Here is a 115,343-nt window from a genome sequence, read left to right as displayed (position 1 = left end):
GCATGTAGTCGCAGCCATTTCAAATGCACTTGATAATGACCGCTTACACCACGCTTATTTGTTTACGGGTACGCGAGGTGTGGGCAAAACCACTATCGCACGGATCTTTTCCAAGAGTCTGAATTGCGAATTGGGCATGGGGTCAAAACCCTGTGGTAAATGCTCTACCTGTGTTGAAATAGAGCAGGGCAACTTCGTTGATCTGTTAGAAATCGATGCAGCCTCACGCACAAAGGTCGAGGATACTCGGGAATTATTAGACAACGTACAATATCGACCCTCACGTGGTCGATACAAAGTGTACTTAATTGATGAAGTACACATGTTGTCTAAGCATAGTTTTAACGCTCTGCTTAAAACCCTTGAAGAGCCACCGCCACACGTCAAATTCTTGTTGGCGACAACCGATCCGCAAAAGCTACCGATCACGATTTTATCTCGCTGCTTGCAGTTCAACCTTAAAGCCTTATCACGAGCGCAAATTGCTCAGCAACTACAGCATGTTTTTGCCCAAGAGCAACTTCAAAATGCGCCAGAAGCGCTGGCGCAAATAGCAAGAGCTGCACAGGGAAGTATGCGTGACGCTTTGAGTTTATCCGATCAAGCTATTGCCCAAGGCAATGGCAACGTCAGTTTAAGCATAGTCACCGACATGCTCGGCTTAATGGACAAAACGCAAGTTCTCAAGTTACTCAATGCTGTGCTGAATAAGCAAAATGAGTCGGTGTTTGAATTGGTCGACTTTATGTCTGAACAAGCCGTCGACTATAGCCAGGTGCTGAATGAATTGATGAGTTTGCTACATCAAGTCGCTTTGACCCAATTTGTACCTGATGCATGCAAACTTGAGACTATTTCCGCTCGGGCGATATATCAATTAGCTAAAAATGCACTGCCTGAGCACATACAATTGCTTTACCAAATTGCATTGCAAGGTAAGCGCGATATGCCATTTGCAGCGGATGCCAGAACAGGCTTGGAAATGACACTGCTGCGCATGTTGGCCTTTAGCCCAGTGCAAGTAAATACTAGTGTTGAAGAGCTAGTGGCTATGACCCCAAGCCCATTATCGAGTAGTGGGCCGAGTAGTGGACCGAGTAGTGCACCGCTGCCAATGCGAGACAAACACGACCTTGTTACACCCACTGACGACACGCCAGTTGAGTCTAAGGAAACGGTTGTCGCTGCGACGGCACAAGCTGAGGAAGCGCCCCAAGCACCAATTGCCACTGAGATTGATAACACGCAAAGAGCGGCAGCGCCAAAAGATGCGCCATCTACTGCCAGTGACTCTACGTCTAACAATGATTTTACTAACGACAGTGATTTTACAGCCCGTCAGAACACTCAACCCCTTGAGGTAGTGGGCTCGAAAAGTGAGTATGCAGACAAAGCGGCCACACAAAATCAAGTGGAAGGAGCTGCTGCTGTTGAAAAGACACTAGTAGATGAAGCTTCAGCTCAGCCGTTTGATGATGACGAATATCACAGTGCACAAATGCAGGACATGGAAGCGCAACAAGCAGGCATTTTGCAAGAAGCTGAGTATTTTATACAGCCGCAGACTCAGCAACCGCATGATACGAATACAGCTGTCGACCATCAGCAAGAAGTCCATCAACAAGATGCCTCTAAGCCGCAAAGTCAATCTACCGAGAGTTTACTTGCGCTGCGCCGTAAACTCACTCAGGCAGCGCAAGATGAACAGGAGAATGCCCCTTCAGTAAAAAAGTCTGAAGGTGGTTATGACGCCAGTCAGTTTTTGCCTGGTGGTAGCGGGCCGGGTGTTGAACCAATAGCTGGGGCAATTCCTAGAAATCAGCCCGTCACTGAGCCTGCTTCTGCTGAAAGCCCGAGTTCACCCGAATCTCTACCTGAGCCGTCTTCACCTGAGCAAGCTACGCCTTACGCGTACTCTGCTCAAGCAGATGCACCTTATCCGAACGATGCTGATGTACCTAATGAGAATCATGCCGAGTCAGGGGAAGCACCGCCTTGGGCGACAGATGATGCTAATAATCAAACCTCTCATAATGATATCAATGACATTAACGAAGTAACCGTTAACGAAGTCACTGGTGGTGATGTATCTGCTAATGAACTAAGCCATGAGGCGCTAGCCCTTGATGAAGTGACGGTGCCCGTTGACGCACAAGAAGACATAGCAGAAAACCAACAAGAGATTGAAAATACCGTTTTCGACCCCACTGCTCATTTAGCGCAAGATTTAGAATGTGAGGTGGACTATGAGGTACCTGCATTTCTTGAGTCGGGTGAGAAGGTCACAATAGCGCCCCAATTGGATAAATGGAGCGCGTTGATAACACAGATGCAAGTGGCTGCGCTGACGAAGCAATTGGCGCTGCATTCTGAGTTCACTCAAGATGGTGACAAAGTCGTGCTCAATTTGGTGCAAACCAAGGAGCACCTGAATACCGATTCAGCTAAAGAACAATTGCAACGTGCACTGAGTGATGTGTTGCAACAACAGATTACCCTAGAGGTACATGTAGGTGACGCGATTAACACGCCGTTTGCCTTACAACAAAGTATTAATCGGGTGCGATTTGAATATGCCAAGCAAGTGGTCGAAACTAATGAGTCCATTTGTATGTTTAAAGACATGTTCAACGCCCAAGTGCTAAATGATTCAATCAAAGCACGCTAAGTTTTATTTCAAAGTTTAAGAGAGAAAAATATGTTTAAAGGTGGAATGGGTAATGTAATGAAGCAAGCGCAACAAATGCAAGAGCGCATGCAGAAGAAACAAGAAGAGCTAGCCAAAATGGAAGTTACCGGCGAGTCTGGCGCAGGTTTGGTGAAGGTCACTATGACCTGTAACCACAACGTACGCCGCGTTGACATTGACGATAGCTTGATGGAAGACGATAAAGAAATGATTGAAGACTTGGTTGCGGCAGCCATTAACGATGCAGTACGTCGTGTGCAAGAAACCACCAAAGAACAAATGGCAGATGTCACTGGCGGCATGGCGATGCCTCCGGGCTTCAAAATGCCGTTCTAAGAAAGCCGACTCTCAGTATTTCACTCAAGGCAGTATAGATGAAGCTTAGTCCTCTTATTTTAGAGCTCATTAACGCGTTTAAAGTGTTACCCGGTGTGGGCCCGAAAAGTGCCCAGCGCATGGCGTTTCATTTGTTAGAGCGAAATAGAAGTGGTGCCTTGCAGTTGAGCCAAGTGTTGCATAACGCCATGGAACACGTGGGGCATTGCAAGCAGTGCCGTACGTTTACCGAAAGCGAATTGTGTGAAATTTGTGCTCACCCTAGACGCAGCGAAGCGGGCACTTTGTGCGTTGTTGAGTCCCCCCAAGATGTGGTGGCGATTGAACAAACCGCTGAATTTAAAGGTTTGTACTTTGTATTGATGGGACATTTATCGCCTATCGATGGTATTGGGCCGAGTGAAATCGGGTTAGACGAACTAGCGAATTTGTTAGACAGCAAAGATTTGACGGAAGTGATCCTAGCCACCAACCCGACGGTTGAAGGTGAGGCAACGGCCCATTACATTGGCCAGATGTGCTCTGCGAGAGACATTCAAGCGACTCGGTTAGCTCACGGTATGCCGGTGGGTGGCGAGTTAGAATATGTTGATGGCAATACGTTGACGCATGCTTTTGTGGGTCGTCGAAGCCTGTCTTAGGCGAAAATTTCTACGTTTTATGACGGTCTAGTTCATAGGCCGTCAAATATCTCACTGATAGTTACAATTTTTTCATCTTTTGTATTGAAATGCTTTCAAGCGACCTTATCTCCTTACTCACAAACAGAAACCAACTAACTTAGGAGATACTTGTCCATGGCTGACGTTGCCCATCAAGAAACTCATGGCTTTCAAACCGAAGTAAAACAATTGCTTCAGTTGATGATCCATTCACTTTATTCAAATAAAGAAATATTTCTTCGTGAACTTGTTTCTAACGCTGCCGATGCAGCAGACAAATTACGATTCAAGGCGCTGTCGAACGATAGCCTGTACGAAGGTGACGGCGATTTATGCGTTAAGTTAAGCATTGATAAAGACGCTGGCTCTATCACCATCAGTGACAACGGCATCGGTATGGACCGAGCGAGTGTCATTGAGCATTTAGGCACGATTGCCAAATCAGGCACCTCTGAATTTTTCAGTAATTTATCGGGTGACCAAGCGAAAGACTCACAATTAATTGGCCAGTTCGGTGTTGGTTTTTACTCTGCGTTTATCGTGGCTGAAAAAGTGGTCGTGCGTTCTCGTGCTGCAGGCGACGATGCTAGCAAAGGCGTTGAGTGGACATCAGAAGGTGAAGGCGAGTTTACGGTTGCGGATATTGAAAAAGCAGACCGTGGTACTGAAATTACCTTGTTCTTACGTGAAGACGAAAAAGAATTCGCAGATGACTGGCGTTTACGCTCAATCGTGAGCAAATATTCTGATCACATCAGCATTCCGGTGATGATGTACAAAGAAGAAGTACCAGAAAGCGATGGCCCAGATGGCGAGAAAGTGCCCGCGCAACCTGCTAAGTGGGAAGCCGTAAACAAGGCAACAGCCCTATGGACTCGCGATAAGTCTGAAGTGTCTGACGAAGAATACAAAGAGTTTTACAAGCATATTTCTCACGATTTTGCGGATCCACTAGTATGGTCACACAACAAGGTTGAAGGTAAAACTGAATACAATAGCTTGCTGTATATCCCAGCTAAAGCACCGTTCGATATGTGGAACCGTGACCAAAAGCACGGCTTAAAGCTATACGTTCAGCGCGTGTTTATCATGGATGACGCTGAGCAATTCATGCCGACGTATTTGCGTTTCGTGAAAGGTTTGCTTGATTCAAACGACCTACCTTTGAACGTATCTCGTGAAATTTTGCAAGATAACAAAATCACTCAAGCCATTCGTCAGGGCTGTACTAAGCGCGTATTGCAAATGCTTGAGCGTGTAGCTAAAAATGACAGCGAGAAGTACCAAGGCTTCTGGGCTGAATTTGGTAATGTGCTAAAAGAAGGCCCCGCTGAAGATCACGCCAATAAAGAGAAAGTAGCAGGCTTGTTACGTTTCGCTTCGACTGAAAATGACAGCGATGCGCAAAACGTTTCTTTGGCTGATTATGTTAGTCGTATGAAAGACGGCCAAGATAAAATCTACTACATTACCGCCGATAGCTACAAAGCAGCTAAATCTAGTCCGCATTTGGAAATTTTCCGCAAAAAAGGCATCGAAGTTTTATTGATGTCAGACCGTGTGGATGAATGGCTTATGTCCCATTTGACTGAATTCGATGAAAAGTCATTCCAATCAATTACCCATGGTGAATTAGATTTAGGTGATTTAGACGACGAAGACAGCAAAAAGGCCCAAGAGGAAGCTGAGAAGCAAGTTGAAGGCCTAACTGAACGCGTTAAAACTGTGCTAGGCGATAAAGTCGCTGAGGTGAAATTTACGCACCGTCTAACAGATTCACCTGCGTGTATCGTGGCGGATGGCAGTGGTATGTCTACTCAGATGATCAAGTTGATGCAAGCTGCAGGTCAACCAGTACCTGAAGCTAAGTATCACTTCGAGCTTAACCCAGAGCATAGCCTGGTGAAAATGCTAGCTGACGAGCAAGATGAAGAACGTTTCGGTCAGTGGACTGAAGTATTGTTTGATCAAGCTGCGTTGTCAGAACAAGGCAGTCTAAAAGACCCAGCAGCCTTTGTGCACAATTTAAACACCCTACTAATGAATTTGGCAAAATAACGCTAAATTACTCAACATAACGTTAAAAAATGGGCTCTTTAGCCCATTTTTTGTGTATATTATGCATTATTAGATGTTTACACATTTGACCTAAGACATACGTCTTATACGGCTTGTAACCAAAAGGCCGAATGTGTAAAGTTCGGCACAGAATTTTTTAACTTTAACTAAAGGCGAGGGCAAAGAATATGCGTATTATTCTTCTTGGTGCTCCTGGTGCTGGTAAAGGCACTCAAGCTCAATATTTAATGGGTAAATATGGCATCCCGCAGATCTCTACGGGTGATATGCTACGAGCAGCAATAAAAGCTGGCACTGAGTTAGGTAACGCCGCAAAGCGCGTTATGGACGAAGGAAAACTGGTTTCTGATGAGCTCATCATTGGTTTGGTAAAAGAGCGCATTGCACAAGATGATTGCAAAGGCGGTTTCTTACTCGATGGGTTCCCGCGTACTATCCCTCAAGCTGATGCGATGAAAGAAGCGGGCATTAATGTCGATCACGTTATCGAATTTGATGTACCTGATGAAGTGATTGTCGAGCGTATGGCGGGTCGTCGCGTGCATCCTGCTTCGGGTCGTGTTTATCATCTACAATACAATCCGCCTCAAAACGACGGAAAAGATGATGAAACGGGTGAAGATTTAGTTATCCGTGCTGATGACCAAGAAGATACCGTTCGTCACCGCTTAGGTGTTTACCATGAACAGACTAAGCCACTGGTTGATTATTATCAGAGTGAAGCAAGCGCCAACAACTGCCAGTATCATAAAATTGATGGTACTAAAGCGGTTGATGTCGTCAGCGACCAGTTGTCATCTTTACTTGGCTAATGATGGCTATTTAATTGAATGATGAAAAACCCACTGAAAAGTGGGTTTTTTTATGCCTATAATCATTTTTATTTGTTTCGAAGAACCTAAACTAAAAACGAAAACACACTAAAACAGGAACTTATTTATTATGCTACACACGCCAATTACCGCATTTTACGCTGGACTACTGGGGATCACTTTCGTGTATCTTTCAATATTAGTTGTTAGAGGTCGCCGAGCGGGGAAAATCAGCCTGGGAGATGGAGGAGACAGCCATTTCTTAGGCGTGATACGTGCCCATGGAAACTTTGCAGAGTATGTTCCGTTAACACTCGTATTGATGTTGGTCGCAGAAATTAACGCGTCTTATCCTATTGTGCTGCACATTGCTGGCCTCGCTTTGCTCGTAGGCCGTATTTTACACGCTTATGGCCTTAAACATCATTCAGGGGCTAGTTGGCAACGTGTTTCAGGCATGATATTAACCTTTGTAGCTTTGATTGGACTATCAGTGCAGAACATCGCTTATCTCTATTAGCACTTTCTTATAGGTACTCGTATGAGGACATTATTCAATCAATACAAGGCATAAAAAAACGGCGCTCACTTAGCGCCGTTTTGATTCACAGGGAACACACATCAAATTTTATAAGTTAACTCGCGGGTTTGCTTTCACCCTCAATCAACTTCTCAGTATGACTACCAATTTGAATCGTGCGTGGTTTTTTCGCTTCGGGTACCACACGCTCTAGATTAACGTGGAGTAGGCCATTTTCCATTTTGGCGTCGAGCACATTTACGTGATCGCCCAACTGGAATTTGCGTTCAAAGTTACGCTCTGAAATACCCTTGTGAAGGAATTTTCGCTCTTCGTCTGTTGCTGCGGCTTTATTGCCGGTGACTTTCAAGGTGTTTTCTTGCACCTCAATCGAGACTTCATTTTCTGCGAAACCCGCAACCGCCATGGTGATGCGATATTTATCTTCGGCTATCAACTCAATGTTGTAGGGAGGGTAGCTAGATTGTTTTTCATTACGAGATGCAGTGTCAATCATTGATGCCAAGTGGTCAAAACCAATGAAAGAACGGTATAGTGGAGATAGATCGATATTACGCATTTTGCATATCCTCTTTATAAAGCAATATGAGATTAAAGTGTCCCGACTAGCGGCGACGTTAGTTTATTAACGCGGTTCTCGCGTAACCCTTAGGGCTTTGCAGTTTCCTGCCAAATTCTTATCCTTTGAATTTGTATTGACCCTTTCGGCGTCGACAAATACTATGTAGGGATAGGCACAACATTTTTCAATTAAAAAATGTAAATTAAATTTCAATTCAAACTTAACCTTTTGATTTTATTGGTTTTATTTTATTGTTGAATATAACAAAAAAGCCCGCTAATAAGCGGGCCATGATTTGTTAAAGCACAATTTAGGGTTATTGCTTAACACCCTCTAGGTTCAACATCAGCTCAACATGAGTCGAGCTAGGCCCTAAATTTGTCATAATGCCATAATCTGCCATAGCGATACGTGTGGTGCCTGAGAAGCCTACACGGTAGCCGCCCCAAGGATCTTTTCCTTCTCCGATTTTCTCGGCCATGATGATCACAGGTTTAGTGATCCCATGCAGAGATAAGTCCCCGAATATCTTTAAGCGCTCTCCGCCTAAGCTTTCTACCTTGGTGCTCACAAACTTAGCGATTGGATATTTTTTGACGTACAGAAAATCTTCACCGCGCAAGTGTTTGTCACGCTCAGCATGATTTGAGTCAAGACTATCCGTATTGATATTCACAGAGATGGTAGAGGCTTCAGGTTTGGCCGGGTCGTAACTGAACTTACCATCAAAGGTATTGAAACGACCGGTTAGCCAAGAATACCCAAGATGCTGAATTTTAAAGTTAATTGAGGCATGAGCGCCTGCTGTGTCCACCACATAATCTGCGGCAAATGCGTTGCCAGTCAATAGGGCAAGTAAACTGAATGCTAAAAGTGACTTTCTCATTTTTATTCCTTATGTTTTTTAAAGGTAAGCATTCTTACCAGTGTATTGTCGTTATTAATAAAGTGGTGTTTCAACGCTGCTAGTCCATGCAAGCTTGCTAAGGCGATGAGCGTATAAGCGACATATTCATGAACCATGCCCGATAAGTCTTCTTGATTGGAAAATAATTTACCTAAAGAGGCTACCGAAAACCAGTTGAATACGTCAATCCCTCGGTTGTCGGCAGTGGAAATTAAATAGCCGCTCACAAATAAGGTTACTAACAGTATATAGAGCAGGGCGTGAGTGACTCTTGCGGCTAATATTTCCCATGGTTTGCCTAGTGGGTCCGGCTTAGTCTGGGTTACTTTCCATACCATTCGCACAACGGTAAGGCACGTAAGCAGTATGCCGACACTTTTGTGATAATGGGGGGCATCCGTGTACCAAGGGCTGTAATAGCTTAATTCGACCATCCACCAGCCCGCTGCAAACATTCCAATAACCACAACGGCGCTGAGCCAATGAAAAGCGATACTTAACCAACCATAATGCTGAGACGAATTTTTAAGCATTTCAAATCCCTAATAAAGAATAGAGATACTATACCCTTCGTATTATTGAATTAGTATGACAATCTTGTAACGCTAAGTATCGATAAATTAGAACGGTTATATCAGACTTGACACCCATTACACTCGAGGGGAAAGAGCGTGGCGCGATGCAGTCGCTATGGTGGCAGATATTAAAAGTGCACAGAAGACTGCGACGTGAGCAATAAACCAAGTGCTGAAAAGTTGAGAAGAGAGAAAAAAGAGAAAAAAGAGAAAAAAGATAAAAGGGAACTACTTAACGGTCGGTAGTATTGATAAACCGACCGTTCAGTTTATAGTAAAACGACTACTTCGCGTGGCGAGCTTTTAGTACTTCGATGACGTCGCTTAATGACAAATCACTTGCTTGCAGCAGTACCAGTAGATGGTATAGCAAATCAGCCGATTCATTTTTAAGCTCGTCCAAATCTTTTACCGTGGCCGCTAATGCAGTTTCAACCCCTTCTTCACCCACTTTCTGGGCAATTCGTTTTATCCCTTTGCTGTAAAGGTGGGCGGTATAACTAGAATCAGGAGATGCGCCCTTGCGTGATGCAATAACCTGCTCCAACTCTGCGATAAAACTGACGTCTGGTGCAGCGGCATCAGCCCAGCAGGTTTCGTTACCTAAGTGACACGTTGGGCCATTGGGGTGAGCGAGAGCCAGTATTGAATCTTGATCGCAATCAGCGCTGAGCTGAACGAGATTTAGTGTGTGGCCAGATGTTTCCCCTTTGGTCCAAAGGCGCAGCTTTGAGCGGCTGAAAAAGGTAACGTGGCCCGTTTCAAGGGTGTGATGAATGGCATCACTGTTCATATACCCCTGCATTAAAACTTTGCCTGTAGACGCATCTTGCACGATGCAAGGAAGAAGGTTGTCCATTTTCTGCCAAGCCAATTGCTCAACGTTTTGCTTATTGATGATCATGTTTATCTCGTATTCGTATCAATTTAATGTTGTATAACTCGCTCGCGGGCTTTGCTACCGCTTAATCGCGAATAGCCACCTTCTGTTCGCGCAAATAGGCCTTTAACTCGGGTATTGGAATGATGCCTTTATGAAAGACTGACGCCGCTAATGCGCCGTCTACATCAGCCTGCTCAAACACATCTTTAAAGTGGACTTTTTCACCGGCACCACCTGAAGCGATCAACGGAACCGCGCAGTTTTCACGAATAGCGGTCAGTTGCGTAATATCATAACCTTGGCGCACACCGTCTTGATTCATGCAATTAAGTACAATTTCACCTGCACCGTGTTGCTGCACTTCTTTGACCCAATCAGCGGTTTGCCAACGAGTAATTTGCGTGCGACTTTCGTCCCCTGTGTACTGGTGTACTTGGTATTTTCCTGTTTCTTCATTGAAGTAGCTATCAATACCGACCACCACGCACTGTTGCCCAAACGTATCGTGTAGCTCACGAATAAGGCTAGGGTTAGCAAGAGCAGGGGAGTTAATCGATATTTTATCTGCACCCATTTCAAGAATGCGTCCAGCGTCTTCAACAGACTTGATACCACCGGCAACGCAAAAAGGAATATCGATGACTTGCGCGATGCGAGTTACCCAGCTTTTGTCCACCACGCGTTGATCACTAGAAGCGGTAATATCGTAAAACACCAATTCATCAGCGCCTTGTTGGGCGTATAGCTCCGCCAGAGGAACGATTTCGCCAATGGTTTCATGATTACGAAACTTAACGCCTTTTACCACAAGACCATCACGAACATCTAAACAGGGAATAATGCGCCTAGCGAGCATAGAAAACCTTTTTTAATCAAAATATTTATACGAACAACAGATGCCTACTTTATGCAAGCAGGCGTCCTAATAGGGATTACTTAACGCGCTTCAGCCAACCATGAACATCTGGGGCTTTACCCCATTGAATATCATTTAATGCTTGGCGTAATTTCGCAGTTGTTGGGCCTGCTTCACCGCTACCGACTGTGTATTCTTTATCGTTATGAATAAAGGTGCCCACCGGCGTGAGTACAGCAGCTGTGCCCGAAAGTGCAGCTTCAACGCCAGGCTTAGCCGAACGCTCAAGAAGCTCACTGACGGTGATGTCGCGCTCACTGATGGTCATGCCTAAGTCAGCCGCAAGGGTCAAAATAGTGCTGCGAGTCACACCATGTAAAAAAGTCGAGTCCAGACCTTTAGTGATGATCTCATTGCCATCAATCAGCAAGAAATTGGCCGCGCCAGTTTCCTGTACGTCGCCATTGGGGCAGAACAAGATTTGATCGGCGTTGTGCTCAACACGCGCTTTAGAAATCGGGCCTAGGGCGCTGGCATAGTTGCCACCGCTTTTAATCATGCCCATGTGCGGCGCACAGCGCATACCGGTTTCATCCAGCAGCAGGCGCAACGCTTTAGCGCCGCCAGTGAAATAATCACCTACTGGTGACAGTAATACGTATAACATCGAGGTCAGTGATGGCACTGCCGCTTTACCGATAGCAGGCTCGGTACCGAAATGTGTTGGGCGAATATACATCGAGCCTGGCGGCAACGGCACATCGTCAGCATATTTGGCCACAATATCCATGATCATTTGCGCGACTTGCGCTTCATCAACTTCAGGTAGCGACAAAAAGCGAGCACTTTGAGCAAAACGCTTTATGTTCTGATCCATACGAAAGACATGCACACTGCCATCTTCGTGTTTAAATGCTTTCAAACCTTCAAAACACGTACTTGAGTAGTGCAAAACATGGGCTGCAGGGTGCAGGCTAATGCTGTCTGAAGAAACTATTTGCGCTTTATTCCACTGATCATTTTCAAATGTAGTCAATGCCATTTCAGGCATAAAAACGGTACCAAATGCTGCCATTACTTTTTCCTAAATACAGGGGATCAGGGGTGACTCTGGTGTGTCCTTGCCATGATCGTTTACGGTTGAAGTTATTCAATTATTTAGTAAGCACGGCCCCAGTGCAATCACTTCGTCCCATACAATTGTTAAGGACTTTGTCTAGCTTGATTGTACCGGCGCTCTCACCGCGTAAAAAGGGGATAAATTAACTTTGCCAACACTCTATCGCTTGCTCGACGGTGAATTTTCCTTCAAGCAAGGCACGGCCAAGAATAACCCCGCTAACATGGGTTGGTTTAAGGACGGCGATATCATCCAAATTGCCAATGCCGCCCGATGCTTGCCATTCAATGGTCGGAAATTTCGCAGCCATTTCGCTATACAATTGATGATTTGCACCTTGTAATGTGCCATCACGACTGATGTCAGTACATAGCACGTGCTTGGCCCCCACAGACAAAAAGTCTTCTAACAGCGCTTCTAATGACACGCCGGAGTTTTCTTGCCAGCCATGGGTAGCAATAAATTTATTACCTTGCTCGTCAATGTTGATATCAAGGGCGAGTACGATAGCTTCACTGCCATACTTAGTGACCCAACCTTTAACCAGCTCAGGCTCTTTCACCGCAAGTGAACCAATGACGACACGTTTAACGCCTAGCGCTAACAGTTGCGCGACGTCTTGTTCGCTACGAATACCGCCGCCTGCTTGAAATTGCATGCGGCCAGTGGCCACCATGTCGCCAATCAGTTTTAGTTGGCGTTTGTTGGTGTCTTTCGCGCCAGTTAAATCCACTATGTGTAACCACTTAGCGCCTTGATCGGCATAGTTATTGACTACGTCAATGGGGTCCAGTTCGTATTGGGTTTTTTGCTCATAGTCGCCTTGATACAAACGAACCACAGAGCCTTCAATCAAATCTATTGCGGGTATAATCATAATTTGGTTTATAACTCGATAAAGTTTTTAAGAAGGGCGGCGCCCGCATCACTAGAACGTTCAGGGTGAAATTGCACCCCGAAAAAATTGTCTTTGTGCAGCGCAGCTGAAAACCCCATGCCGTAGTCGGTTTGCGCGAGGGTATATTCACTCACAGCAACGGCAAAGCTATGTACAAAGTAGAAGTAACTGCCAGCATCGATGCCTTTGAATAAGGTGTTTTGCTCAACAGGGTTCACGGTGTTCCAGCCCATATGCGGTAAACGTAAATCACCCACCTGCATGCGTTTTACCTCACCGGGGATCATACCTAAACATGGGGTGCTATCCACTAGGCTTTCTTCAGAGCGTTCAACCATGAGTTGCATGCCTAGGCAAATGCCTAATACCGGTTGCGTTAGGCCCTGAATACAGGATTTTAGCTGTTTAACCTCAATGCTGGCCATAGCGGCGTTGGCACTGCCTACGCCGGGCAAAAACACTTTATCGGCTTTTTGAATGACCTGAACATCATCAGACACATCCACTTTTACCCCTAAGCGTTCAACGGCAAATTTTACCGATGAAATATTTGCGCAACCGGTGTTCACAATAACAATGTTCTGTTTGCTGTTAACTAAAGGTGCTGACGTACTCACTATAACGTTCCTTTACTGCTGGGTAGTGCTTCACCGTTTTTTTGAATCGCTTGGCGTAGTGCACGGCCAAACACTTTAAATAAGCTCTCGACTTGGTGATGAGCATTGCCTTCAGAGGTCGACAAATGCAGCGACAAGCCCATGGCTTGTGCAATTGAATAGAAGAAATGCGGCACCATTTCGGTCGCCATTTCGCCCACTGTGTCTCGGCTAAACTCGGCTTCAAATTTGAGGTGAGGGCGGTTTGATATGTCTAAAATACACTCGGCGCGACACTCATCCATCGGCAATGCAAAGCCAAAGCGACCGATACCACGCTTATCACCTAAGGCTTTTTTCAATGCTTCACCAAGGGCTAGGGCGGTGTCTTCAACACTGTGGTGATCATCAATGTGCAAATCGCCGTCCACCCGTAGGTTAAGCTCAAAGCCACCGTGAGTAGCGATTTGATCAAGCATATGATCGAAAAAGCCAATGCCAGTTTCTATTGTCGATTTGGCCTGTGAGTCTAAATCGACTTTAACATGAATGTCTGTTTCTGAGGTTTTACGCACCACTTCAGCAATGCGGCTTGATGCCAATAATTGCTTGGCAATCGCAGGCCAGTCTTTTGCGTCACGATCGTAGCGAATACCAACAATACCCATGTTCTGGGCTAATTGGATGTCGGTCTCACGATCCCCAATGACAAACGAGCGCGTGAAATCAATTTTGCCTTGTTGAAGATAGTCTTTAACCAAACCTAAATTTGGTTTGCGGCAAGTACAATTATCTTCAGGAAAATGCGGGCATATCAATACGTCATCAAAGACAATCCCTTGGCTGGCGAAAATATCCATCATTTTATTGTGCGGCAAGTCGAAATCCGCTTGAGGGAAGCTATCAGTACCCAAGCCATCTTGGTTTGACACCATGACCAAGCGAAATCCTGCATTTTGTAGTTGGGTTAACACCGGCATCACCATTGGTTCAAAAACCAGTTTTGCTAAGGTGTCTAACTGCTTATCGATAGGTGGCTCTTCAACCAAGGTACCGTCACGGTCGATGAATAAAATGGCTTGCTGACTTAGGCTCACGTTAGGCCTCCTGCGTAGAAGTTTGAAAGGTGAAAAAACGACTGATCTCGCTCAGCAATTGTTTATTCTGTTCTGGGCTGCCCACGGTGATGCGCAAGCAATTATCCAGGTTAACTTGTTTCGATTGGTCACGTATTAGGATACCGCTGACAACCAAGTGATTCATCAATGCAGACTTTTGGGGTGTGCGAAAAAGAATAAAGTTGGCTTTGTCGTCACCGACCAGCTCAACGTCTGCAAATTTAGCCAGCGCGCTTTTAAGCAGGGCTTTTTCTTGATTGATCACGGCAACTTGTTGGTCGAGTGTCACCAACCCTTCGCTACTAAGCGCTTGAGCGGCAATTTGCGCCACAGGCTCTGGAATCGGGTAGGGCGCAATGACCTTCATTAATGCTTGTATAATAGGCGCTTGGGCCAAAGTGAAACCGCAACGCAAACCGGCTAAAGCGAAGGCTTTGGACAGGGTGCGTAAAATAGCGATATTTGGGTAATTGCTTAGCTCTGCTGCCCAGCTGTTGTTTTTATCAAACTCGATATAGGCTTCATCAATGACCACGATGGCGCTGTCGGCAAAGTGTTCAATCACCTCTAGTAGCTGGTTCTTGTCAACACTGGTGCCGGTGGGGTTATTTGGCGAGCAAATAAATACCAGATTCACTTTGCCTTTAAAGGCCTTGATGGCATCAACGTTTAATGAAAAGTCATCATTTAACCCTGCGCGTTCAATACCCACATCACAGGTTTCTGCACTGATGGCATACATGCCGTAGGTCGGCGGGCAAATAAGCACGCTGTCTTTGCCTGGTGTACAAAAAGCGCGAATGAGTAATTCAATGCCTTCGTCCGCACCTCGGCTAACCAGTAACTGCTCGGGCTGAACACCGGCGTAGGCGGCGTAGGCATCAATAACCGCTGGGGGCTGGCAATCAGGGTAGCGATTAAAACGCTCGGCATCGATAGTAAAATCATTGGCGAACGGCGATTCGTTCGCGTTTAGCCAGACTTGCTGTTTATTACCTGCACCTGAGAACAAGCGCCGCGCTGACTCATATGGCTTTAATCCTTTAATGTTGTCGTTTAACAGCAAGTCGATAAGATTATTCACGGGCTCAGCCATTATCTTGCTCCTGTTGATTTGCCAGGGTCTCTAAACGTAAGGCAACGGCTTGCTTGTGGGCATCTAGGCCTTCAGCTTGGGCTAAATCCATGATGGCACTGCCAATGTTTTGCAGGCCACTGGCGCTTAGCTCTTGTACCGTGTAACGGCGAATAAAGTCAGCTAAGCCTAAGCTTGAATAATTACGTGCATAGCCATAGGTGGGTAGCACGTGATTGGTGCCACTGGCGTAATCACCAGCTGATTCCGGCGACCATTGGCCAACGAAAATTGAGCCTGCATTTTTTAGCTTAGGCAAACAGGCGCGCGGGTTTTCAACTTGCACAATCAAATGCTCAGGTGCGTATTGGTTGCTAACATCAATGGCGCTGTCCAATGTATCAGTGAAAATATAGCGGCTGTGAGCCATGGCTTTGCGGGCAATGTCTTGGCGGCTAAGGGTGGCAAGTTGACGTTCAACTTCTCGCTGTGTGGCGCTGAGCACGTCTTTTGAGTCACTGACCAAAATCGCCTGCGAGTCAGCCCCGTGTTCCGCTTGAGACAGTAAATCAGATGCGACGAACACAGGATTCGCCTTGCCATCGGCAATCACCAACACTTCTGATGGGCCTGCTGGCATATCAATCGCTGGGCCTGCAGGAATACGACTGACTTGCTGCTTGGCTTCGGTCACAAAACTGTTGCCTGGGCCAAAGATTTTGTCCACTTTGGTAATGGACTTAGTGCCTAAGGCAAGGGCGGCAATCGCTTGCGCTCCGCCCACTAAATACACTTCATTGATATCACATAAGCTGGCGGCGTAACGTATTTCAGCCGGCACCTCACCTTGCTTATTAGGCGGCGTACACAAGACCTTGCGTGGGCAGCCAGCGACTTGTGCGGTCGCACCTAACATCAGCACAGTAGAGATAAGCGGCGCACTGCCGCCAGGAATATACAAACCAACAGAATCTAGCGGGGCATGTTTTAATTCGCACACCACACCCGGCGCCGTTTCCACTTTTACATCACTTGGCTTTTGAGCACTGTGAAAGGCGTGAATATTGGCATATGCCGTATCAATGGCGGTTTTAACGTCATGGCTAATGTCATGCTTGGCGCGAGTCAGTTCACCCGTTGGCAAACTTAGCTCGCCCAGTTCAACGCCATCAAAGCGGCGGGTTAATTCACGTAGTGCGTTATCGCCGTTGTCGGCAACCTGCTGAATAATGTCAGCCACTGCACTGCTGAGCGCCTTGTTGTCCGCCATTGCTGGGCGGCTTAACAATGCCTGTTGTTGGCCTTTGTTTAGGCCCGACCATGTTTGCATTTTCGTTCGTCTCACTGACCAATAAAAGGTATTCGTACTGCTCGCATACTGCTTGCTAACTTGCGCAATTACACAATGGGTAACTGAACCACTAGCCCATCATTTTTTCGATTGGCATCACCAATATAGAGCTACAGCCTAGGGCTTTAAGCTTTTCCATGGTTTCCCAGAAAAGGGTTTCCGAGCTAACCACATGTACAGCCACGGTGTCTTCACTGCCTGCTAATGGCAACACTGTGGGGCTACCAGAGCCTGGCAACAAGCTTTTCACTTGCTCTAGGTAGGTTTTAGGTGCGTGCAACATGATGTATTTGCTTTCTTTGGCCTGCATAACGCCATCGATACGTGGCAAGAAGCGGCTCACAAGTTGTGCTTTGGCTTCTGGTAATTCACCACCACGTTGTATAAGTACCGCTTTTGATTGGAAGATTTCTTCCTCTTCTTGCAATCCGTTTGCTTCAAGGGTTGCGCCGGTTGATACCAAGTCACAGATTGCATCGGCTACGCCTGCTCGCGGAGCCACTTCAACTGAGCCAGTCAACATAACTGCAGACGCATTCACGTTATTTTCTTTAAAGAAACGCTCAAGTAGGAAAGGGTAAGTGGTCGCGACTTTTTTCCCTTCAAGAGATTGAACACCTTGGTAGTTAAACTCGTTTGGTACCGCAATAGATAAGCGGCATCCACCGTAATCTAGGCGGCGCAGAGTTTTGAATTCGAATTTTTTACCTGATGCCTGACGCTCAAGCATTTTTTCTTCTAGCTCGTTTTCACCGATAAAGCCCAAATCAACTACGCCGTCCATGACTAGACCAGGGATGTCGTCATCACGCACACGTAGCAAATCGATAGGTAAGTTGGTCGCGTGAGCAATTAGCAAGCGGTCACGAATTTGCAGTTTAACGCCAATGGCTTTTAATAGCGCAATGCTGTCGTCGCTTAAGCGACCTGATTTTTGAATTGCGATACGTAATCTGTTGCTGTCACTCATAAGTTGCTTGTCCTATTATCATTTGCGTTAATTCATCTTATCGATGCTCATGAATTATATATTTTTCAATGCCTTAAATGAAAAACCCCCGGAAGTTTCCTTCCGAGGGCTAGTTAATCGTTACGCCGCAGGAAGGAATCAATAGACCTTCCAGCACCAACCTGAAAGGTTATGCTATATGATGGTGATGTTTTGCTGGCGTAATTGAGATAAACATTGTAATTCTTGGGCCGTGTTTCGACTGAGGGCGCAAACATTAGCTAATTGGCTTGCTTAATGCAATAGTAAATTTCTAACTTTTTACATCAATGTATTGTAAGAGCATTGAAAGACTGTTGCAAAGGGGATTGCAACAGGTTTTGTCACGTAAAACAGGTATAAGTTACTGCTAAAAAGCATAATTTAAATAACTGGGTCTAGCATCTGTGTGGTTATTTATTAACCTAGTCGATGTACATACAAATCCGGCGGGAACCAAGCGCCACCGCTAGGCTCTAAATGTTATGCTTGGTGCGATTGATAATTGACGCAATTAATGAGCTGCTCGGTTAGTAACCAGTAAAGACAGGTACAGTGATAACAATCGCTGCTTTTATTAGCTTTTGATAGCTACGCTAAAACGGAGAGAACCATGTTGAACGACTTGCTGTTTTCTATTCTGCCTCGTGAGGGGAAGTCACCCATTGCCCGTGACGAACTCAAGGTCAAAAAGATTGATAAAAAGGGTGCTATCAAACAGATAGATGAAGAGGATGACGCTTACCGACCTGACAAAGACGACCCCAGGGAAAAGAAACGCCAGCGACGCAATGCTACGCGTAACGACCAAGATCAGCGTGATGAACAACATCAGCGTGACGCACAGCACCAACACGTCACCAAAAGCGAGGTGAAATCGCCTGAGCAGGCGCCTAAGGGGCAAGCTGCAAAAAACACAGAGTCTGATGATCCTAAATTTATTGATATAGAGGTATAACAAATGGCCACGGCAACATGTTGGCAGTGCGGCGTGCATCTGAGCAATATCATTACCCCTGTGTCTCGTCGCGAAGAGTGCAGCCAGTGTCATAGTGATATTCATGCTTGTACAATGTGTCAGCATTATGATGTCCACAATCGTACAGGCTGTAATGAAGAGCGTGCCGAGTTTATCGTGGATAAAGAGCGGGCCAACTTCTGTGAATATTATGCGTTGTCTAGCCGCGCTTTTGACGATACAAAACTCATCAAACAACGCCAGGCAAAAGCACAACTTGCAGCGCTGTTTGGTGATGAAGAGTGTGACAGTGAGCACCGCGACTATCAAGAACAAAAGCGTGATGATGCGGTCAATGTTGCGCAAAACCCCACGCAAGCGCCCTTACAATCCCCTCAGAGCGAAACACCCGCCCAAGCAGCAGAGCGCAAATTGCGAGAACTGCTGAATCAGTAGAAACGCTAGTCTTGTAGGCATAATTTCGCCTTTTTAAAGGGATTATCCAATTCATTTTCTTCGCATTTTGACCTTTCGTTTACATTTTGTTTACCGTTCAATGTTTCAAATATTCACGTAAATTCAATGTCTTAGTTGCTTGTCGCCGCTTGCGTGAGTTAATTAGTACACAACTATTTGACAAATCATAAGCAGTGCCTTAACTTATGTCTTATATAAGACATAATATTAGATTTAATTAGCGTCTATTTATTACCCGTAGCTTTTCACCTTAGGAATGAATGTATGTCACTCAGTCAGAGCAAAATGCCCAAAGTCGGATTCGGTCTTTGGAAAATCCCCCAAGATATCTGTGCCGATGCCGTTTATGAGGCCATTAAAGCAGGTTATCGCCATTTAGACAGCGCCTGTGATTACGGCAATGAAGTACAGGTAGGCGAGGGGATTAAGCGCGCCATTGATGAAGGCATCTGTACCCGTGAAGACTTATGGATCACGTCAAAATTATGGAATACGTATCATGCAAAAGAGCATGTGCAACAAGCAATCGAACGTTCTTTGTCAGACTTGCAATTAGACTATTTAGACTTGTATCTGATTCATTTCCCCATAGCTCAGCCGTTTGTCGCCTTTGATGATCGCTACCCACCTGAGTGGATCACAGACCCTAGTGCCGCTAATCCTAAGATGGAATTGGCGCCAGTACCTTTATTTGAAACATGGCACGCCATGGAGTCATTGGTTGAGAAGGGCTTAACCAAGGAAATCGGTGTATGTAACTACAACACAGGTTTGCTCAATGATTTGATGGCTTACGCTAAAATCAAGCCCGCTATGTTGCAAGTTGAGTCGCACCCATATTTGACGCAAGAACGTCTGATGAAATTGGCGAAGCAATACGACATCCAAGTGACTGCGTTCTCACCTCTTGGTGCTTTGTCATACCTTGAGCTTGATATGGCAGGGGCTGCTGAGTCTGTTCTAGAGCAAAGTGTGGTCAAAGCAGCAGCACAACGTTTAGGCAAAACCGCAGCGCAAGTAGTGCTTCGTTGGGGCGTGCAGCGCGGCAATGCAATCATTCCAAAAACCTCTAAACCTGAGCGTTTAGCGGAAAACTTAGCCATTTTTGACTTCGAACTGTCGCAGCAAGAAATGGACGATATTAACGCACTTAACAGTAATCGTCGTTTTAACGATCCCGGCCATTTCTGTGAAGAAGCATTCAATACTTTTTATCCAATCTACGATTAGGGTGTAATCATGTCAGTACCAGCGATTAATTATGTTGACGTACCGCATCAACTAAAAAGCGGTGACTCGGTTTTTCCACGTGTTGTGTTAAACGACGGATCAGTCAAGTCTCTAGATGATTGTGCAACGTGGATTGAGCAAAACAAAGCAGCACTTGAGGCTGAGCTAAAAGAGTCAGGGGCTATTTTGTTCAGAGGTTTTCCTCTTGATTCAGCGGAAACGTTTGACGAGTTTTCTAACGCCTTTGGGTACCCAAATTTCACCTACAAAGAGTCGTTGTCTAACGCTGTGCGCATTAACTTCACTGAGCGGGTATTCACCGCTAATGAAGCGCCTAAGCATGTAGAGATTTTCTTGCATCACGAAATGGCTCAAACGCCTATTTCACCGAGCAAAGTATTTTTCTTTTGTAAAACGGCTGCAGATGAAGGCGGAGCCACGCCAATTTGCCGCTCTGACCTGTTATTTGCGGCGCTAAAAGCGCAGCAACCTGTATTAGCCGCAGACTTCATCAATAAAGGCTTAAAGTACACCACGCACATGCCAAGTGAAAATGACGTTAATTCAGGCCAAGGTCGAAGCTGGAAGAGCACCCTAAGTGTTGAAAGCCAAGCGGAAGCGGAAGCCAAGCTTAAAGAGCTAGGTTATAGCTGGACGTGGACTGAAGATGGCGGTTTGCGTGCTACCACGCCAGTACTGCCTGCTGTGGTAAAACTGGATAACGGTAAAGAGGTCTTTTACAACCAGCTTATTGCTGCATTTATGGGCTGGAAAGGCGTACGGGAAAACCCTTCAAGTGCCATTACTTTTGGCGATGGCAGTGCGATCCCAGTAGAAGGACTGCAATTAGCCACAGATTTAGCCAAAGATTACACCTTTGACCTGCCTTGGCAAGACGGTGACGTTGCGTTAGTTGATAACTACATGAGTATGCACGGACGCCGTTCGTACTCAGGTGAGCGCAAGCGTGAAGTGCTTGTTGCCTTGGCGATGAATTAATATCGCTAACGCATCGCCTCGTTAATACATCTTCACAGCCCGCCTTAATTTCAGGTAGCAACACATATGGAAAAAACACATATGGAAAGAATCAAAACATTGCTACCTGGCATTATGGTGGCGACAACTGTGGGCATGGCCGCGCTATTTTTAAGCGACCATTACGGCGCGCCCGCCATGTTATTTGCCTTATTGTTAGGCATCGCCATGTCTTTTTTGCATCAAGGCACCCAATGTAAAACCGGTATCGAATTTACCGCCAGTACTATTTTGCGTATTGGTGTTGCGCTACTTGGTCTGCGTATCGCCTTTGGTGACTTAATTGCATTAGGCTGGAAAACCGGCTTGTTATTGGTCGTGGCTATTATGAGCACAATTTTGCTTGGCATCGTATTAGCAAAAGCATTCGGCTTGCAAAAACGCTTTGGCGTGCTCACTGGCGGCGCAGTAGGGATTTGCGGTGCATCAGCGGCTATGGCTATTTCTGCAGTCTTACCTGACAGCAAAGACAAAGATCGCGACACGCTATTAACGATTATTGGTGTGACTGCACTATCGACTATGGCCATGGTGGTCTATCCGATTATCGCTGGTATGTTAGGGCTTGATGAAACCGCCACCAGTATTTTTCTAGGCGGCACTATTCATGATGTCGCTCAAGTCGTGGGCGCAGGTTACTCAGTGTCAGAACAAACTGGCGTGTTAGCAACACTGACGAAACTGGTACGTGTGGCATTATTGATGCCGGTCGTTGTGTGTATTTTGCTGGTCTTGAGGATGAATTTAGACAAAACTACTCATGCTAAAGCACCTGGTATTCCATTGTTTTTAATCGGTTTTGTTATTTTAATGAGCATCAACAGCATGGTAGCCTTGCCTGAGGCATTGACCAAAATATCTACTGATATCTCACGTTTTGCATTAGTCATCGCCATCGCAGCAATTGGTATGAAGTCCAACTTAAGCCAATTACTGACGGTAGGTTTCAAACCAATTTTATTGCTAATGCTAGAAACGGCATGGATTGCTGGCTTGATATTGGTATGCCTTCCTTATCTTTAAATTTTCTTAATGAGGTGATGTCATGAAACCAACACAGACCAAGCCTGAGTCTGCTTTTTCCTCTGTCGAACATTCGTCGGCAATTTCCAATGTTTCCCATACTAACTCTGATTCAAATACAGTTTCTGCAGGTGCTTCGTCTTTTGAGGTGCACGCAACAACGCCTATTAACAATGCGCATAGCGGTCTGTCCAGACGAAAGTTTCTACTGGGACTCGGCGTCGTTACCGGCGCACAAACCTTACTTGCGCCTTTACTTCCCTCGGGCATGATATCCAGCGCGTTCGCCCAAACCAATAGCCCATCCACAATCATAGGTAAAAGTGCGGGGCTGGTGGTGCTCAATGACAGGCCAATTAATGCTGAAACCCCTGCCCATATGCTGGATGATAAAATCACCAGCGCCGAAAATATGTTCGTGCGTAACAATGGTATTCCGCCCAATGAAATTGATGTAAACAATTGGGTACTCACCATAGAGGGTGAATCTGCCAAACAACGCAAACAATATAGCCTCGAGGATCTAAAACAGAAATTTACGCATCATAGTTATCAAATAACATTAGAATGTGGCGGTAACGGGCGCGCGGAGTTCAACCCAGGTGCCAAGGGGAACCAGTGGACAACAGGGGCGGTAGCTTGCCCTAAATGGACAGGCGTACGCTTAGCGGATGTGCTCAAAGACGTTGGCATCAAAGACGATGCGGTATATATCGGTTATTACGGCAAAGACACGCACATCAGTGGTGACCCGAGCAAAGAAGCAATATCTCGCGGCGTGCCTATCGATAAAGCCCTTGAACAAGAAAACCTAATTGCTTGGGCGATGAACGATGCTGATATTCCAATTATGAACGGTCATCCACTGCGTTTAGTCATAGGAGGCTGGCCAGCATCCACCTCTGGTAAATGGCTTGAGCGTATTGTGATCCGTGACCAAGTGCATGACGGCGCGAAAATGGCGGCACCTGCTTATCGTGTCCCCTGTGAGCCGGTTGCGCCTGGCAGCAAAGTGGCCGCAGAAGACATGTGTATTATTCATGCCATGCCTGTTAAATCACTTATTACCTTTCCTAAATCAGGAGAAAGCCATAAGCAATCCCAAACCTTTGCGGTGCGCGGGCACGCATGGGCTGGGGATAAAGTGGTCAGCGAGGTGCATATCTCTGTTGACTTTGGCCAAACATGGCAACAAGCCAAGATTGAAAAACCGGTGAATCGCAATGCATGGCAACACTGGCAAAGTGAACTGAACTTTCCTGCTAAAGGCTATTTTGAGGTCTGGGCTAGGGCCACTGATAGTGATGGAATAAGCCAACCCATGATATTGCCGGGCTGGAACCCGAAAGGATATTTAAACAATGCCTGCCATCGTATTGCTGTGCAAGTGGTATAACCGTGAGCACTTTAAACAGTAGACTAAATGGGCTTAAAAGGCTGGTGCTGTTAGGCGTATGCGCGCTGGCAAGTGGATTAACTAGTGCAGCTGATGTAACACCTTCAGCCAGCAAGAACGGCGAAATAGACCCTAGTTCAGGTTTTATCATCAAGCCCGGCTTTGAAATGGTGCGGGCCCATTGTACCGCTTGTCATTCGGCCAAATTGGTGACGCAAAATCACATGAGCCGTGAACGCTGGTTGAGTACTATTCGCTGGATGCAGAAAACCCAAAACCTTTGGCCTTTGCCCCAAGAGGAAAAAATACTCGATTATTTGAGTGCTAACTATGGCGAGCGATCCATGGGGCGACGAGCGCCATTGCCACAGCACTTAATTCCGAAAAAGGTGAAATAGCCTAGTGTAAGTACAAACGAGTTAGCCTAGCCATTGCTAGGCTTTTTTATGCCTGACCTACGTTAGCTCGATAAAAATCTATTCCTCTGGCGTTACCGAGCAAGGTAATTCATAAACCAACTCTTTTACACTGTTCGGGATGCTGCGATAGCCATTATCGATCTTTAACCTTGCAGCCATGGTCTGTTCGAACAACATAAAATGTCGCAGTAAGCAGGTGTCGAGATCGTCTGTTTCGTCAGACCAAGTTTCCTTTAGAAACGGCGTTAGGGATGCTGCGGCATGGGAATACATTACAATCTGCCACTTTAAATCCCACATGCGAATATGTGCCTCAGGGAAAGCGGTATTGTGAGCGCTTACCAGCCCTTCCACAAAACTTTCAATATCGTCGCTACTGCCAATGAAGTAGTCGAGCAGGGCATCTTCTTGGCGCACGGCATCCGCCATTAACTGAACAGGACGTTTAAATACCAACATATATGCCAGCATACGCTTAGCAAATTCGAACAGCTGCACGTTAGCCGGGACTGTTTTAGACATATTTTGGTAGACCACAGCCATATACCGAACAATAAATTCATGCAGTTCGTCACTGATTGCGTGCCAGATCTCTTCTTTGCTGCCGAAATGATGGCGTATCAGACTATGAGACACCCCGGCTTTATCACTGATGTTTCGCAAAGAAACACGCTCAAATCCGAGCTCACAGAACAATTCAGCCGCGGCTTCTAATATGTCTGATTTGGTTTGCTCTGCATCTTCGGCGCTTCTACGCCCTTGCTTTTTTACGTTCATTTTTACTCTTTCACCCTTTTGCTGGCGGTGTTGTAACAGATATTTACGCTGTTTAAAATTTTTAATGTACCGGTAGGTCAATAAATATTGATTTTAGCAATAAATTAAATATACTGCACGACTGTATAGTATTTTGCTATACGACTGGGCAATAAAGATGAGATAAGTGAAATGCTAAGTAGAAATGTCAGTCGCGTATTAGGCTCGCTAGGAGTTATCTTGCTGGTCAGTGTCGGCGTAACTGGGTGCAACAATGTTAACTCTCAAGAAGTGAGCCGTGTTATTAAGCCAGTAAAGTTGACTATGGTGCCAGACCTTAGCCGTCAGCATGTTGACAGCTTTATCGGTAAACTGGATGCCACAGAGCGTGCGGTGTTGTCATTCAACGTAGCCGGTGAAATTGCATCGGTCATGCCACGCATGGGCAAGCAGGTCAAAAAAGGCGAGTTACTGGCAGCGTTAGACCCAACGGATTACCAACTCGCTTTGGACACTCGCCAAGCAGAGTTTGATTTGGCTGAAACACAGTATTTAAGAGCCAAAGCATTGATCAAAGACACCCTTATTAGTAAAGACGTATTCGATCAAACAGAAACCAATTACAAGGTGGCTAAGGCTCAGCTCGCCCAAGCTAAGACAGACTTAACCTACACTAAAATTATTGCGCCATTTGATGGCACAGTATCAATAACTAACGCCGAATCTCATCAGGTGGTGGCGGCTAATCAACCAGTGATGAAAGTACTAAACAACACCGTGATGGATGTGGTCTTTACCGTTCCCGTCAGTTTTGTTTCAAACTATGGCGTGCAGGCGATTAGCCAATCGAGCGTATGGGTGACGATGGACTCAGCCCGAGAACAGCAAATACCCGCTCAATTTAAAGAAATTTCCACCCAGCCAAATACTGATACCAATTCTTACACTGCGCGCGTGACGGTGCGCCGCCCTGCTGATGTGACCTTGTTGTCAGGCATGAGTGGCCAAGTACATGTGGCTAACCCAGAAAATAAACGTCAATTCACTTTGCCCAGAACTGCGTGGATCAGCAAAGAAGATGGCAAAGGTCACGTTTGGAAATTCGAGCCAAATGAAAAACGTGTGATGAAAACAGCCGTGCTATTAGATGACAATGGTTTTATTCATAGCGGGTTGCAACAAGGTGATCTTGTGGTTGAAACCGGCATTCACGGTCTTGAAGAGGGTCAGCTTGTTAAGCCGTGGGTAGAAGAGGACGGAATTTGATGAATTGTAAAAAATGTAGTTTGGTTTTTATGGGCGCGATCATGCTGCAAGCGTGTTCGCCGAATATAGAGCACCGCAGCAAACCGCCTCTTATTTTAGATACCATTACTGTACCCGCACCTATTGAAACCCAATTTCGTGCATTCAATGGTCAGGTTATTGCCCCTGAGCTCACACCGCTATCGTTTCGTCTAGAAGGCGAAATTCTAGATGTATTGGTACAAGAAGGGGATGAGGTCAAAAAAGGTCAAGTATTGGCGATTTTGGATGACAGTAAACGCAAAGAAACGTTGAATGATGCTCAAGCAAAACTTGATTTAGTTGCACGTCAATTAGCACGGGGTAAGGAGCTAAGAGAGAGGGAAATGCTATCTTCCTCGGAACTCGACGAGCTCAAGGCAAACTACAAACTTGCACTAGCGAATGCCAAACTGGCCGAAGTACAACTTGGCTACACCCGCATCAAAGCCCCAGTTGATGGCATTATCTCGCAAGTATCAAAACAAGATTTTGAGCGTACAGCCGCGGGCGAAACGGTCGTCAGTATCTATCAGAGCAAAGATGTATACGTTGAAATTTCGGTGTCTGACACCGTATTGACGCGCTTGAAACCATTATTGAGCGTACCAAATTATCGGCCTGTCGCGCATTTCAATGGCTACGAAGGGAATTACCCACTCGATTACCTTGAGCACACCAGTGAGCTAAACCCTGAATCTCAGACCTATCAATTTTGGCTACGTATGCCTCAAGTTACCCCTAAAATTTTACCCGGTACTAACGTGCGCGTCAGTGTTGACATGATCAAAGCGCAGATGTCGATGCTACATGGCTATGCCTTACCAGTGACCGCGCTTGACGCAGCTAGCGAGCGTGGGCAATTCAAAGTATGGAAAATTCAAGACGGGGCAGTAACAGCATTCCCGGTTGAAGTTAGTCAGGTTAAATCCAACGGTGTAATTGTTACCAGCGGTGTGCGTGAGGGTGATGTGATTGCCAACTCGAATTTAAGAAAATTAAGACAGGGTATGACGATCCCAGGAGCCGTAAAGTGAATATCGCCGAATACTCGATTAAACACAAAGTCATTAGCTGGCTGTTTCTGACAATTTTAACCTTAGGCGGCTTGTCAGCCTTCTACGGCTTAGGCCGTTTGGAAGACCCTGCATTCACGCTAAAAGACGCCTTGATTATTGCGACTTACCCTGGTGCGACACCGCAAGAAGTCGAAGAGGAGCTGACCTATCCACTAGAGCGTGAAATTCGCCAATTACCCTATATCGATACTATTACCTCGATTTCTTCTGCTGGTATGTCTCAACTCAAAGTCAGTATGAAGTCCATATATGGCCCCGAAAGTCTGCCGCAAATTTGGGATGAAATGCGTCGTAAGATAAACGATGTTCAGCCAACGCTTCCCGCAGGCGTGAGCTCTTTGCAGATCCTTGATGATTTTGGTGACGTGTTCGGCATTATGATCATGATCACCGGCGACGGATACGACGCAGTTGAACTTAAGCGCTACGCGGATCAACTGCGACGGGAATTAGAGTTGGTGCAAGGCGTTGGTAAGGTGGCAATCTCTGGCGATCAAACCGAGCAACTTTTTGTCGAATTGTCTTTAGAGCGTTTAGCGTCACTGAACTTAGACATGAGCACGGTCACTGGTTTACTTAATCAGCAAAATAGCGTGCAGCAATCTGGCCAAATCATGGTCAATGGTCAGTCGCTTATCATCCGCCCTAGTGGCACATTAAGTTCAGTAGAAGAGCTTGAAAACCTCATTATTCATGGCCGAGACACAGGTAACCTTATTCGTTTGAAAGATGTGGCGAAAGTGTCACGGGGCATTGCCGAGCGCCCAAATAATGTGGTGACGTTCAATGGTAGCCAAGCAATAAGCTTAGGAATTTCATTTTCCCCAGGGGTAAATGTGGTTGAAATCGGTAAACATATTGAGCAAGAGTTTGAAGCATTGCAAAGTATTAAACCGGCCGGAGTGGAGCTAGATTATTTCTATAATCAAGCGATAGAGGTTGATAAATCCGTCAGTGATTTTGTGATAAGTCTGGCACAGGCGGTAGGTATTGTGATTGTCGTCCTCTTGTTTGCCATGGGCCTGCGCAGCGGGATCATAATCGGTACCGTGTTGCTGTTAACGGTTTTTGGTACGTTCATGCTTATGAACTACAACGAGATTGAGCTACATCGTATCTCTCTTGGTGCATTGATTATTGCCCTGGGCATGCTGGTGGATAACGCCATCGTCGTTGTTGAAGGTATATTGGTAGGGCTCAAAAAAGGTCGTACCCGATTGCAAGCTTCAAAGGATATCGTCACGCAAACACAGTGGCCTTTGCTTGGGGCTACCGTTATCGCTATAGCTGCATTTGCGCCCATTGGGTTGTCAAAAGATGCCACCGGTGAGTTTATGGGATCGCTGTTTTGGGTATTGTGTTATTCGCTATTTTTAAGCTGGATAACCGCGCTGACCCTAACGCCATTTTTAGCCAATCTACTGCTTAAAGAAAAGCCACAAAGTACCGATGGCAGTCAGAATGACGACGAAGAAGACGATGCTTACAAAGGGGCATTGTTTGTTGTTTTTGGCTCGATGCTGAGATTTGCCCTGCGTTTTCGTTGGGCCACGGTCGCATCTATGGTCGTTTTATTAGTGGTGGCTGTGATTGGTTTTGGCAACGTGAAGCAATCGTTCTTTCCTGCTTCTAGCACGCCTATGTTTCATGTTGATGTGTGGATGCCACAAGGGACTGATATTCAGCAAACGATTAAACAGAGCGCTGAGGTAGAAGCGTATTTGGGGTCTTTGGAGCATGTTGATTTTGTTGCCTCCACTGTAGGCCAAGGTATGCAGCGCTTTATGTTGACCTATCAGCCTGAGCAAAGTTACGCGGCGTTTGCGCAAATGACCGTGCGCGTTGACACCCGGGAAAACATGTTTTTACTACTAGATGGTTTGGAAGCTGACTTGAATAAAAACTTTGCGCATCCCACCTTTCGCCTAAGGGTTATGGAATTTGGTCCCACTCCAGGGTCGAAGATTGAAGCAAGGATCACAGGCTCAGATCCAGACATATTACGTTCGCTTGCCGTACAAATAGAGGATGAGTTTAATGCCGATCCTGGTGCGCGAAATATTCGTCATGACTGGCGCGAACGTACCAAAGAGCTGGTGCCTCAGTTTAATGAATCAAAAGCACGGCGGTTGGGCATTTCTAAGCAAGACTTATCAAGTACTTTGCAAATGGCATTTGGTGGTAACACCATAGGTATTATTCGTGATGGTACGCATATGTTGCCTGTGATCACACGCTTACCGGAAGAAGAGAGGGTGGATTTTGAATCTTTAGAGAATCTAAATATTTGGAGCCCTACCTTGCAAACATACATACCCATCGAGCAAATTATTGATGGTGTAAAAATGGAGTGGATCGATCCGCTTATTTTACGCCGAGATAGGAAGCGTACCTTAACCGTTATGGCTGATCACGACGTGTTAGGGGATGAAACCGCAGCGTCTTTGTTTGCCCGTCTACGCCCTAAGGTTGAGGAAATAACATTACCTGAAGGCTATGAGTTATCGTGGGGAGGAGAGTACGAGTCCACCAATGATGCTCAAGCGGCGATGTTTTCGTCTTTACCTTTGGGGGCATTGGTGATGTTTATCATTACTGTCTTTTTGTTTAATTCAGTGCGTAAACCGCTGGTCATTTGGTTTACCGTGCCTTTGGCTATCATAGGCGTGTCTATGGGGTTACTGGCCACAGGTTTACCCTTTAGCTTTACTGCCTTGCTTGGCTTACTTAGCCTGAGCGGGATGATTTTGAAAAATGGCATTGTATTGATGGACCAGATAAACATAGAACTTGCCACAGGCAAGGATGCGTATAAGGCGGTGGTGGACAGTGCACTTAGTCGTGTACGACCCGTCAGTATGGCCGCCATGACGACCATTTTAGGCATGGTGCCACTGATGTTTGATCCTTTCTTTGGCTCTATGGCAATTACTATTATGGCGGGTCTGGGCTTTGCGACGGTATTAACCCTTATTGTGGTGCCAGTGTTATTTTCTATATTTTATAAAGTGAAACCCGGTACCGCGTAAATTCATGAGGAAATTTTTTTCACGGCGTTAATAACATCACTTAGCAGCCTGACTAGGCACATTAGGCCCTGCATTTGTAGGGCTTTTTTTTTCTGCGTACAGCGCACCCTAGTTGGCATGTAAGTGATTTAAAATATCGCAGTTCTTTATCTGGCTGTGTTGACAGCTGTCGGCTAATGCTTGCAGGTTTTTTTCCAGTTGTTGCAATTCATATTGGGCAACGCGGATTTGCTCTAATTGCTGGGCAATTAATGCGTCTACCTCTGCACAGGGGGCATTGCCATCACTTTGCACAGCCACCAATCTTTTTATGTCAGCCAGAGGCATGCGCAACTCTTTGCAGCGACGAATAAAATTCAGTGAAGACACATCAGTTTGCTGATAGTAGCGGTAGCCGTTTTCCCCACGTTTTGCCTCGGGTAGCAGCCCAATGTCTTCATAATAGCGGATTGTTTTGGCGCTGACGTTCGTGACTTGCGCTAATTGTTTAATTTGCATGGTTGACCTTCCTGTTACTGGAACCCTTATTCTACGCTTACTAATACGCAATTCAATGGGAGTCATATGAGTGAATGTTGTGGTGTGAACGCCCAAGACAAAGAACAACGAACGTTGCTATGGACTGTACTAGGTCTCAATGGTGCTATGTTCTTCGTAGAATTTATTGCCGGTTGGGTAGGGCAATCAAGTGGCTTAATGGCAGACTCGTTAGACATGTTAGCGGATGCCATGGTGTACATGGTTGGGCTTTACGCTGTAGGTAAGGCCATTGAGTACAAAGCAAAAGCGGCACTGTTCAACGGCAGCCTGCAGCTGGTGTTAGCTGGCTTGATTTTATTTGATGTCATCAGGCGCTTGATATACGGCAGTGCGCCACAAAGCAATATCATGTTGTGGATTTCGCTGTTAGCCTTAGCCGTAAATTTATTTTGCTTCGTGTTACTTTCTCGCTACCGAACGGGTGACATTAACATGCGTGCTAGTTGGATATGCTCGCGCAACGATATGATAGCCAATGTGGGTGTGATTGTGTCTGCTGGGCTGGTGGTGTGGTTAGATTCGTCAATCCCGGATTTAGTCATAGGGACCATCATTGCCCTAGTGATTGTTCAATCTTCATGGAAGATTGTCGCTGAGGCGAGGGGTTTGATAGCCGCAGCGCCGCAAGATCATCATTGTTCGCTGAAATCTGATGAGATGGTAAACAAGCAAGAGACTAAAGACCAAGCGCCGAGTAAGCCTAAGTCTTCCTGTTGTCACTAGTAAGCAGCGTAGAATGACTAGCGCTAGTCAGCAGTAATAACTTCACAGATGCAGTATCAAAAAAACAGCAATAAAAAAGCGACGGTAAGTTCGTCGCTTTCATTCGCTTTTAGGATAAAAACCTTAATATATTAATCGTGATTTGCGCGAATATGGCCCTGACTCGAGTCAGTCCAATGACCTTCAGACAGTGACAATATAACAGCATCCACTTCATTAAGAAGCTCAACTGATTCAGCGGTAAAACAACCACCTATCACCACCAAGCTTTGATCTTCAAGCTCACCTAGTTTGGTCAGTGCTTTTTGTACTAAACTGCTTTTCACCATGTTTTTACGATCGTGGGGGAAAGTGATTAACGTGCAAGAGTCTTCAAGATGTGACTCACAACCTAAGGCTAACTTTCGGTATTCGGTTGGTACGCGTTCTTTTACTAAGTAAGATTCTAAATGCTTTTGAATGTGAAATTTCATAATTAACTAATAGATTATCAATAAAAAGTAACAATATGGCTCGCCATATCAATTTACGTGTTATGCACCCACAGATTAAACCGCGAGTAAAACACAGCTTAAAGCTAACTACTTGAATTTTATCGGCTAATGGCTCATCTACATAATAAGTAAAAAACCGATTATAAATAAACTTACCCCAGTGGCAAATGGAATAAAAGGATTGTTTTAAATTTGTGCGTTTTTCTTGATCGCGGACATAAAAAAGGGCGCCACTAAGGCGCCCTAAACACACACTAACTCTCAGGGAAAGGTTAGACGTTTACGGTTAGAAATTTGCACGTAATTGAACACCGAAATAACGGTCTGCATCACGTGGAATTTGATAACGGAAGTTATCGCCACTGTAAGTAGTGACAAAGCTCTTATCAGTTAAGTTTTTACCGATTAAGCTGATGCGATATGCATCGTCGTCAAATGAGAACGCCAAGCTTGCGTTTAAGATGCCGTAATCTGGCAACAAGTCTACTGCTGTGGCGGTGCCTCCTGGGGCACCTGCGTACATTTCGTCGGTGTATACATATGAGCTGTTGAGGATAACGTTCATGTTATCAAGCTCCCATAAGTATTCGCCTGTCACTGAGTACTTAAGGTCAGGTGAGAAAGGTAAGTCAGCACCAGAGCGACCAGTACAATTTGCATCAGTCACTGGGCATTTGAACTCATCCACTTCAGCGTCAACTTTAGACAAGCCGCCGGTTAGCGTGAAGTCGTCTGTTACCTGCCACATCAAATCAAACTCGATACCTTGAGTAATCACCGAGCCCGCGTTTGTTAAACGGGTAATGGTGACACCATCAAGTAATTCAGAGTTATTCGCTTGGAAACCATCGATGTTAGTTCTGAAAATAGCCGCGTTGAAAATTAAATCGTTGCTTGCGTATTTATAACCTAGCTCGAAAGCATCAGATGTTTCTTTATCAATGGGCAGTGCATCAGCATCGGCCATGTTGTAGAACACGTTAAACGCTGGGCCTTTATAACCTTGCGAGAAAGTGAAATATGCCATACTGCTGTCAGTTAAGTCGTACTGCACACCAATTTTACCTGATACATTCGTTTCGTCAGTTTCACCTTGATAGTTGGTTTCAAAGCTACGTACGCCCACACCTGTGCGCTTGTATTCATCGTTACTGCGACGGTCGTGTGAGTAACTCACCTCATCATCTGTATAACGAATACCGAACAATAAACGTAAGTCGTCATTAATGTGATATTTACCGTCAGCGAACAGTGCCCAGTTATCGAATTGAGTGCGCATAAAGGCAGTAGCACTGACGATGTCGTTAGCATTGCAGCTTAAATTTTCATCGGCGATAAATTGATTAATCTGTGCTTCAGACGGGTCAGCTACGCCAAGGCTTTCGGTCAGGTATGTGCCAATGGCCGCTGGGAATTGACCACCGTTATTTTGACAGCTGGCGTCACGGGTAAAGTTACGCTCAGATTTTTGTGTCCACCAGAATGCACCTAATTGATAGTCAAAATCACCGCCAACAGGAGAGGCTATACGAAACTCTTGAGAGGTTTGTTTCCAGTTTTGTACACCCGTATCGTGAAGCTGAAATCCAACGCCACCGTCCGGCACGCTACCAAAGTTAACAGGCAAAGGAATAGAGCCCGTGGTTGAGGTGAAATCACCTTCGCGAAACTCGGTGTTATCCCAGCTACGGTGAGCTGTGATTGAAGTAAATTCGTGATCGCCAATCATTTTATCTACTTGCACTGAGAAACCAGTGGTTTCATCTATGGTGCGAGTTTCAAAGTCATGGTCAATTTTACGTTGCTCTAAATCGAGGTCGCCATTGCCTGTGCTGTCAGGGGCCGCGTCAGAGGAAACATAACGGTTGCTTGGTGCAAGTTCTAAATCTGCACAGCAATTGTCATTCGATTTTACGTTTTCAAAAATGAACAGGATGTCGGTATCGTTAGCGGCGGTAATGTCTAACATACCGCGGATACCTTCCTTGTCGTAGCCGTTGGTTGTTTCGTTGTTATACACATTGTCGATGTAGCCGTCGAACTGTGATTTAAGTACCGTCAAACTACCGTTAACGTTATCGCTCAATGCACCTGTTACACTGGTTTTCAAACGGTATTCGTTGTCCTGAAATAAAGTCACTTCGGCCGTGCCGCCAAATTCATCAGAAGGGCGCTTGGTGGTAATGTTAACCACACCAGCTGACGCATTTTTTCCAAATAAAGTGCCTTGAGGGCCGCGTAGTACTTCGATACGTTGTAAGTCATATAAATCAACGAATGCCTGCCCAGAACGGCCTAGCACCACACCATCAACCACGGTAGATACACTTGGCTCTGCCGCCACACTGAATGAAATAGTACCGATACCACGTACTGTGATTGCCGAGTTACGGTTGGTGTTACCTTTACGAAAGCTAACTGAAGGCACCAAAGCTTGTAAGCCTTCAATGTTTGCAGAGAACGCCGAGTTAATTTGATCTTCACGTAACACTGATACAGCAACAGGCACTTCGTTGAGGTTTTCTACGCGTTTTTGCGACGTAACAGTGATCTTTTCCATTAGGCCTTTATCTTCTGCCGGCACAGCTTCTTGTGCGTTGGCGGCGAAGCCGATTGTCATGCACGTACCGATAGCGAGTGCGCGCGTGATACCTGAGTGTAGTGTGCTAGGTCTTAGTAACATGGTGTTCTCCACGATATTGTTTTAGGGGCAAGTCCAATGTTCATTTGCAACGTGTCCAGGTTGCAGAATGTCAGTGTGTTCGTAGTTGGCTTACCGTTCTTCATTTAATATTTCATTTCATCAACAGCATGAAATGCTCATTGTGCTGACGCATAGGGCATCTTGTGTCAAACATTAGATGTCTTATATAAGACAAAAGATAGACAAAATTTAACCATAAAGTTAACTAATTGCAATCTTTTTGTTAAATCTATTTTGTTGGTTGAGGGGCTTTGAAGAATAAGCTTTTAGCCCAATAAAAATGGGCTATATAAGTATTATCAGGAAGGTTTTTTCGTCTTACTTATAGTGGCTATAAATACAATTGATACATTTTCGTAACAGGTTAGCTAGCGTTTGTAGCACATTGCGCCACAGAGGTTTCCAGCAACGTGAGCCAATCATCGCCGTAATTATCTTTAAACCACTGACGCATATTTTTTGAAGCATCTTTGAAAGCTTGTTTTTCGCTTGGAGACGGGCGATAAACCGTACCACCTGCTTTTTCAAACAACGTGTATGAGTTGGCTTCTTGATTAAATACCAAATCATTTGCTGCTTTTTGCTGGCGTATAAAACCTTGTTCTATAATGCCTTGAATATCTTTAGGTAATGATTGCCAAACGGGCTCAGAGAACCACCATAACGCCGCCATATACGAATGCCCATCCAGCACTATGTATTTTAAATGCTCTTCTAATTTAGCCCCAATAATATCTTGAATACCGTTTTTACTGCCCTCTACCACGCCTGTTGCCAGTGCAGTGTAGAGCTCAGCCCATGAAACCGGCGTCGGGTTTGCGCCCAGTTGCCGCACAAGCTCTTGCTGTATTTTAGCCGGCGTAGTGCGTATTTTTTGTCCGATTAAATCTCTTGGATGATGAATGGCTTTGCTGGTGGTAGCGAAATTACGCCAGCCGCCAGTGTTGGTCACACCCATTAGGCGAATTTGCAGGTTTCGGTCTAAAACGGTGCTGCGCATCTTGCTTAAAATAGGCCCGTCGAGTACGCACTGGGCTTGCTTGTCGTTATCAAAAACATAGGGTAAATCGAGTACTTGAGCAGGCGCGAAAAAATTTCCTGTGCCGCCTGCCGTGGTAGGAAACATTTCGAGCACGCCTTTTTGTAAGTTACCAATACACTCAGGCACGCCACCACAAAACTGGCCCGAGGAATAAAGCTGAACTTGTACTCGGCCTTCACTTGCTTGTTCTACGTATTCTTTAAACGCCAGTAAGCCCACATAATCTTCATCTTGAGTCGATGCTTGAATAGACGCCTTGATGATAAATTCAGCGCGATCAGAATTGGCGTTAATAATACCCACCATACTGGCCACCGCAATGACGGCATAAACAGTAAGAAGCACAATGCGTTTTGTATTCATATCAAGCAAACCCAAACAGACGAGGTAAGGTCATAGTGACCGCAGGGAAATAGGTAATAATAAAAATCACCAAGGCTTCAACTGCTAAAAATGGCAGCATTTCGTAGGCAATATTTTCGGTTTTTTCGCCGGATACGGACGCAGCCACAAATAGCACCAAGCCCATAGGGGGGGTTGCTAAGCCAACCGTTAAGTTCACGCACATGATCACCGCAAAATGTAGAGGGTCGATGCCTAGCGAGATAAAAATAGGCGCTAGCACAGGGCCGAGGATCAAGATTGCTGGGCCTGCATCTAGAAACATTCCGATGGCGAATAAGAATAAGTTAATGATCAGCAGCAACAACAATACGTTGTCGGTTATGCCGACGATTTGTTCGGCTAACATATCAGCCATACCGGACACGGTAATGATCCAAGCGAAGGTTACCGCCGAGCCGACCAGTAATAAAATTGTTCCTGATTGCACGGCAGCGTTAACGAGTATGTGCGGTAGCTTGTGGAATTTAAGGGTGTTGGTCACAAATAAGGTAACGATCAGTGCATAACCCGCTGCTGCTGCGGCTGCTTCTGTTGGGGTGAATACACCTAATACGATCCCGCCAAGTAAAATAACGGGAGTAAGTAAGGGTAAAAAAGACGATTTAAGGGCACTGCCACGCTCGTACCAAGTCGCTTTTTGATTTGCTACTGGGTAGTTACGTTTTTTGGCAATTCGGCTGGTGACTATCATCAAACCAGCACAAATTAACAGGCCCGGGGTAATGCCTGCTAAGAACATGCCCGCCACAGATACGTTCATGATAAATGCGTACAAGATCATGATCCCTGAAGGGGGAATAATCGGACCGATAACAGAAGAAGCGGCCGTCACTGCAGCGGCAAAGCGTCTGCTGTAGCCGTTTTCTTCCATAGCGGGGATGAGCATTTTACCTAACGCAGAGGTGTCGGCGACCGCTGAGCCTGATAGCCCTGCGAAAAGCACTGACGATAAAATATTAACTTGTGCTAAGCCGCCTCTGTAATGCCCTATTAAGGTTTGGCTAAAGCGCACAATAGACTGGGTGATCCCGCCTTGATTCATCAGCTCACCAGCTAAGATGAAAAACGGTACCGCCATCAAAGGGAACGAATTCATCCCTGAGTACAAACGGGTTAACAATGCTGAGAAAAACACTTCGTTACCGTCAAGCATTAAACTGACACCAGGACCAATTAACAAGGCAAACACCACTGGCGTGCCAGCAGTGAGCAATAGAATGAAAACCCAAAAATAACTGATAGACATATTATTCTACTTCCATGGGGGGAATCGTTTGCGCAGTGAGATAAGCACGAGCAAAGAGTTGTTTGATCAGGTTTTCGATACCCACTAAAAACAGGGCCGCAAACATTAACGGTGCGCAGGCATAAAAGTAAGCAAGCTTGACGGGCATGGACGAGGCATATATTTCAAAACCACCTTGGAAAAATGCAACGCTTTGTTTGAAAAACACTGCGCTTATCATAATCACTAAGAGGGTGATTATAACTTCTGACATTCTGCGTAAGCCTTTGGGAAGGGCGTCGGCAAACATCTCGATAGACACGTTTAAATTTTCACGATAAGCCCAAGGGGCAACTAAACACGTGACCCATACCATCAAGTATTTCGCGAGCTCTTCGGTCCATGCTAGGGAATCGTTTAACACATAACGGTAGAACACCTGAGCTAAAATCATCAGCAACATAGCGCTTAACAGCACGCCTGCAATATTTTTGCCAAGGGTGCTGATGGCATAATTGACCTTACCTAGCGGGCGATTAATGGCTAAAAACCCGCGACTGACAGCATTTTGCATGAAGTGTTCTCCGACTGCGCTCAAGGGCTATTTGGGCCAGTAATGGCTAATTTGCGGTTGCTGATCAGTCAACTCGTCCGTGTGTTCAACATCTGGCCCAAGTGGTATGCGCTTGCCCTTAGGTACGAACACGGCCATTTCTTGAGCGCCAAGGGTTAGGTTATAAACCTTGCCACCTTGGTAGGTTTGTTCACTTGGGAAGCGTTGCCATTCACCTTCGGGTAAGTAGAACTCTACTTCTCCGCCGGGTTTTAAGCAGGGAGCCACTAACATGTCATCACCGAACATAAACTGCGATTCAAACGCTGCCGCAACACGATCTTTGGGAAAGGCCAATGGCATCGCGCGCATCAAAGGTACACTTGTACTGCTTGCTTGTTGCATGGCGTTGTAAATATACGGTAGTAAGCGATAACGTAGCACCAATGCTTGGTTTACTGCATCTTCTGCTTCAGGGCCATAGCTCCAAGGTTCACGCTGACCTATGCCGTGTAAACGCATATGAGCGCTGAATACGGCGGCTTGTGACCAACGAATAAAGAGCTCTTGATCTCGGGTGTCTTTGAAGAACCCGCCAATATCAGTGGCAAAGAAAGGCGCGCCTGACATCCCCCACGATAAAGCACCGCGGATACTGGCGCTTAACCCGCCCCAATCGGCTTGTGGGTCGCCGCCCCATTGACTAGGGAAGCGCTGTGAGCCGGTCCATGCTGAACGGCTGAACAAGAAAGGTCCGTTTTTAGAATACTTCTCTGCGGCTTCGTACACGCACTTGTTGTATAGAAAGCTGTAAACGTTGTGCAAGCGGTTGCCTGAATCACCGCTGTAAGCAAGCATGTTGTCATCTTCGACCTGTTCACCGAAGTCGGCTTTTATCATATCAATGCCTAAATCAAACAAGGGCTTGTGTGATTCCATCCAAAACTGATATGCATCGGGGTGGGTGAAATCCACAATGCCGGACTCAGGTAGCGGCGTCAGCACTTCTGCAAACGCGCTCATGTCCCACTTGTATTGATACGCTTCGCCGGTGCGCTTGTCTTTTAATAACCAGCCTTTTTTGGCCATTTCGGCAAAAAGCGGATGCTGAATAGAAACCAATGGATATTCCCATATGCAGACTTTAAAATTATCAGCTTTGAGCTTATTGATCACCGCCGCGGGGTCGTCAAAGCGTTTGGGATCCCATTCAAAGGCAAAGCGGGTATCTGTGTCTTGCCATGCACGTCCGTCAAGGGTGATAACGTCGCACGGCATTTTGTGGTCGCGTACGTCTTTTGCCGTAGCCAATAATTCAGGCACATCCTTGTAATACGCTTTCGATAAAATAACCCCTAAGCTCCATACCGGAGGGGTCGGCGCTTTGCCGGTTAAATCTGTGTAGGTGTTGATAATGGCATTACCATCCTCACCGTGCATCAAGAACATATCTAAGCATTCATCTTCGACCAATACCCCGTAAGCACGTTGTGACCAAGTGGCATAACCCACAGCATGTGTTACCGGGGCAGGGGTATGCACAAATACGCCCCAACCGCTAGGGCTCCAACAAAATGGTGTGTTTTTGTAGGAAATTTCGGCATTTACGCCTAGCGCATCGTGGTTGTAAGAGCGCACCAGCTGACCGCGCTTATTAAGGCTACCCCATTTTTCGCCTAAGCCGTATACGGCTTCGTCGGTGTCGAGCTCTAGGCTTATTAACCAGCCTTTATCCACTTTGGCTAGAGGTGGTAAACGGTAGCGACGCACAAAGTGACCATCGGTCGCAGTTTGCTGAATTGTTTTACTGTTTTGTGATAACTCAAACGTGAAGGGGGTGTGGTTGATCACCAACTTACTGTCGCCAGCAATCAGGGTTGTTTGCTGCTCATTTGAAACGATATCTGCCGCTATTACATCCGGTGTGGATACGAGTAGACCATAGTCAGGCTGGTTTTTCGTGCCAATTTGTACACGCACACCAAACGTATGAAATGCGATGTGTAACTCACCTTGCGACGTCGGAATTAGTACACTGGCATCACTTTGCAAGCTCGCGGCGCCGGTCACTTCAGCTTGCTTTATATCGTTCCAATTCGGGGCAGTAACATCCAACACAGACGTAGTTATAGACATGAATTTTTCTCACTCGTGATAATGGCACAATGGGGAAGCGCAAATGCTAGCACTGAGGCGATGCAAGCAACCCTTACAATCTTATATAAGATATAAGTTATAGTAGTGTTAAATTCTTGTCAATCTTTGTTGGGTTTTAGTTGCATGCTGGGTTTTCCGTTATCCGAGTGTGCATATTAAGTGATTGAAACGATGCTTAAAACTAGTAGATATAGCGGGATTAATGCACTTCGCAAGAATGCACCGAATTGATCCTTAACAAAGTTTAATGTAAACCAAACGATAATATCTTGTATAAGACATACACTTAATATTACTCTTATATTTTGTTTCAACAAATTTGCCGTATATGAACGAAAATCGCTTTGACAACAAACTTAGCCGACCTGGTTTAGCTTTCCAACCTCTGTACAAACAGGTGGAAGAGCAAGTAACTCAACTTATTGTTGAGCAGCGCTGGAAGCCAGGTGAAATGTTACCCAACGAATTTCAGCTGGCCAGCGAGTTTGGCGTCAGCCAAGGCACGGTGCGTAAAGCGCTGAACAGCCTAACGAGCGCTAAAATTCTTACCCGCAGGCAAGGCATTGGTACGTTTGTTTCTGAGCATACGGGGCATCACGGACTTTATCGTTTTTACCCGCTGATTGCGGATGGTAAAAACCCAGAATTGCCCAAGGCTGAGCTATTGTCTATTTCAACGCAAACAGCCAATAAGAAAGTCGCTGCGGCCTTAGCACTCAACCCGAAAGACAAAGTGATTGTACTGATCAGGCGCCGTACTTTAGATAACGAGTTTTGTATTGCGGAGACTATTTTTTTGCCCCATAAATGGTTCAAAGCATTGCTTGATGAAAAAGAAGTGCCACATACGCTGTACCACTTTTATCAAACCAACTTTAACCTGACCGTACATACCATTCGTGACAGTATCAAAGCGGATCTCGCCACGCAAAATGACGTTGATACACTAGACATAAAACTTGGTGAGCCGTTGCTTGAAGTAACACGCATCGCTCAGTCGCTAAACGACAAACCGATGGAATACCGCATCAGTCGTTGCCGCAGTGACAAATACCATTATCTGGTGGAATTAAACTAATAACCTGCCTCATTGCTACTGACGTGACGCTGAAAAATAGCGGGTAAGGTTTACCCGCACGTGTTTTTAATTCAGCCTCTACCCCTCACAGATTGAAAGTCTAGCTGCTAACTAAAACGGCACGATATACGCAGTTGAACTGTTGAATTCGAATTGGTTTATCTTACCGCATTGAGCGAAATGATTGCTCGAAGGATAAGGTGTACCGATTTGCTGCACGTCGCCTTCAAAGCCTTGTCCGTTTTTTACATAGGCCTTGAGTTCGAACCAGCCGTTTACGGTTTTACTGCAATCCATTTGTACATCCAGCATCCAGTAATGCTCCCCCCACGCATTGAGTACTTCTTGTCCAAACCCGTCGTTGACCACTGTTTTGTGTGGGCCATAGCTGTCGGGCCAAAGGTGCGTCGTCCAGTCCATTGCGGTGCCTTGTGCAGCTGCATTTTGCGCGCTTTCAGCACCATACCAATCTAGGTATTGTTCACTTTGTTTCCACACCGCCGTGGTTGTGTTACGCAGATTATTGTGGGTGATTGGAATTGCACATTGATAGTTTTCTGCCGTGCAGGCCTTGCCTAATTGGCTGCTGGCATAGGCATGGTCTATACCGCCGCGCACGAACATATCCTGACCATTTTGCGTCTGTGCTTTAATGAATATGACCGTTCTTTGGTTATTTTGAGTAGGGGCAGAGTCTGTGATCTTTGCATTGTGATGAATCGCTATCGCATCAAAAGGAACCACGCTAAGGTTTATGGTTCCGTCGTTTTGTACGGTTACAACCTCCCCGGAACAGCTTTGAGCATCACTGGCAAGTTGACCTTTCAGTACATTGCAGTATTGTCCTGGTGCCATTGAAGTAGGTACGCTTGCGTTAAGTTGATAGCTCTCTTTATTGATGGCTACAAAGCCTGAGCTGCTGCGGCCAAAGGCGATTTGATTAGCACCATTATCCCACCAGTCGGACAGTGAGAAATCGTCATGGGTATTATTTCGAAAATCTACCGCACCAGCAATGTAACTCCAGCGATGTTCGCACTTCCAGTTTTGCCCAAAGCATTCAAGATTACCGTTATTGTGTACGCGCATATTGGGCGCACCTGCATCGGTATCAGAATGAAAGTCAAAGCTGGACATGACCTTTGGATATCCATAGGGATAGGCAAGCATAAACACATTTGCGAGATCGTATAACCTACCATCTTCAAACGTAATAACGTTGCCACCGCCACCGTGACCCCGCTGATTATCATGGTTGTCAACAAAGACCACTGCTTGGTAGCTAGGCATGAACCCCCAGTCTTCTCCAAAATTACTTAGCCACGCTAATTTACCATTTCGAAAGGTGTTACCTATTTCAACGCTGTACTTAAACTCGGTGACTAAGCCATTACTGGCATACTCACTGGCTGATACAGCTTCCCCGCCTTGATCGATGACCTCTTGAAATATCAAGGGATTGCCCGCGACTTTGGATAATATACTGGATATATCGGCACTAGGCATATGCTTCGCGGCATCTAATCTAAACCCTTTAACGCCTATGTTGGTCAAGTCACTTAAGTAGGCGGCGATGGTGTCTTGAACGTAAGGCGCGTCCGTGTCTAAATCAGCTAGGCCAACCAATTCACAATTTTGTACCTGTCCTCGGTCACTGTAGTTATTGATTGTGCAGGTTGTATGGAAATCTTGGGGGGAAAATATAGGGTACTGCTTGGCGCCAAAACTGCTGCCAGCAGTTCCATTTCCTGAGCCTGCCGCCATATGGTTAATGACCGCGTCTACGTAAATATCTACGCCTGCTGAATCACAGCGTTGCACCATGTCAATGAACTGCGCGCGGTTTCCCCCTCTGCTTTGCAACACGTAGCTAACGGGTTGATAACGAGCCCACCACTGCTGTGCGGTGATGTGCTCGTTTGGTGGCGATACTTGAACCGCGGCATAGCCTTTGGGGCCCAGAAAGGTTTCGCATTCGGTGGCTATGTCTTGCCAGTTCCACTCAAATAAGTGGACAAAAGTTGTGGGGGCTGCACTGCTTTGAGTGCTAAAACTAACTGCCAGTGCACAAGCAATGGTTTTTAAAGATGTCTTCATGAGCGTATCCCTTAGGTTGATCGTTTGGTCATTTGCTAAGGCATACGTGACGATATGTAACTGCTCCAAGCCGTGGCTGTGAAACCTTAAGGCAAGAGCAAAAAAATTACCAAATGAATACGTATGTAAATAAAATGTTTTGTTTATGTTCTCTAACTGTTTTTACCTTTCATGTCTTCGCATGTGTGGTGAGTTGACAATATCTGCTTCTTCAAACTGTATTTGTTGATCAAACAACAATTGGCTGATACTTGTTGGTTTTCCTTCATCGTCAAGTTCTACCAAGCCAATGCCCGAGCCGTTGACCAAACGCTCACCCGCAGACGCGTGCGAAGGCTTTAATGGGGTGACGCGCATGTTACGTCGTTTGGTAAATACATTTAACGGTGAATAAGGAGCGTATAACCAACGATTTAGCCTATCTAGCCAGTTGAGTAAACTCTCAGGAAAGGTATTGCGTAAGCCACTACTGGTGATTTGCCATATATCAGGGCTGTTGCGTCTTCGCTTTAATTTCACGTGGTAGGCGTAGGAGTAATGCACATCGCCGGATAAAATCACGAAGTTCTGCGGTGTTTTTCGGTGGGTGAATAGATTCAATAAGTAATTTGCACTGCCGGGGTGAGCCATCCAGTTCTCGGCATCCACCATCAGTGGTTTTCCAATACGGGTAAATACCCTTTGAATAGCTTCGATGAGTTTCACCCCAAATATAGGCGCTGGCGACACTAGCACCACAGCGGGCTCATTCATCAAAGCTTGTTGCAATTCAGTGAGTGACTCCCAATCCATCAAACCAGATGGTTTATTGGCGTTCGATTCTGACCACCAGCGCTGGGTGCGGGTATCAAGCACCAATAATTTGGGCGAGGTGGGCCATTGGTAATGCCATTGTTCAAACGCTAACAATGTGGTGATAGTTTCATCGTGTTCTGGGCAGCCTAAGTCCTGGAAACTCAATTGCACCTTTTGCAGTAATTCATTACTGAAGTTTTGCGGTGCGTTACCCCATCCTTGGCACAATAAATAGGCTATTAATGAATTACCTATTATTCGTCGGGAGAACACATTGCCGTAGGCCGCTTGTTCCCAGTCTGCGGTTAAATTCCAGTCGTCGGTTACATCGTGGTCATCGAACATCATGGGGCAGGGCAGGTGTGCCATGACGCGTCTTGCTTGTGAGAGGCCTGACACAAATTGTTCTATCAAGTCCAACTCGCTTTGATATTCTTCAACGCTTTGATCGCCTATTGCGCTTTGAACACCAGTAGAACTGGGTATATCAGTATTAGCAATTGCCCAGCACTCAGGAGACCAGCACAATAAATACATGGTGATGACCTCTGCAAACGACACCAAATGATTATTCGCGTGCACCGTGGTGAAGACCGGCTTTTCAGCGGACTTAAAAAGCGGGATCTTTAATTTTTGGCTTTGATTATCATTTGGTAAAATCTGTATGCGTTGATTGTATAAGGCCTGCTCAGTGTGCAAATCGTGGCTGTTGTTAACGGTTGAATCAGAAAAGATTTCGTCAACTATGCCCAGAGAGGGGATAACACTGTGAATGGCCGCTAACATGGGGGTTGCCACATCGTCAGCGTATATTTGGTCCCCTGTCATCATTATTAGACTCGGCCACCGCTGCGGGGAATCTTGCAGAGTACTCAGCAGGGTATCGGCAATCACTAAGCCGTCAGGGCTGTCATGATGAGGTTTGCGGCAAGAGCCATGCAGAATTTTTCGCAGTTTATGGTGCACCACAAAACCGGGAGTGGGGCGCTGTGGGTAACAAATATCACTGAGCAACTCGGTGAGCTTTACGTTGACTTTGTCTTGAGTCGTAAAGTCTAACTGATAGCCAATCCAACAGTCTTCGGGTAATGGGGTGTCGAGTGTCAGGTGCAATAAATGTATATAAAGATGTTCACCGACCTTAATGCTTCTGTGCTGGGGGATTTCACTGTCATTGGTTTGCTCAAGCGGGTAGGTTTGCGCAGTTTGACCTTCAGGTGAAAGCGACAAATTGATATCGATGGGTTGGTTGGTGACTAACCATAACGTCACTTGCTCGCACGTGAGTTTCTTTAGAATAGGCCCTGCGAGTACTTTTAACGCTGATTGCTGCAAATCGACTTCCTAATCCTGAATATCTAACGGTATAAACGGCTACTTTAACAATGTTCACTTGGATTGATCTACTGAGCCGTTAATTTTAATCCTTAAACAGATACATTTTGTCAGTGAAATAGGGTAATAACAGGCTTCACCCGTCGCTTTTAGCCATTGGCATCGTTAATAACGTTAGCGTAGAGATGCGTGTTATAAAACGAGCCCTGCTTGTACACCGCCTTTTTTAGGTAACCTTCAGCATTAAAGCCACATTTTTCTAGCACCTGGCAAGAGGCCAGATTGCCTTCAAATACACTGGCGTGTAAGCGCACTATTTCACTGTTGTTTTTCACTTCATCAATCAGCATAGAAAGTGCTTTTGAGGCGTAGCCCTTGCCCCAAAACTGCTCAGCCAACCAGTAACCGATTTCAGCTGAATACGTATATTCAAACTGGCCTGGCTCAGCACTCACACAGCCAACAAACTCACCGTCCACTTCAATTGCGCGAATAATGCCATTTTTACTGCCCTGTTCAATCCACCAAATGGCGTCATCTTCTGTGTACGGATAAGGAATGCGACTCGACAAAAAACGCGTCACGTTAGTCGTGTTTAAGCAGCGAATGAGGTGTGTCTTATCTTGTTGGGTAAAATGTCGTATTAGCAGCATATTCTCATTAAATTACCAATCGATACCTTTCGTGCCTATAAAAAAATTTTCGTTTTAGCCTGAATTGTTTCTGGCAACTGAGATGAAATGAGCAAACTAGCCTGTTGTGCTGAGAGTTTTTTTACCCAATAATAGCTTTAACCTTGTCTTGCATACTGTTCGCCAATTTTTGTTATTCGTCAATAAGATACACGAAGATGTTAAGACAAATATGATAATTTAAAAGGAAATTTATGAGATATCTGAATATGAAGGTGTTGTTAGGCGCTTGTCTTGCGATGTTGGCAAAAGAAAGCTCAGCCGCAGAACTATTACAGTTTTATCCTGCTTGTGATTATGGGGTTGTAGATACAATTAAAGTAAGTGGACGATTACGATTCTCGACAGGAAGCACTAATGCTGAATCGCTGGCAAAAACCAGATCGGAAGTCATTCAAGATATTCTAGACATTGCTAAAAAGCGGGGAGTTGATGGCGTCATCTTAACGAAAAAATCGGTTGTGTTAGATAGCTTGGCCTCGGAATCCCGCGTCGTACGCAACCGAGTCACATTCACTGCGCAACTTGTTAATAATTGCGCTACGGGGGCTGCCTTGTCATCAAAAGCAACGCCCTATGATGCAAGTGGTTTAAGGAAATTCGCCTTAAGTATTGAGTCAAAAATACGTGCTAAAAAACAACATACTATTACCTATCAAATAAACACTGACAAATTACCGCTGCCGCCCATTGAATCGTTCTCAATCGACTTTGAGCAGGGGGTATTTGGATTGCGATTACAAAGTACCTATGACGAAGCTGTGGCTTTATTTGGTAGCCCTGCAGGCGTATATGTCCTAGATAATGACTTATTGCTTGTCTCCTATGGGCGTGATCTTTGGCTTACATTCATCAATGACAAGCTGGTAAGTGTCACCAATCGAAATGTTTGGTTTAGCAATGAGCTTCTTAGTATGCTTGATTTTGATGCTCGATTTGAAAAGCAAGAGTGGCGTATTCTTAATAAGGTGTCATATGACATGCCTATGCTTGACGTTGAGAAAGCCATCAATACCCAGCAAGATTCGACACACACTGCAGTGCTTAAACATGCATCTCAAACCATTTCAATAGAGGGTATCGCTAAATCAGTAGAGCGAAATCGACAACCTGACTATTTAGCGAGTTTTTATTCTGTATCGCATCGCGATTTTGAGCCAAGTAGACTTGATGTCGCCCACAATACCCACATCGCGGATAGCTTAAGCCGATATATTAATGGGGATCTTGAGTTAGTTGATGTCGATACGTTGAAATCCTTAGCGATAGGAGAAGTCGCAAGTGATAAAGATACAAATTTGCTTATTTTGGATAACCACTTGGTCGTGGAGGTGACAGGTAGCACAGTGAATAGAGTGTATTTATTGGATTCGGTCTTTCGGCAAGATAAACTGACGATTAACAGCTCGTGGCAATTTGGGGCTTTTAAGCAGGGTCAGTCGATGGCTGCAGTGAAGAAGCTATTAGGGGATGATCTCTTTAGTTTTGACGACATGATTGAGGTGAGTGACGATAAATTTAATCAAGAGTTCTTTTTTGTTGACTACGAAGATGAGCTGCAACTGAGCTCAAGTGAAGTGACTTTTTATTGAAGAAAATCGACTACATGAAACTTGTTACATGAGTCTTAAGCGCCAATTTGGACGGCGCTATCAGATTTAAAACAAATTCAAATCAACTTTTAGAGTCAATCAATACTCAGCACTATCTTGCCTACATGATGTTTCTCGGTGAAGACTTTTTGAGCCTGCGCTATGTCTTTTAGCGGAAACGATTGGGCAACAATAGGTGAAATCTTACTCTGCTCGATGTAGTCCACTAAGTTTTGAAAAACACCAGCCTCTAATACTGTACAGCCAAAAAAGCTGAGATCTTTTAAGTACAGGGTTCTAACATCTAACTCGACGATTGGGCCGCCAATGGCACCGGCAACCGCGTATCGGCCGTGACATTTAAGCACATCAAGTAAATTAGGCCATGCGGACCCTGCAACCAAATCGATGACCACATCTATGCTATTCGCTTTTAGCGTTGCAAGTAAATCAGCATCGCGGCTGATGACTTCATCGGCACCTAAGGCCAACAGCTGTTCGTTTTTGGCTGGGCTGGTGAGCGCAATAACATATGCCCCACGTGCTTTTGCCAATTGTATGGCTGCTGAGCCTACGCCACCTGATGCACCCGTGATCAACACTCGTTCGTTAGGGGCTAACTGAGTACGAGTCAGCATGTTTTCAGCGGTCGAGTAGGAACAAGGGAAGGTGGCTAACGCTAGATCGCTCAACTCACTTTGAATAGCGAACGCATGGCGAGCATCAACTAGCGTATATTGTGCAAAGCCACCGTCGCATTCAGAGCCAAAATACCAAGGTGTATCTAACGTTTTTCCGTTCACTTGGCGAATGCAAGGCTCTATCAATACTCGTTCGCCAACACGGCTATTGGCGACCTGACTTCCGACCGCTACGATTTGGCCACACACATCGGCCCCTTGTATACGCGGAAAGGTCAATGCGTTGCCTGACCAACTTGCGTCTGCGCCATCAGCATCACTTTTAGAGTACCAGGCGGTACGTGTGTTAATGTCGGTGTTATTTACCCCCGCAGCTTCCACCCGTATCAGTACTTCATGATCTTTGGGTGAAGGAACAGCAATATCTTGATTGTACTGAAGCACTTCAGGGCCACCGTGACCAGTAAGTTGCACCCCCTTCATTTTTTTGGGAATAGCGACGATATTAGGGGCGTTAGTGATGTTAGGCATGTTCATTTTGCTCCATCATTTGTTGAACTGATAATTTTGCAGATTCGATAGATTCGTAGCCCAATATAGGCCACACATTAGAGACTCCCTCGTGAAGTAACAGTAACGCTGTGGCTAAGTGAGGCCGTTGAGCTCGTTGAGCTAACAGTAAACGTACATCGTTTTTGTGCTGTGAAACCGCCGCTTTTATTTCGAGGTTGTCAGGGAATGCCGCTAACGCTTGCAACGACATACACCCATGGGGGGCAAACTCTGTCATCCACTGATCAAGCCTCTCGAAAACCGCTAAAATCGCCTCTTTGCCATCTTTAATGCGGGCATCTGCTAAAAAAGCTAAATAGCGCTGATGTCTGTGGGTCAAGGCCGCGACAATCATTAACTCTTTTGAAGGATAATGTTTGTATAGTGTACGCAAGCTCACGTTACAGGCTGTTTTTAATTGTGAAACGCTGGCTTCAGCGAAACCATACTGGCTAAAGGCAGCCTCTAAACTTTCGGCAATTTGTGCTTTCAATGTCTGGCGCTCCAAGTGCGGCATTAAGGTAGAACGAAAACTCTACCTTTAGGGTAGAGTGAACGTTCTACTCTGTCAAGGACTAGGTCAAGTCGTTCTTTCCCGAAAGTGCCCATTGTTGGTGTTTTTTATTTCTCAAAAAACCGTAAGTAAGTGAACTAGCGACGGGTAAATGCAGTATGTAACTTATTAAAATAACTGCGCAATAAGGAATAAAAGGAGATTGGATATGGAGCGCTTTATTATTCGAAAACCATTTGGTGATAAGTTTACCTACCAGTACCCTTCTGGCAGAACGGTTAAAAACAAGGGCATTAAGCGCTGGGTGCAAAGCTTAGCGATCCCTCCTGCGTGGCAGGAGGTGCAAATTGAACTCGACCGCAGTGCTAAGGTATTGGCCTTTGGCCGGGACGCGCAAAATCGCAAACAATACATATACAATCCTAAGTGGACTGAGCAGGCCAGCGAGCAGAAATTTGAGCGCATTTTGCGCTTTGCCAAAGAGCTTTCCACTATGCGGCGCGTGACAGGGCAGCATATCACCCAGCGTCCTATCGACGAAAATGTGGTATTAGCTTGCATGACACGCATGTTAGATGACGCCTTCTTCAGACCTGGTAACCCAAGTTACACCAGAGACAACCAAACTTATGGCTTGACCACGCTGCGCGTAAAGCACATGAGCATTGAGCGTGGTCATGTAGAATTTGATTACGTCGGAAAAAGCCACAAACAACAGCACCGCGAAATCCACGACAATCATGTCACCAAGGTGTTAGCCCAATTGGAAAAAATGACTGGCTACGAATTGTTTGATGTCACACTACCGGATGGGGAGCGTAAAAATATTAGCGCACAGGATCTAAACCAATACATTGCAGAAGTAATGGGGGAAGATTTTAGCGCGAAGGACTTTCGAACATGGGCAGGCACGGTACTGATGGCTATCGCGCTTGACGAACTTGGTCCGGCCGATGATGAAAAGCTAAGCCAAAGTAATGTGCTAGCGGCAGTCAAAAAAGTGGCTGGCGAGCTTGGTAACACGCCAGCAGTATGCCGTTCAAACTATATTCACCCCGGCGTTATCCTGCACTACGAAAGTGGTCGTACTCTTGATTATTTTCGCAAACAACTCAAGCGCACGCGAGCCAAATACTTTAGCCCAGATGAAAAAGCCACCTTAAAACTGCTTGAATATCTAGTCGAATCTTAACTCTATCGTTTTAAATTATTTTTTATTAGGATTGTATTTATTAAATATATGCCTTGCTAAAGGTGAAATAGTATAAATGATACGCTGGAAGGGTTGTTGCTAGTTGTTATCAACTAGCAACAATTAGCACCAGGGAGGTACATAACAGTTCACTACGCTGTCGATAACTATTATGCCGAATTCACACACCAAATAGCATAGGTCTAGTGTAATTTTTGCGTAAATAGTGTGCATAGAGAGTGCATAAAATGTGCAGTAAAGCGATGGGTAATGAATTTTAATTCATCCTTTATAATAAATTAGCTGCCGGGTATATTTTGTTTCCCCCACATTGAGTACGCCAAACTAGGTCTTTGATTTAAAATTAAACTCACAGCTTCACTCCCCTGCGCCCACTCTGTTATTAACATATTTTGACTCATTCTAGCTAATTCGCACGCAATCATAAATTGAACATGCCGATAACTTTCTCTTCCATTTATATAGAAAGTTAAGCAAATGTCTGCGTTCAAATTTTGTTCTAATTGCATAGTTATGCAATGTTATGTCAGAGACTGTAAGGGCAATGTCAGCAGATAGTAAATTATTGTTTGAAAGCCGTTTTTTTAATCCGTTTGATTTGATTCATTTCTACTCTCAGTGCTTAATTTCGCGCTTGGGTGTATCCCATAAATAACATACAGACACGCAGTGTCACTCATAAAATAATAAAGAAAATGCATTCATGTGATTTATGTTGCATGGGTCCATGTAGGGAATTTGAAATGTTTATCAAGAGTGCTCTAACGCAGTCGATCCGACTTTCATTACTGGTTACAGGCTCAGCCATGCTGCTACCTAGTGGCATGGTTGCAGCGCAAGAAACTGACGATCAGGCAAAATCAGTAGAAAAGATTCAAATAACAGGCTCGCGTATAAAGCGCACCGATTTAGAATCCGCTAGCCCTGTTTCCATAATCAGCGCCGAAGATATTACCTTAGGTAGCTTTACCTCCGTTGAGCAAGTGCTGCAGCAAAGTACAGCATCAAGCGGTATGGCAACGGGGGCTGCAACCAATAACGGGGGAGCAGGGGCCGCGCGTATTAACTTACGTGGCTTAGGCACCAGTCGTACACTTGTGTTAGTCAATGGCCGAAGAATGGTGAATTCAGGTACGGGGGCTGATTCTTCCGTGGATCTAAACACCATCCCGTTAGCGGCAATTGAGCGCATTGAAGTGCTAAAAGACGGTGCATCTGCCGTGTATGGCTCTGACGCCATAGCCGGTGTTGTGAATATTATTACCAAAACCAATTTTGACGGTATTGAGTTATCCATGGGGTACGCTGGCTCAGATGAAGGCGATGCCAACACAGCCGATATCAGTTTGGTCACAGGTGGCAGCAGTGAAAAAGGCAATTTTGTGTTGGGTTTAAGTTATGTCGATCGTGGTAAAGCGATGCAAGGTGATCGTGGATTCTCAGCCTGTCCAGATAACGACTTCGATGATTCAGGTGCATGCGTCAGTGGGAGTTCATACATCCCAGGCGGCAACTACAACTCAGGAGACGGTTGGGGAACCCTAGACAGTGATAAGAACTGGACAGAGGGCTACAACGCCTATAACTACGCTGATAGCTCGTATCTATACACACCGCAAAAGCGGATAGGCCTATTTGCCAATGCGAATTATAATATCAACGAAGACACACAAATTTATGTAGAGTCGTTATATACCAAACGCACATCTACTCAGCAAATGGCCCCATCGCCCATTGAAGCCATATTAACCGCTGACGCCACAGGCAATCCTTTTGGCACAGCGACCTCTATGCGCCGGCGCATGACAGAAGTAGGCGATCGCGTGTTTGACCAAGTCACAGATACCTTACGAGTGGTGATGGGCGCTCAAGGTGTATGGGGTGTTGGCTCAGGTTATGACTGGGATCTTTCCTACTCGTATGGCCGAAACGATGCCACAGACCGTTCCTCCAACTACATTAATTTAACCAAGCTTTACAACACCATGGACGCGTCAATTTGTAATGACGTTAGCATTCCCTGTCAAGATTGGTTCGTTAATGAAGGTGAGCTTTCTAGCGATACCATTGACTATATTTCGTACACGGACCAAGCCAGTGGCGGTAACGAATTCAATATCGTAAACCTTAACGTTACTGGTGATTTGTTCGAGCTTCCAGCTGGTTTTGTTGGTTTTGCAGCAGGCGCTGAATATCGCCGTGAAAAGGGTTGGTATCAGCCAGATGCAGTGATCGTCGCCGGGGATGGCAGCGCATCAGCGCAAGAGCCAACATCAGGGGATTTTGACACCACGCAAATTTACGCTGAATTTGCTATTCCGCTTTTGACCGATTTGCCGTTTGTGAAAAGTTTATCGGTTGATGCAGCCGTGCGTTGGTTTGACTACAGCACGTTTGATTCCGACACCACTTGGAAGTTAGGCCTAAGCTGGCATGTAAATGACGATTTAATGCTGAGAGGTGTGGCCTCTACCGCGTTTCGCGCCCCAACGGTCGACGAGCTTTACGGCGGCGATGTTGGCTCATACGATTATTTAACCGATCCCTGTTCAGGGTATGGCGCTGGCGATCCGAGTTCAAGCCTGTATCAAACCTGTGCGGCGCAAATTAATAACGCCAACTTTGTGTACAGCGACGGCCAGATTGAAAACACCTACACCACTGTGGCCAATTTGAGCCCAGAGGAAGCCGATACCTTTACTCTAGGTTTGGTGTACAACCCTCATTATATCGAGGGCTTATCCGCCACGATTGATTACTTCAATATTGACGTGAGTAATGCGATTTCACGTATCTCTACCCAAACCTATTTGGATCAATGTTACGCCGGCGAAACATCCTACTGTAACGTGCTAAACATCACGCGGAATGAAATCACGGGCAACATCGATTACATGGAATCGCCCCTGACTAATGTGGGAACGGTTGAAACCCGCGGCGTTGATATGAACATGACCTACGTGTTCGAAGCCATGGGGTACGATTGGGGCGTCAACTTAGATGCTACCCGCCTGCTTGAATACACAGAAGACGAGGTGGAATACACGGGTAAGATTGATGGTACGAACGGCGGATTCGCCAAATGGAAATCTAACCTAGGCATCAAAGTGGGGCAAGATGATTGGACCGCAAGCTACAAAATCCGTTACATCGGTAGCATGACAGATGATTACTACGCTGCTTATGACTTAGTGCAAGACGTAAGCTCTGTGACCTATCATGACTTAGCCGCGCAATATTTTGTGAATGACACGTGGTCAGTCTCAGCAGGTATCGACAACGTGTTTGATAAAACACCGCCCTACATATACTCATGGAATAATGCCAATACCGTACCCGAAGTATATGACGTAATGGGCCGCTACTATCATGCCAAGGTCACAGCACGCTTTTAAACTAGAAAGCAAACAGGCAATCGAGCATTTAAGATGCGTCAAGCAAAAATCCGGTAAAGGTTATTTACCGGATTTTTGTGTGTTATCCAATCAATAAACAAACCAGTGATAAAGCCAACATTTCTGTTCTGCAGCTGTCTGAGTGTCGGCAATATTAAAGAAAGGAGCACCAATTTCGTTTGACGACTCACTAGTATCCTTAAAATAGTACCTTCAAAAGGTGGTGATTCGCCTATCCCCAGTTATTCATAAATATTACTCCTATCATTTGAATACGGTAGAACTCAAAAAGTCAGAAAAATCCAGTGTATGTGTCATTAGACTCGACGATATATTTACGATGGATGAATAGGTTGTTTTTTTACTCGTTCCTGTCACGATTTTTTGTACGCAATGTAAGCAAATAGACGCAAAAATAGTTTATGCTAGGGGCGTTATTAACTGAAATACTTAGTTTTAATTGATTTTGATAGCGCAGGTATAAGGATCACGAATTAAGTAATTTTGAATACGCGGGGCGTTATTTACCCTCAAACCTAAAGGATTAAAAATGAAAGTACGAATTTTACTGTTAACCTTATTATGCATCACTTTTGGCGCTCAGGCCGAGACCAAAGCGAGCCGTGAATCGGTTGAAAAATTGATGATGTTAACGGATGTATCGAAAATTATGGATGCGATGCAAGGGCAGGTGAGCACTATGTTTAATAACATGGCCACTCAAATGAATATTTCTGAACCAGAAAGGCCCGCCTTTGAAAAATACATGGGAAAGATTGATCAATTGCTCAAAGAAAAAATGACCTGGGAACAATTTAAAGAGCCCATGATCAATGTGTACTTAACGCATTTTAATCAGCATGAAATTGATGGTTTAATTGAATTTTACAAATCAGATGTCGGTAAAAGCATGACACAGAAAATGCCTTTAGTGATGCAAGACTCAATGATGGCGGGTCAACAAGCTATGCGCAGTCTAATGCCTGAAATACAAGCAATTGCCCAAGACATGCAGAGCGAAATACAACAGGCTCGGCAGCAAGACAGCGAGTAACTAAGCGGCTTGTTAATAAACTTTATACCAATCTTTGTGGCAGGCTTTATAGGTTTGTCATACTTAAGAAAGTAGCAAAAAGCGGTCTCATTCCGTGTTCTTATTTCACTGAATGAGATGGCTTTTTCATATCAAATGTTTAAGAGTTAAGACTGTACTTCAGTCATAGTACTTCATATCAAGCCGTTCTCGCTAAACTGATGCTTCTTCAAAACGTCGCCATATCTGTTGCCAGCTCTACTGTGCCAGTATAGTGCTGCTGGATAAAGCCAAGCGTGGCTTCGCTGTCATTACGTGTGCGATTCATAAAGTGGGATAACACCACGCGATTTGCGTTCGCTTGTTGGGCTATTTTACCAATATCCAGTGGGCGCATATGTAAATTGATAGCAGCGCCAGATGCACTTTGCGGTACAGCATTGTGCATAACCAAAATATCACTGTCTTTAGCCAAAGTAGCTAAGGTATTGTTTTTGTTACTCATATCACCTGAAAAGGTAATGCTGCAGTCACCTATGTCAACGCGCCAAGCAATGGCAGCAATAGGGCCATGATGTACTGGGCTGGCGGTGACAATGATGTCATCACTGATCTTTTGGCTGTGCTGTTTTATTGGCGTCAGGGGAATGTTTTGCGCGTTGATATGATAGTCAGCTTGGCTGGTGGGTTGGGTATAATCACTTAAATAAGCAAAAGCCCCATCGCCTCCCATTAGGCTTGCTAAATACTCGCTGGTATTCGGCATCATGGCGTTCCCCTCAGGACCGAACACGGTTAAATCTTCACTGCGTGAGGTGAAGTAAGAGCCCTTGACGTAGGCGGGTAAATCGCCGCTGTGATCCACATGTAAATGGGTTAGCAATATTCCTTGTAAATCGGCGAAGTCCGCCCCTGATGCGCCAAAATTAACGCTGCTGCCAGGACCTGCATCAATTAACACCCGCGCTTTATCGTTATGCCAAATAAGGTAGCTGGACGAAACACGCCCATCGTCTAATTCTGGGCCACCAGAGCCCAGCACTTGCAAGGTAACATCTTGCTTAGCACAACTTTGGGTAGGCGCTGAGTGAGCACTAAAACCAGTGGCTAGTAGCAACATTGCTGCGGCGTGTGATGCTAGCTGCTTTGGTGAAATAGAGCGTGATACGGTGTTAATTATTGCCATGGACTGTCCTTGATTTATAAGATTTCTGCACAGAAATTAGTCGCTGTGATGTGCGCGTATTCACAAATATGATGGATTTTGTAGCATAAAAATTTCACTACATCCCTATAATCGTTGCAGATTTCATTGCAGTTTTCTCATACAAGGACACACCTCATGTCAGACAATAAGCTCAACGATACTAAAATAAACAATACACAGATTTGGGTGAACAAAGCAGATATTTCTCAAACCAAAATTGTTAAAGGCGAGCTAGACGCGGCGCAATTGCAAGACGGACAAGCTATTTTAAAAGTCGATAGTTTTGGTTTTTCGGCCAATAACATTAGTTATGCTGTCACCGGCGAAAAAATGGGATATTGGGGATTTTTCCCTGCTGATGAGCAGTGGGGCATTGTACCTGTTTGGGGGTTCGGTACCGTTATTGCGTCCAAGCATCCAAGAGCCGAAGTCGGTGAAGTGGTGTATGGCTATTTTCCTATGGGGACGCATTTGCTGGTGAATGTGGACAAAGCCACTGACGTGAGCTTTTTTGATAATCACCCCCAGCGGGTCAGTAGCTCACCTGTGTATGACAACTACTTACGTTGCGCCCAAGACCCAGCCTACCAAGAAGACTCCCAAGCGTGGTTACTGAATTATCGACCCTTGTTTATGACATCGTTCGTGCTGGACGATTTTGTGGGTGAACACATTACCGATAAAGTGACGACTGTGTTACTCACCAGTGCATCAAGTAAAACGGCATATGGTTGCGCGCATCTATTGATGAAACACAAAGCACAGCGCGGTGGACATTACCGGGTCGTGGGGTTAACCAGTGCTGCGAACAAAGCGTTGACTGAATCGTTTGCTTGTTACGATGACGTGCTCGAATACAAAGATATCGATCAGATAAGCCAAGACGGTGAAAGCTGGGTGCTGGACTTTGCGGGCAATAAGCAACTGCTCTTAGACCTGCAAGATCTATTAGGCGACAAACTGTCTCGCGAGGTCTTTATTGGCGCCACGGACGTGAAATCGCAAACCAATAAACCCAAAGGTAAATTACACGGGCAATTATTCTTTGCGCCTCATCAAGTGAAAAAACGCACAGAAGAGTGGACGCGAGAAGGGTTCAATGAGCGTTACGCGCAAGCGTGGGGAAGTTTCAACGCGCACATGCAGGGCAAAATCGAAGTGGTCGATTACCAAGGTGCTCAGGCGATTCAAGATTTATATCAACAAGGTTTGGCCGGAACACTGAACAACGAAGAAATTAATGTACTCACCTTTTAAGCGTTTGAGACATAAGTGAAATGGTGGCCAGCTACGCTTGCCACCATTTATCGCTTAATACTTGAATGGGTAACGCTTTCAAATGCGCCAGTGCAACCATGCGGTCGCTTTGATTCAAAAACTCTCCAAACGTCACATGCCGCGTATTGTCAACAAAACGCAATTGAATACAATCGTACTTGCTGGTGGCCTCTACTAAGCCAAGGTAGGTTTGATGACGCTTGAAAAGCCAGCTCTTTCGCGGTCTGTAGGTACCCGCTTGCAGTTTGATGTCGGTTTTGCTGATGGTGATGACTTGTTGCTGATAAGTAAAAAGTGACACGCGATAAGAAATAAACCACAGTAATCCCACTTCAATGCCCGCGAAAGGCAGTACTAACCACGCGCCGACAAATGTCCACGCTAACGCAATGCTCATCACGATAAACGCCATAGCACTGATCAATAGCTTGGTTTGCGCCCAGTTGGCGGAACGATTAGGTGATAAGGTCAGCACCCAGCGCTCTTGTGTTTCAAGCAAGCTAACCACAGGGAGTTTGCGCGTTTAACATGCCAAGCGCACACAGCGAAGTTGTGGATATGCGAAGCAATAAGAGTGTGACGATACGCGTGATCATTAAAGGATAACAACCTTAGTAACCTGAATTACTTTGCGCGAATATGGGTTTTCTGGCAAAGTCATGTCGATATCAAAATGTAGTGTAAATTCAATGTTTTCTCAATTTTCTGCTGGGCAAATTCGTAGCTTCTTGATCGCAACCTGGTGCGTCGTTTTGGCGTTTCAGCAAGAGCCTATTCAACTCTTTATCCAGCACGCGGCTTTCGCTCTTTTAGGTGTGATGGGCGCGGTGTTTGCGAACGCCACAGGTGCAGGTGGTGGCGTAGTGTTTGTGCCGTTTTTTAATCAAATGGGCTTTTCACCCGTCGCAACGGTCGCCACGAGCTTTGCCATTCAGTGTTTTGGCATGACGGCGGGGGCAATGACCTGGTGGCGCTTTCATGTGGCGCAAAGCGGTGATGACGTGCAAACAATTGAATACTTCGATGAGACCTCAGGGCAACTTTGTGGTGAAAGCAACACCCATGATAAACGTGCCACGGAAACTCTGCATATCACTCAGTGGCAGAGTTTGTATCCAGTATTGTTACTGAGCATTCCGGCATCGATTGTGGGCTTGCTCATTGCACAGTTTAACCCGAACTGGTTTGGCGTATTCGCCCAGGGTGATAAGTTACACATTGGCTTCGGTGTGTTTTCTATTTTGCTGGCAATCAGCATGTTTTTGATGGTCACCATGGCAGGGCGCAGCACTTTAAAACTACGATTACGCCCGTTAGACAGTATTTTGTTACCGATTATTTGTATTTGTGGCGGCGTAATTACGGCATATTTGTCCATTGGGGTAGGGGAGTTGGTGGCCGTGTATCTAATTATGCGCGGCTTCAATGTGACCTTTTCAATTGCATGTGCCGTTATTTTAAGTGCCGTCACTGTATGGTCGGGTGTAGTGCACCATGTCTTGATGACCCATGCTATTTATTGGCCTGTTGTGCTATTTGCAGGGCCTGGTGCAGTGGTGGGCGGCATATTGGCGAAACGGCTGGTGCTGCATTTCTCGCCCACTCATTTGAAATTGTTTTTCGCGAGTTGGATCTTAGTCTTAGGTGTATCCGGCTTAGTGTTTTAACTAAGTTGCCTTTTAAGCGAGTGCCATTTAACCGAGCTGCACGTTAACAAATTCAAACATTGCTCAACCAGTTCTGCACTTAAAACGTGTTAATTCATCTTATTAAATGCTGAATTAACGACTGATTTATTTTTCTATATAAAGGTGAGCAGAGTTAAAACATTTCCAATAACGCGCCTTGTAACAAAGAACCTTGTTTCGGAACAAGGTAACAGCCTTGAGCTGGTAAAAAGCCTTGAGCCAAAAGATAGCCTTGAGCTGGCAAAAAGCCATGAGCGGGCAAACAGCCAGGGGCCAAAAAACAGCCTTGAGCCAAAAATCAGCCCTGAGCGAGAGCAAAGCTCCGTTGGCCGCTTGGCCATTGACGATATCATCGCCAGTGAAGAGCCTCTGGAAATTTGGTTGAAGCACCCTCTCAAACAGGGCGGTAACGCCAGTTTATTGTTGACCACTATGCGCAGCCCAGGGGACGATATCGCATTAGTGAGGGGGTGGCTGCACACTAGCGGATTGTTAGCAAATAGCGCAGATATTCAAAGCGTTACTCATACCGGTAGTGAGCGAATAAAAGGTAACGAGGCAAATCAGATACTCGTGACTTTACACCCACAATCTGACTTAGATATTACCTCAGCGCATAGCCAAGGGGGAAGTCACATCGAGTACGTTAATTCAGGCTGCGGTGTGTGTGGCCAACGCTCTATTGATGTATTGCTTGATAAAATTCCCCATCGAGATACGCCCAATAACGCTTCGCTGTTTTCGCTGTTTACTAACGAGGTTTTATCTTTAGCCGATGCACTTCGCCAACAGCAAACCGCCTTTGCCGCAACGGGAGGCAGTCACGGGGCTGGGCTGTTTGTACTACCAGAGCATGCTAATCTGAATGCTCCGCAAACAGGAGGAAATAGGCTTATCGATGTGCGTGAAGACATTGGTCGCCATAATGCCCTCGATAAACTGATTGGTGCCAATTTACCCACGCTTCTAGTGGGAAATTCCCCGGAAAAACCGAAGGAGTACGGGGTCGTCATAAGCTCGCGGATCAGTTTCGACTTGGTGCAAAAAGCCGCCATGGCAAATATCAGTATGATCCTAGCCATGGGGGCACCGTCCACGTTGGCTATCGAGCTGGCCAACGAATGCGATATTTGCTTAGTGGGCTTTATTAGCCAAAAACGTATCAACGTATATACCTGCGACCACAGAATTGTATAGTGGCTTGCCTAATCTAAAATCATGACTCAGTGCTTGCCAGTTTCTGTCGGTGAGCGTTGATTTAAGGAGTCAATATGAAAACCGAATCACGCGTGAGTGAAAAGTCACCCTCATTCGACCCATCTGATACGCAGCGCATTGAAATCAGTCAACCTAAAGAGTGGGCCGCCGGAATACCGGCCGTATTATCCGCCTACAAAAATGTGACGACTAAAGCCGGGGCGATTAAAGGGACGCGGCTATTATCTGATCTAAATCAAATAGAAGGGTTTGATTGCCCCGGGTGCGCTTGGCCTGACCCACTTGAAAAACGCGCCACGTTCGAATTTTGTGAAAATGGCGCAAAAGCAGTTGCCGATGAGGCCACTACTAAGCGCGCTGATGCTGAATTTTTTGCTCAGCACAGTGTAAGCAAAATGCGTGGAGAATCAGACCGCTGGCTAAACGACCAAGGCCGATTAGTACAGCCAATGTGGTTGCCAGAAGGGGCAAGCCATTATCAGCCAATCGAATGGGATAGTGCGTTCGAGATGATAGCCACCCAATTAAATCAATTAGATACGCCGGATCAAGCGGCATTTTATACATCTGGGCGTACAGGTAACGAAGCGGCATTTTTATATCAATTGTTGGTGCGAAAATTTGGTACCAATAACCTGCCTGATTGCTCAAACATGTGCCACGAATCAAGCGGAGTCGGCCTAGGCGAAACCATAGGCGTGGGCAAGGGCACAGTAAGCTTAGAAGATTTGGAGCATGCAGAGGCCATTTTTGTGTTCGGCCAAAACCCAGGCACGAATCACCCTCGCATGTTGGCATCGCTGCAAGCTGCGAAACGCCAAGGTGCGAAAATAGTTGCCGTAAACCCGTTGGACGAAACAGGGCTTAAACGTTTTAAAAACCCGCAAGAAGTGTCGGGCGTCATAGGCAGCGGTACTGCGCTGCGCGATGTGTATTTACCGGTCAAAATAAATGGTGATGTAGCTTTGCTAAAAGGCTTATGTAAATCGCTGATTGAGCGCGACAGTCAGCACCAGCCAGTATTGGATCATCAGTTTATCGAGCAGTATTGCCATGGTTTTGATGAATTTAAAACGGACATTGAACAAACGTGCTGGCAAGACATAGAGCAGGGCAGCGGATTGACCCGAGCGCAAATTGAGGCAGCCGCTGACGTTGCATGCGGCTCTAAAAAGACGATTTGCTGTTGGGCCATGGGCATGACGCAGCATAAGAATGCCGTGGCCAATATTCAATTGATGACTAACTTTTTAATGCTACAAGGTAATTTGGGTAAACCTGGCGCGGGCGTTTGCCCCGTGCGCGGCCACAGCAATGTTCAGGGCGATCGCACTATGGGGATTTGGGAAAAACCGGAACCCGCATTTTTAGATGCCCTTGAAAAGGAATTCAGCTTTAGCCCACCGCGCAAAAACGGCGTTGACGCAGTAGAGACAGTACATGGCATGCAAAAGGGCGATATAAAAGTGTTGTTCGCCCTTGGGGGCAATTTTTTCAGGGCCATGCCTGATCACCAAGCCAATGATAAAGGCCTAAGCCAGTGTGAATTAACGGTGCAGGTGTCTACAAAGCTCAATCGCTCGCACTTACACACGGGCAAGCAAGCTTTAATTTTACCCGCCTTAGGGCGCACCGAAATAGACACTCAAGAAAGCGGTATTCAAACCATTACGGTGGAAAATTCCATGGGGGTGATTCAAACATCTCACGGTAAAATTCCCCCAGCATCAACCTTGTTAAAAAGTGAGATAGATATACTTGCGCAATTAGGCGCGCATACCCTTAAAAACGACAGCATAGATTGGTTAGCCTTACGTGCAGATTACCGACTTATTCGTGACCATATCGCTAACGTGATCCCAGGGTTCGAAAACTTTAACCAACGTATTGATGAATTAGGTGAATTTGTATTGCCCAATGGGGTACGGGACGCTCGCACATTTGCCACCGCCACGGGAAAAGCCAATTTTGTGGTGCATGCTATTGAAAGTGTTGAAGTGCCCAAGGGATGTTTATTGATGATGACTATTCGTAGTCACGACCAATTCAATACCACTGTATACACCAACAATGATCGCTATCGGGGTATTCATGGTACGCGCAAAGTCTTATTTATTAATCGCTTGGACATCGAAGCATTAGGCTTAAAGGCCGGTCAACATGTGAGTATCCGCAGTCACTGGCCAGACGATAAGGCTGCGCTACGTGAAGTAAGTGACTTTGCCTTAGTGGAATATGGCATTCCCAGAGGCTGCGCCGCAGCGTACTACCCTGAGACCAACGATTTAATACCTATTGACAGTGTGGCGGATAAAAGCAATACGCCAGCTTACAAGTCAATCGTCATTAGCTTGCATGCTTAGTGCGCGCTCGCTACCTATTGGCGTAGCACATACGTTTAAGCTCGGCGTATAAGTAGAAGCACTGTGCACACGTTTAAGCTATTCCCACGCGTTAAAAATCAGTGCATAGGTAGAGCCACGGCTAAAACGATTGGCTAATCAATACCGTGGACTTTTATCAGTCGCGCTGATAGACAGAGCTTCAAATTGCGAGATAAACACGGTAAACCATAATAAAAAGGCAAAAAAAACAGTGGTCAAAACAATCAACAACAGCGTAATTGGTAACGCGTTACAAGCCCGAGGTCGCACACAAGCGATCTTACTTGGACTTTCATTATTGGCCTGCGCAGCATCATCTACCCTTGCCTGCGCCGAGCCAACCGGTGACGAAGTAGCCAGCCTAGACGGTGGCAATGCTCATCAAGCCGCTTCTCTGGTGTTGGATGCAGGCGTTACACCTGAACTGCACGCCCTGCAACAGCGCTGGGCAAAGGTGAATTACACCTTCAGCGGCGACGAGCAAATTGACGCATTCAAGGTGTTAGTCACCCAAGCAAATGAACTGGTTCAGGACCAGCCTGAAAATGCCGGGTATTGGGCGTGGTTAGGTATTTGCCAATCCACTGCAGCGGCGGCAATTGGTGGGACTGATGCTCTTGGGTTGGCAAAAAAAGCTAAGCTCTCTTTTGAAAAATCTCTTGAACTAGATAACGACGCGCTAGATGGGGTCGCGACATTCTCCCTAGGTACGCTTTATCATAAGGTGCCGGGATGGCCCTTAAGCTTCGGCAGCGATAAACAAGCCAAAAAGCTTTTGATAAAAGCCATTGAGCGTCACCCCGCAAGTATCGACAGTAACTTCTTTTACGGCGAGTTCTTGTTTAATGACGGTGATAGCGAAGACGCGAAAGGGTATTTGCTGCGCGCAAAACAAGCACCGGTGAGACTCGACAGACCCATCGCCGATAAATATCGCCGTATGGCCATAGACGAGCTGCTGGTAAAAATAGAAAACGATTGATGCGACAAGGGGTCATGCATGTGGCTTTGTAGTCTCAGAGTCGCCATAAGCACATAGATAAATAGCTAAGCGCAACATCATGACTGCTCAGTTTGAACCGACATGGGTAGCGTCTTAGTATTAATCTCAATTAGTGATGTGTGTATTTAGCAGCTTCCTCAGTCGTCATTCCCCGGTCGCACCGGGGCAACCTTCCAATTTAAGAGGCAAGAAAGCTTCATCATCTACGATGCGACATGCGGTCACTTTTTTTACCGATACTCATGTTTTACCGATACTCACGTTTTAGCGATACTCATGGATTTGTCTAATCCTAAGTGACTGCCAGCATAATGCCTAGTAGCGGATAGACTGTGTTAAATAGCGGATTCGGTTATACTTTTGCCATAGATACCATTGGAATAAATACATGTTTGAGCAGTTACATCAAACCATTACCCCCTTTTTAACCTTCTTTGGCGATAATCGTTATACCCAAGCGGCGCTGGTTATTGTTCTTTCGTTTGTGGTTGCCTCGATTTTTAAATATGTACTGATTGTGGCGCTAAAAGCCTTGATCTCGCGAATCAATGCCGATTTAGATGGCAGTTTTTTGCATTTGCTGCACACCCCTATCTATTACAGTTTGCTGTTGATGGGGTTTTCCAGTGCGGCGTCAATTCTCGCGCCGTCTGACTTGTATGCGCATATTATATTTTCCTCGCTACAGTCGATTTCGATCCTTATTTGGACCGCGTTCTTTTTACGCGCAAACCATGTTCTGTTGCGCCAAATAGCGCTTAACCCTAACCGCTTTCATGCAGTGAATAACAAGACGCTGCCACTGTTTTTGAACTTGGTGAACATCATTATTTTGGTGCTGGCGGTGTATTTTGTGTTCTCGGTGTGGGGCGTAGACATGACCGCTTGGTTGGCATCAGCGGGAATTGTCGGTATCGCTGTGGGCTTTGCTGCCAAAGACACCTTGGCCAACTTGTTTTCTGGGGTATTTATCATGGCAGACGCACCCTATAAAATTGGCGATTATATTGTGCTTGATTCTGGCGAACGGGGGGAGGTCACCCATATCGGTATGCGTAGCACGCGTATGCTAACCCGTGAAGATGTGGAAGTGACTATTCCAAATTCAGTGATGGGCAATTCTAAAATTATTAATGAATCAGGTGGACCCCATGAGAAATCTCGCTGCCGTGTGCCCATTGGCGTATCTTACAATGCTGATATTGATGATGTGCGTGAGGTGCTGATGCAGATAGCGTTCGCTGAAAAAGAATACGTGTGTGACGACCCAGAGCCCAGAGTACGTTTTCGCCGCTACGGGGCATCCGCGCTGGAGTTCGAGTTGCTGGTGTGGATCACTAAACCCGCATTGCGTGGCAGAGTGATTGACATACTCAATAGTGAAATCTTTAAGCAGTTCAAGCAACGGCAGATTGAAATACCGTACTCTAAGCATGATTTGTACATTAAAGAAATGCCTGATCGTCGCGTAAATTATACTGGTGAAGAGCCTGAATAATTCACCTAGCGTGAAGAAGTCTTTGATTCAGTTTTCATCCGCCAAAAATGTATATGATAGATTTATTTTGACGGCGCATTGATCATTGTAAAACGCACACAAATGCGTGCTCCGCCCAATTCACTGTCTTCGATGAGCAAGGTGCCCTGATAGGCGTCAACCAAATCAGCTACTACGGCCATGCCGATCCCTTGGCCTTCTTTGTAGCTGTCAAGGCGAGTACCTCTGGTCAGTAATAACTGACGTTTCTCTTTTGGAATACCAGGTCCGTCATCTTCCACATCAATCTGTACAAACTTTTCGTGCGTTAAAATCTGAACTCGAACCTTGCGCTTTGCAGCTTTACAGGCGTTATCCAATAGGTTGCCCAATAACTCCATTAAATCCGTGCTGTCACCGAAAAATTGACCTTTTGTGTCACTCTCTACGTGTTCAATAGACAACTGCTTTTGAGCATGCACTTTGTTCATGGCATTGATTATTTTGTTCAATACAGGCGATATGTCTACGGCTTGCTCCCATGCAGCGCTGCTGCCCGCAACAGCACGTTTTAATTGGCGCTGAATTTGCAAATCAATCTGATTGATGGGCTCTCTGGCATCATTCGGCAATGCTGTATTGCCAGATAGCACAGCTAAAGGGGTTTTCAAGCCGTGGGCCAAGTCACTTAAGCTGTTTTTGTAGCGGCTGCGTTGTTGTTGCTCGGTGGCGAGCAGGTGGTTGATACTGCTTTTTAGTTTCTCAAGCTCAGGGGGATAGGTTTGGCTGATGTGTTGAATGTGACCGGCTTCCGCCTGTTTGATTTGTTTGATCAAGCGGTTAATAGGCCATAGCGCCGCATTTAGACTGAGAATCAATAACCCAAGCAAGACTAATGCGATCAAGCTTAGCCAGCGCCACAGCGTGGTGATAAAGGCCTGTTCCTGAACGTTATATGCGTTTTTATCTTGCAGAATATAAAAACTTACAGGAACGAAGTGCCCGCCAGCATCGAATTCTGCTGTGTAAGCAAACAAAAAGTAAGGTTCGAGTAAGGCATATTCTTCATCGAAACGTTCTTTACCCACTTCCGGCGCATAGAATTCGGGCATTACTTGCCAATTTAGGGTTGATAACGAACGCCACACCATACGATCGTCAATTTTAATAAACGCGTACAAGCCAGAATCTGGGATGTTGAGCTGATCGTTAAAGAGGTGCTCAGGCATAACAGGTTGGGTACCCGACATTTCAAATTCAGAAATCAGCGTCAAGCTTTGCACCCGTAATTGCTGCTGCATTGATTCACTTAAACTACTGGTAAACGCACTCTCAAGGGTAAACGCGGCCAGCGGAATGAATACGACCAATACCAAAAGGGCAGCGGCAAAACTGCGTAGGCGTAACGATAAATTGCGCACCTGTTAGACTTGGAATTCTCGACTGATGCGATAACCACGCCCGCGCATAGTTTCAATCGGGTTGATGCTTCCTTGAGGGTCGAGTTTTTTACGTAACCGGCCAACGAATACTTCAATGACGTTGCTGTCTAAATCAAAGTCTTGATCGTATATGTGCTCGGTAAGCTCTGTTTTTGACACCACCTTTTTGGGGTTTAACAGCAGGTATTCAAACACCTTATATTCGTAAGCAGTCAGTTCGATATCTGTACCGCTGACGCTCACCTGTTCACTTAAAGTGTTTAGGCTGATAGGGCCAAGCTCAATGGTAGGATTAGCTTGGCCAGCAGAGCGCCTAATAAGCGCTTTAACGCGAGCGAGTAATTCTTCGTTTTGAAATGGCTTGGTCAGATAGTCATCTGCGCCTGCATCTAGACCTTCGACTTTTTCTTGCCAACGATCACGCGCGGTTAAAATAAGGATAGGGCAAGAAACGTTATTTTTACGGGCTTTTTGAATGACTTCGAAACCATCCATTACGGGCAAACCGATATCGATAATCGCTAAGTCGTATGGGTGCTCACTTAATAAAAACAATGCCTTGGCGCCATCGTCCGCTAAATCGACACTGTAGCCATGGGTTTGTAAAAGTGTGTCTAACTGAGTTAATAAACGGCTGTCGTCCTCGACAATTAAAATGCGCATTAGTCGTCCTTCTTACCACTTTTTACAACTCGACCTGAGCGTTTATCAACATCAACGTTGACCACACGCCCTGATTTTTGCAGTACTTTTACGCGGTATTTATTTTTACTTTGGTCAACTTTCAATACACGACCCTGTACCTGCTGCTGGGCTTTTTGAGCAGCTTGGTTCTTATCTATTTTAGCGTTGTCGTCTTGGGCATAGGCATGACCTAGCAACCCCGATGACAGACTGACAAATAAAATAAATAGTGTATTTTTGGCGATATGTTTCAACGATTGACCCCATTCACAAACGGTTACGGATAGTTTAGCGCAATCAATACCTTGGTGGAAATACTTCTACTTAAATCAACATTCTAAGCAGGTATAAATTCCCCAAAAGGTTTAGCGCGCCAGTGACGAAGTTTGCTTCGAGGGTAAGCATACGGGGTGTTAGCTGAATTTTGCCTGAATCAATTGTGCTTGGGCCACAGTTAGTAGCGAAGAGGGCGGTGAAGAACGTACTTACAAATTAAGGGCGATAGTGAAAAGTCACAGAGAACCAATTAAAAATCGACTTTTTTCCTAAGCTGCTTCTTTTGCCCAGATTTCTTCTTGGTCTCGACTCTGCGCACTTGTGAGCCTTTGGTAGGTTTTGTGGCTTTACGCGGTTTTTGTACGACGGCAGCTTCTCGCACAATGGCGGCCAAACGTTCTAATGCGTCTTGGCGATTCATTTCTTGGGTACGATGGGCTTGGGCTTTTAACACCAATATGCCGTCTTGGGTTATGCGCTTATCGTTACTGTTTAACAACTGCTCTTTATAAAACGCAGGTAAAGATGACGCTTTAATATCAAAACGTAAATGAATGGCGCTTGATACCTTATTAACATTCTGCCCGCCAGCACCTTGAGCACGAATAGCCGTTAGTTCAACTTCGTGATCTTGTAGCGAAATATAGCTTTTGATAAAAATCATTTTGTTGTCCTTTTACGGCAGCGGTTTTTTAGGTGGTAGCTTGGCTAACGCGCTAAAGAATGCGAGGTAGATTCGAAGGTATATACGGATTGCCTCGCACACAGTGTTGTAGCCTAAATGCGTTACGGCAGCACCTTAATGTAGGGTTTTACCGTGACGTTTTTGTACACGCCTGCATCTATATATGGGTCAACATCAGCCCACGCTTGGGCATCCTCTAAACTTGAAAACTCAGCAATAACCACAGAGCCAGTAAAACCGGCTTCACCTGGGTCTTTGCTGTCAATGGCTGGGCATGGCCCTGCGACCAACAAACGCCCTTCATCACTTAGCTGTTGTAAACGGGCTAAGTGCGCAGCACGTGCTTGCTTGCGAAGTGGCAAACTGTTTTCTACGTCTTGTGAATACACTACATACCACATGGGCTTTCCTTATTTTTTAGTTGCTTGTTTCATAGCGCTAACAAACTCACGAAGCTTGCTAAGCATCACTTCAGGCTGAGACAGGTTTTTCTCAATGATATTCACTGTTGCCGAGCCTGAAATGGCGCCGGCTGCACCTGCGCTAATTGCTTCTTTGACTTGCTCAGGTTTAGAGATACCAAAGCCTAATAGTGGCGGAGCCACCTTGTACTGAGTCAACTTGGCAATCAACTCACTGGCAGGAATGGTGGCAGCTGTTTCAGCGCCAGTTACGCCAGCGCGGCCAAGTAAGTAGGTGTAACCTTGTGATTTTTGACCGATCTCAGCCAAGGTCTCATTACTGGCGTTAGGCGGAGCAATCAGGATTTGCTTAATACCTGTTTCGTTGGCAATAGCAACAAAGCGGTCTGCTTCACGAAGTGGCACATCGGCAATCAGAATCGAGTCAACACCTGCATTAGCTGCATCACTATAGAATTTTTCAAGACCGGGCTTAATCACTAAGTTGCTGTACAGCAACAAGCCAATAGGTGTATCAGGGTAGATTTCACGGAATTGACGGATCACCTCAAAACAATCACTGGGGTGAATTTTATGACTTAGGGCACGAATGCTCGCTTGCTGAATCGTAGGGCCATCGGCAATAGGATCAGAGTATGGAATACCTAACTCAAGAGCATCTGCGCCGCCTTCAGCCAAGGCTTTTAAAATCTCTAGGGACGTGGCGATGTCAGGGTCACCTAGCATCACGAAAGGTACAAATGCGCCTTCATTTGCTGCATCTAAGCGGGTGAACATACTGCCGTAACGGTCGCTGCTATGGGTGTCGTTATGATCATTTTGATTACTCATTGGTTTGGCCTCCCAAAATACTGTGTACGTGGGCTAAATCTTTGTCGCCACGACCGGATAAATTAACCACTATGATGGTCCCGTCTTCGGCTTCATCTGCCATGTTTAAGGCATGCGCCAAGGCGTGTGATGATTCAAGGGCCGGAATGATACCTTCCTTGCGGGATAATAATTGAAATGCATAAAGCGCTTCGTCATCGGTGACCGCCGCATACGTGGCACGGCCAATATCGTGTAAATGAGCGTGCTGGGGACCAACGGCTGGGTAATCAAGCCCTGCAGATACCGAATATGATTCTTCAATTTGGCCGTCTTCATCTTGCATGATGTAGCTATATGCACCGTGCAAAATGCCTGTGGTGCCTTTACCGATAGCAGCGCCGTGTTCAGCCGTGTGCAAGCCTTTACCGGCTGGCTCAACACCGATTAACTGCACGCTTGGCTCGTCAATAAAGTCAGCGAACATACCAATAGCGTTTGAACCACCACCAACACAGGCGACAACCGCATCAGGTAAGCGACCTTCTTTGGCCATGATTTGCGCGCGTGTTTCTTCGCCAATCATACGGTGGAATTCACGCACAATAGTCGGGAACGGGTGAGGACCAGCCGCGGTGCCAAGTAGATAGTGAGCTTTGTCATACGTGGCAGACCAGTCACGCATGGCTTCATTCACGGCATCTTTCAGGGTGCCTGAGCCTGCGTTTACGGGGATGACTTCTGCGCCCATTAAACGCATTCTGAACACGTTCGGCGCTTGACGCTCAACGTCTTTGGCTCCCATGTAAATACGTGCTTTTAAGCCTAACAATGCGCAGGCTAATGCTGTTGCAACACCATGTTGCCCAGCGCCGGTTTCAGCGATGACTTCGGTTTTACCCATACGCTTGGTCAGTAGTGCTTGACCTAGTACCTGATTGGTTTTATGAGCGCCGCCATGAAGTAAATCTTCACGCTTTAAATACAGTTTCACATTTGGGTTGGAAACCAAGTTACGTGACAAGGTCATTGCCGTGGGGCGACCTGCGTAGTCGGTAAGCAATTCCATAAACTCTTTTTGAAATTCAGGATCGTTTTGCGCGTCAATAAATGCTTGCTCTAATTGATCAAGCGCGGGAATAAGCAGTTCTGGTACATACATACCACCGAACTGTCCGAATTTGCTCTCTAAATGATTCATAATAATTTCTCGTCTTTAAATCGTTAAAATGTGGGCTGTTCGATTCGCTTGGAGCTAATACGCGCGTAATTTTTCGAACACGCTCTGCAGCTTTTTCTCGGACTTTTTGCCTGGGGCGTCTTCAACGCCAGAGTTTAAATCGATTCCACCGAGGCCAAGTGCTGCAGCTTGTTGTACGTTGTCTGGGTTGATACCACCGGCTAAAATGACTTTGCTGCGGGTTTGGGCACTAAGGGCAGCCTGCGCGAACAATTGCCAGTCAAACGCTTGACCTGTGCCTCCGCTTTGTTCGCCAACTTTGCAATCTAATACAAAACGATCAACGTTCTGTTCATCAAGGGCGGGTAGGGTATCAGTGATCCCCTTAGCTAACCAGATTTGGCAGTCAGTCAAATTCGCATTATCAAGCGCACTGCGCAGTTCATTAACGTAGGACGGTGTCTCACTGCCATGTGGTTGCACCGCAGCTAAGCCGAGGGTGCTGGCGTACTCAACGACCAGTGCAACGTTGGCATCAACGAACACGCCGACGTAGTTAAACGGAACCGCAGCCACTATGTCTTTGGCATCATCAAGTGATAAGTAACGCTTTGATTTCTGTGCAAAGATAAGCCCAGCATAACTGGCGCCCATTTTTGCTACATCAGTGGCGTCTTTTGCACGGGTCATACCACATACTTTGATTGTGCCATAGACCAAACGTTTTACTGCTTGGGCGACGTCATCTTCAGCCATTAAAGCACTGCCTACCAAGAAACCGTCAACAATAGGTGATAAACGGCGTACGTCTTGATGGGTATAAATACCCGACTCAGAAATAATCACATGTTCGTGAGTGGCTTGGTTTATAAGCGGTACTAATTTCTCAGTGGTGGCTAAATCTGTGCTCAAGTCACGCAAATCTCGGTTGTTGATGCCGATAATATTGGCTTTGAGGGCGACAGCGCGATGAGCTTCTTCTTCGTTGCTCACTTCGGTAAGTACATCAAGCCCAAGGCTGTGGGCGATATTGGCTAATTCAAGATATTCATCGTCAGTCAGTACTGACAACATCAATAAAATAGCATCGGCGTTGTGATAGCGGGCCAAGTAAACTTGGTACGGCTCAACGAAAAAGTCTTTATTGATCACCGGCTGGGTTACACGCTCGCGAACGTACTCTAAATACTCGAACTTACCTTGAAAGTACTTCTCATCGGTCAGTACTGAAATGCAGGCCGCGTAGGGTAAGTAAGCCTCAATGATCTCATCTAAATTGAAGTGTTCTCTTATCAAACCTTTAGATGGAGACGCTTTTTTACATTCTAAAATGTACCCTGCATTGGGTTGGTTGAGCGCGTCGAAAAAGCTGCGCTGTGATGGCTGTAAACCATCAATAAAGCTCGCCAAAGGTAAATCGACTTTGCGCTGGGCAATTTCTTGGCGTTTATCGGCAACAATTTTTTCTAATACATTGGCCATTTAACTTCCTTTAAATAATGTCGTGGCTGCGGCTAACCGCAGAAGAGGCTTCAATTACCTGTAAAGGGCGCTTGGCTTGCATGGCATCAATCGCCATTTTTGCCCCTTGTTGGTAAGTTTCAGCGCGGCCACATAATTTAATCAGAGCGCCCGCATTCATCGCCACCGCCGCTTCATGGGCAGCTTGGCCTTCACCGGCGAGCACATCTTGGATCAGCTGTTTATTTTCATCAGGCACACCCCCTTCAATGGCGGCTAATGGATATTCTTCAAGGCCAAAATCACTGGGTGACAGGGTATATTCGTTTAAGGCGTCCCCATCAATCTCGACTACCATAGAAGGGCCATGCACAGCGAGTTCGTCTAACCCACTGCCGTGAACCACCAATGCCTTTTTGTAACCCAGTAGCTGCAAAGTACGTGCAAAAGGCATAACTAGTTCAGGTGCATACACACCAATCATCATATGACTGGGTTGCATGGGGTTAACTAAAGGCCCTAACAAGTTAAAAATGGTGCGGGTTTTTAAGGTGGTGCGAACCGGCATAGCGTGTTTGATACCTGCGTGATAAACAGGGGCAAACAAAAAGCATAGATTGGCCTTATCTAAACACTCCCGCGCGGCGGCTGGCGACATATCAAGCTTCATACCAAACGCATTGAACAGATCTGCCGAGCCTGACTTGCTCGACACACTGCGATTACCGTGTTTGGCCACTTTTACACCACAACTGGCAGCCACGATGGCCGCCGCGGATGAAATGTTAATCGTGTTGTGACCGTCTCCGCCGGTGCCGACGATATCGGCAAAATCATATTCTGGGCGCTTAACTGGGCTAGCGTTCTGGATCATAGCCGTCGCTGCACCAGCAATCTCTTCTGGGGTCTCGCCCTTTATTTTTAATGCCGTTAACAACGAAGAGAGCACAATATTGTCTACCTGGCCGGTCACTATTTGACTGAATACATCAGTGGTTTCGTTCTGGCTCAGGGCTTTACCTTGATAAAGCGTTTCAAGTAATGGAAATAGCATGGTTGTCCTCTAATCGTTCGCTTGATCTTGGGTGAGATAATCAATGCTTTGCATTAATAACTGGCTACCAAAAGCGGTTAAAATGGATTCGGGATGAAATTGAAAGCCCAGCATTCTATCTTGCTCGTGGCAAACTGCCATAGGCACAGCGTCAAATTGGGCTAAAACAGTCAATTCAGCAGGCATGTTGCTGGCCATCAGCGAATGGTAGCGTGCAACAGGCAGCGGCTGTGGCAAGTCAGCGAACATTTTGTCGCCCTGATGCGTAATTAACGACGATTTACCGTGCATAACCACATCGGCGCGAATAATGTCACCGCCGTATGACTCCACAATCGCTTGGTGACCTAAGCAAATCCCCAGTACCGGAAAAACGCCTTTTACGAGATTGATCAGCTGAGGCATGCAGCCCGCGTCAGCGGGGGCGCCCGGGCCGGGTGATAACAATAGTATCACTTGGCTATGCTTGGCTTGTGCTTGCATTTTTTCAAAGATAGCGTGTGGAGACACCGAGTTTCGATACACGGTGAGCCCCATGCCCATGGTGCGCAGTTCATCCACCAAGTTATAGGTAAATGAATCAAAGTTATCGACCAAGAAAACATGAGTGCTTTTGACTAAATCAGCAATCACTGAATCAGTGCCCACTGAAGCAGCCTTATCCATAGAGGAGGGAGTCACTAAGCTCATTATTTTGTCTCCTTCGATGTTTGCGTTTGATTAGCTGACACAGCGCTTGGCGCTTCATGGGAGGTGAGAATTGCGCGAATAACCGCTTGGGCTTTACCTCGTGTTTCATCTGCTTCTGATTGCGGGTCTGAATCGAATACTACGCCAGCGCCAGCTTGGATGTGCGCCGTGTTGTTTTTAATAAAGGCTGAGCGGATAACAATACAGGTGTCCATGTCGCCGTGGCCGTTAACATAACCGACTGCCCCGCCGTAACTGCCTCGGCGTTGCTGTTCTACTTCACGAATAAGGCTAGCAGCACTGACTTTTGGTGCGCCGACTAGTGTGCCCATGTTCATACAAGCTTGGTACGCGTGCAGTGCATCTAAATCATCTCGCAACTGTCCAACCACTTTAGAGACTAGGTGCATGACGTGTGAATAGCGGTCGACTTTCAGTAAGTCTTTTAAGTGTCTTGTGCCGGGCTTTGACACTTTTGCTACGTCGTTACGGGCTAAATCTACCAACATTAAATGCTCAGATTTTTCTTTATCGTCTTCGCGTAAATTAAGTTCAATACGGCTGTCTAGATCTAAGTTGATTGAGCCATCGGCGTGCTTACCTCTAGGACGCGTGCCAGCAATGGGGTAAATCTCTACTTGGTTAGTGTCCTTTAAATATTTTAGTGCTGACTCGGGAGAGGCACCAAACATACAAAAATCGATGTCTTGCATGAAAAACATATACGGACTGGGGTTTTGCACCTTCAATGCTTTGTAGGCTTTATGTGGGTCTGGGCAAGGTAGGCTGAACGTACGTGATGGTACAACTTGGAAAATATCACCGGCTAAAATATGGTGCTTGAGGTTTTCTACGTCTTGAATAAATTCTTCATCTGACTTGCTAATTTTTAAATCATCTGGCGCAACACTGGGTGATTCGAGCTCAGGCACGTGCATCGCTTTGCCCAGCTTATGCTTTATTTGCTCTAAGCGCTGACTAATAGCGAAATAGTTATTACCGACATTTTTGCCGCTAAACACGCTGCCAATTAATTCGGTTTTCTTTGCTTGGTGGTCAATTAAAAGTAAGGTTTCAGCGAGATAGAAAACAAAGTCAGGGCAGGTATTTTCACTTTCACTAACCGCGGGTAATTGCTCAAATGTGGCGAGTAAATCATAGGCAAAGGCACCGCCTAAAAATAACGCTTCAGGATGAGGTCTAATAGCCACCACACGATTAATCAATAAGCGCAAAGCATCAAATACGGCTGGGGCCTTTAAACGGCTGTCTTCATCTAGTTCGCCGTCATTAAAGGTAAACGTCAAAGTCACAGTGCGAGAATTTTCATCAAAGGCATGCTCAACACCTTGCGGGCAGTATTCGATAAACAAAGGTAAAACAGCGGCCCCGTTATCAGTCAGCGCTTGACAGGTCACCACAGGGCCATCGCATTGCAATTTTATGGCGGCATCTACCAGTATTAAACTTTTCAAATTATCTTTGCTGTCGATTTCTGCTGATTCAAGCAGCAAATTGTGGGGCTGACCTTGACATAAATATTGATATGCTTGGAGTGGATCGGCCACGTAATCAGCGGATAGTAGCAATGTTTCTACTTTGCCTGCTTGTTGTGTTAATTGCGCTAAGCTCATGATTTTTCTCGATAACCTCGTTTGTAACCTGTTCTAGGCATTGACTTTGTTGGGCATTAATCGGGTCGTAATTTTCAATCGGGCATAAAAAAAGCCCGTATTATACGGGCTTTTCTTGTTCAATCGCACAAATACATACGCTCACAGCCCGCTAGTTAGGGATGTGCCACCACCAAATTAAGTTAGTTGAAACGCGTAATACTGTATTCATGGGTATAAATTCTCGTTTTTGAGCACGCGGAAATCATTGCTAGGCGTGCGAAAAAAATATCGGTTAATAACAAACATTGTCCTTTTTTAAGGTTTTGTCTGCTATTCATCACTAAATGCGTATAATACACGCTTCAGGTGCATAGAAGAAAACAATTTTGCTTCTCTGTCAACACCCAATTTTGTAAACGTATCCTTCGGGTACTCGTTAAAAGGTCATATTTACTGTTCCATGAAAATCGATTTGCACTGCCATACATACTATTCAGACGGTCAACTTTCACCCGTAGAACTGGTGGATCGCGCTAACAATATGCAAGTGGATGTGCTGGCTATTACCGACCACGATACCGTACAAGCGTTAGATGAAGCTAGGGCTCATCAGGCAAAGCAAAAACGTAAGATGCATATCGTTAACGGAATCGAGCTTTCGACCTCTTGGCACAATTTCGATATTCATATTTTGGGCTTAAATGTAGACAAAGATGATGAGGTGTTTCGCCAGCGCTTGGTTGAACAAAAGAACGAGCGAGATGCCCGAGCACAAAAGATGTCAGACAAACTGGCCAAAGCCGGGGTTGAAAATGTGCTCGATGATGCAAAATTATTAGCCGGTGAAGGCCAGCTGACCCGTGCCCACTTCGCCCGAGTGTTGGTTGAACGCAAAGCGGTGCGAGACTTTGAGAGCGCCTTTAAAAAATACTTAGGTAAGGGCAAACGCGCCCATGTTAAACCCCAGTGGATTTCAATTGAAGAAGCCATTGAGTGGATCCACGATGCAGGCGGCAAAGCAGTACTAGCGCACCCTGGGCACTATGACATGACCACTAAGTGGTTACGTCGATTAGTCACTGAATTTAAACAAGCTGGGGGAGATGGTATTGAAACCACCCATGCTCGCATTAACCCTGAAAAACGTAAGTTGATTGTTGAATTAGCCATGGAGCATAATTTACAGGCATCTGCGGGTTCTGATTTTCATTTTGTCAGTCGCTGGACTGAATTGGGTAAAAACTTGGGGGTGCCAGAACACCTGACCCCTATTTGGCATGACTGGTCATTTGTAGACTCGTCAATTGACACAACATCTAACGCATAACATCGCGTGTAACTTACTGGGAAGTAACGATTATGAGCCAATTTTTTTATATTCATCCTGACAACCCTCAAGCACGACTCATTAAACAGGCGTGTGAGTTAATTCATAATGGCCAAGTAGTGGTGTATCCAACAGATTCTGGCTACTCCATTGGCTGTCATATGGATGACAAAAGCGCCCTAGAGCAAATCTGTCGTATTCGCCAAATCGGTAAAGATCATAATTTCACGCTAATGTGCCGAGATATGTCTGAGTTGTCAGAATACGCACAGGTCGACAACGCCGCATTTCGTATGATCAAAAACAATACGCCTGGGCCGTATACCTTTATTTTGAAAGCGACCAAAGAAGTGCCTAAGCGCTTGCAAAATCCTAAGCGCCGTACCATAGGTATTCGAGTGCCAGACAACGCTATCGCCTTAGCCTTGCTTGAAGAACTGGGTGAGCCGCTGATGTCGACTACGCTTATTTTACCGAATGCAATCGTTGCTGAGTCTGATCCTGACGAAATTCGCGACAAGCTTGAGAAGCAGGTAGGCCTGATTATTCATGGTGGTTTCTTGGGGGAGCAGCCCACCACTGTGATTGACTTGTCGGATGGCGAGCCTACGATTATTCGTGAGGGCAGCGGCGACGTTAGCCCATTTAACTAATCACGTTGTTACTATAAATGAATATTGATAAAACGCTTCAAACTGCACAGCAGCAGGAAGCGAAAAACCAAGGTCAAGGCGTACAACAGCCTTTGCCCTTGGCGTTTATCAATGGACAAGCCTTTACTGAACATCCTGAAGACTTATACATTCCGCCAGATGCACTAGAGCTGATTTTAGATGCATTTGAAGGACCACTGGATTTGCTGCTGTATTTAATACGTAAGCAAAAGTTCGATTTGGTTAATTTGCCCGTTTATGAAATAACCAAGCAATACATGTTGTATGTTGACATGATGAAAGACTTAAAGCTTGAGTTAGCGGCTGAGTACCTGTTAATGGCTGCGATTTTAGCCGAGATAAAATCTCGTTTACTGCTGCCTAAACGAACTGACGCAGAAGAAGACGAAGATGATCCAAGGGCTGAGCTGATTCGGCGCTTACAAGAATATGAACTGATAAAAAGCGCGGCCCAAGAATTAGATGCACTACCTCGTTTAGAGCGAGATGTGTTCAGCGCTCAAGCGCAAACCAGTGAATCTGTTGCACCGATTAAAATTCTGCCGAAAGTAAACCTGCAAGATTTGGTGACAAGTTTTCAAAATGTATTGCAGCGAGCCAGTGCTTTCGAGCATCACTCTATTGCCCCTGAGGCGTTATCGACAAGGGAGCGGATGGCACTGATTTTAGAAACGCTCAACAGTCATGAATTCACCGGCTTTGATTGTTTGTTTCAGGCCAGTGAAGGCCGCGCTGGTGTTGTGGTGACGTTCCTTGCGGTACTCGAGTTGTGTAAAGAGCAGTTAGTGGAGCTGGTACAAAGTGAGCCAATGGCCAATATTCATGTGAAATTGCACGCAGGAGAGCCTCAGTAAGTGGCAAAAATATCTTCGGTACAATTGAAGCAATTGATAGAGGCCGCGGTGTTTGTATCAGATGCACCGGTTAGCCAAGAACATTTGCAAGATACGGTGTTAAGTGGCCTTAAAGTGACTAAAAAAGCACTCAAGGAAGCCATAGAAGAATTACAGGTAGAATATCAATCTCGCGGTGTACAGCTGGTTGAGGTAGCCAGCGGCTATCGCTTTCAGTCAATGGATAGCTTAGGACCATGGTTAAGCAAGCTGTGGCAAGAGCAAGCGCCACGATATTCAAGAGCTTTGCTGGAAACCTTGTCGATGGTGGCCTATCGCCAACCCATCACGCGAGGTGAAATAGAAGATGTACGTGGCGTGGCGGTAAGTAGCCATATCATGAAAACCTTAATAGAAAGGGATTGGGTGAAAGTGGTAGGGCACAAAGAAGTGCCGGGACGCCCAGCCTTATATGCAACAACAAAAGGATTTTTAAACTATTTCTCGTTAAAGAGCTTGAAAGACTTACCCAGTCAAGATGCCTTCGATGCGAGTAATAGCCAGGATGAACGCCGAGTTATTACTGAGCCTGATGACACTAGCCATCAGCAAGTCAGCACAGCACCTGTGCACAGCACTAAAGGTGATAACTCATCAGGCGAGCAATCAACGACAGAAGAACAAATACCGTCAAAACAAGCAGCGTCAGACCAAGCACAAGAGTCTAAGCTTGATAATACTGACAACCCTAATCAAAGAGAGCAGTTACACTAATGAGTGAAAAATTACAAAAAGTCCTAGCCAATGCTGGTGTGGGCTCCCGTCGTGAGATGGAAAAATGGATAGCCTCTGGGCGCATTTCGGTTAACGGAAAAGTCGCCACCTTGGGAGATCGCGTTGAGCCTCTAGATCAGCTTCGCGTTGATGGCAACCTTATCACCGCTGCGGCAAAAAGCACGATATGCCGAGTATTGATGTACAACAAACCGGAAGGTGAGTTATGCAGCCGAAAAGATCCGCAAGGTCGCCCGACTGTATTCGACCGTTTACCTAAAATTCAAAATGGCCGCTGGATTGCGGTAGGGCGCTTAGACATCAACACCAGTGGTTTGTTGTTATTTACTAATGATGGGGAGCTAGCCAACCGTTTAATGCACCCTAAGCATGAGATCGAGCGTGAATATGCGGTGCGTGTATTCGGTGAAGTGGATGACGACATGATTAAACGCCTTAAGAAAGGTGTTGAATTAGAAGATGGGGTCTCTAAATTTACCGAAGTACGCAAACGTCCAGGTGATGATGAAAGCCTGAATAGTTGGTACAACGTGAGCCTATCTGAAGGGAAAAACCGTGAAGTTCGCCGATTGTGGGAGTCTCAAGGCTTGCAAGTTAGCCGCCTAATTCGCGTACGTTACGGTACCTTGAATCTACAAAATCGTCTTCCTCAGGGCGGTTGGATTGAGTTGCCACTGACTGACCTGAATACGTTGCGTAAAAGTGTGCAGTTGGATTTAGAGCAAGAATCGCTGATCGAAGACAAGCAAACCAAGCTAGACCATGTACGCTTGAGTCGCATGCGCCGTTCAGTGCAAAAGCACAAGGTTAATCAAGGTCGTGCCAAAGCAAGACCGAAAAAGAAGTAGCACTCTCTTCACTTGCTATTGCAGCGCGCTGTTCACCGCGCGTAGCAGCGCTTTCAAAATCGCTTATAGCAGCAGAATAATGGGCGGGTTGTCACTATCACTGACAACCCGCTTTGCTACTAACTCCACTTAAAATATACCCATTACGTGAACCATACCTCCTGCGCCGTTCATATCTACTTAACGGGCGCAATTTCAACTTTAGCTGCAATTCAATCTTGATTTGCTGTGGTGGTACGCACCTGACTAGGGCCTATCAAGTCGCTAGCTACACGCCAATTACTCTTAAAACTAAAACTGAGGCAATTAGGCGGTTAAACCAACGCCAAAACTTGGGGTGTTCCATCCATCTTGCACATTTCGATGTTAAGCCACTTAACCCGATAAACCACACGACAGACGCCAGAATCGCACCGATGACGAACCACCATTTCTCCTGCTGCCATTGCCCCGCAAGATTACCCATTAATAAGATGGTATCAATGTAAAAATGTGGGTTTAACCAAGTAACGCCCAATGCGGTTAACAAAGCACGGTAAAACGGTGTTTTTGTGTTAGAAAGTGCAATGATCATTGCGTCATCCGCCATAGACGCTTTGAGTTTATTGAAGGCCAGTCATAACAAAAAAATGACCCCAGACCATTTTGTTACCGTCACCAATGTTAGATGCTGCTGCAGTAACAAACCAAACCCCATTGCCCCAACACTGATAGCAATCGCGTCACTGATAATAAACAGAGCAACAAACAACCCAGCCCACTGGCGTTTTAATGATTGTTCTATCAAAAAACTATTTTGTGCACCCACTGCGATGATGAGCGTACCGCCCATCAAAAAACCACTTACTGCCACTGACACCATATTTATTATCACTACATGCCTAAACTTGAGTTGATCATAACGGGGGCTTAGGTTTAAATTAAATTAATAATATTTTTCATGAATTAATTTAATTTATGTTGGATTATGACGCGCTGCATTGCTTAAGCGAGGTGCTACGTTATGGGAGCTTCGATAAAGGGGCGCAAGCATTGCATCTTACTCAGTCTGCGGTTTCTCAGAAGATTAAGCGGCTGGAGTTGCAGGTGGGTAGTCCCGTTTTGGTGCGCACCAAACCTCTAAAGCCGACGCCACTAGGTCAACAATTACTGGCACATGTGCAAAGAGTAAACGTGCTGGAAGAACAGTTAAGCGTTCGCACTGGTATTTCAGATGAAGCGTCCCCGTTGAGTATTGCCATAAATAATGACGTACTGGCCACTTGGTTTAGCGATGTAATGTTGCGCTTTAGTTTTCGGCGTGCAAACCCAGTGCATATTTTTAATGCGGATCAGACCCAAACGCGAACACTTCTTCAACAGGGAAAAGTCATGGGGTGCATCAGCCAAACGGGTACGCCCATTGCTGGCGGTGAATCTGTGCGTTTGGGGAGTATGGATTATCAACTGTATGCGTCGCCAGAGTACATAGCGCGGTATTTAGCAAAGGGCATTTCAGCTGAGAGGATTACCGCCTCCCCTGGGTTACTCTATGACGAGTTTGACGTGGCCCTATTAACTGAATACCAGCGAGAATGCTTGGGGGTTACCCCAAGGCTTAAGCACTGTCATTGGTATCCATCGTCTTATGGCTTTCTGCAAATGGCTGTCGCAGGAGTGGCTTGGGCATTGTTGCCGGCGCTGCAAGTGGAAGAGGAGGTGAGGTCAGGAAAATTGCTCCCACTTTTTCCAGATAAATATCTGGGAGTCACATTGTTTTGGCACTGGGTAGAACTAGAGTCAGATGCGTTGGGAGAACTAAGCCAATGTGTAAAAGACGTGGCGAAGGAGCAACTGATCTATTAGGAGTTGTATGAGCCTCTTGGCGTGCAATCCCCCTATAATACCAAAAGATATTAAATAAATGCGCCGACAGAATTCATCCAGCGGTTGTTTAACAAGGCTTCGGTGTACAGGGATGGGGATATTACTTAGTATGTTATTTGCACTGCAGGAGTGCAATACTCGCATGATTCGAGGTATTTCTGCGACTGGCTAGGAGAGCCTAATTGAAACGAATAAAAAGGTACTACCCAGAACTCGATTGGTTGCGAGTCAGTTTAATCTTAGCTGTGTTTTTGCACCATGTATTCATGCCCTTTAATGGTGATGGGTGGCACGTCATGAACAACGAATCGAGTAAGTTGTTAGACGATATCATGGTGTACTTTGAGCAGGTTCGCTTACAAACGCTCTTTTTTGTCGCTGGCGCAGCGAGTTTCATACTTTTAAGCAAAGTCAGTGCGATTGAATTTATAGCAAATAAATTTCATCGGTTGTTCATACCATTTATGGTGGGGATGATGGTTGTTGTACCGCCACAAACCTATTTTGAGCATGTCGAACAATACGATTCTATTTTCTCTGCTTATGGGCAACTCATATTCAAATTCGAAACAAACCATCTTTGGTTTATCGAATTTCTATTGGTATTTATGTTGCTTGGCATACCGTTTTATTGGGGAATGTGCAGCCCTATTGGTAGGCGTTTTTCGCAAGTTCTAATGCAATTGGCAGAAAGGCGTAACGGTCTGTTTTTAATCGTTATCTTTCTGGCTTTGATGAGAGGTCTAGCGCAATTTATGACTAGCTCTGATGGACATAAAGTCGAAAATTTGTCGATTTCACTGTTCTTTTTATTCTTCTTTCTAGCTGGAATGCTTTTCATTGGAAGCCAGAAAATATGGCAGGCTATCATTTTGCAGCGCAGAGCAAATTTGTATTGGCTGGCGTTCAGCTCGTGTGCTTTTTACGCCTATTATTACTCACCTGACTTAAGTCCTTATTTATCATTAACGGTAAGGTGGCAAATGTGGTGGTTGGTATGTTCGCTAGTGTCTTGGAGTGCAGTGCTCACATTGATAGGTTATGCAGGCTGCTACTGCGCAAGCACGCCTACATGGTTAAAGAACATGAATACGCTTATTTACCCGTTTTACATCATTCACCAAACGGTTATCGTGATCCTCGGTTTTTATATTGTGCAATACTCAGGAGGTATCTTAATAAAGTCGATTAGTTTACTTTTCTTGTCGCTAACTATTTGCTCGGTAGTATGCTTTTTTGTAATACGGCCGTTTAACGTCACTCGCTACTTGTTTGGTCTTAAGCGCATCAACAAATCTCATTTAACGTGGGCTGCTAGATGAATTAACCTTGTTGATTGCTGGGGGATTAAGCGCAATAGCGGCGTAACTGCATTTAGGTTGTATCTACTTTGGCGCGCCTTGCTATCGTTTTTTTGGAGCCAGTTAGCACATGGCAATATTGTCAGAACGGGGGATCTTGCATCCCGCGCTGATCATGTTTGGTATTTTTAGTGTGTTAAGTGTGTGGCATTATAAGCGTTCTCAGGGGCTGGTGTATTACCTCACGTGCCATTTCTATCGACGATACGCGTACTTATCACTTTTATTTACAAGGCGCGTGGACTCGTTGGATTTTTCTTGATGTTTTCGTCTATGGGGCGTAGCCCACAGTTCTGGCTTTATAGCTCGGTTGTGTGCAGTGTTATCGCTATCATGCAGATCGTTGGCCCAGAGCGCCAATGGAGTGTTATGTGATCGGGTTGAATTACAGAGGCTGGCTTAACCTCATTTACTCCTCTTGTCTTTAGTAGATGAAAATATATATAGGAGAATCTTTATGATAACGCAGTTACCCGAGAGTGAAGGTGCAACGATAGGTATCATGGTTACAGGGAAAGTAGATGAGGCTGAGGAAAAAAAGTGGATCAGCACGTTTGATGCATTAATCAAGCATCACAACAAAATCAATGTATTGGTCTTAATTGATGATAATTTCGATATTGGCTTAAAGGCAGCATTTGAAGATATAAAATGGACGTTTGGCCACCTTGAACATATGGACAAACTTGCGATCGTATCTACCCGTCGTGTGATTAAGTGGCTAGTGGAAATTGATAGTCCTTTTGCCAAAATGGTCAACATTGATGAAAAGTACTTTGATGTAAACGAGCTGAGTAAAGCATGGGCGTGGGTTAAGAGCTAAGCAATCAGCTAGGCGATAAAATACTAGTAAGCCAATAAACTGTAAATGAGCCATCAAACACAAAGGTAGATGAAATGCATAACACCGTTTTACTAAGCGAAATATTTGGTTGGATGTCATTGATTAATATTGGTTTGCTGAGTTTGGCTACATTGGCCTTAATCTGGATGGGATAGCGCATAACGTCAGTGCATAGTAAGATTTTCAACGTACAAGCTCGCCAGTTAAAAATCATGTATATGAATTATCTAGCCCAGTACAAGTTGCTCGTTTTTGTATTTAACCTAGTGCCGTACATCGTGCTGAAGATTGTTTACTAGTCGTATTAACTTATACCGGTATATAAGAAGCGTGGTAAATCGTAAAATCGGCAGGTTACTCATGAAGGTAAGGTAGAAAAATTGGTCTTTGTCGCTTCAGCATGATAAAAATTAATCCGTTGTTCTTAATGGATTCAATTATGCTTAAAGTCGCCACTCTATTATTTTTACTTATGATTTGCCAAGCATGTGCGACGGTTAAAACGGTTAATCCGTCAGGAAATCATGTCGATATCGCCTATTATGATAAAAAGAGTTACTGCGATAGTATCCCGCGGATTTACAGTGGGCTTAGTCACAACCTTTGTTTAATGTACGGTGAACCTAGCAAACAAGTAAATATTGGAAATAGCTTCAGCGGTGTGCCTTACCTCCTTATCGACAGTGCACTTTCTGCCGCCACAGACACGCTTATATTGCCATATACGATTTATACGCAAGCTAAAAAGGGCTCGATTAAGGTTAACTAACCGAGCCCTGACCTTCTCCTATTTACGTACTCCAACACAGCGACGCAACTGGCTAGAGATCTTTTGATGTGCTTGGTTCGCTAACGTTCATCTTTTCTTCTTGGGCGTTTTGTAACGGCTTGTCTTCTGCTTTAGGGCTTACAGCAGTAATTAAACTTTTATTTTGCGCTTTGCTAAGTGGGTAGATACGGCTGATATTGCATCTAAATCTATGGTTATCTGGCGTGAAAACGCTATCAAAACCGGCGCTTAAAGTGTTGGGTATCCGCGAGTACACAAGCAAGGCTGGCGAGTAATTTATATCGCTACAGCGCATGGTGAGCTTCACCAAGTACGAGCGAAAAGGGGACGTCCGCAGAATAAGATATTGGTCGCTTAATGATACCCAACTGTCTAAATCGAATGCACTGATGCTGTTGCGCGCTTCCAGTTGTTCGCTCGTAATAAACTTTTCAATAATGATGGACTTTTCAGGATCAGATAATCGATTCGTCGCACAGCTTGCTAACGTGAGCAACGTAACCATCAGTATCAGGATATGTTTCATAGTCACTCCATTTCGATTTAAAATTTTACGGTTATCGGTAAGAGTTTCTTTTTGGCCAATAGTTTCCCACAAAACGCGTAAGCTACAAATTGTTACCTATTTTCTTCGATACAGGACAGCTTAAGGCCATTGGTTACTTGAGTGATTCTAGTAGCCAATTTTTATCTTACTTCCAATAAAAAATTAGGCCAATAACATACAGGTTAAAATATTGACCTCTCGCTTGAGTCTCTATAGGCTACTTGCGCTTTAAAAAACGATAAATATGCATAAATTTAAGGATAAATCTAAATGAAATCAAAAGCGGTTTTACTTCTCTGCGCGCTATTATCTGCAGGCTCAGCATGTGCGGCTTCCCCTAACTGGGATTATGTTCAAGGAGGATATTTTATCACCGATATTTCTGACTTCGACGGTTTTGATCCTACAGGGGTCGGTGTCGGTGGCGCTAAATCGCTTGGGAATAATGTATTTGTCAGAGGCAGCTACAGCATGCTCAGTGATGACTTATCTGGCGGAGATGTGGACTTTGATCAGGGTTCAGCAGAACTAGGCTATCGGTACAAAATGTCTAGCTCTACCGATTTATACGGTACGGTCGCGTACCATTATGCTGAAATTAGCGCGAACGGTTCTGGAGGCAGTGCAAGTACAGATACAGATGGTTTTGGCGCTACCATAGGCATTCGTTCAATGGTAACCAATAAAATTGACTTAGAGGCAGCGGCAGGCTTTCTCCGTTTCGACGGTGACAGTGAAGCAATCACCTCGATAGCGGCAAACTATTTCTTTCACTCGAACGTTTCTGTTGGGATAAAATTCACCAAAATTTCAGATGTAAGCACGTTAGGCGCTGTTCTTAGATATTCGTTCTAACTAGCGTTCTAACGCTTGTTTAAAGAGTGTTTTAACTGCTGCTTTAAATGAGGTACAACTATGGTTTGCTTGCCGTTTCCCACGTACATACGGGGAAATGGCGAATTCCATCGCCAGTATAAACTAGTCATTTTTTTACTTTATATGCCGTTTAATGGTGGCCAATAAGGCCTGTTTCTCAACAGGTTTAGAAATAAAGTCGTTCATTCCAGCCTCTACGCAGTGCTCTCTGTCTTCGACAAACGCATTGGCTGACAAAGCAATGATAGGATTCGTAAAGTTCATTTCCCTTCTTAATTTTTGAGTAGCGGTGATGCCATCCATTACAGGCATGTGCATATCCATCAAAATTAGGTCATATTGTTCGAAAATACAGGCCTGCAATGCTTTCTCGCCGTCAGTGGCAATAACGATTTGATAGCCCGCGCCTTCAAGCATGACTTTGACCACTTCTGCATTAATTTCGTTGTCCTCTACGATCAGAACTTTATGTTCTGGCTGTTCCTCTTCGATAGAGGTGTGCTGGCGAGAATAGAAGTTCTGCAGCTTCTTTAAGTCGCTCTCTAACTCTTGCCTTACAATAGGTTTTGCATGGGTGCGCCAAATCAAATCACGTACAGATGTAGAGCAGTCAAGATGCTCTATTACCGCCGATACAATGATGATATGGGGTAGCTTGCTTAATTGCCGATCTCTTAGTGTTTCGACCACATCCACGCCGGTTATTTCAGGCATCGACAGGTCAAGCAGCAAAACGTCGAACTGAGATATATCGCTAGCTAAGAAGTCTTCTGCATTATCGAATGTGTTAGGTAAGCACCCTAAAGACGTGACGATATGCTGAATATACTCTCGACTGGTTTGTAGATCGTCCACAATTGCACAGCGTAATGTTTGTTTCGAATAAATATTTTCGACCTGTTTGTCATCGATTTCTATCGGTACGGAAAACGTAAAGCAACTGCCTTTGTCCACTTCGCTTTGTACGGTTAATTTTCCGCCCATCAAGTCAGTCAGTTGTTTGGCGATAGATAAACCTAGACCCGTGCCACCGTGTATACGGGTAGTTGATTGGTCTGCTTGTTCGAATTTATTGAATATAGTTCGTGTCTTTTCAGGGGGGATGCCAATTCCTGTGTCTTGCACATCGATTGTTAACCAGTGGCGCTTCTCTGCGATAAACACCCCAATTCTCAAGGTCACTGTGCCTTGTTGCGTAAACTTAATCGCGTTACTTAATAAGTTGTGTAAAATTTGCGCTATGCGAGTAGGATCTCCCACAATATACGCAGGTAGATTGGTTTGTTTTTGATAATTAAAGGCTAATTTTTTTAAGCGACAATTAGCCGATTGTACAGAGGTTACGTCGTCCATCAGTTGTAACAAATCGACAGATGTGCGCTCAATACGTAGTTTACCTGCTTCAATTTTCGATAGATCAAGGACGTCATTGATCAACACTAACAGTTGCCTACCGGCATTTTTAGCTTTCTTTAAATATTCCCCACTTTTGTGAGGATTATCGATGGCTAGTTCCATCATACCGAATAAACCATTCATGGGCGTGCGAAGTTCGTGGCTCATGCTGGCAAGGAATTCCGATTTAGCTTTACTTGCATCAATAGCTTCTGCTTGCGCTTTTTTAGATGTCGATAGAGCGTCTTTTAACGATGCCAGCGCAAACGTGATTTGTTGCTCCATCGGTCTGAAAATAAATATGGCCTCACACAGTAGTAGCAGTAAAGTGAAACCCCATAAAAACATTTCTATATTCTCAACGCGTTGAACCCTGGCCGTTGCAGCATCTTCAAAGGCCTTTACTGCCTGATCAAATCTCAATAGTAATGCATCACTATTTTGTGCATCAAAGTGATGTGGTGGAGCAATGCAAGTGGAGTCAAGTTTTAGGAATGTGTTTGCTTCATCTGCATATCGCATGCTTGCCAATTCTAATGCGTGCTCGCCATAGTATAAGTCGTGTATCGAGGGAGGAATATTAGGCAAATTAGTTAAATAAACATGGTTGGCTTTAAACTGACTTAGCGCGCTTTTTAGGGTGTTTTTGGTCGTGCTAACCATTAGTTCATCATCAGGGCAAGTTGATAGGCGATATATGGAAAGGGCTATCCGTTGGGACAACATCCTTTGTTGACCGGCTACGTTTATCACGTATGCATCAGTAGCCTGTGCGTTGAAAATATATTTGAGGGTCAGAGCTGAACCACTAACAGTTGCGGCAACTAATGAGAGGGCTAATATGTAACGCGCGCGAATCGATAAGCCTGCCTTTGCTGCCAAAATCCTTGCTCCTGTGGCCTATGTTATTTAAGCGAAAGCGGTTCTCGCTTTCACATAGGTTCTCAAAATCGTTCGTTTAAGTCCATGAGTTATAAAAGCGGATAGCAAAGATAAGTATCAATTACCTATTTACACCACGCAGCACCAGTCTAGACCCGCCTGAAAATATGGGCAATTAACAAAAACAAATCAAGGTTAATAAATTGGTCGAATAATGCCCGCTGATTAAATAGGCGGGTGGGAACTTTATGTCACTTTAGTCTCGTCGCAATGACACTTCTTGAATATAAAATAAGCATGGCACAGGAAAAGATCCATATCAGATTAGGTGCAGAAACAGCTGTCGCTGGGCTAGCGACTACACGAGATAAATTGAACCTTAAACTAGAGTCAAATTGGCTATCTCTGCCACCCGATAGCGGTAATAGAGTTTGGTTATAAGAGAACAGTCCTGAACCTGCCTTACCATTATTATCACTACCATCATTTTCCCAGATAAAAGTTTGAAGCCAATTCGGTTGGGGCTCAACACCGCCGATGCTAGGACCGAAGTCTTGCAAGAAATCATTCACGCTGTCTGAGAAGTCAATGGAAATTCGTTGGCTAAAATACAAGTCACCTTGGGGAGTTTGGGTTTCAATATTTTCGTTATCGCTCAGGTAAAGCGAGTCTGTTACAGGCTTATTAAATTGATCTAAGCCGCTGTAATATTCTAAGTACTCATTGGTATTCCAACCGCTATGCAGCGCGTTGTAGTCGTTTTCACCAGATATTGAATAGGTTTGATTGGCGATATTGATACTCGAAACCAGTGCGCCAGGTCCATAATCGATATTATCCCACCAGTAGAACGAGGTTTCTTCACGACCGTGAGAGGCGCGCTCAACATCCATCAAAAAATAACCCGTTATCTCAACGCCAATTAATTCGATTGGATCCCACACTTGACTGGCATTGTTTTCTACTTGCGTTACTTGGCCAGTAAATGCGAATTTCATCATTGAAGCTGCGGAGGAAAATGATACGAATAGTATTGATATGAGAGGTAGCAATAAAGATCTTTTCATGGTTATTCCTTAAGCATAGAAAGTGCTATTAATGTACGTAATTGCAATTGACTTAGCGAGCTGGTCGCATAGCTTTGTTAGCATATTTTGCTATTAAAAATGGATTTGTTAGCCTCAAACTGCAATACACCTTGTGGAGTGTATTCTTACCGATTATCCAGTCTTTGGTGAAGTTATTACTATTTACAATGGTAATGAAACTTTTCGCGTCATCATTTCGGACCATAATTTCGCGTCATAATAATGTTGCTTAGGTTAAACTAAGCGCAAAAGGAGAACACTATTTGTTGGTTATATGAATGAAACTACCCCGTAACTTCCCGCCTGAAGATGTCCTTGCTGATGTGAATACGCGCTGCCCATTTTGCCAGCTGGGTAATAGGTGTTTGAGCGCTCAAATTAAAAATGCTCAGGTGAAAAGTGTTCTGGTTGATGGGGTTTCATCTAGGACTATAAATGCTGGTGTTTCCATTGATCAATTACCTCCTGAGAGAGGCATGTCTTTGTCGCCTGCGCAATCTGCACCCTGTTGGTGTTTTGTGCAAAAAATACCACAGTCTCTGATTGATTTGGTGCCAGCTAGCAGTCAACACAGGCATTGCATTTGTCAGCGCTGTGTTAACGCTTTTGAAAGTGACCCAGTGGCGTTTCAGCAAAGGTATTGCAGTGGTTAAACTAGTGGTTAATCTCGGAACTGTTTTTCATATAATCCCTTCCCATTAAACCTATGGCGCTAAAGAACCTAAATAGTCTCTTAAGCGGGCATAGTGAATAGTGTTGTTCGTCACGGCCACACGTTCAAGAACCATTGGCCTTTAAAGGGAAAGGCTTATACCAAGCCTTCACTTTGCAACTTGCTGTGTAGCGCCTTGATGTGGTCGGGGCCAATTTCACAACAACCACCAATGATAGAGGCACCGTTTTGCACCCAATGCATTGCATGAGCAGCGTAGTGTTCTGGGCTCATATCCTTGCGCATTTCTAATTCTTCTACTGTGTCGCCAGGGTATAACGCATCGATTGAGACAAAACCATTTGCGTAGGCCCCTATTTTCGCATTCGATTGTTGCATTAAAGACCAACTAGCGCTGATGGCCTCTGGTAGGCTGCAATTGAGCAGTATGGCATCTGGCGAAAGTGCTTTTAATGCGTCCAGTGCGTCTTTCAACAATTCGCCGCTGCGCAGCTGATCTGGCTCAGTGTCACTGACTGTAAACGCTACCCAAACGGGTTTGCCGCTTTCTTTGGCCGCCGTGCAGGCCGCTCGGGCTTCACAAATCGACGACATTGTTTCGCAAATAAAGATATCACTGCCAAGCGATTGCAATGCTACCAATTGACGGTAGCTCACCAGCGAGTCTTCAAACGATAAAGACACTTCAGGGTGATAGCTTGCCACCAACGGCGGCAAGCTACCGGCAATCATTACATCATCTCTTTGGGTAAGCGCAATCGCCTCTTGAGCGGCGCGCATCGCCGCATCATGTAAATGCACTAATTGCTCAAATTGGTTTTCACGCTTAAGGCGTTGTGGGGTAGCGGTATAGGTGTTGAGTGTAATGACGCGAGCACCGCTGTTGATAAACTCCCGATGTAAATCTCTGACTAGCTCTGGTTCATTAAGCATAATATCAGCCGACCACATAGGGGTGACGTCGCGAGAACTTCGGCGCAGTAATTCTTGGCCCATGCCGCCATCTAGTATGGTAATTGTACTTTTACTCGTACTTGTACTCGTACTCATTAAACTTCCTACAATTTAAATATTGGTAACGCCAAGAAACAGCACCATATGATGCCTTATTTCGGTGTTAAGTTCAGTGGATAACGATGCGTATTTTTGTCATCAGGTATGTCATGAGTGTCAATGCGCTATTTCATTTACTTAGCGTGTTTTGGCGGGGCCAAAATTGGAGTCCACGTTTTTCACAGCGCCAGTGTTGGTCGAGGCTAATGAAAGCGCTTGGTCTAAGTCTATACAGGGAAATATTTTATTGATATATCAAGTAAGCTTGGGGTTTAGAAATCTTGTTATTTTCTATAGGGTGATAAGTGGACCTAGCATTTAAATTCAGCGTTAAGAATCAGTGTGTAAATTTTGAAAGAGGGTGAATAGAAAATATGAATCAGAATACCGAAAGCGGATCGAACCAATCTGTCGCGACCAAAGGGGCAGGTTGTACCAACACGAGCTGTTGCCCACCTTCTAGTCCAATTGTGCGAGCCGCACCAAAAGTAGGGCGTAACGACCCATGTATTTGTGGGAACGGGCGTAAATATAAAAAGTGTTGCGGAAAAAATGCCTAATACCAATTCGGGTAAGTAATTACCCACTCAGCGTAAATTTACAAGGGACTGACCAAATCGTTTGAATGATAGCCGTTAAAATATAAAGATACCCATGAAACATTCGAGCGTTTTTTGTCGTGGGTGTATCTGATTAGGCGATTCTCTTAAGCAATCGATTAATATGGAGGAAGCACTTGAAGAGGCCGGAAACGCCTTTGAATGTGTGAAACTTGGAACCGGTGGCCACGATTTATTGTTGCACTATGATGAAGTGACAAACACGATAGCAATCTGGTTTAGAAACCACATGTGAGTCAGCAATGAAGAGCAGAAAAGTCTCATGCATTCTTCGATTATATGAGGTTCTCGTTTCGGCCCTGATTCAACTTTCCTTAAGAGCCGTCAGGTGGGAGTGCTCTTAATACCTCGCAAGAGGACTTGCTCTTAATAGCCCGCAAGCGGGCTGACGAGGTCAAACAAATTGCTGTTGTCGAAAAGGCTGGCGTCTTTGCTGGTCAACGTGGCGGTTTGTGCATCTACACTGACTACGGTTAATACGTGTTCGTCTTCGTTGGTCAATGTGTTGAACATATCACCATTTTGACCGGGTATAGCTTCGCTTTTAATCAGTTGAAATCTGTCTCCGCTTGCGACGCCCATTTCACTACCAATATTAATCACTATCTGTTGATTGTTTTTGTGAATGATTTGACCAAGTGATTTTTGGCAGGTGAGGGTATTGCTGATATCAATGACCGCGCTATTGATCGTATTCAATACGACGCGGCCGTAATCGCTGCGCCAAAAAAGACTATTGTAGGTATCGACCGGGTAGGTGGCAGCAAAGCTCCAATCGGCTTCACCGTGATAACTCTGATTCACCAACATCTTGTTGTTAAATGCATCAAATAAATACAGTTGCATAGTGAAGTTGCGCCTAAGGGCCACATCATCGCTGATCAAGCCTTTAGTGGTTTGCTCAAAAAGACTAATGTCTCTGATATAGCCAAACAGCACAAATTGGCTGTGATACTGATTTGCCAGATGACGAGCGGTCTGGGAAATGTACCCAAAGGTAGGCTCTTGCAGCACGCTTTTAGGAATAAAGACCTGATTAATCAGTTGTACTTTTGCCACCAATTCATCCGAGAATAACTGCTGCTCTACACGTTTACTGACCTGTGGCCCTAGATCAAAAATAGCGCCGTAGCTGGCTTGAGCAGGTTTTAGCACGGGCAGTTGGGTAACAAGCAAGGCGCGCATGTAGTTGTCATGGCTACAATCAAAAAGTGGTTCAATATCGACTTTCACGTACACGTGTAAAACATCATCGATAACTTCTTCACTGAGAATTTCGACGCGCCTGATTTTACCTTCACTGCGCAATTCGGTTTTGCTACTTTGCAATAAACCATCGAGTGAAATGTCTTTGGCGGTGATCATGATGCCATGCTGAAAAGAAGCATCGGCAATGGCATTTTTAATCGCCGCCGCGCGAATAACGTTAAGATCCACTCCGTCAACGGCCAACTGTGAATTCCCTTGGTACCATACCGCTAGGGTTTGCTGATTGTATAAACCAAGCACGAGAAGAGGAAGTAAGTGAGCAAAAAGTGCTCGGCGTAACGCGTTCATTTATTCTAAAATACCGAAAAGTTTGCCTAACAAAGATGACTCTTGATTGTCTTGTTGCTCGCCTTTGCCGCTAAATTCGATACGTGAATTTCCCACTTTTACGGAACTGACGGTGTTGTCGTTACTGATATCTGTAGGGCGAATCTCCCCGGAAAAACGGATGAATTCTTCACCTTTATTTAGCGTCATCCACTTTTCACCAGCCACGAGTAAATTTCCGTTGGGCATGATTTCAAGCACGTAAACCGTGACATCACCTTCTAAGGAATTGTCTTGCTTGGTTTCTGCTGAGCTATCAAACTCGTTTTCTTGCTCAAAATCCGCATTAAGTTTATCACCATTGATTTGCAGCGGACCTGCATTCACGGTGACAGGATCAAGGGTGAAATTACCGCTTTTATCTCGGCTGTAATTCAAGGTTTTCTTGGACGAGGTCTTCTCAGCCAATTCAACTAATATCATGTCCCCTACACGGTAACGATTATTGCGTTGATACAAACCAACTAAGTTGTCGGGATCAAACAGCGAACCAGTAGGTACTTTAACCGCAGGAAAAGGGTCTACTCGCACCGGTCGAAATTCAGGATTTCCGCGCTCAATTTCGGTCTTCGTCGGCTGAATAGCGCGTTGCTTCACATTGGGGTTAGTAGGGCTACTGGCGATAACCTGTTCTTCATTTGATACGGGGGTACTGCAAGCCGTGACAAGGAACATCACAGATAGCATTAAGACTCTGATTAACATGACTTTAACTTCAAATAGAAAGCGAATAATTATGTTCGCATATTCGCTTGAAGCTTGTCTGTCTGACTTGTGTCAAGGTTGTGTAATGAAGGGTCAACTTTGCAAAGATAGGTAAATTATCTGCTTGGTTCTGGATTAGTCTGGTATGAGTGACATTGCTATGAAAATTAAATAATTACGTTAATCAGGGGACAGGGTGAGCATCATTGATCAATTCTCGTTAAGTCAATTTACCGAGCCAAACACATCAGTACTATCCAATGTACCCAATGATACGCAATCAACAGAAAATGAAACTGCCTTATCTTCACTTGGAAGCGGCACAGGGGTTGGTGCGTATTTTGCGGATATTTTGGCTAGCCTGCAAGGCTCAGCCAGCGAATTCATGGGGAATGATACGGCTAGCGCCCTTACGCAAAAAGCGACTTCAACAGCACAAAATAGCAGCTCTGGTGACTCCGCTCTGACTACCGGGGTCGCCTCGGGCGTGGCGGCTACAAGTCTATTTTCCTCACTTTTATCGGGTAATAAAGAGACCGATGGTAGCGCTGCGTCATCTAACGTCATCGATGCGTCGTCGAGTGCTATCGCCTCAGGTAGCTCGCTTATCAGTGCTGCTTTGAGTGCAGATGAAAGCATCGCGAAAATTCAGCAACAATTGATGGCCTCTCTTAATGCTAATTTGTTCAGCGGATTGCTAGGTGATGGCGCAATCACTGACGGTACTGGGGACTCGACGAGCGGACTACTCGCAGGCATTGGCACGTCTTTTTTGGACGACTCACTTTCGGATGAGTCACTTGCCACTATGCAGTCAAATTTATTGACCAGTTTGCATACTAGTTTGTTTAGTGGTCTGACTGACTCAGCCAGCAGTTCACAAACTTCCACGGATGAATCTAGCCTCTTAACTGCGTCAAAGAATACCGTGACGGATGCTCAGGCCAGTTATTCGTTCTTACAGAACATGAGTGAGCTGTCTTTTGGTGAAGATGGATTCGGCCTAAATGAATTTTTTGATACAGTAAATATTGCACAGCACGTGCCCATTATTTCTAGTCTTTACCAAGATATGACCGGCGAAGCGATGAGCGCAGCGGCCAGTTTGGCAGGTGGATTTTTATACGGTGGACCTACCGGCTTAGCCTTATCTGCGGCTGATTTGATGGTCAAAGGGGTAACTGGCTCAACGGTCAGTGATGCGATTGTCGATTTCGATTATGCAGGTACGTTCTTCGGCGACAACATAGAGGCGTCGGCCGCACAAGAAGCGTTAAAGACCACAGAAGAGCCAATTGAAGAATCGACGAATGCCTATCAGTTTGTGTCTCGTCTTTTCTAAAAGCGCTATCTTTAGCCGTATTATTTGAAAGCGACCCAAGCGCAAATTTAAAATACGCATGATGATTGCATACGCAAAGAGACCACCATTTTCATTTGCGCTAAAAAGTTGGAGTCTCTATGCCTAACACCGAACCATCTGCTCATTCATCTTCTGCTCATGCGTCCAATTTAACTGATCATCAGCCCCAGTCACCGGTGAAAATCCAAGCGCCAAGCTGGTGCAAAGATGCAGTTATCTATGAAATCAACCTTCGCCAATTTACCCCCGAAGGTACGTTTAGCGCGGCTGAGGGGCACTTGCCACGTTTAAAGCAACTCGGTGTACGTATTTTATGGCTCATGCCCATTCATCCTATCGGCAAAAAAAACCGTAAAGGTTCCTTGGGCAGTCCTTATGCTGTGCAAGATTACTTCGCGCTAAACTCTGAGTTTGGTGGTCTTGATGATATGTGCCATTTTGTTGAAATCGCACACGAGTTAGGCTTTTACGTCATCGTTGACTGGGTGGCAAATCATAGTGCTTGGGACAATATTTTAGTTGAACAGCACCCCGACTGGTACGCCAAAAACCACGAGGGTGATTTCACGCCTACGCCTTGGTGGGACTGGGACGATATAATCGATTTTGATTACTCTGTACCTGAACTTCGTGCCTACATGGCCAGCGCAATGCGTTACTGGATTAAGGAAACCGACATAGATGGTTACCGCTGTGATGTCGCTGGGTTCGTTCCCCAAGACTTTTGGGCCCAAGTGCGTGAGGAGCTAAGTGACATAAAGCCAGTTTTCATGCTGGCTGAATGGGAAGCCCGTGACGTGCACTACGACGCATTTGATATGAGTTACGCGTGGTCGTGGAATGAAGCCATGCACGGCATCGCCATGGGAAAGCTACCGCTGAGTAAACTTTACAAATATTATTCTTGGAATGAAAAAACTTACCCCAAAGCATCAATGCGGATGACCTTTGTCAGTAATCACGACAAAAACGCGTGGGACGGAACGCAATTTGAGCAATTCGGCGATGCATTAGCGTGCGCCATTGTGCTGTCAGTGCTGGGGGAGGGAATGCCGCTGATTTACAATGGCCAAGAAGCTGGTAATCCAAAACGTTTGGCTTTTTTTGAGCGCGACCCTATCCATTGGCGTACCCACAAAATAGGTGATTTTTATACTGATTTGATCGCCCTAAAAAAAGCGCACAGTGCCTTGCACAATGGTCAGTGGGGCGCACGTATGATCCCTGTGATGAACTCCCATGCCGACAAAGTGTTCAGTTTTGTACGCCAAGACGAGACAAGTAAAGTGCTGGTGCTACTTAACTTTAGCGGCGAGTCACTAACGGTATCGCTGTTATCGAATATCGCGTTTGGGCGAGTTACCGATTGGTTGAGCGGTGAGCGAATAGAGCTGACAAATAGGTGTGAATTAAGTCTAGGGGCGTGGGGATGGCAGGTTTTTACGTCGTGACCTAAGCGCTGATTAGCCAGCGAAATACCAGCGTCAGAATTAATGCGTTAAAGGGCGATTAATCTCTGAAAAGCGTTCGATAATTTGGCATAATCCCTCTCTTTTTTATTTAAAGGTACGTGCGCTGCTCGTTATGTCCAAGTCTTCTAAACTGTTTGCCCAAGATGGCATTTTATCTCAAGTGATCCCCGGATTCACAGTACGCCAAGCGCAAACCGATATGGCGAATGCGGTAGAAGAGGCTATCGAGCATAAATCCCCACTGATTGTTGAGGCGGGTACCGGCACAGGTAAAACCTTTGCGTATTTAGCGCCAGCACTACAATCGAAGAAAAAAACCATTGTGTCTACGGGGACCAAAAACCTGCAAGAACAGCTCTACCACAGAGACTTGCCCCTGATTAAAAAAGCCATCGGGGTAAACGGCAAAATTGCGCTGCTAAAAGGGCGTTCAAACTACTTATGTTTGCACCGCCTGCGTCAGCACGGTGGCAGCAGTACCTTACTTGATAAAACAACCATGGTGGAGCTGTCTGATGTGCGCCGCTGGGCGACATCGACTAAAACCGGCGACATGGGGGAAATGAAAACCCTCGCCGAAGATGCCAAAGTCTTACCGTTTGTGACTTCTACGGTGGATAATTGCTTAGGTAAAGATTGCCCCGACTACGAAGACTGCTACATGATCAAAGCGCGGCGCAAAGCCCTCGATGCTGATTTGGTCGTGGTCAATCACCATTTGTTTTTTGCTGACATGGCGCTAAAAGACACCGGCTTTGGCGAGCTTATTCCAGAAGCTGATGTGGTCATATTCGATGAGGCTCATCAGATACCGGATATTGCCAGTGAGTATTTTGGTGAAGCGCTATCAAGCAGACAATTGCATGACTTAAGCCGTGATTTGGAGTTGGTGTATCGCACGTCTTTAAAAGACGCTAAGCAGTTACACAGCGCCGGTGAAAAATGCAAAATGATCTCTGCCGACTTACGTTTATTGTTTCCCGAGCAAGCGCAAAAAGGGAATTGGCGAGACATGTTGGCGCGCAATGATGTACAAACCCAAATCAGTAAGTTGATTGACTCGTTAGATGTGTTGTACGAAGTGATCAAATTGCATTTGAGTCGCGACAAAGACTTAGACAGTATTTTTGAGCGAGTCAGTGATGCCAGAATGAAGCTAACGCGCCTCACCGATGCCAACCAAAAGGGCGTGAGCTTGTGGTATGAAACCACCATGCGCCATATAGTGTTGCACCTAACACCGTTGAGCATCGCGGCGAAATTTTCTAAAATAGTCTCAACCCCTGAGCGTGCATGGATCTTCACCTCAGCCACATTAATGGTCGGTGATGCTTTTGATCATTTTCAGCGACAAATGGGCTTGCAACACGCTAAAACACTTTCGCTGGACAGCCCTTTTGATTACCAAAAACAGGCCATGTTGTGTGTCCCGCGTTTTTTACCTGAGCCCAATGCCAGAGAAATGCGGCAAACCTTGTTGGATATCTCCCTTAAGTTAATAGCGGCCAGTGGTGGGCGATGTTTTTTATTGTTCACCAGTCACGCCACTTTGCGCGCCATTGCCGGCATGCTGGAAGACAAGGTAGACAACCCTATTTTAGTGCAAGGCACAACGACTAAGCGTGCGCTTTTAGAGTCATATGTAAAAAGCGACAATGCTGTGCTGCTTGGCACTGGTGCATTTTGGGAAGGGGTGGATGTCAGAGGTAACGATTTAACGTGTGTTTTGATTGATAAATTGCCTTTCGCCTCACCGGATGATCCCTTGTTACAAGCGCGAATTGAAGATTGCCGTAAAGCCGGTGGCAACCCCTTTGGTCAGTTGCAAATCCCTCAGGCTGCGATTGCGTTAAAACAAGGGGCAGGGCGCTTAATTCGGGATGAAACAGACAGAGGGGTGCTGGTCATTTGTGATAATCGACTGGTGACCAAAGACTATGCGAAAACGTTTTTACGTAGTTTACCTGATATGAAACGCACGAGACATTTGCCAAATGCATTAGCCTTTCTTGAAGAGATCTATGAAGATGCTCAGCAAGCGAAGAAAGCACTTAAGGCTGCTAAAAAAACAGCGGATAATCAACGTCGGCAGAATGCAATAAACACTGAGGATCGAGCTAATGAAGAGTTTATCTCTCAAGAAATTACTCATGACAGTAGTCGAGACGTTAGTCAAAACGTTAGTCAAAACATAGCTGCCGGTACCAACGATATTTTAAAGAAGGAAGCACAATGAATCTGTTGATCATTGATACCGCAACAGAGGCTTGCTCAGTTGCACTTACTATTAACGGCCAACAATTTGACCAATTTGAAATTTGCCCTCAGCAACACAGTCAACGCATTTTGCCCATGATCGACGGTTTATTAAAAGAAGCCAGCGCCACCTTAAATGAGATTGACTATTTAGGGTTTGGACAAGGCCCGGGCAGCTTTACTGGGGTGCGTATTGCTACTGGAATTTTACAAGGTTTAGCCTTGGGCACAGATTTACACGTGGTCGGTGTTTCTACGCTTGCTGCTATGGCCCAGCAGGCGATAACCGAACATCAAGCGCAAGACGTATTTTGCGCCATTGATGCACGAATGGGAGAAGTGTACTTTGCTCACTATCAAGCGCAGAACGGCTTGGCGATGTTGATAGGCAGCGAGCAGGTCTTGCCCCCAGAGGAGGCTGCTGAAATCCTTGCGCAGAAATCCACTTCATTGTCGTTTGCTGTTGGCACCGGTTGGGCCGCCTATGATGCGTTACTGGCTGCATTAAATGATGAGCGTAAACCAACCATACTTGAAAGTGTGCTCTATCCTAATGCGAAATATATGCTGCCGTTAGTTGAAAATGCTGCAACAGCTGGGTTTGCCAAAGAGATCGAACAGGTAGAGCCAGTGTACCTGCGCGATAAAGTGACTTGGAAAAAACTGCCTGGGCGCGAATAAATGGCTTGGCTGGTTAATCGGTATGGTGTGTAAAACTGCCTAGGTGCTAAAAATAGCGAAGTCACTTAACCGTATGGCGAATAGTCAAGCCTATTAAACCTGTGCTATAAATAACAGATGGCAAATAAGCTATTGCCGAATCGAGTGATGTCACTGCTCGATACAGAATTTGTTTTCAATTGATAAGAGAACCACGTGAGAGTCGAATCGTCCGTTAGTGCCCTGCAAAGTCCATTAAACGACAAAGCAGTAAAGCGTAATAAGCAACAAGATAATGCCCAACAAGACGTGGCATCTGCTCTTGGTGGCGCTAAAGACGTACAGGAGATTATTCGAAGTGGCTCGGTGGAAGCATTTGATCAGGCTGAGACATTTCGTCAGCAAGCCAGCTCTGATGATAGCTCAACGTTTAGTTCACAAAATGCGATTGATACCTACCAGAGTGTGTCTAAAGAAGAACGTCGCAATGAAATTCAACAAATGCTAGGCGTTGATACCTTCGCTTGAGCGGCTGGCAAAACCCAATCCCTGTTAATCTCGTTCAATAATTCTGCTCCACGTTCCTCGCGTTCTGACGCTCTTTTGTCTTGATAAACCCCAGCTACTGTAACGTTTTGATACAAGCCTTTTAACTATTGTTAAGTTCTGCTTTAACCCGAACTGTAGTATCGTTGCCTCAATGATGTATTTTTGTCGAGGTGGTTATGTACACTAAAATCGGTTTCCTATTCGTTACTTTGTGGTTAGCGGGTTGTTCAACACTTCCTGAACAAATTCAGTTGCCTGATGAAACAAACTTGATTACTTATCAAGAAGCCGCTTCAAAGTCCAAAGAGGTATTGGGCCAGAAAGCCCGCTGGGGCGGGATTATCGCTAAGGTAGAAAATAAACCCAACGATACCCTAATCGAAATGGTTTACTACCCGTTACGCAGTTATGGCCGCCCATTACAAAGTGATGAGAGTATCGGGCGTTTTAGGGTTTACGTGAATGGCTTCTTAGATCCTATGGTGTACAAAAAAGGTCGCACCATGACCTTTACCGGTGATTTTGTTCGTTTAGAGAAAGGTATGGTAGGCGAGCATGAGTACGTATTCCCAACACTTGCTTCAACTGGCTATTACTTATGGAAAGAGATTCAGCAAGTTGATATGAATATGATCAGCGTTTGGCCTTATGATTACTGGCGATACGGTTGGTATAATCGCCCGTTTAATAATCGAGTGTTTTTACGCAGCACTCATCGCACTAGAAGTAGCCCGGCGAGCTCTAAACCCTCTGCTAAAACCAAGAGTAATTAATGTAACGTAACTTGGTTCAACGCTAGTTGACGTAAAGACAGCAGAGCAAACGGCTACTCACGTTATACCTTTTAATATTAGGTATTCTTGATAGCCGTTTTTTATGGAAGATTTATGCAAGCAAAAAGCACCCAAGAAAAGAGCACGACAGCAGTAAGGTCACAAGAACTAAGCTCACAACAATTAAGTACACTAGAAGCCAATGTGAGTGAGGTTGAATTTCCTTTACGAAATATCACGCTGCGCGGCCTAGCGTTCGGTGACCCGTCAAAACCGTTAATCGTTGCCCTGCATGGTTGGCTTGATAATGCCGCCACCTTTGAACCTCTGGCTGAATATTTATCGGATTATTATGTCATTGCACTGGATTTCGCTGGTCACGGTAAATCCGATCATCGCAGTAAAGATGCACATTATCATTTGGTGGATTTTGTTTACGATGTGCATGAAGTTGTTGAAACACAAGGCTGGGATAATTTCATTTTACTTGGGCACTCTATGGGCGGAATTGTCGGCTCAATGTACACCAGTTGCTTTCCCGAGAGAGTGAGTAAGTATATTACGATTGAATCTTTAGGGCCTGTTACTAAAGACAGTGAAAGCAGTCCTGAGCAATTACGCGAATCCATTGAAAGCCGGCTCAAAGGTGCAGCAAGTGAAGGTAAGCACCCGAGCAATAAGCAAAGCGTGATCCGCGCAAGAGCGATCGCGGGTGGTTTTTCTGATGAGTGCGCTCGTTTATTGGTTGAGCGAAATCTGTGTGAAGTAGAGGGGAAACTTGAATTCACCACTGACAGGCGCCTGAGAACATTTTCTTCATTACGATTGACCGAAGGCCAAGCGCAAGCGTTTTTAAAAGCTATTACTTGTCCGACCATTGTAATCATTGCTGATAACGGCTACGAAATTATGAAGAAAACCGCCGAATTACGAATAAACTTGTTAAAAGATGCAAAATTACTCAGCGTTGTGGGCTCACATCATCCACATTTGGATAATACGCAATCAGTTTCTGAGCATATTTTGCACTTCCTTCGCGAAAATTAACTATTTATAGGTAAAATGTTAATTATATGTAGGGATCTGCGTTTATCTTTACACGGGCTTTGGGTATTATGCGGCGCAATAAGTAGTATAATATCGTCGACCGGCGCGCTTGGGCGTTTTTCTTTGGTCGAGGTAGCGCCGAGGAGGCAATGTGGAAAAATCCTGGTTAAAGAGTTATGACGCTCGAGTACCTCATGAAATCAATCCTGATAGTTATGCGTCTATCGTTGATATTTTAGAGCAAGCAGTATCAACTTACGCTGATAGCGTAAGCTACATCAATCTAGGTAAATCAATTACCTTTAAAGAACTAGACCAGCAATCTAAGCAGTTTGCAGCGTATCTTCAGCATTCAGGGTTAAAGAAGGGCGATGCTGTCGCCATTATGATGCCTAATTTATTACAATATCCAGTTGCCTTATTCGGCGTACTACGCGCGGGTATGGTCGTGGTAAATGTGAATCCGCAATACACAGCGCGCGAACTAAAACATCAACTTAATGATGCAGACGCTAAAGCCATTGTGATCGTTGAAAATTTTGCTTGCACCCTAAGTGAAGTAATAGACGACACACCAGTTCAAACGGTCATGTTGACCCAAATTGGCGATATGTTGGGTTTTCCGAAAAAGTGGCTGACTAATCTCGTGGTGAAACATGTTAAGAAGATGGTGCCTGCTTTTTCTTTACCGTCAGCCATACACTTTATGGACGCGTTGAAAGAAGGGGCGAGCAAACGTTATGAGCGCCCAACCTTAACTGGCGATGACATCGCATTTTTGCAATACACTGGCGGCACAACTGGAGTGTCTAAAGGCGCTATGTTGAGTCACAGGAATATGGTGGCGAACTTAGAGCAAGCATCTGCTATTTTAAATACTGTCACGGTGCCCAATGAAGAGCTAGTGGTCACGGCATTACCGCTTTACCATATCTTTGCTTTGCAGGCGAACTGCCTATTGTTCTTAAAATTGGGCTGTGCCAACTTATTAATTACCAACCCCAGAGACATGCCGGCGTTTGTATCCGAGTTGGGTAAGTATCCCTTTACTGTGCTTACTGGGGTAAACACTCTATTTAATGGTTTGCTTAATACGCCAAGTTTCACCGAACTTGATTTCTCAAAGGTCAAATTCTCATTGGGCGGTGGTATGGCGGTACAACGCTCAGTCGCAGAACGCTGGTACAAGTTAACTGGACATGTGCTACTTGAAGGATATGGTTTAACCGAATGTAGTCCTATTGTCAGTGTGAACCCACCGCAATTGGAGCAATACAACGGCTCTATTGGCTTGCCATTACCCTCTACTGATATTCGCTTAGTGGATGATGACGGCGTTGACGTTGCGCCCGGTGAAGCAGGTGAGATGCTAGTAAAAGGACCACAAGTCATGGTCGGGTATTTAAACCGACCCGAAGCCACTGAAGAGATCATGCAAGATGGTTGGCTTGCTACAGGGGACATTGCCCGCTGTGATGAAGACGGATATTTCTACATAGTTGATCGCAAAAAAGACATGATTTTAGTCTCTGGCTTTAATGTTTTCCCGAATGAAATCGAAGAAGTTGCCGCGATGCATGACCATATTGTTGAAGTAGCTGCCGTGGGCATTCCCCATGAAGCGTCCGGTGAGGTTGTGAAACTTTACGCAGTGCGCCGTGAAGACAGTTTGTCAGAGCAAGATGTTATCGAACATTGCCGTAAACACTTAACCGGATATAAAGTTCCGAAAAAAGTTGAGTTCAGAGACGAGCTTCCAAAATCGAATGTTGGTAAGATACTCCGCAGAGAACTTCGCGACGAGAAATAATAGCGGCTCTGAGGCCAACACTATTGTTTTGTAGATAAACGCCGGCTTTTGCTGGCTTTTTTATTTGTTTGGAAACACGTGCAATATATTTCAATTACCACAGATGAAGCGTTGAACGCATACTGCGCTCAACTGGCAAAAGCCCAAGCGATTGCCGTAGATACAGAGTTTGTGCGAACACGCACTTTGTATCCACAACTCGGTTTAATTCAGATTTACGATGGGCAGCAAATCGCGCTTATCGATCCACTGGAAATAAGCGATTTCACTGCGCTAAAAGCGATTTTGACCGACGAAAATATCGTTAAAGTGTTGCACTCGTGTTCAGAAGACATCGAAACCTTTATTTGTGCGCTTGATATCGTTCCTCGTCCTATTTTTGATAGTCAATTCGCTGCTGCTATTACCGGCATGGGACCGTCTTTAGGGTATGCTAAGTTGGTAGAGGTGATGCTAGATATTCAGGTCGATAAAGGAGAGTCGCGCACAGATTGGCTTGCCAGACCTTTATCGCCTAAGCAGTGTCAATACGCGGCTTATGATGTGTTGTATTTGTTTCAGCTTTATCCCACGTTGCGTGATAAAACGCTTGCTCAAGGTCGCCAAGCTTGGGTGTTTGCCGAAATGGAAAACTTAACGCGCAAAAAGCTGAGTCAAGTTCCCTACGAATTACTCTACTTAAATATAAAGAATAACTGGCATGTAACCGGCAAATCCCTGTATGTGTTACAGCAATTAACCGCTTGGAGGGCCAAAGAAGCGCAGCAGCGTGATTTAGCCTTGAACTTTGTAGTTCGTGAAGCAAATTTGGTGGAGGTAGCGAAACGTCTTCCGGCAAGTAAAAACGCGCTGCATCAAATCAGTGGATTAACCCCTCAAGAAATTCGTATTAACGGTCAAGCAATGCTTGATATCGTAGCCGCCGCAGAGCATGTGGATGAATCAGCTTACCCCCAGCCAGTCGAACGCTTAGTCGATTTTTCACGCTTTAAGAAGGTCGCTGCAGCAGTGCGCCAAGTCTGCGTGCAAACAGCAGAAAAACTGGGTGTGCCGGTTGAGCTTATAGGCTCAAAAAAGCAAATCAATCAGTTGATAAAGTGGTGTTGGTTCCGTGATGACGATACGCGTGCGCAAGGTTTGTTGCCAGACTTATTAGAGGGCTGGCGCGGTGAGCATTTGCAGGCTGCACTGGCGAAGGTCGATGGTTTAAATATAGCCCAATCAATCAGTGAGGACTCAACCCATGCTTAATTTACTGTGCGCTGTGTATAAAAGTTCCAAGAAAGCGGATACCTACCTTTATGTGCCAGGGCGAGATGATTTTTCACGTGTGCCAGAGTCTTTGATGAAGATGTTTGGCGCCCCGCGTTTTATCATGATTATGCCTATCAAAAAAGATCGCACTTTGGGGCAAGTCGATATTCAAACCCTGCGTGATGAATTAACCAAAAATGGCTTCTATTTGCAGTTGCCACCCCCTGAAGAAAATCTACTGAAACAACATTTAGCCGCTCAAGCCCCAAAGGATTAATAACTTGGGAGGCTAGCCTTATTCATCTACTTTGCCATTTCATTTTTACTAAAAGGAGAGTGCATGTCTCGCTTTGTTTTTTTCGTGATGATGCTTATCTGTGGTTCGCTAATGCCTCTATTCTTGCACGGGGAACCTCAGAAAAGCCAAGCGGGCTTTGAGCTGTATATTAAAAGCTTCAAACAAGAAGCCCTGAGCAAAGGATACGATGAAACGTTTTTAGACTCAGTCTTTACTGGCGTGACGTTTCGACAACGTGTGGTAAAAGCAGATAAAAACCAGCCGGAACGAAAAATCACTCTGGATACTTATTTAGCAACACGTGTACCTGATTGGAAGGTACAGCAAGCGCTCGATTTATCCGCGAAACACCGCGCGGTACTTGAAGATGTTGCGCAAACGTTCGGCGTTCAAGCGCGGTTTATCGTGGCACTTTGGGGCAACGAAAGTAACTTCGGCAAAATTATGGGTAAATACCCAGTGATTTCATCGCTGGCGACTATGGCGTATGAAGGTCGCCGTGAAGAGATGTTTAAGAAACAGCTATACGCCGCAATGGACATCTTACGTCAAGGTCATATTAAGCAGGATGAATTCTTGGGCTCATGGGCAGGCGCAATGGGCCAGAGCCAGTTTATGCCAACGTCGTTTTTACATTATGCCTATGATTTTGATGGTGACGGTAAAAAGGACATTTGGAATAACCCTGCTGATGTATTCGCCTCTATTGCCAACTTTTTAAAGACAGAAGGCTGGAGCGACAAGGGAACATGGGGCCGTCAGGTTAAATTGCATGATGGCTTTGATATTTCATTGGCTGGCTTAGACAAAAGCAAAATGCGCACCCTAGATGATTGGCAAGCGCAAGGCGTGACTAAATACGACGGAAGTGCCTTGCCAAATGTGAATGTGAAGGCCTCGCTGATAATGCCTGATGGTGAGAAAGGCCGCATTTACTTGGTTTATGATAATTTTCACACCCTAATGGGCTGGAATCGTTCTAGTTATTTCGGTGTGGCGGTCGGGTATTTGTCTGATCGAATTAAGAAAGGGCGTTAAATGTATCAACATCAATTTATCGATGGTCGCAAAATCGACTTGCCCCTTGGAAAAGTGGTGTGTGTTGGGCGAAATTACCTCGAACATATTCAAGAGTTAAACAATGAAGTACCTAACGAGCCTTTGTTGTTTATTAAGCCAAATACCGCACTGTGTGATCTAGCCGAGCCGCTTGTTATCCCTAAAGGCTTAGGCAGTTGTCATAACGAGCTTGAAATCGCTATTTTGATTGGGCAACGCCTAAATCATTGTGATGAAAAACAGGCTAAACAAAGCATAATCGGCGTAGGTTTAGGGTTAGATCTGACTCTACGTGATGTACAAGACCGGCTTAAGGCTAAAGGTCAGCCGTGGGAGAGAGCGAAAAGTTTTGATGCGAGCTGCCCGATGTCTTTGTTTGTACCTGCACAGGAGATTGATATTGAACGAAATATCGAGTTTAGTTTGACGGTCAATAATACAGTAAGGCAACTAGGTAATAGCACTCACATGATGCATAGCATCTTGTCTTTGGTGGAAAATATAACAAAAACTTTCACCTTGCTGCCAGGCGATATTGTACTAACAGGCACACCAAAGGGCGTCGGACCATTGAATGCGGGCGACGACATTAGTGTTAATTTATCACAACATTTTTCTGTGCAGACACACGTTGTTTAACGCAAAGTAACCGCCGCATAACGGTCATGCATACATCAGTGAATAAGAGCACTTAATAAAAGCAGTTAATAAGAGTAGTAGATAATGATTTTCACCCAACACCATCGTTTAGACTTAACCAATAAAGTGGTGATTGTAGAGGCGGTGGGTCATGTAGAACATGTTGATAAGATGGAAATTGTCATAAAGAAAGCGATAAATTTGGCTCACGTGCACAATTTAAAAGGGATTTTATTGGATTTGTCTGAGGTACAGCTGTCATACGACAATGTGCGCCTAATGGATATCCTGCTGAGAATGAGAGACGAGGATTGGTTGGGCTTGTTGCGCGTTGCACGCCTTTTGCCTAAAGTCGATCTTAGTCATACCCATGCCTTGATTGCTGATATCAGCAGGAAATTTGGTTTGCCAATTAGAAATTTTGAATCAAAAAGTAAGGCTATAGCCTGGTTGTTATATAATTATGAATGATAAATTTTGGCTTGATACGCCACTTGAAAAAATGAATGAAGCACAATGGGAATCGATCTGTGATGGATGTGCCAAGTGCTGTCTGCACAAGTTTATTGATGACGATGAAGCAGAAACAGCTGCCCCTACGGCGCACATAAACAGTGGTGAGCAGATCCACTACACTAATATCGCATGTGGTTTGCTGAACACTAAAACCTGCAATTGCACCCGCTATGACGAGCGCACCATATTGGTCCCGGATTGTGTCAAGCTGAGCAAAGAAAATATAGACGACATATTTTTCATGCCTACCAGCTGCAGCTATCGCCGGTTGCATGAGGGGCGCGGTTTACCGTCATGGCATCCACTTTTAAATAAAGGCAAAAAAGCCAAAATGCATAAAGTGGGTATGTCGGTACGCGGCAAAACCGTATTTGATCACGATGTCGAACTGGAAGATTTTGAAGACTATATTGCCATATGGCCACTGGAAGATACGGATTAAGTTAGGGTTAACTAACTGATTTTATGCACGTAAGGGAAACGTCGAGAACGTGATTATTACACTGCCTTGCCTTTCCTTTCCCTTCGGTTCGTTGACATTAGATTTTTCCGAGAGCGTGTGCTTAAGTGTAAAAAATTGATCGCTAGCAGTACTAGCCAGTCGTTTTACCACTATAACCCAGACAAATACGTGTTAGCCTCTGTCAGGTAGGCGTTTTTTTTATCCTTCTCCATCTTATCTACTTGGCTGCACATCATAGCCCAGCGATGGTTTTTCTTTAGTTCAGCGTGGTTTTTTATTATCCACCGCCAGTACAGCGCATCCCATATATCCGACCAAGCTCCTTTTTTGTAGTGACTCATTTTAATGATGTAATTAGAGCCACTGAAATAGGGCTTGGTGGTGATTTGTCCGCCATCTGCGTGCTGGCTCATCGCGTACACGTTGGACACCATCACCCAATCGTAGCTGTCAATAAACATGTCCATAAACCAGCCATAGATTTCATCCGGCTCGAATTCGCATAAAAAGAAAAAGCCGCCTAATACCATCAACCGCTCAATGTGATGGCAATAACCCGTTTGTAATATCCGCTTGATGGTATCGTCTAGCGGGATAATGCCTGTGTCCCCGGTGTAGAATGCACTGGGTATTTTGCGCTTATGTTGCCAGTGATTCTGCGTGCGCATTGATACGCCAATGTCACTGTAGGTCGCGCGCATAAACTCTCGCCAGCCTATGATTTGCCGAACGAAGCCTTCGAGGCTCGCAAGGTCCACCTCGTGCTCATCGGCACATTGTATCGCTCGGCTGATGACTTGTTTGGGCGTCAAAAGCCCGATATTCAGCATAGGGGTAAGGACACTGTGATAAAGCCAATTTTGACCTTCTACTATGGCATCCTCAAATCGGCCAAAATATTTAAAACGCTGTTCAAAAAAGGCGGTCAACCACAATTGTGCGCCCTCATGCGTGACCGGATATATGATCGTTTGGCCATTGCCTGGATGATCAGAAAAGTCAGCATTAATGCGCTCGATGGCTTGGGTGTGGTATTGAGTCTTTGCACAAAATTGAATTTCTGGAATGTTTGCTATTTCTTTTTTCGGAATTTTTTTGCGATTTTCTTCATCGAAACTCCATCGACCGGAAACGGGTTTGTCTCCGTCCATCAAGATATTAAGGCGAGTGCGCTGGTGGCGGTAAAAGTCCGCCATAAACCAGCGCTTTTTGCTGTCACGGTAGGCACTATTTTGACGCTGTGTATTGAGAAAACCTGGGTTTTTATGCCACGTGATTTGAATATGACCTTCGTAAGCGTATTGCTCTAAGCGCTTCTTCAGTATGAAGTCCACAGGATCCACCGTGTGGATCTGCTCAATTTTTTGCTCTCCTAGTGCGTTGAACAGCCTCTTCATAGCGGGGTCTTCAGCTTTATATGCGATGTAATGACAATCGTGGCCTAGCGCCGTTAACGTCGAATGATAATAGTCCATAGATGCCATATGCAATTGCAGTTTCTGTTGATGAAAGCGTTGGGGATACTGACTATCACCGAAAAACAAATCGTCCTCGACTAGCCACACTTTATGGCCTTGCCCCTTCAAACAAGGATTGTGTTCAAACAATTGATTTGGAAAAACAACGCAGGCTGAACGCAAAATAAGAACCTCACTAAACATGTCATCATGCGTTTGTTTTACGAGCGTGGAATAAATTAGATCTCTTTAATTAATACCATTTCACGTTAATAAGTGTTCACTTAGCGAAAGCACTGATTAATGGGGATGGCTAGAATGCGTTGTCACGCTATAAGAGTAAAGAAAGTCAATGACTCCGTTTAGCGCTTAATTTTATTGTGAATGCTAAACAAGTTTTACGCGTCTCTAGTGCACACGGGGGCAGGGATGTTTCTAAGGAGCAAAAAAAAGGAGCTGCAGCTCCTTTTTGATGTAAACCTATTGCTAGGCCAGGCAACATTTTAATGTGTTAAATAGCGCGATTACCTATGAGCCGAGACGCAAGCACCACGAACCAAATAGTTGAATAAATCGCAAACACGACCATCATCCACTGGGGCATACTCATATCCATAAATACCCAATCAATATTGCCGCAGTCACCTGTGGCTGCGAACAAGTTAGGTAGCCATTCATGTAGTGGCAACCATGAAGGAAAGTTCGGTACAATTTCACAGGTCGCAAAGAAAGGGTTGGCCGCATTTTGAATATCGTAATGCTCCCAGGCTATCAGTCCTCCCCAAATGGCGGAAATTCCCCACACAGCAAATGCAAATAAACGCGTTAGCATATTGTTGGCGGCGAGTACGGGTACACAGGCAAACATAATTCCAAAGATGGCAGTGCGCTGGTAAATGCACATAATGCACGGCTGCAGCCCCATGGCATGCTGGCTAAATAGGGCATACGCCACTAATACCAATGCCGATAAAAATAACAGACCCCAAGCAAGGCGGGTGTCAGCAAGATTTGAAATAAAGGTCATGACGCTACTCGTAAAATTACTAAAAAATAACTAAAACAAAAAAGCACCGCAATCCAGCGGTGCTTTATTAAACAAAACTAGATTAGTGCGCTGCGGGTTCAGCGCCTAAGGTCGCGCTGTGGTGCTCTATGAGATGCATATCATACAGCCAGTTGGTTAAATCTCCCAAGCCGAAGTATGTTGCAGCTAGGCCAACGATAGTCAGTACAATGGTGTAGGGTAGCGCCATGTACACCATTGTGCCGTATGACAAGCGTAATAGCGGTGCAATTGCAGAGGTCAATAGGAACAAGAAAGCAGCTTGCCCGTTCGGCGTTGCCACACTGGGTAAGTTTGTACCTGTGTTAATTGCAACGGCTAGCATATCGAATTCATCGCGAGTGATGTGACCATGTTCAAGTGCAGCAGCTACCTCAGTAATGTAAACAGAGCCAACGAACACATTGTCACTGACCATGGATAGCGCCCCGTTGGCTAAGTAGAACATCACTAATTGTGAACGGCCTTCGAAGGTCAGCACCCAGTCGATAACAGGCGTGAATAGGCCTTGGTCAATGATGACTGCTACAACCCCAAAGAACACGCATAATAGGGCTGTAAATGGCAGCGCCTCTTCGAATGCTTTACCGATTGAGTGCTCATCGATGATGCCATTCATGGAGGTCGCCAACACGATAATAGATAAGCCAATTAAGCCTACGGCAGCGAAGTGGCCTGCCAATCCAATCACAAGCCATATGCCGATGAAACCTTGGATCCACAATTTAGCACTGTCTTGTTTGGTACGGGTGGCTTCTTGCTGGTGGCTGTGAGCGGTTAAAATATCGCGAACAACTTGAGGTAACTGAGCGCCATAACTGAATATTTTAAACTTCTCTAAGGCGAAAGTGGTGGCAATTCCGGCGAAAAATACAGGAATAGTGACCGGCGACATGCGCACAAAAAATTCACCAAAATTCCAGCTGGCTTTATCTGCAATAATTAAATTTTGTGGCTCACCAACCATGGTCATCACGCCGCCCAATGCAGTACCTACCGCAGCGTGCATCATTAGGTTACGCAAAAACGCCCGAAAATCTTCCAAATCTTGGCGCTTTGGGTGGTCAACGTGATCGTCGCTGGTGTGGTCGTGATCAGAGTGAAACTCCTTACCAGAGGCAACTTTATGATAGATAGAATAAAAGCCCATGCCGACAGCGATAATGACCGCCACAACCGTTAATGCATCTAAAAAGGCCGACAAAAAAGCGGATGCTGCAACAAACGACATCGACAAGGCAATCTTGTTTTTAAGTTTGAGCAGTAATTTAGTGAACATAAACAACAGCATGTCTTTCATGAAATAGATCCCCGCCACCATAAAGACCAGCAGCAAAACCACCTCTATATTGACGACTATTTCATGCTTCATGTGTTCCGGGGAGGTCATCCCGATAAAGAGTGCTTCAATCAACAGAAGGCCACCGGGTTGCAATGGATAGCATTTTAACGCCATCGCAAGAGTAAAAATAAACTCTAATACTAACGCCCAGCCAGCTATGTACGGGTCTGCCATAAATAGGATTGGGTTAAAAATAAGGAAGGCGATAATAGATTTTTTATACCAATCAGGGGCTTGACCCAAGAAATTGCTATAAACTGCGCCGATGGTCGATTGTTGCATAGATTCAAACCTTTAAATTTTTCTAGCTTTTATAACTACTTTTTAAATTCTGTAACGTAAAAATGCAAGGTAAATCGCATGCTTAGCTACATTTAACTTAAAATAAGGTGCTTTAAAGTTTATTCGATGAATGTGACACTCAGTATATAACTTAACATCTTGTTAAAGATTCATTGTTCCCGAGAAATATCATCTGGTACAATCAGTTAATAGCATAATAATATTGATAACCTTGCGAGCAATGAAATGATTTATAAGGCACAGAGTCCAGCCGGATTTGCCGAAGAGTATATAGTTGAATCTATATGGAGCGGTCGCTTCCCTCCCGGTACCATACTTCCTGCAGAGCGTGAACTATCAGAATTAATTGGGGTAACTCGAACAACATTACGTGAAGTACTGCAGCGCTTAGCGCGAGACGGTTGGTTGACTATTCAACATGGTAAGCCGACTAAAGTGAATAACTTCTGGGAAACCTCAGGTCTGAACATATTAGAAACCTTGGCTCGTTTAGACGAAGATGGGATTTCAGAACTGGTGGATCATCTGTTGGCGGCGCGCACTAACTTAAGTGCAGTATTTATTCGTGGGGCGATCCGCAACAACCAAGAAAAAACCATTGAAATTCTGCAGCAATATAAAGAAGTAGAGCAAGACGGAACTGCATTTGCTGTTAAAGATTATCAATTAAATCATGACTTGGCGTTTGCATCTGGAAACCCTGTTTACGTTCTAATGATGAATGGCTTTAAAGGTTTGTATTCACGTATCGGTGGTTACTACTTCTCTAATGAGAAATCTCGGGCGCTAACCCATGATTACTACCAGCAATTGCTCGCGCTTGCTGAAAAAGGTGATTACGAAAGCGTGTTGTTAGTTATTCGCAAGTACGGTATCGCCAGCGGTAAGTTGTGGAACGAGATGCGTGATGAGATGCCCAAGGGCTTAGTTGACTAGCCTCAGTACCGGATGTTGTGTGAATTAAGAGTCATATGATTTTAAATAGCCGCAGTTTTTGCGGCTTTTTTATGTTGCCATACCTTGTTCGTCAATCCTTAACCCACTACTTAGACCCACTACTTAACCCCTCAGCCTATACCGATTCTCCCTAATTGCTTTTTAGATATGTCCCACAAGTAAAATTTACAATGGCGGGTTAAAAATACCACGGTTATCTGGATTTTCTTGTTTTGAGACTTGGCAACGAAGTAGATTAAAGTACCGCGGCTGTTTCTCAATACAGACTAGGTTATTCTCGCCTTTGATTTTGTAAGCCATTAATTTTAATAGGTTATATCCATACCAGTACACCACTGTCCGTAATAAGCAACAAAATTGCTGCTCATTAATGTTGCGCCTAATGCCAACCTTTGAAAGTGAGACTAATTTGCGACGGGCAAAAACTTTTGAGCGCGCGGCGCCAATTTTGCGTGCAAGCCATTATTCCTTTTCACAGTGACATGCTGCCGCTAAAAATTCACATTAATCTCGGGACTTTCTAGTATCAATACTGCCTTAGTCTTTTCTACGCGGTTTAATTTTAAAGGGTTCCAAGTAAGTCGCTGGCACCGCATTGTGCTAACCGTGCAACTACGTTGCCTTATTCATTTAGCTGTTTTTTCGTCTCAGGTTTGCACAGGAGGGAGTCCTTAATAGCTTATCCTTTAGTCTAATGTTCGGCGGGTTTGGCACATATTTAATTTGTGGTTCGAAAGTTGCAATCTGCGGGTGAGACGTAGCGATTTCACGCGTTAAACGTTCAAGTATTGTAAAAACTGCTCATCACTGGGGACGACCAACCCCAGAATTGTAAAACGCCAAAACCAGTAAAGGGACCAGAAATAAAATGACAACCCAGAATTCCGTCAATCGTCAACGCCTCAAGGCGGTATCTCGTCAAAGGAGTACTCTGTCACGTCTTGTGGGTTTAGTGTGTTTAATTGTCAGTGTGGGGGCTTCTACCCAAGTTCAGACACCAGAACAAGCACCTGTTGATAGCAAAAAAACGCAATCGATAAAGCAAACTCAGACCAAGGCGAAAGATAAACAAGACAAGGAAGCAAAGCCTTCAGACGCGGCCGCTGATCCTGTTGAGTCACCTGCAGAGAAAACCACCGAAGAACGCGTGTTCTCACTAGTTACAGAGCAAGCGAAATCCCTTGCTACTCAGTC

General features: G+C 45.2%; 104 protein-coding genes, 1 pseudogene and 1 other annotated feature (2 of these 106 only partly in view). Of the genes and pseudogenes, 57 read left to right on the top strand and 48 right to left on the bottom strand.

Features of this window, described 5'->3' with window-relative positions:
• The 6 genes from dnaX to AC0L6N_RS12590 all read left to right on the top strand — a co-directional run.
• Window positions 1-2,668: the 3' portion of a DNA polymerase III subunit gamma/tau gene (dnaX, locus tag AC0L6N_RS12615; RefSeq protein ID WP_473474978.1), read on the top strand. The gene continues 65 nt to the left of window position 1, outside the view; only the last 2,668 of its 2,733 coding nucleotides appear in the window; the start codon falls outside the window, past its left edge; its stop codon occupies window positions 2,666-2,668.
• A gap of 30 nt (window positions 2,669-2,698) precedes the next feature.
• Complete coding sequence (locus AC0L6N_RS12610) at window positions 2,699-3,025, top strand: YbaB/EbfC family nucleoid-associated protein (RefSeq protein WP_006991930.1); 327 nt, start codon at window positions 2,699-2,701, stop codon at window positions 3,023-3,025.
• 38 nt (window positions 3,026-3,063) lie between these two features.
• Window positions 3,064-3,666, top strand: a complete 603-nt coding sequence (gene recR / locus AC0L6N_RS12605) for a recombination mediator RecR (protein WP_011575660.1) — start codon at window positions 3,064-3,066, stop codon at window positions 3,664-3,666.
• A gap of 156 nt (window positions 3,667-3,822) precedes the next feature.
• A complete protein-coding gene (htpG, locus tag AC0L6N_RS12600; RefSeq protein ID WP_473474975.1) occupies window positions 3,823-5,745 on the top strand; it encodes a molecular chaperone HtpG in 1,923 nt (640 codons plus the stop codon).
• Between the two features lie 188 nt (window positions 5,746-5,933).
• On the top strand, window positions 5,934-6,578 hold the full coding sequence (gene adk / locus AC0L6N_RS12595; protein WP_011575658.1) for an adenylate kinase: 645 nt from the start codon (window positions 5,934-5,936) through the stop codon (window positions 6,576-6,578).
• Between the two features lie 130 nt (window positions 6,579-6,708).
• Window positions 6,709-7,098, top strand: a complete 390-nt coding sequence (locus AC0L6N_RS12590; RefSeq protein ID WP_473474973.1) for an MAPEG family protein — start codon at window positions 6,709-6,711, stop codon at window positions 7,096-7,098.
• Between the two features lie 115 nt (window positions 7,099-7,213).
• Here the strand turns inward: AC0L6N_RS12590 and AC0L6N_RS12585 are convergent, their stop codons facing one another.
• The 12 genes from AC0L6N_RS12585 to hisG all read right to left on the bottom strand — a co-directional run bounded on the left by AC0L6N_RS12585 (window position 7,214) and on the right by hisG (window position 18,030).
• Window positions 7,214-7,678: an Hsp20 family protein gene (locus AC0L6N_RS12585; RefSeq protein ID WP_011575656.1), complete on the bottom strand. Its 465-nt coding sequence runs from the start codon at window positions 7,676-7,678 to the stop codon at window positions 7,214-7,216.
• Window positions 7,679-7,997: 319 nt separating this feature from the next.
• Entirely contained in the window at window positions 7,998-8,567 is a 570-nt protein-coding gene (locus tag AC0L6N_RS12580; RefSeq protein WP_011575655.1) for a YceI family protein, read from the bottom strand.
• 2 nt (window positions 8,568-8,569) lie between these two features.
• Window positions 8,570-9,121, bottom strand: a complete 552-nt coding sequence (locus AC0L6N_RS12575) for a cytochrome b (protein WP_473474970.1) — start codon at window positions 9,119-9,121, stop codon at window positions 8,570-8,572.
• Between the two features lie 325 nt (window positions 9,122-9,446).
• Window positions 9,447-10,067, bottom strand: coding sequence for a bifunctional phosphoribosyl-AMP cyclohydrolase/phosphoribosyl-ATP diphosphatase HisIE (gene hisIE / locus AC0L6N_RS12570; RefSeq protein ID WP_473474969.1), 621 nt, complete (start codon window positions 10,065-10,067; stop codon window positions 9,447-9,449).
• A 61-nt stretch (window positions 10,068-10,128) separates the two neighbouring features.
• Window positions 10,129-10,902 carry an imidazole glycerol phosphate synthase subunit HisF gene (gene hisF, locus AC0L6N_RS12565; protein WP_473474967.1) on the bottom strand — a complete coding sequence of 258 codons (774 nt, stop codon included), beginning with the start codon at window positions 10,900-10,902 and terminating at the stop codon, window positions 10,129-10,131.
• A 76-nt stretch (window positions 10,903-10,978) separates the two neighbouring features.
• The gene (locus AC0L6N_RS12560) at window positions 10,979-11,977 is read right to left on the bottom strand and encodes a branched-chain amino acid aminotransferase (protein ID WP_011575651.1); all 999 of its coding nucleotides are present in this window, start codon (window positions 11,975-11,977) and stop codon (window positions 10,979-10,981) included.
• Between the two features lie 187 nt (window positions 11,978-12,164).
• Window positions 12,165-12,899: a 1-(5-phosphoribosyl)-5-[(5-phosphoribosylamino)methylideneamino]imidazole-4-carboxamide isomerase gene (gene hisA, locus AC0L6N_RS12555; RefSeq protein WP_473474966.1), complete on the bottom strand. Its 735-nt coding sequence runs from the start codon at window positions 12,897-12,899 to the stop codon at window positions 12,165-12,167.
• Window positions 12,900-12,907: 8 nt separating this feature from the next.
• Window positions 12,908-13,537, bottom strand: a complete 630-nt coding sequence (gene hisH / locus AC0L6N_RS12550; RefSeq protein ID WP_473474964.1) for an imidazole glycerol phosphate synthase subunit HisH — start codon at window positions 13,535-13,537, stop codon at window positions 12,908-12,910.
• Window positions 13,537-14,613, bottom strand: a complete 1,077-nt coding sequence (gene hisB / locus AC0L6N_RS12545; protein WP_473474962.1) for a bifunctional histidinol-phosphatase/imidazoleglycerol-phosphate dehydratase HisB — start codon at window positions 14,611-14,613, stop codon at window positions 13,537-13,539. The genes hisH and hisB overlap by 1 nt, the downstream gene beginning before the upstream one ends.
• A gap of 1 nt (window position 14,614) precedes the next feature.
• Window positions 14,615-15,730 (bottom strand): histidinol-phosphate transaminase, encoded by a 1,116-nt coding sequence (gene hisC, locus AC0L6N_RS12540; RefSeq protein ID WP_473474960.1) that lies wholly within the window; start codon window positions 15,728-15,730, stop codon window positions 14,615-14,617.
• Window positions 15,723-17,039, bottom strand: a complete 1,317-nt coding sequence (gene hisD, locus AC0L6N_RS12535; RefSeq protein ID WP_473474958.1) for a histidinol dehydrogenase — start codon at window positions 17,037-17,039, stop codon at window positions 15,723-15,725. Before hisD ends, hisC begins: the two co-directional genes overlap by 8 nt.
• A gap of 91 nt (window positions 17,040-17,130) precedes the next feature.
• On the bottom strand, window positions 17,131-18,030 hold the full coding sequence (hisG, locus tag AC0L6N_RS12530) for an ATP phosphoribosyltransferase (RefSeq protein WP_011575645.1): 900 nt from the start codon (window positions 18,028-18,030) through the stop codon (window positions 17,131-17,133).
• A gap of 80 nt (window positions 18,031-18,110) precedes the next feature.
• Window positions 18,111-18,224: a sequence feature (His leader region), on the bottom strand.
• Window positions 18,225-18,661: 437 nt separating this feature from the next.
• Here hisG and AC0L6N_RS12525 point away from each other — a divergent pair.
• The 7 genes from AC0L6N_RS12525 (at window position 18,662) to AC0L6N_RS12495 (ending at window position 24,568) form a co-directional block, all read left to right on the top strand.
• Complete coding sequence (locus AC0L6N_RS12525) at window positions 18,662-19,006, top strand: hypothetical protein (protein WP_473474956.1); 345 nt, start codon at window positions 18,662-18,664, stop codon at window positions 19,004-19,006.
• A 3-nt stretch (window positions 19,007-19,009) separates the two neighbouring features.
• Window positions 19,010-19,462, top strand: a complete 453-nt coding sequence (locus tag AC0L6N_RS12520) for a hypothetical protein (protein ID WP_473474954.1) — start codon at window positions 19,010-19,012, stop codon at window positions 19,460-19,462.
• 285 nt (window positions 19,463-19,747) lie between these two features.
• On the top strand, window positions 19,748-20,713 hold the full coding sequence (locus AC0L6N_RS12515) for an aldo/keto reductase (protein ID WP_473474952.1): 966 nt from the start codon (window positions 19,748-19,750) through the stop codon (window positions 20,711-20,713).
• Window positions 20,714-20,722: 9 nt separating this feature from the next.
• The gene (locus AC0L6N_RS12510) at window positions 20,723-21,712 is read left to right on the top strand and encodes a TauD/TfdA family dioxygenase (RefSeq protein WP_473474950.1); all 990 of its coding nucleotides are present in this window, start codon (window positions 20,723-20,725) and stop codon (window positions 21,710-21,712) included.
• An 81-nt stretch (window positions 21,713-21,793) separates the two neighbouring features.
• Window positions 21,794-22,774 carry a putative sulfate exporter family transporter gene (locus AC0L6N_RS12505; protein WP_033187238.1) on the top strand — a complete coding sequence of 327 codons (981 nt, stop codon included), beginning with the start codon at window positions 21,794-21,796 and terminating at the stop codon, window positions 22,772-22,774.
• Window positions 22,775-22,796: 22 nt separating this feature from the next.
• Window positions 22,797-24,170, top strand: coding sequence for a sulfite oxidase (locus AC0L6N_RS12500; RefSeq protein WP_473474948.1), 1,374 nt, complete (start codon window positions 22,797-22,799; stop codon window positions 24,168-24,170).
• Window positions 24,171-24,172: 2 nt separating this feature from the next.
• Window positions 24,173-24,568 carry a hypothetical protein gene (locus AC0L6N_RS12495; protein ID WP_473474946.1) on the top strand — a complete coding sequence of 132 codons (396 nt, stop codon included), beginning with the start codon at window positions 24,173-24,175 and terminating at the stop codon, window positions 24,566-24,568.
• A gap of 78 nt (window positions 24,569-24,646) precedes the next feature.
• Here AC0L6N_RS12495 and AC0L6N_RS12490 read toward each other — a convergent pair whose 3' ends face one another.
• The gene (locus AC0L6N_RS12490) at window positions 24,647-25,366 is read right to left on the bottom strand and encodes a TetR/AcrR family transcriptional regulator (RefSeq protein ID WP_473474945.1); all 720 of its coding nucleotides are present in this window, start codon (window positions 25,364-25,366) and stop codon (window positions 24,647-24,649) included.
• A gap of 171 nt (window positions 25,367-25,537) precedes the next feature.
• On the opposite strand from AC0L6N_RS12490, the gene AC0L6N_RS12485 reads away from it, so the two are divergent.
• Genes AC0L6N_RS12485 through AC0L6N_RS12475 form a run of 3 tightly spaced genes read left to right on the top strand, consistent with a single transcriptional unit; the run spans window position 25,538 to window position 30,737 of the window.
• Window positions 25,538-26,611: an efflux RND transporter periplasmic adaptor subunit gene (locus AC0L6N_RS12485; RefSeq protein WP_473474943.1), complete on the top strand. Its 1,074-nt coding sequence runs from the start codon at window positions 25,538-25,540 to the stop codon at window positions 26,609-26,611.
• A complete protein-coding gene (locus AC0L6N_RS12480) occupies window positions 26,611-27,666 on the top strand; it encodes an efflux RND transporter periplasmic adaptor subunit (RefSeq protein ID WP_473474941.1) in 1,056 nt (351 codons plus the stop codon). The genes AC0L6N_RS12485 and AC0L6N_RS12480 overlap by 1 nt, the downstream gene beginning before the upstream one ends.
• Window positions 27,663-30,737 carry an efflux RND transporter permease subunit gene (locus tag AC0L6N_RS12475; protein ID WP_473474940.1) on the top strand — a complete coding sequence of 1,025 codons (3,075 nt, stop codon included), beginning with the start codon at window positions 27,663-27,665 and terminating at the stop codon, window positions 30,735-30,737. The genes AC0L6N_RS12480 and AC0L6N_RS12475 overlap by 4 nt, the downstream gene beginning before the upstream one ends.
• A gap of 108 nt (window positions 30,738-30,845) precedes the next feature.
• Here the strand turns inward: AC0L6N_RS12475 and AC0L6N_RS12470 are convergent, their stop codons facing one another.
• Complete coding sequence (locus tag AC0L6N_RS12470; protein WP_473474939.1) at window positions 30,846-31,235, bottom strand: Cd(II)/Pb(II)-responsive transcriptional regulator; 390 nt, start codon at window positions 31,233-31,235, stop codon at window positions 30,846-30,848.
• 66 nt (window positions 31,236-31,301) lie between these two features.
• Here AC0L6N_RS12470 and AC0L6N_RS12465 point away from each other — a divergent pair, with 66 nt between their 5' ends.
• On the top strand, window positions 31,302-32,000 hold the full coding sequence (locus AC0L6N_RS12465; RefSeq protein ID WP_011575632.1) for a cation diffusion facilitator family transporter: 699 nt from the start codon (window positions 31,302-31,304) through the stop codon (window positions 31,998-32,000).
• A gap of 131 nt (window positions 32,001-32,131) precedes the next feature.
• Here the strand turns inward: AC0L6N_RS12465 and AC0L6N_RS12460 are convergent, their stop codons facing one another.
• From AC0L6N_RS12460 to AC0L6N_RS12435, 6 genes are all read right to left on the bottom strand, one after another.
• On the bottom strand, window positions 32,132-32,473 hold the full coding sequence (locus AC0L6N_RS12460; protein WP_011575631.1) for a hypothetical protein: 342 nt from the start codon (window positions 32,471-32,473) through the stop codon (window positions 32,132-32,134).
• Window positions 32,474-32,780: 307 nt separating this feature from the next.
• Window positions 32,781-35,177, bottom strand: a complete 2,397-nt coding sequence (locus tag AC0L6N_RS12455; RefSeq protein ID WP_011575630.1) for a TonB-dependent receptor — start codon at window positions 35,175-35,177, stop codon at window positions 32,781-32,783.
• 385 nt (window positions 35,178-35,562) lie between these two features.
• Window positions 35,563-36,603: a TRAP transporter substrate-binding protein gene (locus AC0L6N_RS12450; RefSeq protein WP_473474936.1), complete on the bottom strand. Its 1,041-nt coding sequence runs from the start codon at window positions 36,601-36,603 to the stop codon at window positions 35,563-35,565.
• A 1-nt stretch (window position 36,604) separates the two neighbouring features.
• Complete coding sequence (locus AC0L6N_RS12445) at window positions 36,605-37,891, bottom strand: TRAP transporter large permease (RefSeq protein ID WP_011575628.1); 1,287 nt, start codon at window positions 37,889-37,891, stop codon at window positions 36,605-36,607.
• A gap of 1 nt (window position 37,892) precedes the next feature.
• Complete coding sequence (locus AC0L6N_RS12440) at window positions 37,893-38,444, bottom strand: TRAP transporter small permease (RefSeq protein ID WP_473474934.1); 552 nt, start codon at window positions 38,442-38,444, stop codon at window positions 37,893-37,895.
• A gap of 27 nt (window positions 38,445-38,471) precedes the next feature.
• Complete coding sequence (locus tag AC0L6N_RS12435) at window positions 38,472-40,559, bottom strand: glycoside hydrolase family 31 protein (RefSeq protein WP_473474932.1); 2,088 nt, start codon at window positions 40,557-40,559, stop codon at window positions 38,472-38,474.
• Window positions 40,560-40,908: 349 nt separating this feature from the next.
• Between AC0L6N_RS12435 and AC0L6N_RS12430 the strand changes: the two genes are divergently transcribed.
• A complete protein-coding gene (locus AC0L6N_RS12430) occupies window positions 40,909-41,658 on the top strand; it encodes a GntR family transcriptional regulator (protein ID WP_473474931.1) in 750 nt (249 codons plus the stop codon).
• A gap of 111 nt (window positions 41,659-41,769) precedes the next feature.
• Here the strand turns inward: AC0L6N_RS12430 and AC0L6N_RS12425 are convergent, their stop codons facing one another.
• From AC0L6N_RS12425 to AC0L6N_RS12415, 3 genes are all read right to left on the bottom strand, one after another.
• The gene (locus tag AC0L6N_RS12425; RefSeq protein ID WP_473474930.1) at window positions 41,770-43,755 is read right to left on the bottom strand and encodes an alpha-amylase; all 1,986 of its coding nucleotides are present in this window, start codon (window positions 43,753-43,755) and stop codon (window positions 41,770-41,772) included.
• A 162-nt stretch (window positions 43,756-43,917) separates the two neighbouring features.
• Window positions 43,918-45,885, bottom strand: coding sequence for an alkaline phosphatase D family protein (locus AC0L6N_RS12420; protein ID WP_473474929.1), 1,968 nt, complete (start codon window positions 45,883-45,885; stop codon window positions 43,918-43,920).
• A gap of 149 nt (window positions 45,886-46,034) precedes the next feature.
• Window positions 46,035-46,538, bottom strand: coding sequence for a GNAT family N-acetyltransferase (locus AC0L6N_RS12415; protein ID WP_473474928.1), 504 nt, complete (start codon window positions 46,536-46,538; stop codon window positions 46,035-46,037).
• A gap of 233 nt (window positions 46,539-46,771) precedes the next feature.
• Here AC0L6N_RS12415 and AC0L6N_RS12410 point away from each other — a divergent pair, with 233 nt between their 5' ends.
• Window positions 46,772-48,169 (top strand): hypothetical protein, encoded by a 1,398-nt coding sequence (locus tag AC0L6N_RS12410; RefSeq protein ID WP_473474927.1) that lies wholly within the window; start codon window positions 46,772-46,774, stop codon window positions 48,167-48,169.
• Window positions 48,170-48,264: 95 nt separating this feature from the next.
• On the opposite strand, the gene AC0L6N_RS12405 is transcribed toward AC0L6N_RS12410, so the two are convergent.
• Window positions 48,265-49,347: an alcohol dehydrogenase family protein gene (locus tag AC0L6N_RS12405; protein ID WP_473474925.1), complete on the bottom strand. Its 1,083-nt coding sequence runs from the start codon at window positions 49,345-49,347 to the stop codon at window positions 48,265-48,267.
• On the bottom strand, window positions 49,334-49,879 hold the full coding sequence (locus tag AC0L6N_RS12400) for a TetR/AcrR family transcriptional regulator (RefSeq protein WP_011575619.1): 546 nt from the start codon (window positions 49,877-49,879) through the stop codon (window positions 49,334-49,336). The genes AC0L6N_RS12405 and AC0L6N_RS12400 overlap by 14 nt, the downstream gene beginning before the upstream one ends.
• 205 nt (window positions 49,880-50,084) lie before the next feature.
• On the opposite strand from AC0L6N_RS12400, the gene AC0L6N_RS12395 reads away from it, so the two are divergent.
• The 3 genes from AC0L6N_RS12395 to AC0L6N_RS12385 all read left to right on the top strand — a co-directional run bounded on the left by AC0L6N_RS12395 (window position 50,085) and on the right by AC0L6N_RS12385 (window position 55,538).
• Entirely contained in the window at window positions 50,085-51,068 is a 984-nt protein-coding gene (locus tag AC0L6N_RS12395) for a DNA topoisomerase IB (protein ID WP_473474923.1), read from the top strand.
• A 764-nt stretch (window positions 51,069-51,832) separates the two neighbouring features.
• On the top strand, window positions 51,833-54,484 hold the full coding sequence (locus AC0L6N_RS12390) for a TonB-dependent receptor (RefSeq protein ID WP_473474921.1): 2,652 nt from the start codon (window positions 51,833-51,835) through the stop codon (window positions 54,482-54,484).
• Between the two features lie 550 nt (window positions 54,485-55,034).
• On the top strand, window positions 55,035-55,538 hold the full coding sequence (locus tag AC0L6N_RS12385) for a DUF2059 domain-containing protein (RefSeq protein WP_473474919.1): 504 nt from the start codon (window positions 55,035-55,037) through the stop codon (window positions 55,536-55,538).
• Between the two features lie 208 nt (window positions 55,539-55,746).
• Here the strand turns inward: AC0L6N_RS12385 and AC0L6N_RS12380 are convergent, their stop codons facing one another.
• Window positions 55,747-56,703, bottom strand: coding sequence for an MBL fold metallo-hydrolase (locus AC0L6N_RS12380; RefSeq protein ID WP_473474918.1), 957 nt, complete (start codon window positions 56,701-56,703; stop codon window positions 55,747-55,749).
• A 156-nt stretch (window positions 56,704-56,859) separates the two neighbouring features.
• On the opposite strand from AC0L6N_RS12380, the gene AC0L6N_RS12375 reads away from it, so the two are divergent.
• The gene (locus AC0L6N_RS12375; RefSeq protein WP_011575615.1) at window positions 56,860-57,981 is read left to right on the top strand and encodes a DUF2855 family protein; all 1,122 of its coding nucleotides are present in this window, start codon (window positions 56,860-56,862) and stop codon (window positions 57,979-57,981) included.
• 31 nt (window positions 57,982-58,012) lie between these two features.
• On the opposite strand, the gene AC0L6N_RS12370 is transcribed toward AC0L6N_RS12375, so the two are convergent.
• Window positions 58,013-58,510 carry a DUF2244 domain-containing protein gene (locus AC0L6N_RS12370; protein WP_011575614.1) on the bottom strand — a complete coding sequence of 166 codons (498 nt, stop codon included), beginning with the start codon at window positions 58,508-58,510 and terminating at the stop codon, window positions 58,013-58,015.
• A gap of 181 nt (window positions 58,511-58,691) precedes the next feature.
• Between AC0L6N_RS12370 and AC0L6N_RS12365 the strand changes: the two genes are divergently transcribed.
• The 5 genes from AC0L6N_RS12365 to AC0L6N_RS12345 all read left to right on the top strand — a co-directional run bounded on the left by AC0L6N_RS12365 (window position 58,692) and on the right by AC0L6N_RS12345 (window position 65,793).
• Window positions 58,692-59,669, top strand: a complete 978-nt coding sequence (locus AC0L6N_RS12365) for a sulfite exporter TauE/SafE family protein (protein ID WP_473474915.1) — start codon at window positions 58,692-58,694, stop codon at window positions 59,667-59,669.
• A 144-nt stretch (window positions 59,670-59,813) separates the two neighbouring features.
• On the top strand, window positions 59,814-60,887 hold the full coding sequence (locus AC0L6N_RS12360; RefSeq protein ID WP_473474913.1) for a formate dehydrogenase accessory sulfurtransferase FdhD: 1,074 nt from the start codon (window positions 59,814-59,816) through the stop codon (window positions 60,885-60,887).
• Between the two features lie 74 nt (window positions 60,888-60,961).
• Window positions 60,962-63,271: an FdhF/YdeP family oxidoreductase gene (locus tag AC0L6N_RS12355; RefSeq protein ID WP_473474911.1), complete on the top strand. Its 2,310-nt coding sequence runs from the start codon at window positions 60,962-60,964 to the stop codon at window positions 63,269-63,271.
• 232 nt (window positions 63,272-63,503) lie between these two features.
• Window positions 63,504-64,274: a tetratricopeptide repeat protein gene (locus AC0L6N_RS12350; protein WP_473474909.1), complete on the top strand. Its 771-nt coding sequence runs from the start codon at window positions 63,504-63,506 to the stop codon at window positions 64,272-64,274.
• Window positions 64,275-64,683: 409 nt separating this feature from the next.
• Window positions 64,684-65,793 (top strand): mechanosensitive ion channel family protein, encoded by a 1,110-nt coding sequence (locus tag AC0L6N_RS12345; protein ID WP_473474908.1) that lies wholly within the window; start codon window positions 64,684-64,686, stop codon window positions 65,791-65,793.
• A gap of 62 nt (window positions 65,794-65,855) precedes the next feature.
• Here AC0L6N_RS12345 and AC0L6N_RS12340 read toward each other — a convergent pair whose 3' ends face one another.
• The 11 genes from AC0L6N_RS12340 to AC0L6N_RS12290 form a co-directional block, all read right to left on the bottom strand.
• Window positions 65,856-67,193: an ATP-binding protein gene (locus AC0L6N_RS12340; RefSeq protein WP_473474907.1), complete on the bottom strand. Its 1,338-nt coding sequence runs from the start codon at window positions 67,191-67,193 to the stop codon at window positions 65,856-65,858.
• Window positions 67,194-67,196: 3 nt separating this feature from the next.
• Window positions 67,197-67,877 (bottom strand): response regulator transcription factor, encoded by a 681-nt coding sequence (locus tag AC0L6N_RS12335; protein ID WP_011575607.1) that lies wholly within the window; start codon window positions 67,875-67,877, stop codon window positions 67,197-67,199.
• Window positions 67,877-68,152 carry a PepSY domain-containing protein gene (locus tag AC0L6N_RS12330; protein WP_473474905.1) on the bottom strand — a complete coding sequence of 92 codons (276 nt, stop codon included), beginning with the start codon at window positions 68,150-68,152 and terminating at the stop codon, window positions 67,877-67,879. The genes AC0L6N_RS12335 and AC0L6N_RS12330 overlap by 1 nt, the downstream gene beginning before the upstream one ends.
• A 272-nt stretch (window positions 68,153-68,424) precedes the next feature.
• Window positions 68,425-68,838 carry an alternative ribosome rescue aminoacyl-tRNA hydrolase ArfB gene (gene arfB, locus AC0L6N_RS12325; protein WP_473474903.1) on the bottom strand — a complete coding sequence of 138 codons (414 nt, stop codon included), beginning with the start codon at window positions 68,836-68,838 and terminating at the stop codon, window positions 68,425-68,427.
• A gap of 122 nt (window positions 68,839-68,960) precedes the next feature.
• Window positions 68,961-69,260 carry a YciI family protein gene (locus AC0L6N_RS12320; RefSeq protein WP_473474901.1) on the bottom strand — a complete coding sequence of 100 codons (300 nt, stop codon included), beginning with the start codon at window positions 69,258-69,260 and terminating at the stop codon, window positions 68,961-68,963.
• 9 nt (window positions 69,261-69,269) lie between these two features.
• Window positions 69,270-70,112 (bottom strand): tryptophan synthase subunit alpha, encoded by an 843-nt coding sequence (gene trpA, locus AC0L6N_RS12315; protein WP_473474899.1) that lies wholly within the window; start codon window positions 70,110-70,112, stop codon window positions 69,270-69,272.
• On the bottom strand, window positions 70,105-71,292 hold the full coding sequence (gene trpB, locus AC0L6N_RS12310) for a tryptophan synthase subunit beta (RefSeq protein WP_011575600.1): 1,188 nt from the start codon (window positions 71,290-71,292) through the stop codon (window positions 70,105-70,107). Before trpB ends, trpA begins: the two co-directional genes overlap by 8 nt.
• A 54-nt stretch (window positions 71,293-71,346) precedes the next feature.
• Window positions 71,347-72,753, bottom strand: a complete 1,407-nt coding sequence (trpCF, locus tag AC0L6N_RS12305; RefSeq protein WP_473474897.1) for a bifunctional indole-3-glycerol-phosphate synthase TrpC/phosphoribosylanthranilate isomerase TrpF — start codon at window positions 72,751-72,753, stop codon at window positions 71,347-71,349.
• A gap of 10 nt (window positions 72,754-72,763) precedes the next feature.
• Entirely contained in the window at window positions 72,764-73,786 is a 1,023-nt protein-coding gene (gene trpD / locus AC0L6N_RS12300) for an anthranilate phosphoribosyltransferase (RefSeq protein WP_473474895.1), read from the bottom strand.
• A gap of 9 nt (window positions 73,787-73,795) precedes the next feature.
• Complete coding sequence (locus AC0L6N_RS12295) at window positions 73,796-74,452, bottom strand: aminodeoxychorismate/anthranilate synthase component II (protein WP_473481323.1); 657 nt, start codon at window positions 74,450-74,452, stop codon at window positions 73,796-73,798.
• Between the two features lie 23 nt (window positions 74,453-74,475).
• Window positions 74,476-76,110, bottom strand: coding sequence for an anthranilate synthase component 1 (locus AC0L6N_RS12290; RefSeq protein ID WP_473474894.1), 1,635 nt, complete (start codon window positions 76,108-76,110; stop codon window positions 74,476-74,478).
• A 442-nt stretch (window positions 76,111-76,552) separates the two neighbouring features.
• On the opposite strand from AC0L6N_RS12290, the gene AC0L6N_RS12285 reads away from it, so the two are divergent.
• From AC0L6N_RS12285 to rluB, 5 genes are read left to right on the top strand one after another with little or no spacing between them, the layout of a single operon-like run.
• Window positions 76,553-77,419 carry a PHP domain-containing protein gene (locus tag AC0L6N_RS12285; RefSeq protein WP_473474892.1) on the top strand — a complete coding sequence of 289 codons (867 nt, stop codon included), beginning with the start codon at window positions 76,553-76,555 and terminating at the stop codon, window positions 77,417-77,419.
• Between the two features lie 32 nt (window positions 77,420-77,451).
• A complete protein-coding gene (locus tag AC0L6N_RS12280; RefSeq protein WP_011575594.1) occupies window positions 77,452-78,072 on the top strand; it encodes an L-threonylcarbamoyladenylate synthase in 621 nt (206 codons plus the stop codon).
• Between the two features lie 17 nt (window positions 78,073-78,089).
• Window positions 78,090-78,947 carry a segregation and condensation protein A gene (locus AC0L6N_RS12275; RefSeq protein ID WP_473474890.1) on the top strand — a complete coding sequence of 286 codons (858 nt, stop codon included), beginning with the start codon at window positions 78,090-78,092 and terminating at the stop codon, window positions 78,945-78,947.
• Window positions 78,948-79,700 carry an SMC-Scp complex subunit ScpB gene (scpB, locus tag AC0L6N_RS12270; RefSeq protein WP_473474888.1) on the top strand — a complete coding sequence of 251 codons (753 nt, stop codon included), beginning with the start codon at window positions 78,948-78,950 and terminating at the stop codon, window positions 79,698-79,700.
• Window positions 79,700-80,569 carry a 23S rRNA pseudouridine(2605) synthase RluB gene (gene rluB / locus AC0L6N_RS12265; RefSeq protein WP_006992007.1) on the top strand — a complete coding sequence of 290 codons (870 nt, stop codon included), beginning with the start codon at window positions 79,700-79,702 and terminating at the stop codon, window positions 80,567-80,569. Before scpB ends, rluB begins: the two co-directional genes overlap by 1 nt.
• A 268-nt stretch (window positions 80,570-80,837) precedes the next feature.
• Here rluB and AC0L6N_RS12260 read toward each other — a convergent pair.
• Window positions 80,838-81,401: pseudogene (locus AC0L6N_RS12260) on the bottom strand (LysE/ArgO family amino acid transporter).
• A 125-nt stretch (window positions 81,402-81,526) separates the two neighbouring features.
• On the opposite strand from AC0L6N_RS12260, the gene AC0L6N_RS12255 reads away from it, so the two are divergent.
• The 5 genes from AC0L6N_RS12255 to AC0L6N_RS12235 all read left to right on the top strand — a co-directional run bounded on the left by AC0L6N_RS12255 (window position 81,527) and on the right by AC0L6N_RS12235 (window position 85,409).
• Window positions 81,527-82,414 carry an ArgP/LysG family DNA-binding transcriptional regulator gene (locus AC0L6N_RS12255; protein ID WP_473474885.1) on the top strand — a complete coding sequence of 296 codons (888 nt, stop codon included), beginning with the start codon at window positions 81,527-81,529 and terminating at the stop codon, window positions 82,412-82,414.
• Between the two features lie 203 nt (window positions 82,415-82,617).
• Window positions 82,618-83,757 (top strand): acyltransferase family protein, encoded by a 1,140-nt coding sequence (locus tag AC0L6N_RS12250; protein ID WP_473474883.1) that lies wholly within the window; start codon window positions 82,618-82,620, stop codon window positions 83,755-83,757.
• A 496-nt stretch (window positions 83,758-84,253) separates the two neighbouring features.
• Window positions 84,254-84,619, top strand: coding sequence for a SpoIIAA family protein (locus AC0L6N_RS12245; RefSeq protein WP_473474881.1), 366 nt, complete (start codon window positions 84,254-84,256; stop codon window positions 84,617-84,619).
• A gap of 188 nt (window positions 84,620-84,807) precedes the next feature.
• Entirely contained in the window at window positions 84,808-84,939 is a 132-nt protein-coding gene (locus AC0L6N_RS12240) for a DUF6868 family protein (RefSeq protein ID WP_473474880.1), read from the top strand.
• Window positions 84,940-85,079: 140 nt separating this feature from the next.
• Entirely contained in the window at window positions 85,080-85,409 is a 330-nt protein-coding gene (locus tag AC0L6N_RS12235) for a YceK/YidQ family lipoprotein (RefSeq protein WP_473474878.1), read from the top strand.
• 52 nt (window positions 85,410-85,461) lie between these two features.
• On the opposite strand, the gene AC0L6N_RS12230 is transcribed toward AC0L6N_RS12235, so the two are convergent.
• On the bottom strand, window positions 85,462-85,956 hold the full coding sequence (locus tag AC0L6N_RS12230; protein ID WP_473474877.1) for a DUF6491 family protein: 495 nt from the start codon (window positions 85,954-85,956) through the stop codon (window positions 85,462-85,464).
• A 291-nt stretch (window positions 85,957-86,247) separates the two neighbouring features.
• Between AC0L6N_RS12230 and AC0L6N_RS12225 the strand changes: the two genes are divergently transcribed.
• Window positions 86,248-86,832 carry an outer membrane beta-barrel protein gene (locus AC0L6N_RS12225; protein WP_473474875.1) on the top strand — a complete coding sequence of 195 codons (585 nt, stop codon included), beginning with the start codon at window positions 86,248-86,250 and terminating at the stop codon, window positions 86,830-86,832.
• A gap of 135 nt (window positions 86,833-86,967) precedes the next feature.
• Here the strand turns inward: AC0L6N_RS12225 and AC0L6N_RS12220 are convergent, their stop codons facing one another.
• Both AC0L6N_RS12220 and AC0L6N_RS12215 read right to left on the bottom strand, forming a co-directional pair.
• Window positions 86,968-89,130: a response regulator gene (locus AC0L6N_RS12220; RefSeq protein ID WP_473474873.1), complete on the bottom strand. Its 2,163-nt coding sequence runs from the start codon at window positions 89,128-89,130 to the stop codon at window positions 86,968-86,970.
• A 251-nt stretch (window positions 89,131-89,381) separates the two neighbouring features.
• Window positions 89,382-90,197 (bottom strand): hypothetical protein, encoded by an 816-nt coding sequence (locus AC0L6N_RS12215; RefSeq protein ID WP_473474871.1) that lies wholly within the window; start codon window positions 90,195-90,197, stop codon window positions 89,382-89,384.
• 299 nt (window positions 90,198-90,496) lie between these two features.
• Here AC0L6N_RS12215 and AC0L6N_RS12210 point away from each other — a divergent pair, with 299 nt between their 5' ends.
• Entirely contained in the window at window positions 90,497-90,871 is a 375-nt protein-coding gene (locus tag AC0L6N_RS12210) for a cysteine-rich CWC family protein (protein WP_473474870.1), read from the top strand.
• A 155-nt stretch (window positions 90,872-91,026) separates the two neighbouring features.
• Here the strand turns inward: AC0L6N_RS12210 and AC0L6N_RS12205 are convergent, their stop codons facing one another.
• Window positions 91,027-91,941: a homocysteine S-methyltransferase family protein gene (locus AC0L6N_RS12205; protein ID WP_473474868.1), complete on the bottom strand. Its 915-nt coding sequence runs from the start codon at window positions 91,939-91,941 to the stop codon at window positions 91,027-91,029.
• Between the two features lie 377 nt (window positions 91,942-92,318).
• Here AC0L6N_RS12205 and AC0L6N_RS12200 point away from each other — a divergent pair, with 377 nt between their 5' ends.
• Window positions 92,319-92,504: an SEC-C metal-binding domain-containing protein gene (locus tag AC0L6N_RS12200; RefSeq protein ID WP_473474866.1), complete on the top strand. Its 186-nt coding sequence runs from the start codon at window positions 92,319-92,321 to the stop codon at window positions 92,502-92,504.
• Window positions 92,505-92,930: 426 nt separating this feature from the next.
• Here the strand turns inward: AC0L6N_RS12200 and AC0L6N_RS12195 are convergent, their stop codons facing one another.
• Window positions 92,931-94,121 (bottom strand): flagellar assembly protein T N-terminal domain-containing protein, encoded by a 1,191-nt coding sequence (locus AC0L6N_RS12195; RefSeq protein ID WP_473474864.1) that lies wholly within the window; start codon window positions 94,119-94,121, stop codon window positions 92,931-92,933.
• Window positions 94,122-94,865 carry a flagellar basal body L-ring protein FlgH gene (locus AC0L6N_RS12190; RefSeq protein ID WP_473474863.1) on the bottom strand — a complete coding sequence of 248 codons (744 nt, stop codon included), beginning with the start codon at window positions 94,863-94,865 and terminating at the stop codon, window positions 94,122-94,124. It lies immediately after the preceding gene.
• A 196-nt stretch (window positions 94,866-95,061) separates the two neighbouring features.
• Here AC0L6N_RS12190 and AC0L6N_RS12185 point away from each other — a divergent pair, with 196 nt between their 5' ends.
• The 14 genes from AC0L6N_RS12185 to AC0L6N_RS12120 all read left to right on the top strand — a co-directional run bounded on the left by AC0L6N_RS12185 (window position 95,062) and on the right by AC0L6N_RS12120 (window position 109,003).
• Window positions 95,062-96,207 (top strand): hypothetical protein, encoded by a 1,146-nt coding sequence (locus AC0L6N_RS12185; protein ID WP_473474861.1) that lies wholly within the window; start codon window positions 95,062-95,064, stop codon window positions 96,205-96,207.
• A 119-nt stretch (window positions 96,208-96,326) separates the two neighbouring features.
• Complete coding sequence (locus AC0L6N_RS12180; RefSeq protein ID WP_473474859.1) at window positions 96,327-97,679, top strand: alpha-amylase family glycosyl hydrolase; 1,353 nt, start codon at window positions 96,327-96,329, stop codon at window positions 97,677-97,679.
• Between the two features lie 133 nt (window positions 97,680-97,812).
• Window positions 97,813-99,936 carry an ATP-dependent DNA helicase gene (locus AC0L6N_RS12175; protein ID WP_473474857.1) on the top strand — a complete coding sequence of 708 codons (2,124 nt, stop codon included), beginning with the start codon at window positions 97,813-97,815 and terminating at the stop codon, window positions 99,934-99,936.
• The gene (gene tsaB, locus AC0L6N_RS12170) at window positions 99,933-100,637 is read left to right on the top strand and encodes a tRNA (adenosine(37)-N6)-threonylcarbamoyltransferase complex dimerization subunit type 1 TsaB (RefSeq protein WP_473474855.1); all 705 of its coding nucleotides are present in this window, start codon (window positions 99,933-99,935) and stop codon (window positions 100,635-100,637) included. The genes AC0L6N_RS12175 and tsaB overlap by 4 nt, the downstream gene beginning before the upstream one ends.
• A 195-nt stretch (window positions 100,638-100,832) precedes the next feature.
• A complete protein-coding gene (locus AC0L6N_RS12165) occupies window positions 100,833-101,144 on the top strand; it encodes a hypothetical protein (protein WP_011575576.1) in 312 nt (103 codons plus the stop codon).
• Window positions 101,145-101,341: 197 nt separating this feature from the next.
• Complete coding sequence (locus tag AC0L6N_RS12160) at window positions 101,342-101,938, top strand: Slp family lipoprotein (protein WP_011575575.1); 597 nt, start codon at window positions 101,342-101,344, stop codon at window positions 101,936-101,938.
• Window positions 101,939-102,052: 114 nt separating this feature from the next.
• A complete protein-coding gene (locus tag AC0L6N_RS12155) occupies window positions 102,053-102,985 on the top strand; it encodes an alpha/beta fold hydrolase (protein WP_473474853.1) in 933 nt (310 codons plus the stop codon).
• Between the two features lie 151 nt (window positions 102,986-103,136).
• Window positions 103,137-104,795: a long-chain-fatty-acid--CoA ligase FadD gene (gene fadD, locus AC0L6N_RS12150; RefSeq protein WP_473474851.1), complete on the top strand. Its 1,659-nt coding sequence runs from the start codon at window positions 103,137-103,139 to the stop codon at window positions 104,793-104,795.
• Between the two features lie 78 nt (window positions 104,796-104,873).
• The gene (rnd, locus tag AC0L6N_RS12145) at window positions 104,874-106,046 is read left to right on the top strand and encodes a ribonuclease D (RefSeq protein WP_473474849.1); all 1,173 of its coding nucleotides are present in this window, start codon (window positions 104,874-104,876) and stop codon (window positions 106,044-106,046) included.
• Complete coding sequence (locus tag AC0L6N_RS12140; RefSeq protein ID WP_473474848.1) at window positions 106,039-106,326, top strand: YcgL domain-containing protein; 288 nt, start codon at window positions 106,039-106,041, stop codon at window positions 106,324-106,326. Before rnd ends, AC0L6N_RS12140 begins: the two co-directional genes overlap by 8 nt.
• 63 nt (window positions 106,327-106,389) lie before the next feature.
• Window positions 106,390-107,385 carry a lytic murein transglycosylase gene (locus tag AC0L6N_RS12135; protein WP_473474847.1) on the top strand — a complete coding sequence of 332 codons (996 nt, stop codon included), beginning with the start codon at window positions 106,390-106,392 and terminating at the stop codon, window positions 107,383-107,385.
• Window positions 107,386-108,045 (top strand): fumarylacetoacetate hydrolase family protein, encoded by a 660-nt coding sequence (locus AC0L6N_RS12130; protein ID WP_473474845.1) that lies wholly within the window; start codon window positions 107,386-107,388, stop codon window positions 108,043-108,045.
• A gap of 84 nt (window positions 108,046-108,129) precedes the next feature.
• Window positions 108,130-108,516, top strand: a complete 387-nt coding sequence (locus AC0L6N_RS12125) for a hypothetical protein (protein ID WP_473474843.1) — start codon at window positions 108,130-108,132, stop codon at window positions 108,514-108,516.
• A complete protein-coding gene (locus AC0L6N_RS12120; protein WP_011575567.1) occupies window positions 108,509-109,003 on the top strand; it encodes a YcgN family cysteine cluster protein in 495 nt (164 codons plus the stop codon). Before AC0L6N_RS12125 ends, AC0L6N_RS12120 begins: the two co-directional genes overlap by 8 nt.
• A 170-nt stretch (window positions 109,004-109,173) precedes the next feature.
• Here AC0L6N_RS12120 and AC0L6N_RS12115 read toward each other — a convergent pair whose 3' ends face one another.
• The 3 genes from AC0L6N_RS12115 to nhaB form a co-directional block, all read right to left on the bottom strand.
• On the bottom strand, window positions 109,174-110,685 hold the full coding sequence (locus AC0L6N_RS12115) for a cryptochrome/photolyase family protein (protein ID WP_473474841.1): 1,512 nt from the start codon (window positions 110,683-110,685) through the stop codon (window positions 109,174-109,176).
• Between the two features lie 307 nt (window positions 110,686-110,992).
• Window positions 110,993-111,508: a disulfide bond formation protein DsbB gene (dsbB, locus tag AC0L6N_RS12110; protein ID WP_473474839.1), complete on the bottom strand. Its 516-nt coding sequence runs from the start codon at window positions 111,506-111,508 to the stop codon at window positions 110,993-110,995.
• 82 nt (window positions 111,509-111,590) lie between these two features.
• Complete coding sequence (gene nhaB / locus AC0L6N_RS12105) at window positions 111,591-113,171, bottom strand: sodium/proton antiporter NhaB (protein ID WP_473474837.1); 1,581 nt, start codon at window positions 113,169-113,171, stop codon at window positions 111,591-111,593.
• A 246-nt stretch (window positions 113,172-113,417) separates the two neighbouring features.
• Here nhaB and fadR point away from each other — a divergent pair, with 246 nt between their 5' ends.
• Together fadR and AC0L6N_RS12095 are read left to right on the top strand one after the other, a co-directional pair.
• Window positions 113,418-114,128: a fatty acid metabolism transcriptional regulator FadR gene (gene fadR, locus AC0L6N_RS12100; RefSeq protein WP_473474836.1), complete on the top strand. Its 711-nt coding sequence runs from the start codon at window positions 113,418-113,420 to the stop codon at window positions 114,126-114,128.
• Window positions 114,129-115,017: 889 nt separating this feature from the next.
• Window positions 115,018-115,343 carry the beginning of an OpgD/OpgG family glucan biosynthesis protein gene (locus AC0L6N_RS12095; protein ID WP_473474835.1) on the top strand. It continues 1,417 nt past the right edge of the window, so only the first 326 of its 1,743 coding nucleotides appear in the window; its start codon is at window positions 115,018-115,020; the stop codon falls past the right edge of the window.

Source organism: Paraglaciecola sp. G1-13 (genome assembly GCF_055809255.1).
Note: the sequence above shows the minus strand (reverse complement) of the source record. Positions and strands in the feature narration are given on the sequence as shown.

What these genes read in the sequence shown, in the direction of transcription:
- AC0L6N_RS12510 (WP_473474950.1), top strand. Translation starts at nt 20,723, where the DNA reads ATGTCAGTACCAGCGATTAATTATGTTGACGTACCGCATCAACTAAAA.
- AC0L6N_RS12580 (WP_011575655.1), bottom strand. Translation starts at nt 8,567, where the DNA reads ATGAGAAAGTCACTTTTAGCATTCAGTTTACTTGCCCTATTGACTGGC.
- AC0L6N_RS12375 (WP_011575615.1), top strand. Translation starts at nt 56,860, where the DNA reads ATGTCAGACAATAAGCTCAACGATACTAAAATAAACAATACACAGATT.
- AC0L6N_RS12120 (WP_011575567.1), top strand. Translation starts at nt 108,509, where the DNA reads ATGAATGATAAATTTTGGCTTGATACGCCACTTGAAAAAATGAATGAA.
- AC0L6N_RS12235 (WP_473474878.1), top strand. Translation starts at nt 85,080, where the DNA reads ATGCTTAAAGTCGCCACTCTATTATTTTTACTTATGATTTGCCAAGCA.
- hisD (WP_473474958.1), bottom strand. Translation starts at nt 17,039, where the DNA reads ATGCAAACATGGTCGGGCCTAAACAAAGGCCAACAACAGGCATTGTTA.
- nhaB (WP_473474837.1), bottom strand. Translation starts at nt 113,171, where the DNA reads ATGCAACAATCGACCATCGGCGCAGTTTATAGCAATTTCTTGGGTCAA.
- AC0L6N_RS12225 (WP_473474875.1), top strand. Translation starts at nt 86,248, where the DNA reads ATGAAATCAAAAGCGGTTTTACTTCTCTGCGCGCTATTATCTGCAGGC.
- AC0L6N_RS12380 (WP_473474918.1), bottom strand. Translation starts at nt 56,703, where the DNA reads ATGGCAATAATTAACACCGTATCACGCTCTATTTCACCAAAGCAGCTA.
- AC0L6N_RS12395 (WP_473474923.1), top strand. Translation starts at nt 50,085, where the DNA reads ATGGAGCGCTTTATTATTCGAAAACCATTTGGTGATAAGTTTACCTAC.
- AC0L6N_RS12425 (WP_473474930.1), bottom strand. Translation starts at nt 43,755, where the DNA reads ATGAAGACATCTTTAAAAACCATTGCTTGTGCACTGGCAGTTAGTTTT.
- hisIE (WP_473474969.1), bottom strand. Translation starts at nt 10,067, where the DNA reads ATGATCATCAATAAGCAAAACGTTGAGCAATTGGCTTGGCAGAAAATG.
- AC0L6N_RS12400 (WP_011575619.1), bottom strand. Translation starts at nt 49,879, where the DNA reads ATGCCGCACTTGGAGCGCCAGACATTGAAAGCACAAATTGCCGAAAGT.
- fadR (WP_473474836.1), top strand. Translation starts at nt 113,418, where the DNA reads ATGATTTATAAGGCACAGAGTCCAGCCGGATTTGCCGAAGAGTATATA.
- hisA (WP_473474966.1), bottom strand. Translation starts at nt 12,899, where the DNA reads ATGATTATACCCGCAATAGATTTGATTGAAGGCTCTGTGGTTCGTTTG.
- trpCF (WP_473474897.1), bottom strand. Translation starts at nt 72,753, where the DNA reads ATGGCCAATGTATTAGAAAAAATTGTTGCCGATAAACGCCAAGAAATT.
- AC0L6N_RS12485 (WP_473474943.1), top strand. Translation starts at nt 25,538, where the DNA reads ATGCTAAGTAGAAATGTCAGTCGCGTATTAGGCTCGCTAGGAGTTATC.
- AC0L6N_RS12445 (WP_011575628.1), bottom strand. Translation starts at nt 37,891, where the DNA reads ATGTCTATCAGTTATTTTTGGGTTTTCATTCTATTGCTCACTGCTGGC.
- AC0L6N_RS12355 (WP_473474911.1), top strand. Translation starts at nt 60,962, where the DNA reads ATGAAAACCGAATCACGCGTGAGTGAAAAGTCACCCTCATTCGACCCA.
- AC0L6N_RS12115 (WP_473474841.1), bottom strand. Translation starts at nt 110,685, where the DNA reads ATGTTTAGTGAGGTTCTTATTTTGCGTTCAGCCTGCGTTGTTTTTCCA.
- AC0L6N_RS12490 (WP_473474945.1), bottom strand. Translation starts at nt 25,366, where the DNA reads ATGAACGTAAAAAAGCAAGGGCGTAGAAGCGCCGAAGATGCAGAGCAA.
- AC0L6N_RS12195 (WP_473474864.1), bottom strand. Translation starts at nt 94,121, where the DNA reads ATGAACGCGTTACGCCGAGCACTTTTTGCTCACTTACTTCCTCTTCTC.
- AC0L6N_RS12590 (WP_473474973.1), top strand. Translation starts at nt 6,709, where the DNA reads ATGCTACACACGCCAATTACCGCATTTTACGCTGGACTACTGGGGATC.
- AC0L6N_RS12480 (WP_473474941.1), top strand. Translation starts at nt 26,611, where the DNA reads ATGAATTGTAAAAAATGTAGTTTGGTTTTTATGGGCGCGATCATGCTG.
- AC0L6N_RS12180 (WP_473474859.1), top strand. Translation starts at nt 96,327, where the DNA reads ATGCCTAACACCGAACCATCTGCTCATTCATCTTCTGCTCATGCGTCC.
- AC0L6N_RS12190 (WP_473474863.1), bottom strand. Translation starts at nt 94,865, where the DNA reads ATGTTAATCAGAGTCTTAATGCTATCTGTGATGTTCCTTGTCACGGCT.
- AC0L6N_RS12290 (WP_473474894.1), bottom strand. Translation starts at nt 76,110, where the DNA reads ATGAGCTTAGCGCAATTAACACAACAAGCAGGCAAAGTAGAAACATTG.
- AC0L6N_RS12135 (WP_473474847.1), top strand. Translation starts at nt 106,390, where the DNA reads ATGTCTCGCTTTGTTTTTTTCGTGATGATGCTTATCTGTGGTTCGCTA.
- AC0L6N_RS12365 (WP_473474915.1), top strand. Translation starts at nt 58,692, where the DNA reads ATGTTTTCTCAATTTTCTGCTGGGCAAATTCGTAGCTTCTTGATCGCA.
- AC0L6N_RS12560 (WP_011575651.1), bottom strand. Translation starts at nt 11,977, where the DNA reads ATGGCAGCATTTGGTACCGTTTTTATGCCTGAAATGGCATTGACTACA.
- AC0L6N_RS12245 (WP_473474881.1), top strand. Translation starts at nt 84,254, where the DNA reads ATGATAACGCAGTTACCCGAGAGTGAAGGTGCAACGATAGGTATCATG.
- dsbB (WP_473474839.1), bottom strand. Translation starts at nt 111,508, where the DNA reads ATGACCTTTATTTCAAATCTTGCTGACACCCGCCTTGCTTGGGGTCTG.
- AC0L6N_RS12465 (WP_011575632.1), top strand. Translation starts at nt 31,302, where the DNA reads ATGAGTGAATGTTGTGGTGTGAACGCCCAAGACAAAGAACAACGAACG.
- AC0L6N_RS12470 (WP_473474939.1), bottom strand. Translation starts at nt 31,235, where the DNA reads ATGCAAATTAAACAATTAGCGCAAGTCACGAACGTCAGCGCCAAAACA.
- AC0L6N_RS12275 (WP_473474890.1), top strand. Translation starts at nt 78,090, where the DNA reads ATGAATATTGATAAAACGCTTCAAACTGCACAGCAGCAGGAAGCGAAA.
- AC0L6N_RS12440 (WP_473474934.1), bottom strand. Translation starts at nt 38,444, where the DNA reads ATGCAAAATGCTGTCAGTCGCGGGTTTTTAGCCATTAATCGCCCGCTA.
- AC0L6N_RS12430 (WP_473474931.1), top strand. Translation starts at nt 40,909, where the DNA reads ATGAACGAAAATCGCTTTGACAACAAACTTAGCCGACCTGGTTTAGCT.
- AC0L6N_RS12335 (WP_011575607.1), bottom strand. Translation starts at nt 67,877, where the DNA reads ATGCGCATTTTAATTGTCGAGGACGACAGCCGTTTATTAACTCAGTTA.
- AC0L6N_RS12125 (WP_473474843.1), top strand. Translation starts at nt 108,130, where the DNA reads ATGATTTTCACCCAACACCATCGTTTAGACTTAACCAATAAAGTGGTG.
- AC0L6N_RS12585 (WP_011575656.1), bottom strand. Translation starts at nt 7,678, where the DNA reads ATGCGTAATATCGATCTATCTCCACTATACCGTTCTTTCATTGGTTTT.
- AC0L6N_RS12610 (WP_006991930.1), top strand. Translation starts at nt 2,699, where the DNA reads ATGTTTAAAGGTGGAATGGGTAATGTAATGAAGCAAGCGCAACAAATG.
- AC0L6N_RS12255 (WP_473474885.1), top strand. Translation starts at nt 81,527, where the DNA reads ATGTTGGATTATGACGCGCTGCATTGCTTAAGCGAGGTGCTACGTTAT.
- AC0L6N_RS12455 (WP_011575630.1), bottom strand. Translation starts at nt 35,177, where the DNA reads ATGTTACTAAGACCTAGCACACTACACTCAGGTATCACGCGCGCACTC.
- adk (WP_011575658.1), top strand. Translation starts at nt 5,934, where the DNA reads ATGCGTATTATTCTTCTTGGTGCTCCTGGTGCTGGTAAAGGCACTCAA.
- AC0L6N_RS12390 (WP_473474921.1), top strand. Translation starts at nt 51,833, where the DNA reads ATGTTTATCAAGAGTGCTCTAACGCAGTCGATCCGACTTTCATTACTG.
- arfB (WP_473474903.1), bottom strand. Translation starts at nt 68,838, where the DNA reads ATGATTTTTATCAAAAGCTATATTTCGCTACAAGATCACGAAGTTGAA.
- AC0L6N_RS12460 (WP_011575631.1), bottom strand. Translation starts at nt 32,473, where the DNA reads ATGAAATTTCACATTCAAAAGCATTTAGAATCTTACTTAGTAAAAGAA.
- AC0L6N_RS12415 (WP_473474928.1), bottom strand. Translation starts at nt 46,538, where the DNA reads ATGCTGCTAATACGACATTTTACCCAACAAGATAAGACACACCTCATT.
- AC0L6N_RS12155 (WP_473474853.1), top strand. Translation starts at nt 102,053, where the DNA reads ATGCAAGCAAAAAGCACCCAAGAAAAGAGCACGACAGCAGTAAGGTCA.
- trpB (WP_011575600.1), bottom strand. Translation starts at nt 71,292, where the DNA reads ATGAATCATTTAGAGAGCAAATTCGGACAGTTCGGTGGTATGTATGTA.
- AC0L6N_RS12210 (WP_473474870.1), top strand. Translation starts at nt 90,497, where the DNA reads ATGAAACTACCCCGTAACTTCCCGCCTGAAGATGTCCTTGCTGATGTG.
- AC0L6N_RS12200 (WP_473474866.1), top strand. Translation starts at nt 92,319, where the DNA reads ATGAATCAGAATACCGAAAGCGGATCGAACCAATCTGTCGCGACCAAA.
- AC0L6N_RS12345 (WP_473474908.1), top strand. Translation starts at nt 64,684, where the DNA reads ATGTTTGAGCAGTTACATCAAACCATTACCCCCTTTTTAACCTTCTTT.
- AC0L6N_RS12450 (WP_473474936.1), bottom strand. Translation starts at nt 36,603, where the DNA reads ATGAATACAAAACGCATTGTGCTTCTTACTGTTTATGCCGTCATTGCG.
- htpG (WP_473474975.1), top strand. Translation starts at nt 3,823, where the DNA reads ATGGCTGACGTTGCCCATCAAGAAACTCATGGCTTTCAAACCGAAGTA.
- tsaB (WP_473474855.1), top strand. Translation starts at nt 99,933, where the DNA reads ATGAATCTGTTGATCATTGATACCGCAACAGAGGCTTGCTCAGTTGCA.
- hisG (WP_011575645.1), bottom strand. Translation starts at nt 18,030, where the DNA reads ATGAGTGACAGCAACAGATTACGTATCGCAATTCAAAAATCAGGTCGC.
- AC0L6N_RS12435 (WP_473474932.1), bottom strand. Translation starts at nt 40,559, where the DNA reads ATGTCTATAACTACGTCTGTGTTGGATGTTACTGCCCCGAATTGGAAC.
- AC0L6N_RS12405 (WP_473474925.1), bottom strand. Translation starts at nt 49,347, where the DNA reads ATGAACATGCCTAACATCACTAACGCCCCTAATATCGTCGCTATTCCC.
- AC0L6N_RS12175 (WP_473474857.1), top strand. Translation starts at nt 97,813, where the DNA reads ATGTCCAAGTCTTCTAAACTGTTTGCCCAAGATGGCATTTTATCTCAA.
- hisC (WP_473474960.1), bottom strand. Translation starts at nt 15,730, where the DNA reads ATGGCTGAGCCCGTGAATAATCTTATCGACTTGCTGTTAAACGACAAC.
- AC0L6N_RS12320 (WP_473474901.1), bottom strand. Translation starts at nt 69,260, where the DNA reads ATGTGGTATGTAGTGTATTCACAAGACGTAGAAAACAGTTTGCCACTT.
- AC0L6N_RS12385 (WP_473474919.1), top strand. Translation starts at nt 55,035, where the DNA reads ATGAAAGTACGAATTTTACTGTTAACCTTATTATGCATCACTTTTGGC.
- AC0L6N_RS12140 (WP_473474848.1), top strand. Translation starts at nt 106,039, where the DNA reads ATGCTTAATTTACTGTGCGCTGTGTATAAAAGTTCCAAGAAAGCGGAT.
- AC0L6N_RS12130 (WP_473474845.1), top strand. Translation starts at nt 107,386, where the DNA reads ATGTATCAACATCAATTTATCGATGGTCGCAAAATCGACTTGCCCCTT.
- AC0L6N_RS12280 (WP_011575594.1), top strand. Translation starts at nt 77,452, where the DNA reads ATGAGCCAATTTTTTTATATTCATCCTGACAACCCTCAAGCACGACTC.
- rluB (WP_006992007.1), top strand. Translation starts at nt 79,700, where the DNA reads ATGAGTGAAAAATTACAAAAAGTCCTAGCCAATGCTGGTGTGGGCTCC.
- AC0L6N_RS12575 (WP_473474970.1), bottom strand. Translation starts at nt 9,121, where the DNA reads ATGCTTAAAAATTCGTCTCAGCATTATGGTTGGTTAAGTATCGCTTTT.
- AC0L6N_RS12160 (WP_011575575.1), top strand. Translation starts at nt 101,342, where the DNA reads ATGTACACTAAAATCGGTTTCCTATTCGTTACTTTGTGGTTAGCGGGT.
- AC0L6N_RS12295 (WP_473481323.1), bottom strand. Translation starts at nt 74,452, where the DNA reads ATGGATAAGGCTGCTTCAGTGGGCACTGATTCAGTGATTGCTGATTTA.
- AC0L6N_RS12205 (WP_473474868.1), bottom strand. Translation starts at nt 91,941, where the DNA reads ATGAGTACGAGTACAAGTACGAGTAAAAGTACAATTACCATACTAGAT.
- recR (WP_011575660.1), top strand. Translation starts at nt 3,064, where the DNA reads ATGAAGCTTAGTCCTCTTATTTTAGAGCTCATTAACGCGTTTAAAGTG.
- AC0L6N_RS12285 (WP_473474892.1), top strand. Translation starts at nt 76,553, where the DNA reads ATGAAAATCGATTTGCACTGCCATACATACTATTCAGACGGTCAACTT.
- trpD (WP_473474895.1), bottom strand. Translation starts at nt 73,786, where the DNA reads ATGCTATTTCCATTACTTGAAACGCTTTATCAAGGTAAAGCCCTGAGC.
- AC0L6N_RS12505 (WP_033187238.1), top strand. Translation starts at nt 21,794, where the DNA reads ATGGAAAGAATCAAAACATTGCTACCTGGCATTATGGTGGCGACAACT.
- hisF (WP_473474967.1), bottom strand. Translation starts at nt 10,902, where the DNA reads ATGCTCGCTAGGCGCATTATTCCCTGTTTAGATGTTCGTGATGGTCTT.
- AC0L6N_RS12410 (WP_473474927.1), top strand. Translation starts at nt 46,772, where the DNA reads ATGAGATATCTGAATATGAAGGTGTTGTTAGGCGCTTGTCTTGCGATG.
- AC0L6N_RS12515 (WP_473474952.1), top strand. Translation starts at nt 19,748, where the DNA reads ATGTCACTCAGTCAGAGCAAAATGCCCAAAGTCGGATTCGGTCTTTGG.
- AC0L6N_RS12520 (WP_473474954.1), top strand. Translation starts at nt 19,010, where the DNA reads ATGGCCACGGCAACATGTTGGCAGTGCGGCGTGCATCTGAGCAATATC.
- AC0L6N_RS12525 (WP_473474956.1), top strand. Translation starts at nt 18,662, where the DNA reads ATGTTGAACGACTTGCTGTTTTCTATTCTGCCTCGTGAGGGGAAGTCA.
- AC0L6N_RS12215 (WP_473474871.1), bottom strand. Translation starts at nt 90,197, where the DNA reads ATGAAAAGATCTTTATTGCTACCTCTCATATCAATACTATTCGTATCA.
- trpA (WP_473474899.1), bottom strand. Translation starts at nt 70,112, where the DNA reads ATGAGTAATCAAAATGATCATAACGACACCCATAGCAGCGACCGTTAC.
- AC0L6N_RS12230 (WP_473474877.1), bottom strand. Translation starts at nt 85,956, where the DNA reads ATGAAACATATCCTGATACTGATGGTTACGTTGCTCACGTTAGCAAGC.
- AC0L6N_RS12500 (WP_473474948.1), top strand. Translation starts at nt 22,797, where the DNA reads ATGAAACCAACACAGACCAAGCCTGAGTCTGCTTTTTCCTCTGTCGAA.